Annotated in this window: 104 protein-coding genes and 5 pseudogenes (2 of these 109 cut by a window edge); 68 read left to right on the forward strand and 41 right to left on the reverse strand. The window is 41.2% G+C overall.

Going from position 1 to position 115,343, the window contains the following annotated elements; genetic code table 11:
• Both AC0L6H_RS14635 and AC0L6H_RS14640 read left to right on the forward strand, forming a co-directional pair.
• On the forward strand, positions 1-798 hold the 3' portion of the coding sequence (locus tag AC0L6H_RS14635) for a 6-carboxytetrahydropterin synthase (RefSeq protein WP_473389837.1). It extends 84 nt beyond the left edge of the window; only the last 798 of its 882 coding nucleotides appear in the window; the start codon falls outside the window, past its left edge; the stop codon is at positions 796-798.
• Positions 791-1,633 (forward strand): M23 family metallopeptidase, encoded by an 843-nt coding sequence (locus AC0L6H_RS14640; protein WP_473389838.1) that lies wholly within the window; start codon positions 791-793, stop codon positions 1,631-1,633. Before AC0L6H_RS14635 ends, AC0L6H_RS14640 begins: the two co-directional genes overlap by 8 nt.
• Before the next feature lie 20 nt (positions 1,634-1,653).
• On the opposite strand, the gene AC0L6H_RS14645 is transcribed toward AC0L6H_RS14640, so the two are convergent.
• Positions 1,654-3,468, reverse strand: a complete 1,815-nt coding sequence (locus AC0L6H_RS14645; protein WP_473389839.1) for a M61 family metallopeptidase — start codon at positions 3,466-3,468, stop codon at positions 1,654-1,656.
• 150 nt (positions 3,469-3,618) lie between these two features.
• Between AC0L6H_RS14645 and AC0L6H_RS14650 the strand changes: the two genes are divergently transcribed.
• Positions 3,619-4,080, forward strand: coding sequence for an Mpo1 family 2-hydroxy fatty acid dioxygenase (locus AC0L6H_RS14650; RefSeq protein WP_473389841.1), 462 nt, complete (start codon positions 3,619-3,621; stop codon positions 4,078-4,080).
• Positions 4,081-4,173: 93 nt separating this feature from the next.
• Here AC0L6H_RS14650 and AC0L6H_RS14655 read toward each other — a convergent pair whose 3' ends face one another.
• A complete protein-coding gene (locus AC0L6H_RS14655) occupies positions 4,174-5,169 on the reverse strand; it encodes an ATP-dependent 6-phosphofructokinase (protein WP_473389842.1) in 996 nt (331 codons plus the stop codon).
• 67 nt (positions 5,170-5,236) lie between these two features.
• Here AC0L6H_RS14655 and AC0L6H_RS14660 point away from each other — a divergent pair, with 67 nt between their 5' ends.
• The gene (locus AC0L6H_RS14660) at positions 5,237-6,079 is read left to right on the forward strand and encodes a DUF6279 family lipoprotein (RefSeq protein WP_473389844.1); all 843 of its coding nucleotides are present in this window, start codon (positions 5,237-5,239) and stop codon (positions 6,077-6,079) included.
• Between the two features lie 94 nt (positions 6,080-6,173).
• Here the strand turns inward: AC0L6H_RS14660 and AC0L6H_RS14665 are convergent, their stop codons facing one another.
• Positions 6,174-7,820: a response regulator gene (locus AC0L6H_RS14665; protein ID WP_473389845.1), complete on the reverse strand. Its 1,647-nt coding sequence runs from the start codon at positions 7,818-7,820 to the stop codon at positions 6,174-6,176.
• A gap of 41 nt (positions 7,821-7,861) precedes the next feature.
• Here AC0L6H_RS14665 and AC0L6H_RS14670 point away from each other — a divergent pair, with 41 nt between their 5' ends.
• From AC0L6H_RS14670 to AC0L6H_RS14680, 3 genes are all read left to right on the forward strand, one after another.
• The gene (locus AC0L6H_RS14670) at positions 7,862-8,515 is read left to right on the forward strand and encodes a hypothetical protein (RefSeq protein WP_473389846.1); all 654 of its coding nucleotides are present in this window, start codon (positions 7,862-7,864) and stop codon (positions 8,513-8,515) included.
• 140 nt (positions 8,516-8,655) lie between these two features.
• The gene (gene trhO, locus AC0L6H_RS14675) at positions 8,656-9,669 is read left to right on the forward strand and encodes an oxygen-dependent tRNA uridine(34) hydroxylase TrhO (protein WP_473389848.1); all 1,014 of its coding nucleotides are present in this window, start codon (positions 8,656-8,658) and stop codon (positions 9,667-9,669) included.
• 180 nt (positions 9,670-9,849) lie between these two features.
• Complete coding sequence (locus tag AC0L6H_RS14680) at positions 9,850-10,110, forward strand: EF-hand domain-containing protein (RefSeq protein ID WP_473389849.1); 261 nt, start codon at positions 9,850-9,852, stop codon at positions 10,108-10,110.
• Positions 10,111-10,215: 105 nt separating this feature from the next.
• On the opposite strand, the gene AC0L6H_RS14685 is transcribed toward AC0L6H_RS14680, so the two are convergent.
• From AC0L6H_RS14685 to AC0L6H_RS14695, 3 genes are all read right to left on the reverse strand, one after another.
• Positions 10,216-11,544: a DEAD/DEAH box helicase gene (locus tag AC0L6H_RS14685; RefSeq protein WP_473389850.1), complete on the reverse strand. Its 1,329-nt coding sequence runs from the start codon at positions 11,542-11,544 to the stop codon at positions 10,216-10,218.
• 95 nt (positions 11,545-11,639) lie between these two features.
• A complete protein-coding gene (locus AC0L6H_RS14690) occupies positions 11,640-12,404 on the reverse strand; it encodes a hypothetical protein (RefSeq protein ID WP_473389851.1) in 765 nt (254 codons plus the stop codon).
• A gap of 42 nt (positions 12,405-12,446) precedes the next feature.
• A complete protein-coding gene (locus AC0L6H_RS14695) occupies positions 12,447-13,175 on the reverse strand; it encodes a sensor histidine kinase (protein WP_473389852.1) in 729 nt (242 codons plus the stop codon).
• A gap of 234 nt (positions 13,176-13,409) precedes the next feature.
• Between AC0L6H_RS14695 and cysB the strand changes: the two genes are divergently transcribed.
• Together cysB and AC0L6H_RS14705 are read left to right on the forward strand one after the other, a co-directional pair.
• Positions 13,410-14,384, forward strand: a complete 975-nt coding sequence (cysB, locus tag AC0L6H_RS14700; RefSeq protein WP_473389853.1) for an HTH-type transcriptional regulator CysB — start codon at positions 13,410-13,412, stop codon at positions 14,382-14,384.
• A gap of 232 nt (positions 14,385-14,616) precedes the next feature.
• The gene (locus AC0L6H_RS14705) at positions 14,617-15,291 is read left to right on the forward strand and encodes a choice-of-anchor E domain-containing protein (protein WP_473389855.1); all 675 of its coding nucleotides are present in this window, start codon (positions 14,617-14,619) and stop codon (positions 15,289-15,291) included.
• A gap of 143 nt (positions 15,292-15,434) precedes the next feature.
• On the opposite strand, the gene AC0L6H_RS14710 is transcribed toward AC0L6H_RS14705, so the two are convergent.
• The 3 genes from AC0L6H_RS14710 to pabB form a co-directional block, all read right to left on the reverse strand.
• The gene (locus tag AC0L6H_RS14710; RefSeq protein ID WP_473389856.1) at positions 15,435-16,808 is read right to left on the reverse strand and encodes an L-serine ammonia-lyase; all 1,374 of its coding nucleotides are present in this window, start codon (positions 16,806-16,808) and stop codon (positions 15,435-15,437) included.
• Between the two features lie 128 nt (positions 16,809-16,936).
• A complete protein-coding gene (locus AC0L6H_RS14715; protein ID WP_473389857.1) occupies positions 16,937-17,533 on the reverse strand; it encodes a CoA pyrophosphatase in 597 nt (198 codons plus the stop codon).
• Positions 17,534-19,051: an aminodeoxychorismate synthase component I gene (gene pabB / locus AC0L6H_RS14720; protein WP_473389858.1), complete on the reverse strand. Its 1,518-nt coding sequence runs from the start codon at positions 19,049-19,051 to the stop codon at positions 17,534-17,536. It abuts the gene before it with no gap.
• Between the two features lie 265 nt (positions 19,052-19,316).
• On the opposite strand from pabB, the gene AC0L6H_RS14725 reads away from it, so the two are divergent.
• Positions 19,317-20,837, forward strand: coding sequence for a fumarate hydratase (locus tag AC0L6H_RS14725; protein ID WP_473389860.1), 1,521 nt, complete (start codon positions 19,317-19,319; stop codon positions 20,835-20,837).
• Positions 20,838-20,873: 36 nt separating this feature from the next.
• A complete protein-coding gene (locus AC0L6H_RS14730) occupies positions 20,874-22,412 on the forward strand; it encodes a DNA recombination protein RmuC (protein WP_473389862.1) in 1,539 nt (512 codons plus the stop codon).
• A gap of 4 nt (positions 22,413-22,416) precedes the next feature.
• Here the strand turns inward: AC0L6H_RS14730 and AC0L6H_RS14735 are convergent, their stop codons facing one another.
• The 4 genes from AC0L6H_RS14735 to AC0L6H_RS14750 are packed head-to-tail and all read right to left on the reverse strand — an operon-like array spanning position 22,417 to position 24,775.
• Positions 22,417-23,520: a hypothetical protein gene (locus tag AC0L6H_RS14735; protein WP_473389863.1), complete on the reverse strand. Its 1,104-nt coding sequence runs from the start codon at positions 23,518-23,520 to the stop codon at positions 22,417-22,419.
• Positions 23,517-23,918 carry an OsmC family protein gene (locus tag AC0L6H_RS14740; RefSeq protein ID WP_473389865.1) on the reverse strand — a complete coding sequence of 134 codons (402 nt, stop codon included), beginning with the start codon at positions 23,916-23,918 and terminating at the stop codon, positions 23,517-23,519. Before AC0L6H_RS14740 ends, AC0L6H_RS14735 begins: the two co-directional genes overlap by 4 nt.
• 15 nt (positions 23,919-23,933) lie before the next feature.
• Positions 23,934-24,329 carry a S1 RNA-binding domain-containing protein gene (locus AC0L6H_RS14745; protein WP_473394549.1) on the reverse strand — a complete coding sequence of 132 codons (396 nt, stop codon included), beginning with the start codon at positions 24,327-24,329 and terminating at the stop codon, positions 23,934-23,936.
• The gene (locus AC0L6H_RS14750; protein WP_473389866.1) at positions 24,281-24,775 is read right to left on the reverse strand and encodes a S1-like domain-containing RNA-binding protein; all 495 of its coding nucleotides are present in this window, start codon (positions 24,773-24,775) and stop codon (positions 24,281-24,283) included. The genes AC0L6H_RS14745 and AC0L6H_RS14750 overlap by 49 nt, the downstream gene beginning before the upstream one ends.
• Positions 24,776-24,841: 66 nt before the next feature.
• On the opposite strand from AC0L6H_RS14750, the gene AC0L6H_RS14755 reads away from it, so the two are divergent.
• The 4 genes from AC0L6H_RS14755 (at position 24,842) to AC0L6H_RS14770 (ending at position 28,294) form a co-directional block, all read left to right on the forward strand.
• Positions 24,842-25,585: a 5-oxoprolinase subunit PxpA gene (locus AC0L6H_RS14755; RefSeq protein WP_473389868.1), complete on the forward strand. Its 744-nt coding sequence runs from the start codon at positions 24,842-24,844 to the stop codon at positions 25,583-25,585.
• 78 nt (positions 25,586-25,663) lie between these two features.
• Positions 25,664-26,377 carry a 5-oxoprolinase subunit B family protein gene (locus tag AC0L6H_RS14760; protein ID WP_473389869.1) on the forward strand — a complete coding sequence of 238 codons (714 nt, stop codon included), beginning with the start codon at positions 25,664-25,666 and terminating at the stop codon, positions 26,375-26,377.
• Positions 26,365-27,375, forward strand: coding sequence for a 5-oxoprolinase subunit C family protein (locus AC0L6H_RS14765; protein ID WP_473389871.1), 1,011 nt, complete (start codon positions 26,365-26,367; stop codon positions 27,373-27,375). Before AC0L6H_RS14760 ends, AC0L6H_RS14765 begins: the two co-directional genes overlap by 13 nt.
• Before the next feature lie 64 nt (positions 27,376-27,439).
• A complete protein-coding gene (locus AC0L6H_RS14770) occupies positions 27,440-28,294 on the forward strand; it encodes an aminotransferase class IV (RefSeq protein ID WP_473389872.1) in 855 nt (284 codons plus the stop codon).
• 35 nt (positions 28,295-28,329) lie between these two features.
• Here AC0L6H_RS14770 and fur read toward each other — a convergent pair whose 3' ends face one another.
• Positions 28,330-28,755, reverse strand: coding sequence for a ferric iron uptake transcriptional regulator (gene fur, locus AC0L6H_RS14775; RefSeq protein WP_473389873.1), 426 nt, complete (start codon positions 28,753-28,755; stop codon positions 28,330-28,332).
• Positions 28,756-28,906: 151 nt separating this feature from the next.
• Between fur and AC0L6H_RS14780 the strand changes: the two genes are divergently transcribed.
• Positions 28,907-30,934, forward strand: coding sequence for a methyl-accepting chemotaxis protein (locus AC0L6H_RS14780; protein WP_473389875.1), 2,028 nt, complete (start codon positions 28,907-28,909; stop codon positions 30,932-30,934).
• A gap of 14 nt (positions 30,935-30,948) precedes the next feature.
• On the opposite strand, the gene AC0L6H_RS14785 is transcribed toward AC0L6H_RS14780, so the two are convergent.
• The 5 genes from AC0L6H_RS14785 to AC0L6H_RS14805 form a co-directional block, all read right to left on the reverse strand.
• A complete protein-coding gene (locus AC0L6H_RS14785) occupies positions 30,949-32,202 on the reverse strand; it encodes an SEL1-like repeat protein (RefSeq protein WP_473389876.1) in 1,254 nt (417 codons plus the stop codon).
• Between the two features lie 29 nt (positions 32,203-32,231).
• The gene (gene fldA, locus AC0L6H_RS14790) at positions 32,232-32,756 is read right to left on the reverse strand and encodes a flavodoxin FldA (protein WP_473389878.1); all 525 of its coding nucleotides are present in this window, start codon (positions 32,754-32,756) and stop codon (positions 32,232-32,234) included.
• Positions 32,757-32,797: 41 nt separating this feature from the next.
• Positions 32,798-33,016, reverse strand: a complete 219-nt coding sequence (locus AC0L6H_RS14795) for a DUF2788 domain-containing protein (RefSeq protein ID WP_473389879.1) — start codon at positions 33,014-33,016, stop codon at positions 32,798-32,800.
• Between the two features lie 91 nt (positions 33,017-33,107).
• Entirely contained in the window at positions 33,108-33,896 is a 789-nt protein-coding gene (locus tag AC0L6H_RS14800; RefSeq protein WP_473389880.1) for an alpha/beta fold hydrolase, read from the reverse strand.
• A gap of 7 nt (positions 33,897-33,903) precedes the next feature.
• The gene (locus AC0L6H_RS14805) at positions 33,904-35,550 is read right to left on the reverse strand and encodes an electron transfer flavoprotein-ubiquinone oxidoreductase (protein ID WP_473389882.1); all 1,647 of its coding nucleotides are present in this window, start codon (positions 35,548-35,550) and stop codon (positions 33,904-33,906) included.
• A 298-nt stretch (positions 35,551-35,848) separates the two neighbouring features.
• Here AC0L6H_RS14805 and AC0L6H_RS14810 point away from each other — a divergent pair, with 298 nt between their 5' ends.
• Together AC0L6H_RS14810 and AC0L6H_RS14815 are read left to right on the forward strand one after the other, a co-directional pair.
• Complete coding sequence (locus tag AC0L6H_RS14810) at positions 35,849-36,601, forward strand: electron transfer flavoprotein subunit beta/FixA family protein (protein ID WP_473389883.1); 753 nt, start codon at positions 35,849-35,851, stop codon at positions 36,599-36,601.
• A complete protein-coding gene (locus AC0L6H_RS14815; protein WP_473389885.1) occupies positions 36,598-37,524 on the forward strand; it encodes an electron transfer flavoprotein subunit alpha/FixB family protein in 927 nt (308 codons plus the stop codon). Before AC0L6H_RS14810 ends, AC0L6H_RS14815 begins: the two co-directional genes overlap by 4 nt.
• 196 nt (positions 37,525-37,720) lie before the next feature.
• Here the strand turns inward: AC0L6H_RS14815 and AC0L6H_RS14820 are convergent, their stop codons facing one another.
• Both AC0L6H_RS14820 and AC0L6H_RS14825 read right to left on the reverse strand, forming a co-directional pair.
• Complete coding sequence (locus AC0L6H_RS14820; RefSeq protein WP_473389886.1) at positions 37,721-38,839, reverse strand: aminotransferase class V-fold PLP-dependent enzyme; 1,119 nt, start codon at positions 38,837-38,839, stop codon at positions 37,721-37,723.
• A gap of 12 nt (positions 38,840-38,851) precedes the next feature.
• Complete coding sequence (locus AC0L6H_RS14825; RefSeq protein WP_473389887.1) at positions 38,852-39,622, reverse strand: tryptophan 2,3-dioxygenase family protein; 771 nt, start codon at positions 39,620-39,622, stop codon at positions 38,852-38,854.
• 975 nt (positions 39,623-40,597) lie between these two features.
• Between AC0L6H_RS14825 and AC0L6H_RS14830 the strand changes: the two genes are divergently transcribed.
• The 11 genes from AC0L6H_RS14830 (at position 40,598) to AC0L6H_RS14880 (ending at position 52,779) form a co-directional block, all read left to right on the forward strand.
• Complete coding sequence (locus tag AC0L6H_RS14830; protein WP_473389889.1) at positions 40,598-41,476, forward strand: NAD(P)-dependent oxidoreductase; 879 nt, start codon at positions 40,598-40,600, stop codon at positions 41,474-41,476.
• A gap of 63 nt (positions 41,477-41,539) precedes the next feature.
• On the forward strand, positions 41,540-41,878 hold the full coding sequence (locus tag AC0L6H_RS14835; RefSeq protein WP_473389890.1) for a cupin domain-containing protein: 339 nt from the start codon (positions 41,540-41,542) through the stop codon (positions 41,876-41,878).
• Positions 41,879-42,203: 325 nt separating this feature from the next.
• On the forward strand, positions 42,204-43,331 hold the full coding sequence (locus AC0L6H_RS14840) for an efflux RND transporter periplasmic adaptor subunit (RefSeq protein WP_473389891.1): 1,128 nt from the start codon (positions 42,204-42,206) through the stop codon (positions 43,329-43,331).
• Positions 43,324-46,479 (forward strand): efflux RND transporter permease subunit, encoded by a 3,156-nt coding sequence (locus AC0L6H_RS14845; RefSeq protein WP_473389893.1) that lies wholly within the window; start codon positions 43,324-43,326, stop codon positions 46,477-46,479. The genes AC0L6H_RS14840 and AC0L6H_RS14845 overlap by 8 nt, the downstream gene beginning before the upstream one ends.
• A gap of 114 nt (positions 46,480-46,593) precedes the next feature.
• A protein-coding gene (locus tag AC0L6H_RS14850) for an IS3 family transposase (protein ID WP_473389894.1) occupies positions 46,594-47,696 on the forward strand; the annotation gives its coding sequence in 2 pieces (ribosomal slippage) (positions 46,594-46,858 and positions 46,858-47,696; 1,104 coding nt in all).
• A gap of 146 nt (positions 47,697-47,842) precedes the next feature.
• Positions 47,843-48,130, forward strand: a complete 288-nt coding sequence (locus tag AC0L6H_RS14855) for an RHS repeat-associated core domain-containing protein (protein ID WP_473394551.1) — start codon at positions 47,843-47,845, stop codon at positions 48,128-48,130.
• Positions 48,061-49,038 (forward strand): hypothetical protein, encoded by a 978-nt coding sequence (locus tag AC0L6H_RS14860; protein WP_473389895.1) that lies wholly within the window; start codon positions 48,061-48,063, stop codon positions 49,036-49,038. Before AC0L6H_RS14855 ends, AC0L6H_RS14860 begins: the two co-directional genes overlap by 70 nt.
• 702 nt (positions 49,039-49,740) lie before the next feature.
• Positions 49,741-50,355 (forward strand): hypothetical protein, encoded by a 615-nt coding sequence (locus AC0L6H_RS14865; RefSeq protein WP_473389897.1) that lies wholly within the window; start codon positions 49,741-49,743, stop codon positions 50,353-50,355.
• Positions 50,349-51,161: a hypothetical protein gene (locus AC0L6H_RS14870; RefSeq protein ID WP_473389898.1), complete on the forward strand. Its 813-nt coding sequence runs from the start codon at positions 50,349-50,351 to the stop codon at positions 51,159-51,161. Before AC0L6H_RS14865 ends, AC0L6H_RS14870 begins: the two co-directional genes overlap by 7 nt.
• 583 nt (positions 51,162-51,744) lie before the next feature.
• Entirely contained in the window at positions 51,745-52,203 is a 459-nt protein-coding gene (locus tag AC0L6H_RS14875) for a helix-turn-helix domain-containing protein (RefSeq protein WP_473389899.1), read from the forward strand.
• Between the two features lie 6 nt (positions 52,204-52,209).
• Complete coding sequence (locus AC0L6H_RS14880; RefSeq protein ID WP_473389900.1) at positions 52,210-52,779, forward strand: PIN domain-containing protein; 570 nt, start codon at positions 52,210-52,212, stop codon at positions 52,777-52,779.
• A gap of 30 nt (positions 52,780-52,809) precedes the next feature.
• Here the strand turns inward: AC0L6H_RS14880 and AC0L6H_RS14885 are convergent, their stop codons facing one another.
• The 4 genes from AC0L6H_RS14885 to vapB form a co-directional block, all read right to left on the reverse strand.
• Entirely contained in the window at positions 52,810-53,751 is a 942-nt protein-coding gene (locus tag AC0L6H_RS14885; protein ID WP_473389902.1) for a tyrosine-type recombinase/integrase, read from the reverse strand.
• Entirely contained in the window at positions 53,741-54,274 is a 534-nt protein-coding gene (locus tag AC0L6H_RS14890) for a hypothetical protein (protein ID WP_473389903.1), read from the reverse strand. The genes AC0L6H_RS14885 and AC0L6H_RS14890 overlap by 11 nt, the downstream gene beginning before the upstream one ends.
• Before the next feature lie 314 nt (positions 54,275-54,588).
• Positions 54,589-54,990, reverse strand: a complete 402-nt coding sequence (locus AC0L6H_RS14895; protein ID WP_473389904.1) for a type II toxin-antitoxin system VapC family toxin — start codon at positions 54,988-54,990, stop codon at positions 54,589-54,591.
• A gap of 11 nt (positions 54,991-55,001) precedes the next feature.
• Positions 55,002-55,229: a type II toxin-antitoxin system VapB family antitoxin gene (vapB, locus tag AC0L6H_RS14900; protein WP_473389905.1), complete on the reverse strand. Its 228-nt coding sequence runs from the start codon at positions 55,227-55,229 to the stop codon at positions 55,002-55,004.
• Positions 55,230-55,546: 317 nt separating this feature from the next.
• Here vapB and AC0L6H_RS14905 point away from each other — a divergent pair, with 317 nt between their 5' ends.
• Complete coding sequence (locus AC0L6H_RS14905; RefSeq protein ID WP_473389906.1) at positions 55,547-56,590, forward strand: IS110 family RNA-guided transposase; 1,044 nt, start codon at positions 55,547-55,549, stop codon at positions 56,588-56,590.
• Between the two features lie 626 nt (positions 56,591-57,216).
• On the opposite strand, the gene AC0L6H_RS14910 is transcribed toward AC0L6H_RS14905, so the two are convergent.
• The gene (locus tag AC0L6H_RS14910; protein ID WP_473389907.1) at positions 57,217-58,209 is read right to left on the reverse strand and encodes a GlxA family transcriptional regulator; all 993 of its coding nucleotides are present in this window, start codon (positions 58,207-58,209) and stop codon (positions 57,217-57,219) included.
• Between the two features lie 250 nt (positions 58,210-58,459).
• Between AC0L6H_RS14910 and AC0L6H_RS14915 the strand changes: the two genes are divergently transcribed.
• The 3 genes from AC0L6H_RS14915 to AC0L6H_RS14925 are packed head-to-tail and all read left to right on the forward strand — an operon-like array spanning position 58,460 to position 62,045.
• Complete coding sequence (locus AC0L6H_RS14915; protein ID WP_473389908.1) at positions 58,460-60,265, forward strand: acyl-CoA dehydrogenase; 1,806 nt, start codon at positions 58,460-58,462, stop codon at positions 60,263-60,265.
• A gap of 10 nt (positions 60,266-60,275) precedes the next feature.
• Positions 60,276-61,277, forward strand: a complete 1,002-nt coding sequence (locus AC0L6H_RS14920; RefSeq protein WP_473389909.1) for an NADP-dependent oxidoreductase — start codon at positions 60,276-60,278, stop codon at positions 61,275-61,277.
• Positions 61,278-61,283: 6 nt separating this feature from the next.
• Positions 61,284-62,045, forward strand: coding sequence for an SDR family oxidoreductase (locus AC0L6H_RS14925; protein ID WP_473389910.1), 762 nt, complete (start codon positions 61,284-61,286; stop codon positions 62,043-62,045).
• A gap of 110 nt (positions 62,046-62,155) precedes the next feature.
• Here the strand turns inward: AC0L6H_RS14925 and AC0L6H_RS14930 are convergent, their stop codons facing one another.
• Together AC0L6H_RS14930 and AC0L6H_RS14935 are read right to left on the reverse strand one after the other, a co-directional pair.
• Positions 62,156-63,349, reverse strand: coding sequence for an amino acid aminotransferase (locus AC0L6H_RS14930; protein ID WP_473389912.1), 1,194 nt, complete (start codon positions 63,347-63,349; stop codon positions 62,156-62,158).
• A 112-nt stretch (positions 63,350-63,461) separates the two neighbouring features.
• A complete protein-coding gene (locus tag AC0L6H_RS14935; RefSeq protein ID WP_473389913.1) occupies positions 63,462-64,232 on the reverse strand; it encodes an NRDE family protein in 771 nt (256 codons plus the stop codon).
• Positions 64,233-64,420: 188 nt separating this feature from the next.
• Here AC0L6H_RS14935 and AC0L6H_RS14940 point away from each other — a divergent pair, with 188 nt between their 5' ends.
• On the forward strand, positions 64,421-65,674 hold the full coding sequence (locus tag AC0L6H_RS14940; RefSeq protein ID WP_473389914.1) for a cystathionine gamma-synthase family protein: 1,254 nt from the start codon (positions 64,421-64,423) through the stop codon (positions 65,672-65,674).
• A 47-nt stretch (positions 65,675-65,721) separates the two neighbouring features.
• Here the strand turns inward: AC0L6H_RS14940 and AC0L6H_RS14945 are convergent, their stop codons facing one another.
• Positions 65,722-66,270 (reverse strand): glutathione peroxidase, encoded by a 549-nt coding sequence (locus AC0L6H_RS14945; RefSeq protein WP_473389915.1) that lies wholly within the window; start codon positions 66,268-66,270, stop codon positions 65,722-65,724.
• Positions 66,271-66,543: 273 nt separating this feature from the next.
• Between AC0L6H_RS14945 and AC0L6H_RS14950 the strand changes: the two genes are divergently transcribed.
• Positions 66,544-69,042, forward strand: a complete 2,499-nt coding sequence (locus tag AC0L6H_RS14950) for a S9 family peptidase (protein ID WP_473389916.1) — start codon at positions 66,544-66,546, stop codon at positions 69,040-69,042.
• A 73-nt stretch (positions 69,043-69,115) separates the two neighbouring features.
• Here the strand turns inward: AC0L6H_RS14950 and rrtA are convergent, their stop codons facing one another.
• A complete protein-coding gene (rrtA, locus tag AC0L6H_RS14955; RefSeq protein WP_473389917.1) occupies positions 69,116-69,739 on the reverse strand; it encodes a rhombosortase in 624 nt (207 codons plus the stop codon).
• Positions 69,740-69,865: 126 nt separating this feature from the next.
• Between rrtA and AC0L6H_RS14960 the strand changes: the two genes are divergently transcribed.
• Positions 69,866-70,624, forward strand: coding sequence for an enoyl-CoA hydratase-related protein (locus tag AC0L6H_RS14960; RefSeq protein WP_473389918.1), 759 nt, complete (start codon positions 69,866-69,868; stop codon positions 70,622-70,624).
• 45 nt (positions 70,625-70,669) lie between these two features.
• Here the strand turns inward: AC0L6H_RS14960 and AC0L6H_RS14965 are convergent, their stop codons facing one another.
• Both AC0L6H_RS14965 and cysK read right to left on the reverse strand, forming a co-directional pair.
• Positions 70,670-71,119: a hypothetical protein gene (locus tag AC0L6H_RS14965; RefSeq protein ID WP_473389919.1), complete on the reverse strand. Its 450-nt coding sequence runs from the start codon at positions 71,117-71,119 to the stop codon at positions 70,670-70,672.
• A gap of 119 nt (positions 71,120-71,238) precedes the next feature.
• Entirely contained in the window at positions 71,239-72,201 is a 963-nt protein-coding gene (gene cysK / locus AC0L6H_RS14970; RefSeq protein ID WP_473389921.1) for a cysteine synthase A, read from the reverse strand.
• A 250-nt stretch (positions 72,202-72,451) separates the two neighbouring features.
• On the opposite strand from cysK, the gene AC0L6H_RS14975 reads away from it, so the two are divergent.
• The 5 genes and pseudogenes from AC0L6H_RS14975 to AC0L6H_RS14995 all read left to right on the forward strand — a co-directional run bounded on the left by AC0L6H_RS14975 (position 72,452) and on the right by AC0L6H_RS14995 (position 77,187).
• Entirely contained in the window at positions 72,452-73,288 is an 837-nt protein-coding gene (locus AC0L6H_RS14975; protein ID WP_473389922.1) for an AAA family ATPase, read from the forward strand.
• Positions 73,288-74,465 (forward strand): annotated as a pseudogene (locus AC0L6H_RS14980) (vWA domain-containing protein). The gene AC0L6H_RS14975 and the pseudogene AC0L6H_RS14980 overlap by 1 nt, the downstream one beginning before the upstream one ends.
• A gap of 45 nt (positions 74,466-74,510) precedes the next feature.
• On the forward strand, positions 74,511-75,338 hold the full coding sequence (locus AC0L6H_RS14985; protein WP_473389924.1) for a pseudouridine synthase: 828 nt from the start codon (positions 74,511-74,513) through the stop codon (positions 75,336-75,338).
• Positions 75,335-76,701 (forward strand): annotated as a pseudogene (locus tag AC0L6H_RS14990) (MATE family efflux transporter). Before AC0L6H_RS14985 ends, AC0L6H_RS14990 begins: the two are co-directional and overlap by 4 nt.
• A 135-nt stretch (positions 76,702-76,836) precedes the next feature.
• A complete protein-coding gene (locus AC0L6H_RS14995) occupies positions 76,837-77,187 on the forward strand; it encodes a hypothetical protein (protein WP_473389925.1) in 351 nt (116 codons plus the stop codon).
• A 51-nt stretch (positions 77,188-77,238) separates the two neighbouring features.
• Here AC0L6H_RS14995 and AC0L6H_RS15000 read toward each other — a convergent pair.
• From AC0L6H_RS15000 to AC0L6H_RS15010, 3 genes and pseudogenes are all read right to left on the reverse strand, one after another.
• Positions 77,239-77,316: pseudogene (locus tag AC0L6H_RS15000) on the reverse strand (GlyGly-CTERM sorting domain-containing protein); the annotation flags it as partial.
• Between the two features lie 7 nt (positions 77,317-77,323).
• Complete coding sequence (locus AC0L6H_RS15005; protein ID WP_473394552.1) at positions 77,324-80,530, reverse strand: S8 family serine peptidase; 3,207 nt, start codon at positions 80,528-80,530, stop codon at positions 77,324-77,326.
• Between the two features lie 374 nt (positions 80,531-80,904).
• Positions 80,905-81,468, reverse strand: a pseudogene (locus AC0L6H_RS15010) (protease inhibitor I9 family protein); the annotation flags it as partial.
• A 425-nt stretch (positions 81,469-81,893) separates the two neighbouring features.
• On the opposite strand from AC0L6H_RS15010, the gene AC0L6H_RS15015 reads away from it, so the two are divergent.
• The 6 genes from AC0L6H_RS15015 (at position 81,894) to AC0L6H_RS15040 (ending at position 89,517) form a co-directional block, all read left to right on the forward strand.
• Positions 81,894-83,075 (forward strand): thiamine pyrophosphate-dependent dehydrogenase E1 component subunit alpha, encoded by a 1,182-nt coding sequence (locus tag AC0L6H_RS15015; protein WP_473389926.1) that lies wholly within the window; start codon positions 81,894-81,896, stop codon positions 83,073-83,075.
• A gap of 4 nt (positions 83,076-83,079) precedes the next feature.
• Entirely contained in the window at positions 83,080-84,057 is a 978-nt protein-coding gene (locus AC0L6H_RS15020) for an alpha-ketoacid dehydrogenase subunit beta (protein WP_473389927.1), read from the forward strand.
• Between the two features lie 11 nt (positions 84,058-84,068).
• The gene (locus AC0L6H_RS15025; RefSeq protein ID WP_473389928.1) at positions 84,069-85,706 is read left to right on the forward strand and encodes a dihydrolipoyllysine-residue acetyltransferase; all 1,638 of its coding nucleotides are present in this window, start codon (positions 84,069-84,071) and stop codon (positions 85,704-85,706) included.
• Positions 85,707-85,808: 102 nt separating this feature from the next.
• Positions 85,809-86,726 carry a 23S rRNA (adenine(2030)-N(6))-methyltransferase RlmJ gene (locus AC0L6H_RS15030; RefSeq protein ID WP_473389929.1) on the forward strand — a complete coding sequence of 306 codons (918 nt, stop codon included), beginning with the start codon at positions 85,809-85,811 and terminating at the stop codon, positions 86,724-86,726.
• Between the two features lie 16 nt (positions 86,727-86,742).
• Positions 86,743-88,566 (forward strand): protein kinase domain-containing protein, encoded by a 1,824-nt coding sequence (locus tag AC0L6H_RS15035; RefSeq protein ID WP_473389930.1) that lies wholly within the window; start codon positions 86,743-86,745, stop codon positions 88,564-88,566.
• 90 nt (positions 88,567-88,656) lie between these two features.
• Positions 88,657-89,517, forward strand: a complete 861-nt coding sequence (locus tag AC0L6H_RS15040; protein ID WP_473389931.1) for an acyl-CoA thioesterase domain-containing protein — start codon at positions 88,657-88,659, stop codon at positions 89,515-89,517.
• 473 nt (positions 89,518-89,990) lie between these two features.
• Here AC0L6H_RS15040 and AC0L6H_RS15045 read toward each other — a convergent pair whose 3' ends face one another.
• Positions 89,991-91,343 carry a M24 family metallopeptidase gene (locus AC0L6H_RS15045; protein ID WP_473389932.1) on the reverse strand — a complete coding sequence of 451 codons (1,353 nt, stop codon included), beginning with the start codon at positions 91,341-91,343 and terminating at the stop codon, positions 89,991-89,993.
• Between the two features lie 208 nt (positions 91,344-91,551).
• Here AC0L6H_RS15045 and AC0L6H_RS15050 point away from each other — a divergent pair, with 208 nt between their 5' ends.
• Complete coding sequence (locus AC0L6H_RS15050) at positions 91,552-92,781, forward strand: nucleoside recognition domain-containing protein (protein ID WP_473389933.1); 1,230 nt, start codon at positions 91,552-91,554, stop codon at positions 92,779-92,781.
• Between the two features lie 79 nt (positions 92,782-92,860).
• Complete coding sequence (locus AC0L6H_RS15055; protein ID WP_473394553.1) at positions 92,861-93,331, forward strand: DUF2177 family protein; 471 nt, start codon at positions 92,861-92,863, stop codon at positions 93,329-93,331.
• On the opposite strand, the gene AC0L6H_RS15060 is transcribed toward AC0L6H_RS15055, so the two are convergent.
• Positions 93,231-93,845 (reverse strand): Maf family protein, encoded by a 615-nt coding sequence (locus tag AC0L6H_RS15060; protein ID WP_473389935.1) that lies wholly within the window; start codon positions 93,843-93,845, stop codon positions 93,231-93,233. The two genes, AC0L6H_RS15055 and AC0L6H_RS15060, sit on opposite strands and share 101 nt — an antisense overlap.
• Positions 93,846-94,094: 249 nt before the next feature.
• On the opposite strand from AC0L6H_RS15060, the gene yceD reads away from it, so the two are divergent.
• The 14 genes and pseudogenes from yceD (at position 94,095) to AC0L6H_RS15130 (ending at position 105,406) form a co-directional block, all read left to right on the forward strand.
• Positions 94,095-94,616: a 23S rRNA accumulation protein YceD gene (gene yceD, locus AC0L6H_RS15065; RefSeq protein WP_473389936.1), complete on the forward strand. Its 522-nt coding sequence runs from the start codon at positions 94,095-94,097 to the stop codon at positions 94,614-94,616.
• Positions 94,617-94,625: 9 nt separating this feature from the next.
• Positions 94,626-94,799 carry a 50S ribosomal protein L32 gene (gene rpmF, locus AC0L6H_RS15070; RefSeq protein WP_473389937.1) on the forward strand — a complete coding sequence of 58 codons (174 nt, stop codon included), beginning with the start codon at positions 94,626-94,628 and terminating at the stop codon, positions 94,797-94,799.
• 16 nt (positions 94,800-94,815) lie between these two features.
• Complete coding sequence (gene plsX / locus AC0L6H_RS15075) at positions 94,816-95,832, forward strand: phosphate acyltransferase PlsX (RefSeq protein WP_473389938.1); 1,017 nt, start codon at positions 94,816-94,818, stop codon at positions 95,830-95,832.
• A 5-nt stretch (positions 95,833-95,837) separates the two neighbouring features.
• The gene (locus AC0L6H_RS15080; RefSeq protein WP_473389940.1) at positions 95,838-96,797 is read left to right on the forward strand and encodes a beta-ketoacyl-ACP synthase III; all 960 of its coding nucleotides are present in this window, start codon (positions 95,838-95,840) and stop codon (positions 96,795-96,797) included.
• 31 nt (positions 96,798-96,828) lie between these two features.
• Positions 96,829-97,746, forward strand: a complete 918-nt coding sequence (gene fabD, locus AC0L6H_RS15085; RefSeq protein WP_473389941.1) for an ACP S-malonyltransferase — start codon at positions 96,829-96,831, stop codon at positions 97,744-97,746.
• Between the two features lie 38 nt (positions 97,747-97,784).
• Positions 97,785-98,522, forward strand: a complete 738-nt coding sequence (fabG, locus tag AC0L6H_RS15090) for a 3-oxoacyl-ACP reductase FabG (RefSeq protein ID WP_473389942.1) — start codon at positions 97,785-97,787, stop codon at positions 98,520-98,522.
• Between the two features lie 188 nt (positions 98,523-98,710).
• Positions 98,711-98,950, forward strand: coding sequence for an acyl carrier protein (acpP, locus tag AC0L6H_RS15095; protein ID WP_473389944.1), 240 nt, complete (start codon positions 98,711-98,713; stop codon positions 98,948-98,950).
• Between the two features lie 77 nt (positions 98,951-99,027).
• Positions 99,028-100,269 (forward strand): beta-ketoacyl-ACP synthase II, encoded by a 1,242-nt coding sequence (gene fabF, locus AC0L6H_RS15100; protein ID WP_473389945.1) that lies wholly within the window; start codon positions 99,028-99,030, stop codon positions 100,267-100,269.
• Positions 100,270-100,386: 117 nt separating this feature from the next.
• Positions 100,387-101,355 carry an aminodeoxychorismate lyase gene (gene pabC / locus AC0L6H_RS15105; RefSeq protein WP_473389947.1) on the forward strand — a complete coding sequence of 323 codons (969 nt, stop codon included), beginning with the start codon at positions 100,387-100,389 and terminating at the stop codon, positions 101,353-101,355.
• Positions 101,352-102,401: an endolytic transglycosylase MltG gene (gene mltG, locus AC0L6H_RS15110; RefSeq protein WP_473389948.1), complete on the forward strand. Its 1,050-nt coding sequence runs from the start codon at positions 101,352-101,354 to the stop codon at positions 102,399-102,401. The genes pabC and mltG overlap by 4 nt, the downstream gene beginning before the upstream one ends.
• 8 nt (positions 102,402-102,409) lie before the next feature.
• A pseudogene (tmk, locus tag AC0L6H_RS15115) lies at positions 102,410-103,047 on the forward strand (dTMP kinase).
• A complete protein-coding gene (locus AC0L6H_RS15120) occupies positions 103,048-103,959 on the forward strand; it encodes a hypothetical protein (protein ID WP_473389949.1) in 912 nt (303 codons plus the stop codon). It begins immediately after the preceding pseudogene.
• A gap of 24 nt (positions 103,960-103,983) precedes the next feature.
• On the forward strand, positions 103,984-104,760 hold the full coding sequence (locus AC0L6H_RS15125; RefSeq protein WP_473389951.1) for a TatD family hydrolase: 777 nt from the start codon (positions 103,984-103,986) through the stop codon (positions 104,758-104,760).
• A 7-nt stretch (positions 104,761-104,767) separates the two neighbouring features.
• Positions 104,768-105,406 carry a pyridoxamine 5'-phosphate oxidase gene (locus AC0L6H_RS15130; protein WP_473389952.1) on the forward strand — a complete coding sequence of 213 codons (639 nt, stop codon included), beginning with the start codon at positions 104,768-104,770 and terminating at the stop codon, positions 105,404-105,406.
• A gap of 165 nt (positions 105,407-105,571) precedes the next feature.
• Here the strand turns inward: AC0L6H_RS15130 and AC0L6H_RS15135 are convergent, their stop codons facing one another.
• Entirely contained in the window at positions 105,572-107,611 is a 2,040-nt protein-coding gene (locus tag AC0L6H_RS15135) for a Tn3 family transposase (RefSeq protein WP_473389954.1), read from the reverse strand.
• Positions 107,612-107,634: 23 nt separating this feature from the next.
• Positions 107,635-108,630, reverse strand: a complete 996-nt coding sequence (locus AC0L6H_RS15140) for a DUF4158 domain-containing protein (protein ID WP_473389955.1) — start codon at positions 108,628-108,630, stop codon at positions 107,635-107,637.
• A gap of 166 nt (positions 108,631-108,796) precedes the next feature.
• Here AC0L6H_RS15140 and AC0L6H_RS15145 point away from each other — a divergent pair, with 166 nt between their 5' ends.
• Complete coding sequence (locus AC0L6H_RS15145) at positions 108,797-109,627, forward strand: SprT-like domain-containing protein (protein ID WP_473389957.1); 831 nt, start codon at positions 108,797-108,799, stop codon at positions 109,625-109,627.
• 935 nt (positions 109,628-110,562) lie between these two features.
• Here AC0L6H_RS15145 and AC0L6H_RS15150 read toward each other — a convergent pair.
• Both AC0L6H_RS15150 and AC0L6H_RS15155 read right to left on the reverse strand, forming a co-directional pair.
• Positions 110,563-111,966, reverse strand: coding sequence for a heavy metal sensor histidine kinase (locus tag AC0L6H_RS15150; protein ID WP_473389958.1), 1,404 nt, complete (start codon positions 111,964-111,966; stop codon positions 110,563-110,565).
• On the reverse strand, positions 111,959-112,639 hold the full coding sequence (locus AC0L6H_RS15155) for a heavy metal response regulator transcription factor (protein WP_411693871.1): 681 nt from the start codon (positions 112,637-112,639) through the stop codon (positions 111,959-111,961). Before AC0L6H_RS15155 ends, AC0L6H_RS15150 begins: the two co-directional genes overlap by 8 nt.
• 264 nt (positions 112,640-112,903) lie before the next feature.
• Here AC0L6H_RS15155 and AC0L6H_RS15160 point away from each other — a divergent pair, with 264 nt between their 5' ends.
• The 4 genes from AC0L6H_RS15160 to AC0L6H_RS15175 form a co-directional block, all read left to right on the forward strand.
• Positions 112,904-113,263, forward strand: a complete 360-nt coding sequence (locus tag AC0L6H_RS15160; RefSeq protein WP_411693872.1) for a hypothetical protein — start codon at positions 112,904-112,906, stop codon at positions 113,261-113,263.
• A 106-nt stretch (positions 113,264-113,369) separates the two neighbouring features.
• On the forward strand, positions 113,370-113,894 hold the full coding sequence (locus AC0L6H_RS15165) for a DUF411 domain-containing protein (RefSeq protein WP_311360271.1): 525 nt from the start codon (positions 113,370-113,372) through the stop codon (positions 113,892-113,894).
• Positions 113,894-115,252, forward strand: coding sequence for a TolC family protein (locus AC0L6H_RS15170; RefSeq protein WP_473389960.1), 1,359 nt, complete (start codon positions 113,894-113,896; stop codon positions 115,250-115,252). Before AC0L6H_RS15165 ends, AC0L6H_RS15170 begins: the two co-directional genes overlap by 1 nt.
• Positions 115,249-115,343 carry the 5' end (the start) of an efflux RND transporter periplasmic adaptor subunit gene (locus tag AC0L6H_RS15175; RefSeq protein WP_473389961.1) on the forward strand. Its footprint extends 1,522 nt past the window's final position, so the window shows 95 of its 1,617 coding nt (coding positions 1-95); it begins with the start codon at positions 115,249-115,251; the stop codon falls past the right edge of the window. The genes AC0L6H_RS15170 and AC0L6H_RS15175 overlap by 4 nt, the downstream gene beginning before the upstream one ends.

The raw sequence follows: 115,343 nt of genomic DNA on the forward strand, positions 1-115,343 counted from the left end.
GTAGACGTGGTACTAGATGGTGGCCTTAACGACGAAAGCATGGTGCAAGATTTTGGCATTGTGAAAAAGCAACTCAAAAAAGTCATTGATGACTATGTAGATCACAAGCTTGTTGTGCCTGCTGATCATAAAAACACTAAGATTCATGCGCCGGCAAACGATGGGCGCATTTTAGTTGACTTCATGTTTGCTGCTGAGCTACCAATACAACTGTTTTGTCCGCCTGAAGCCTACGCTTTTGTGTATAGCCTTGAAGGACAAGCACCATTAATTACCAAAGAATCGCTCACGGCCTATTTAAAAGATGTTATTGCCACCCATCTGCCTGAAAACGTTCAAGACATTGAAATCGTCCTTCGAGAAGAGCATATTTCAACGCCATTTTATCATTATACGCATGGCCTCAAAAAGCATGATGGTAACTGTCAGCGCATTGCCCATGGGCATCGTTCAAAAATTCTCATTGATGAAGACGGAAAACCGTCTGAGAAATGGCAGCAATACTGGGCGAATAGGTGGTCTGATATTTACATTGGTAGTAACGAAGATATTGTAAACGCGAGTGATTTGAGCTTTTCCTTGCTCAATGATTCACCTGTGTACTGTTTCAAATATGAGGCGTCACAAGGTGAGTTTGAAATGGCGATTGCACAACAAGTATGTGAACTAATAGATCAGGATTCGACGGTCGAATGTTTGGCGCAATATATATTCGATCAAACACGAAAAGAAACAACAGCTGCGCTTAGCGTAAGAGCGTTTGAAGGCGTAGGCAAAGGAGCAATTGTTGGTGATTAAATTTGCAAACAGGTTCGTGAGTCTACTAATTTGTTTATGTATTTTCTCTAGTCATGCAGCGGGTTTAAACAGTCCAATCATACGTGGTGAGTTAACGCAAGGTAGTCTCTTGCGAGGGAAAGTGGCGGCCAATACCTTGGTAAAAGTAAACGATAGACAACTACAAGTCTCGCCACAGGGCGAGTTTGTTTTTGGTTTTGGTCGTGACGCTGGTTTAGAACAACGCTTATCTTGGAAATTAGCAAATGCTACACAATGGCAGACACGGGTTTTGTCATTGTCGAAACGAGAATATAAACTAGATAAAATTGAAGGTGTTGCACAAAAATATGTTAGCCCGCCAGCAGAGGTGCTTACACGCATACGTGAAGACAATAAGAAAATTGCGGCGGCAAGAGCGACAACGTCTTCTCATTTATACTTTAACGAAGCATTTATTCTTCCCGCACAAGGCCGCATTTCTGGTGTTTACGGGTCACAACGTATATTTAATGGTGAGCCTAAACGCCCTCATTACGGACTAGATATTGCAAATAAAACAGGCACACCAGTCGTTGCGCCGGCATCGGGTGTTGTTAGCTTGGCGCACAACGATATGTATTATTCTGGCGGCACCCTGATCATGGATCATGGCTTTGGGGTTTCATCTACCTTTATCCACCTGAGCAAATTACACGTCACTGAAGGGCAACTAGTTGAGCAAGGCGATATAATCGCCGAAATAGGGGCCACGGGTCGTGTCACCGGTCCTCATTTAGACTGGCGTATTAACTGGTTTAAAGAGCGACTTGACCCAGCCTTATTGCTAGAGCAATCAGCATTGCCAACTAATTAAAAGGCGCCATTAGCGGTGCTTCACAGGCCTAGCCATTGCATAAATAGCGCTTCGTTTTCAACCGCTATATCGCAGGTATCTGCTATCGCGTCTTGCACCTCAATGGTCAGGGTTAATAATCTGCCATCGCGCAAAACGTCAACAGGCAAGCAATCACCGAGCTTGGCCTGATTGAGGATGTGTAAAAAGCGTTTATCGTCACATTGCCACTTGTTTAAGGCAACTATAGTATCACCCACACACAATCCAGCGATACTAAGGGCTCGGCCTTCTTGAATTGAAAGCACCTTTAATTGTTTATCATTCATTGCAAGCAAGCCACCTAGGTCAACATTGGACTTTATCAAGGATGAGCGTGGACCGCCTTTGTCTTGAAAATGAGCCTGAGGGCGCATATTCATCTGTAGACCAATAGAATGCAGCAATGTAGGCAAGGGCAGGTCAATGGGACTTTGAGTGGCAAGATGTAAAAAGCTGCTTAGATCAATAGCAAATTCGCGCTGACAAATTTCTAAAATCACGTCGTCCGCGGTGCCTATTTGCGTTTTCCCATATTGTTGCCATAGGACTTGCATTAAATTATCAAGTGAAACCGTATTGTTAGACTGTTGGCGAAGCGTAATATCTAAGCACAGTGCGATGATGGCGCCTTTATTGTAATAGCTTACTATGTGATTGACTGAGCCAGCATCTTGTTTATAAAACTTCGTCCATGCATCGAAACTAGATTCACTCGCACTTTGTTTCAGTCGTCCTGGGTTTCGCAGCAAACGAGTAATCGCTTCATTAAGAATTTGCACATAATCTCGCGGCGCAATAACCTTGCTTCTAGCTAAACTAAGGTCGTCGTAAAATGAGGTAAATCCTTCATAAATCCAAAGTTGTGGCGTATAGACTTCCTCAAACAAATTAGGCTGGTGCATGACTTCTGGTTTTATTCGTTTTACATGCCAGGTATGAAATAATTCGTGGCTGCAAAGGCTTAAAAACTGTTGGTATTCTTTACTTATTTTGTCGGGCTCACCAATTACGGGAAGTTCAAAGCGACTATATTGAAGTACCGTGCTGGCCAAATGCTCTAAACCTCCAAAGCCGTTGTCACATACTAAGGTAATAAACCAGTATTCAGGGCACGGGAAATCACCAAATAAGCTAATGTGGTGTTCAATAATGGGACGAAGGTCTCGTTCAATTCGCGCTAAATCAAAATTATGGCTACCAGTAAAAACGAGATGAAAACGATATCCGAGAACTTCAAAGCAATGATCGTCAAATTGGCCAATAAGAAATGGATGGTCGATTAGATCAAAGTAATCATTTGCTACATACTCATTCTCTTGCGAATTATCTACTTTTAAAGATGTTGCTATCTCTGGCGCCAACAAAAGTGGTTGATGCTTAATGCAAACCTTATGTGAACAATACTCATAGCCTTTGGCGCATAAAAATACCGAAGTACCGTTGAAAAAGGCATATTGGTCATCGATAAAAGCACTGCGTACTGACAGGTCGAAAGCATAAATTTGATAGCTCAAACTTAACTGTTTTATATCACTACCATCTAGCTTGCTTATCTTCCATTCTTGTTTAGAGACTTGTTTGATGTCAATAGATGCTTGGGGGCTCTTCACACTATGCAGATTTCTAGCAAAATCTCTAATCATATAACTGCCTGGTATCCAGGCCGGTAGCGCGAGTACTAATTCCTTTGACGTATTTTCAAGCTCTATATGCATGCTAACTTCAAAAAGATGCTCTGCTGTGCTTAAAATCGAAAGTTCATATTCTATGTTGGCTAATTTTGATGAGGAGAGACTATTTGATGATGCAGGCATAAAGGCTCATTTGTAGATAATTTAGGACTAAAATATAGCATGCGATTGCATTTAATACATGGTTTGCAGCAAACTTCCTTGTGCTAAACTAACGCCAGTTGTAAACTCAAGGTAAATAAAGACCGCTAAATTTGTAAAGAGGCTAATAACGTGCGCGAAATCGAAAGACTTATTAATCATTATGGCGAAAGTCATCAAAACAAAACCAATATCGCGATTCATGCAATTGCGGTTCCCAGCATATTTTTTGTCACTATAGGTTTACTTTGGTCTATACCCGTGCCTGAGTTTATTGCTCAGTTTAATATTACCTTTGCCCACATATTTGCTATTCCAGCCTTATATTATTATTTTAAATTGTCAGGTCCAATTGGCGCTGCAATGACCTTACTTGTGTTATTGACCTTCGGCGGCATTAAATTATTGGTTGCAGCCGATATTAGTGTGTTATATTTTTCTATCGCGCTATTTGTAATAATGTGGATTTTGCAGTTTGTAGGTCATATCATCGAAGGAAAAAAACCTTCCTTTTTTGAAGACTTACGTTACTTATTAGTAGGTCCTGCTTGGTGGTGGGTACATTGGCTAAAAAGAATGAATATAAACTATTAGCCAGCGCTTGTTGGCACCGCTATTGTCCTCACACAAAGAGCGATGCCAACATTTTGTATCCTTAAGTTTGGTAATGGCTTGGGATTAATATGCTTAACCTAGCAAGGTTATCGTATCAAGCATCTCCATTGAAAGTGGATTTAACTTTTTGTCTTGTTGGTCTACGTTTGCGAAGGGGACTGACACCGGCAATGCGGATTTAACGCCTGCCATTACGCCCTTTTCACCTTTTAGCATTACTTGAACTGCATGAAAGCCTAACTTAGTTGCCAGTAATCTATCTTGCCAAACTGGTGAGCCACCGCGTTGCACGTGCCCAAGTGTTAATACCCTTACATCTATCCCAGTTTCTGAATGTAATGAATCTTGTAGAATATTTAAGCCGCCGGGCCATAAATTTTCTGTGATTACAATAATATGACTAGAATTAGCGCGATGTAAACGCCGTTTATTTATTTTGTCGAGGATATTAACTAGCTCTTCAGCAGACGATGTAAAAGTCTCAGGTAGGAGTACATGATCGGCACCGCTAGATATCGCAGAGTTTAATGCGATGAAGCCAGCTTCTCTTCCCATCACATCGACTAAAAATATACGTTCAAAAGATTCTGCAGTGTCACGCACTTTGTCAATGGATTCGACCGCTGTTTGTATCGCGGTATGATAGCCTATTGTGTAGTCGGTGCCGGCAATGTCGTTATCTATCGTGCCTGGACAGCCAATCACTGGCTTATCCCAAAATTGCTGAAGTCTTTCTGCGCCTTTAAAACTGCCATTTCCGCCAATAACGATAAGGCCATCTATGTCGTTATCATCAAGATTTTCCGCTGCTCTTTTTATATGCTTGTCTTGGTGAAACTTTTCACACCTTGCACTGTGTAGTACCGTCCCGCCTCGTTGTAGCAGGTTATATACGTCAATTGAGGTAAGCGTAGTGTAGTCTTGTTTGAGCAAGCCGATATAGCCCGACTTATATCCAACCACTTCTATATTGAGGCTTTGCGCAGTTAAACAGATTGATCTGATACATGCATTCATCCCTGGCGCATCTCCGCCCGACGTAAGCACAGCAATTTTCTTTATGGGCATTTGAAACCTTTAGTGTAGTTATTGTCGTAGTAAGGATAACAAATAAAATTGAAAGGAAAACAATTGCATGAAAAAATTTATCGTTTTGGCATTTGTGCTTTTGTTAGGCGGCTGTTCGACGAAGTTTGCTTACAATAATATTAATTGGCTAGTCTACTGGTACTTGGATGATTATATCGAGCTAAACAGCGAGCAAGAAGATATGTTCGACGCTATGTTAATCGATTGGATGCAGTGGCATCAACAGCATGAACTGCCTAAGTATGAGGCGCAGTTAGCCGACATCATTGCCGATATCAAAAACAAAAACATCTCAGCACAAAGCATTGCGTCGCACCGTGAGCGAGCCCGAGAACATTGGGTGCGGGCGCGGGCACATGTTGCCCCAGACTTGGTCAAACTTGGAAGCACTTTGTCGCAAGAGCAGATCATTTATTTGTTTGCCAACCTTGAAAAGGAAAATGTGGAAGACGAAGAAGAAATGGCGGAGATTAGCTCACTGAGCAAAGAAGAACGGGTTAAAAAATGGATAAAGCGGAATCAAAAAGGGATACGAAATTGGCTCGGTAATCTAAGTGATGAACAAAAAGAGTTTATTGCTACTTTTTATGACCGCTTTGAATCCACAGGCAGCCATTGGCTTGCGTACCGCCGAGCATATCAGCAACAATTAAGGCAAGTGTTTGCACGAGAAGGGCGCGGCGAATTGTTTGCAGAAACACTGCATGAGTTAATTGTCAATCCTGAACAATATAGACCCGAAGAATTTGTACAAATGCTTGAGTTAAATACGCAAGCTAGCACACAATATTTGATGGGCATCATGGAGATGGTATCTGATAAACAAACTGACCATTTACTTGAAGAAATTTCCGATCTTAAAGATGATGTTGTTAGCTTGCAAAAATAATATAATGAAAAACACTGACAAGATAGGGTAATCACCGGGGTAGCGCCTGTTAATACAGATACTATCGACAAAGAAAAGATGGATTACGCTAAGCTTAAGAAACTATGTCTTCAACTTCCTGACGCATACTTTTAAATTTGGCTTTGTGAACTGACTTTAAAGGCATATTGCTGATAAAACGATAGAGTTCCCTAGCTTCCATGATATGTTTTCCTTCGGGCTTATCTGTCTGTTGAATTAGCTTTACTAATGACTGTAATAAGTTAAGTGTTACGCCAATATTCAAAGGTGAAACTTTCTTTGCACTTGTAAATTCTTCGTATGCTTGGGCATATTCACCTTCGCTATACAGTGAAATACCTTTCTTATTAAACCTAATGTACTTTGACCTATTCACTTTAATTTTGTCTGATTCTGCTTGCGCCAGATACAAGATTGAACTATCTACTTTGTCAGGGTTAGACATAATGATTTTGGTTAATTTGGCAGCTTCTTCGTAATCTCCTAAATCGAGCATTATTTTTAAGCTATCTGCGGCCATTGCTACAGGGTATTCTGTAAAGTTTCGCTCTATCTCGATTTGACTTTCTTCTAGCGCTTTTTTTGATTCACTGGCTTTACCTTCGAGGTGAAGCATTCTGGCATGCACAATAGACTCAAAAATATCAAAATCAAAATCATCGGGCTGCGTTTTAATGCTATCGTCATTTTTCGCACGGTGCATCGCGACTAGGGAATCTTGCATAAATTTATTACGCAGGCTTTTACTCTCCGCGTTTTCAGCCATATCTAAAATGCTTCTAACATAACCGCATAAGTGATTCACGTTCTTGTGTACCGAACGCTGCGATAATTCAAAAATTGATTTTGCACTGTTCATAGCTAACTCAAAATCTTCATTCTCTCTTGCGATTTCGCACACTCTAAAATGTCTGTCAATTGACAATGGAGATAGAGAAAGCGCCTCTAATATAAATTTGAGTGCTTCAGGCTTTTTATTATTTTGTAAGTAAGCGTCGGCGATAATATCGTAAGCCTCTACATTGTGCATTGAACTGTCTATTGCATCTTTAGCTAGGTCTATGGCTTCGCTAAACTTTTTTTGCAACAACTTGGTTTTAGCTAGGGCGCACAAGGCCCATTGCACTTGTCGTTTCGAGAGTATTTGTTCGAGTAGTTTTTCGGCTTCAGCGTAGTCTTCAGTTTTCCAATAAAGTTCTACTAATAGTTGCATTAAATGATTCGCATACTGAGGTTCGGTTTGTAAAAAATGTTTACAGGTTTCTATGCTCAGCGTGTACTTTCCATGATCGATTTGGCTATATAGAGTCGCGAGAGTTAAGCGTCTCATAATGGCTCGCGTGATACGGGAATTCAATTGTGCTTGTGAAAACGGCTTTATAAGGTAGTCATCAGGTTGTTTTTCTATCGAACCTAAGACCATAGAGCGAGCGCTATCGCCGCTAATCATGATGAATATAGTTGATGGCCTAATATAGTGAAGTTTGCGTATTTCTTCTAGAAACTCAAAACCATTTTTACGATTGGTACCTAAATGCAAATCACATATGACAATATCATATTTGATTGCTTTACACGCTTTTACACCGGCCTCGGCCGACATTTCTGTGGTAATTTTGCTTGCACCCAAACTATTGAGTAATCCTCTCAATAACATCAAAAACGGGCGCCTGTCTTCAATAACTAAACAGCGTTTATCGGAATAATCTAGGGTTCTCATACTTTCCTTTGCCATATATTACTTTGGAATAATTACAGCTTTTGGCAATTAATGTAGGGGTAAATAAAATTGCGATTTCAACCTATATATTCATCGACGCTATCAAAAAAGACTTGAGTAAGTTTGTCAAACAGTCGATAGCTAAATATGCATTTATATTGCCCACTTCACTAAGGTTTGCCATGCAAATTTTATCGCACATTCAATCACTAGATAGGCTACTTAATAGTACCCTTAATAACAGTGGTCGCGAAACATCAACATTTGCTTGGTACCTGACTTTGCAAGCGGCAAATATAGAACAATATAATGCAAAAAATCAGGAGACTGTAGAGGATGATTTACCATACTTTGGTATAAATTTGCCTAGTGCTCCCAAAGCCACTTTGTACTTGCAGGAAGAGCAGCTAGATAAGCTTAATGCTCAAGGCGCGGCTTTGCACCATTGCCAAAAACCAGCTCTGTCTATTCAGTTCTATAACTGTTTACAACCGCAGAGTTTGCATTGGCAACAACAAGAGCAAGTTATTCCTTTTGATGTGGTAGAAAATGCATCAATATTTGCACAAAACGAACTTCGCCCAATAATCACTCCTGACTTTCCTGAGTCGCAAGTTGACGAAACGCTCGCTAAAGATAATTTTGTTGACGCTATTTTCAGTAGCGCTAAATACGCAAACCAATCCCAAGTTTAGAGCTTAGCAAACGCGCCAAAATAGAACGTTCAGGTGTTATTGTCATAGTCTTTCTAAACTGGTCATTTCACTTACTTTATGCTAGTCTTCGCCGCGCAATTTTGCCTTGGTTTTACGTTCCAACTAGCAAAGGAAAAAAGATGACAAAAACAAGCACAAATAATGATTTGTATTTAGTCTGTGCGCTATACAAATTCGTTAGTTTAGAAAATTACAAAGAAATGCGAGCGCCGCTGCGTGAGTTTATGGAAGCGCATGGTATCAGAGGGACCATATTGCTCGCCCATGAGGGATTAAATGGCACTGTGTCAGGCCCTAAAGACAGCATTGACAAACTCCTCTCTCACTTAAACGCCGATGAAAGAATTCGCCCTATATCGCATAAGTTTTCCTGGCATGAAAACCAGCCTTTTTATCGCACTAAGGTCAAACTCAAAAAAGAAATTGTTACGATGGGGGTAGATGGTATTGACCCGCTTAAGACCGTGGGTACTTATGTTGCACCAAAAGACTGGAATGCTTTGATATCTGATCCTGAGGTTACAGTAATTGATACTCGTAACGATTATGAAATCGAAATTGGCACATTCAAGCATGCCCGAAATCCAAATACTGATTCTTTTCGTGAATTTCCTGAGTATGTAGCAAAAGAGCTTCAGCCTGAAAAACATAAGAAAGTCGCTATGTTTTGTACGGGAGGAATACGTTGCGAAAAGTCCACAGCCTATTTAAAAGAGCAGGGCTTTGATGAGGTATATCACTTACAGGGAGGTATTTTACAATACTTAGAAGATGTCCCTGAATCAGAATCACTGTGGGAAGGCGATTGCTTTGTTTTTGATAATCGTGTTGCTGTTAATCATCAATTGGAAAAAAGCGTTTATGACCAATGCTATGGTTGTAGGCTACCTATCACTGAAGAAGATAAGCAAAGTGATAAATTTGAAGCTGGAGTTACATGTCCTGCCTGTTTTGGCAAGCACTCTGAGGAGCAATTAGCACGATTTAGAGAGCGTGAAAAACAGGTTAATCTTGCTAAAGCGCGCGCTCAAGAACATGTTGGTGCAGACGCTCGAGATATTATGAAAAGTAAACGGAATAAAAAGGCACAAGCTCAGCGAGCGCGCGCCCTCGCTAAAAACAGACAGGGCTAATATTGTGGTTTAAGGCTCTGATGTTGCTAACGATGTCGCATACAATGCTGTTCAATATATACATGTTAGTAACGAAGGGCCTTTGTAAAAGTAGTGAAATAAATTCAAATCAGTTTTCACTAGACTTTGCTTAAGGTAACAGAGTAAACTTTAGCAAAGCTTAAGGAAGTGGAACATAATATGACTGAATCTAAATCAGCAAGCGAAGACCTAAGTCCCGAGAAAATAGCAGAAATACGTAAAGAATTTGATTATTTTGATAGCGATAAAAATGGTCAGATTGATCTTCGTGAATTCATTGAAATGCTCACTATTTTATCACCTAAAACTAAAGCCAATCATGTGCAAGAAGGCTTTAATATGATTGACGATAACGGTGACGGGTATATCGATTTCGAAGAGTTTCTAGAGTGGTGGCAAGATTGCTGGTGGGAATATTAGTAGGCTTTGTTGGTTTTAAGGATAATCGCTACTCGTCTATTAGTAATCTAAAAAAGCCCAATCATAATTGGGCTTTTTGCATATCAAAATAGTGCTCAATCGAGCTTATTCGTCAGCGTCATCATTTGATATCTCTTGTCTCGCTTTTCGTTTTATAGGGACATTCCCTATATCAACAGAATCCATCGTATTTATGCGTTTTGTAGATGACGCTTTGTTAGCGGCTTTTTGTTTAGCTTTTGGCTTGGCTAGCACCTTAGCACTTTGCTTGCGCCTCGGTTTAAGGCCGTTAAACTTCGTTGTAATTCCGTCGAGGCTATCAAAACTTACGCTGTCTAAATAGTTTGCTTGAATGGCAAGAAAACTCTGCCAATCCTTTTTTCCTACCAGTGAAAAGGCTTTCCCTTGGCGTCCAGCACGTCCAGTGCGTCCAATACGGTGTATGTATTCTTCTGGAAATTTTGGTAAATCGTAATTAATCACTTGGGAAACATTGCTTATATCTAAGCCCCGAGCCCCAAGGTCGGTCGCGACTAAAATACTAAATTTACCTTTGCTAAAGTCTTGTAGAACTTGGCTACGCTGTTTTTGTAACAACTCGCCATTTAGCGCTGCTGTATTAAAGCCCAAATGGTTTAGCTCATCGCTAATTCGTTGAGTATCAGCGCGCGTTGCCGTAAAGATAATCGCTTGTTCTTGATTTACAATGTGCAAAATTTTCGATAGTTGCGCATCCTTTTGATCAACATTATCTGAAAAATAAAAGGTTTGACTGATATCTTGGTGTGGTTTATTTGCAGCGTCGACAACAATTTTCTGAGGATTTTTTAATAATTGTGTCGTCATCTCTTTTATTTGTGCTTGTTCAATAGTCGCTGAAAACATCATCGTTTGGCGCTTTCTATGGTCGGCTTGTTTATGAATGATATTTAATTGCTCACTAAAGCCTAATTCAAGCATGCGGTCAGCTTCATCAAGAATCAATAACTCTAAACCGTTCAAAAATAATTGCCGGTCTTTTAAATGATCGGCAATCCTGCCTGCTGTACCTACAATAATATGAGGGTTTCTTCTTAGTAATTTGGCTTGGTCGTTATAGTTTTCGCCACCAACGATTAAGTTCGCTTGTAAGGGGGTATTGGCAATTGTTTGGCGAACTACTCCGTAGACTTGTTTTGCCAGCTCTCTAGTGGGTGCGAGTATCAGTGCCCGCGGGTCTGCTTTAGTTAGAGCGCGCTGACTCAGCAATCGATGAGTCATGGGGATCACGAATGCCAAGGTTTTACCAGAGCCTGTTTTCGAGGCGGCAAGAATATCTTTATTTAGCAAGGCATGGGGAATGGCTTGTAATTGAATCGCTGTGGGCTCGCTCAGTTGAGCCGTTTCTAGGTTTTTGACAATTCTATGGTCAATAGGAAATTCAGAGAATAACAAAAATGCACGCCTTATAGAGTTATGAAGACTATATTATAGCGAGCATTGGGCCAAAAAGCCTAAGTATTCAGCTTTTTTGTTGTACACATTTAAGCTTACCACTTTTTCTTTGGCGCAAAAAGTGATTCAATTTCGGCACTTTCTTTTTCTTTCTCGGCCAACAATTGCTTGAGATTATTGTCTTTAACGTTCATCTCCAAATTGTTCAGCATGTTTTCTAGTTCTGGCCTACGAGTATTGGTGTAGTCACATTGTGGTTTGTGATTATTTAGCGCATTGATTGCTTTTTCAATGTATTGCCTAGCCGAACCCTGCATACTGTTGGCGACAGCGTCACTTGCTCGTTTGGCGAGAGTTTCTACGTTTACTCGCAGTTGCAAACTGGCTAAGGCTAACTCCTCTTGTGCAAATAACTTTGGCGTTATGTTCCCTTTTGCATATTCAGAACGAAGTATGATTCGAAGTTTTTTTACCGCTTGAATATACTTAATGATTACTTTATCGGTTTTAGGCAGGGTAAATGCATTCTGATCAGGTGCTGGTTTTTCAACATCTATTGCCTTAATCATTTTTTCTATATCTTCAATTTTGCTTTTTAATTCTGGCGTAGGGGAGTGCTCGGCTATTGCCGTCAATGCGGTCACTGAACGCTGACGCATAAGTGCAATCAATAGTTGAGAAACAGGCATTTGTAGGGCGGCGACGATAGACTCTTCCGTTTCGTCATATATCGTGCGTTGGCGACTAACTTCTTCTCGTTTCTCAGCGGCTTTGCGTTCATTAAATTGCTGAACTGCCGTAGCACCAATTCCGCAAACGATGAGAAAGGCAATAAGAATAATGATGATGGTATAAGTCATGGTCTTTATTAACTCTTGGTGTTAAGCAAGTACTGCATAATATTAAGGTAAATTGAGTTCAAAAACGCTGCCGCCTGTTAGCGCGTCATTTGATAATTTAATGGAGCCAGATTTGCCATCATTTTTATGTGTTTGGGCAATTAATCGCGCAAAAAACAAGCCTAGACCGGTACGGCCTTCTGAGATGCAAAAGTTGTTTAATTTAACCGTGGCCATTTCAAGCATACTTTGTGGATAACCTGGGCCATCGTCTTCAATTTTTATACGTAATTCACCATCAATATCTTTGGCACTTATTTTGATTTTCTTACACTCATAACGGATAGCGTTAATAAGTACATCATGAACCAACAAATAAACGAGTTCACGATCTAAATACCAGCTAAAATCTTCATCAACATCTATATCTACCTGCAATTCTTTTTGGCTGATATAGGCTCTGTTTGATTCCACAACTTCTTCAATAAGGTCAGTAATGAAACACTCGTCAATGTTGACAGGAAGCGCATCGAGTTCAGACCTGTATAGAGAAAGTACTTGCACAAGCACCGTGTTCATTCTATTGGCTTCGTAGTGTACGCCATTAATGCCCTCGCGCGCTTCAACGTTGTCGCTTGGGATCTGGGTTGACAATTGTTCTATAGATTGCATTAATAAACTTAAGGAATTCTTCATGTCATGAATAGCCACTGCTATCACCGATGAAAAATCAAGGCTTTCGCTTATATCATTGCTGGTAATTTGATCGTTTGCCAAGTTAATAGTGTCCATTTGAAGTTGCAGCCCTCATTTGAATCGCACTGCATAAGCATGCATTTTTAGTGAACAAATTAGATGCTTGAAAATATAATACAAATTTAATATGCAAAAAATGTATAGATTCGCTATTATTTATGCATAAAGTGATATTACTATATCGTCCAAAGTTGTATTCTACTTAGTAATATTTTCGCCTAATGTTATGAACAACTGTCACATCTTAGCTAGCCGCAATTAAGGGATTCAATGAAACTACAGCAATTGAGATACATCGTAGAAGTGCTAAACAATAATCTAAACGTATCTGCTACTGCCGAGAATTTATATACTTCTCAACCAGGTATAAGCAAGCAAGTACGTATGCTAGAAGATGAATTAGGTATTCAAATCTTTGGACGCAGTGGTAAACACCTTACCCATGTAACTGAAGCGGGAAAGGAAGTAATCAACATTTCGCGAGAGATCTTAGCTAAAGTAGAAAGTATAAAATCTGTTGCACGAGAACACACCTTGCCGGATCAAGGTAAACTAAATATTGCCACAACCCATACGCAAGCTCGTTATGCCTTGCCTGATGTAATTAAAGGCTTTATGGAAAAGTATCCAAAAGTTTCCTTACATATGCATCAAGGAACTCCATCACAAATCAGTGATTTAGCTGCTAAAGGAGAAGCGGATTTTGCCATAGCAACTGAATCTTTGCATTTATACAATGATCTAGTGATGTTGCCTTGTTACCACTGGAATAGGTCGGTCATTGTCAATAAAAGCCATCCCTTAGCGAAAAAATCGAATATCACTATTCAAGATATTGCTAAGTACTCTTTAGTCACCTATGTATTTGGTTTTACGGGCCGGTCTGAATTGGACAGGGCGTTTAGCGAAGCCGGTCTTGACCCTAAAATCGTCTTTACCGCGACCGATGCCGACGTAATTAAAACCTACGTTAGATTAGGCGTTGGCATTGGTGTAATTGCGTCAATGGCGGTTGATGTAAGCTTAGACAGTGATTTAGTGAAAATCGACGCAAGCCATTTATTTGATTACAGCACAACTAAAATCGGCTTTCGAAAGGGCTCATTTTTACGAAACTATATGTACGAGTTTATTGAACGTTTTGCCCCCCACCTAACAAAAGAAGTGGTTGAACGCGCAATGATGCAAAAGAATAACGATGATGTCGAAACAATGTTTAAAGATTTAACATTACCTGTAAAGTAAATCGATAAACGGCAGATTAATAGTTTAAGCGAAAAAGTCCCATTGCCAGAATGAAGATAGTGTCAGCTTTTTTTACAACTTTGCATTGTTCGTTTTTTTAGTTAATAATGTTCAAAGACATTGGCATTGAATACTTGCATAGGATTTGCTGTTTCAGTTGTAACTAGTTAGTTGCGATTGGTTCGCTAGCGCTAATGATTGTAATCACTATTAATTCATGAAGGACATCTCGATGTTAAATAAACTCCTATGTGGCGCGACGCTTTTGTGCGCGGCTAGTTTCTCTCAAGCGGCAACTATCGTCTTTTCGGATGTGGTCGATGAAACTACCACAAACTTTACTACCACGGTCGAACTAGCGAAATTCGATGACCTTGGCGGAACTCGCGTTCTCGATGCTGTTACTTTTTCTATTGACGGCGATATTTTTGGCATTGCCGAAGTCGAAAGCCGTGATGCAGAAGCAGCAACGATTTTAACTACGCTGTCGGCAGAACTTACACTTACCGATGCGTTGATGAATACCTTAGTTGTTACTGTGCCAACAGTGACCAATACCTTTGAAGCGAGTGCCTTTGATGGCTCTCTTGATTTTGATGGGACCTCTGGCTTCACCTTAGACAACCTGACTGCGAGCAAATATGAAGAGAAAACATTTGTTGATGCGCCTACCTTAGCCTTCTTTAGCGGCGGTGGTATGGCAAATTTTGTATTTGACGCCAATGCAACGAGTTCAGCGACTGGGGCCGGTAACTTAACCACAGGATTTAGTACTTCAGCAGGTGGTTTGGTGTCTGTGATGTATACTTATAGCGAATTTTCAATACCGGTTTCGGCGCCTACTGGAATTGCTATTATCGCTTTAGCATTGCTCGCTTTTGTTGGCGTAAGACGATTCAGTAAATAAGTATTTTATAAAATATCGATTTAAAAAAACGCCGTTTTAAACGGCGTTTTTTACATCTTTATTACTGGTTTAGGACAATACTTCGATTGGGCTACAGGCCTGTAGCTTGTAAACGGAAATTGAGCTCGATACGTGCGGTTTCGTTAGCACTCAATAATATTTACTGCTAGGCCGCCTCTGGCGGTTTCCTTATATTTCGTTTTCATATCATTACCTGTATCCCACATGGTTTTAATCACTTTATCTAAAGATACTTTTTGGTTTCCAGTCCCTCGTAGTGCGAGTCTAGACGCATTAATCGCTTTGACCGCACCCATTGCATTGCGCTCAATACAGGGCACCTGTACTAATCCTCCAACGGGATCACAGGTCAAACCCAAGTTATGTTCCATGCCAATTTCTGCAGCATTTTCGACTTCTTTTACCGAACCGCCAAGTATTTCGGTGAGCGCGCCAGCAGCCATAGAACAAGCAACGCCTACTTCACCTTGACAGCCAACCTCTGCACCAGAAATGGAGGCATTTTTTTTGTATAAAATGCCAATTGCCGCTGCGGTTAACAAAAAGCGACAAGCAGCATCGTCAGACAGTGGCCTAACAAATTTATCATAATAAGACATTACGGCTGGAATAATACCCGCTGCGCCATTAGTAGGTGCTGTGACTACTCGGCCACCTGCTGCGTTTTCTTCATTGACCGCAAGTGCAAACAAGTTTACCCAGTCCATGACAAGCATCGGATCGCTACTTTTTTCGTTTTCAAGAAGGGCTAATAAAGCGGGCGCACGTCTGTGTACTTTCAAGCCACCAGGCAAAATTCCTTCCGTTTGTTTGCCGTTTTCGATGCACTCTTGCATCACCTTCCAAATGTGAACTAATTGCTTTTTAACCTCGGCTTCAGGTAGTAGCATGGTTTCGTTCTTTAGCATTAGGCTACTTATACGGAAGCTATTTTCGTGGCATATTTGCATCAATTCATTGGCGGTTGAAAAAGGAAAGGGAGCATCCATCTGAGCTTGAGAGAACTTTTCATTTTTTTGTGCATCAAATTCTTCATCCTTAACTATGAATCCGCCACCGATTGAATAATAGGTAGCCGTTTTTACCAGCACCTTTTTGTTATACGCAAAAAAAGTCATACCGTTAGCATGCTTTGGCAGTGTCTTTCTGCGATGAAAAACAATCGCACCTTCTTTAGCAAAAGCAATTTTATGTTTTTGCATTACCGCCAAAGTTTGTGTTGATTCAACCTCGTTAAGCATGTTGTCGATTTGTTTAACGGGCACGGTTTCGGGTGAATAGCCAAGTAAACCCAGAATTACTGCCTTGCCAGTGCCGTGTCCTTTTCCTGTTTGGCCAAGTGAACCGTATAATTCGGTACTTATGTGGCTAATCGAATCAATTTGACCACTCTCACTTAGCGCTTGGCAGAAGTCAAGAGCGGCTCGCATAGGCCCGACCGTATGGGAGCTAGATGGGCCTATGCCCACTTTAAACATATCAAATACGCTGATCATAAATACCTCTATAGTTGTATATAAAGTGTTACACAAAAATCCAACAACACAAGTCAAAATTGCTAATCAAATAGATTAGAAATGTTAATGAACTGTTGTGATTGATATAAGCAATAAAGTCATGCTAACTAAAGGGGGAGGTGAGTTGTGATATGTTTTTGAAGTTGAGCGAGGATGCCCGCTGTTGCGCCCCAAATCATGCGATCTTCATAAGGAATAAAATAAACGGGGAAACTGGTTTTATGCTTATGCACGGTTTCAACATAATAGTGATTAGTATTCATTAGGTATTCTAAGGGAACACTAAATACATTAGCGACTTCATTTTCATCAATAATCAAGTCGCTATGAATATCGATTGGCCTTTCATAAATAGAGACAATCGGTAATACAGCAAAACCACTGATGGTTTTATACTCGCCTAAACGACCCAATAAACGCATATGTTTGCGGTCTAGCCCAATTTCTTCTTCTGCTTCGCGATAGGCTGTGTCTACTAAATCTATATCTGTTTTTTCAGCTTTACCGCCGGGGAAACTAATTTGTCCTGCGTGGTGACGTAAATGACTAGCGCGCTTAGTGAATAAAACATGTAACTTGTCATTTTGGGGGAATAAGCAAATAAGAACCGCAGCCGCGCGCTTTGCGACAAGCAGAGGATAATCCGCCCCTTGTTGCAAAGACCAAGGCCTATTGAAAGCTGAAAGAAAGTCAAATTCATTCATTTAACTAACATCCTCGTGATGATTAGTCGCCGCCATTGCTGTTTGTGGCTTAACGGGCAGTATGGGTAATATTTTAGCGACTTTATGCAAACTTTCAAAGTACTCATCTTCATCTTGAGAGTCTATAACAATGCCACCGCCAGCCCAGCAATATAATTGATTAGTTGTTTTGCCACTTTGCTGATGCTTTTTTGTTTGTCCAAGCAGGGTTCGGATGCATATGTTGGTATCAACATCTGAGCGAATACCAATATAACCAATCGTTCCGCAATATATGGCGCGCTTGTCGGGTTCAAGCTCTTGAATTATCTGCATAGCTCTTACCTTGGGAGCTCCTGTAATGGAACCACCGGGGAAAGCGCCTTTGATAAGATCATAAACACTTGCATCTGCTTTAAGTTTTCCTATCACGGTACTTACCATATGATGTACCGCTGGATAGCTTTCTAAGGCAAATAGCTTGGGTACTTCAACCGAATTGGCTTGGCAATGTTTACTTAAATCATTGCGCAATAAATCGACTATCATTAAGTTTTCAGCGCGATCTTTTTCGGCATTTAGCAGTTCTGCCGCCAGCGCTTTATCTTCATCGGGGCATTTACTGCGCTTTCGAGTCCCTTTAATAGGTTTGGTTTCAACAAATGAGTCTTTAACCTGTAAAAAACGCTCGGGAGATAAACTTAGCACTGCGCTTGAAGGCAGACGAACAAAGGCAGAAAAAGGCGCTTTGTTGAGTTCTCTTAATTGGCAGTACGCTGTCCATTCGCTACCTTGATAGGGCGCGCTAAATCGTTGTGCAAAATTAACTTGGTAGCAATCCCCAGCGCGCAGATAAGCATCAATTTTAGTAAATTTTTCGCAATATTCAGCTTTTGTCATATTTGATGCCCAAGGGGCTAAAAGAGCAAAGTCAGCTACTTTATTATTGTTGTTATTATTTTCGCTAATGATACTCAGTATGTTGTTGATATAGTGTGTGTCTATTGAAAATATTGAGAGTGTTTGCTCAAGATTATCGTAGATGACGCTTGAGTGATAAAAGCCTACGCTAATATCTGGGAGCGCATATTGTTGTGGATGGTCATCGCGTATTTTGTCAGAGGTTGTATTACCATCGTAACCAAAAACGCCAAGCGCACCTACTACGAATGGAAGTGTAATTTTATCGATCTCATCGTGTGCAAAAACGCTGCTAAATATCCCTTGTAACTTTGCTAAGTTTTGATAGGGGCAGTCACTATTAATAAGTTCCTCGCCGAATGTTAGGCCATCAATTGTATGCATCGCGGTTTCGTTTTCAGCGTGATAGCAATCACCCGCAAGCGTATGGTCTCCTCGCGTGAACTCATAGGTCAAACAAGGTGAATGGACGAAAATATCGTAGCGCCCATCCATGTGCGTTTGCTCGCAGCTATCGAGTAAAAAAGACCAAGGTTTATGTTCAAATACGGAGAAGAGCTCGAGTACTTGCGCTGGTTCAACATTCGACAATTTTTTGCTTAATAACTTAATAGTCAAAACTTCTCCGCGGCCAACTATTTACGCAACAAGGCGAATTTGTCCACACAAAATAGGCTTTAATAACGACGACCAAAGTCTAATTAGCAAAGCTTGGTGGATTATCTTATTGCGCGTAGTATACTTACATTTTTATACCTTAACCAACCCGCTTAACAAGCTTAGCAAGACTCAGCGTAGTTTGAAGATATGCAAATTATTATTTGGATAATTGCTTTGAATCTTACACCTGTTTGTAAAGCGTGCCTAATGCCAAGAGGAATTTATGACCGTTATTCGTCAACAAGACTTTATAGATAGTATTGAAGATGCCTTGCAGTTTATATCGTACTACCATCCATTAGACTATGTGAAAGCAGTAGAACAAGCATACAACAAAGAAGAAAGTAAGGCAGCGAAAGACGCAATGGCGCAAATACTGATAAATTCACGTATGTCAGCCCATGGTAAGCGCCCCCTTTGTCAAGACACAGGGATTGTCACTTGTTTTGTAAAAGTCGGTATGGAAGTAAGTTGGGATAAAACTGATCTTACGGTCCAGCAAATGGTTGATGAAGGCACAAGGCGCGTTTATATGAATGCCGACAACCCATTGCGAGCATCAATAGTAGCAGACCCTGCAGGCCAACGTAAAAACACCAAAGATAACACCCCAGCGGTGGTTCATTTAGATATGGTGATGGGCAATAAAGTGGAAGTGATGATAGCGGCTAAGGGCGGCGGTTCTGAAAATAAATCTAAAATGGTGATGTTAAATCCCAGTGATGATATTGCTGATTGGGTGGTAAAAACCTTGCCTACTATGGGCGCCGGTTGGTGTCCGCCAGGCATGCTAGGCATAGGCATTGGTGGCACAGCTGAAAAATCTGCCGTATTGGCCAAAGAAAGTTTAATGGACCCTGTTGATATGCAGGAGCTTATCGAACGAGGCCCGGTGACTACCGAAGAGAAGTTACGTGTTGATATCTATAACAAAGTGAATGCTTTAGGTATTGGCGCGCAAGGTCTAGGAGGCCTAACAACTGTTGTTGACGTTAAAATCATGTCAGTACCTACGCACGCGGCATCTAAACCTGTATCTATGATCCCAAATTGTGCTGCCACAAGGCATGCACATTTTACCCTTGATGGTAGCGGCCCCTACGAACAAAAACCACCCTCTTTAGAAGATTGGCCTGAAATCACTTGGGATGTGGGTGATGATGTACGTAGAGTAGACCTTAATACTGTTACAAAAGAAGATATTCAAGAGTGGAAGGTAGGCGAAACTGTTTTACTTAGCGGTAAGATGTTAACCGGTCGTGATGCCGCCCACAAACGCATTCAGTCTATGCTACAAAGCGGTGAAGGTATGCCTGAAGGCGTTGATTTAACCAATCGTTTTATCTATTACGTAGGGCCAGTAGATGCTGTTGGTGATGAAGCCGTTGGACCAGCAGGACCGACTACCGCAACCAGAATGGATAAGTTTACCGACATGATGCTTGAAGAAACTGGCCTAATCGGCATGATTGGGAAAGCGGAACGTGGGCCTGCAACTGTCGCCAGTATCGCTAAACACAAAGCCGTTTATTTAATGGCGGTTGGTGGTGCAGCTTATTTGGTGTCAAAAGCGATTAAAAAATCCAGAGTCGTTGCCTTTGAAGATTTAGGTATGGAAGCCATCTACGAATTTGACGTAGAAGATATGCCAGTCACTGTCGCTGTTGACAGCACCGGTGCTAACGCACACGAAACTGGCCCCGCAATTTGGAAGGTAAAAATTGCTGAAAATAGCAAAGCTTAAGATATGTGTTAGAGCGTGTATGCACAAGGAATGGCTTTGAATCTAGCACAGTGGGCGCAAAATCTTGATGAATCGATAGTCGCAATTAGCGCCTTGTCGTTAGCGATTTTGCTGCCCATTTTACTTTGGATTGTGTTGGCGCATATATATAACAAGCGTTTTGCTGAAGCATCATTAGCTTGGCACAATGAAAAAAATGACTTAGAAACCTCATTATCACTCATTACACAAGAACTTACGCTATCCAAAAGTCAGCAAGATTCACTTGTTCAACACTATGAGCGAGAAGTACATAAAACCACCCTCGATAGTCGTCGCTTGCAGCAAACTGTCACTGAGCAAGAACGTCAGTTGGGCAAGCTGTCACAACAGGCAAATGAACTTTTTGAGTTAAAAGAGCACTATGCCAAACTACAACATAACTTTGACAAGCTACAAGACAAGCACTCTGATTTACAAGCAAGTTATGAATCACAGCAAGCAGCAATAGCCCAAGAGCGCATTGGCTTTGATGAGAAATTTGCACTACTAAGCAGTGCTGAAAAACACCTTAATACCCAATTTGAAAACTTAGCGAATAAGATTTTTGAACAAAAATCTGAAAAGTTCACTAAGTCCAGCGAACAGGGTATAAATCATTTGTTGTCTCCTTTAAAGCAACAAATAGACGACTTTAAAAAGCAAATAAATGATCAGTATGTATCAGCAGGGCAGGAGCGAGCCTCGTTACGTACTGAGATTTTGGGCCTAAAAGAACTAAACTTGCAAATTACGCAAGAAGCGGCAGCCTTAACAAACGCATTGAAAGGAGACAATAAGCAGCAAGGAAACTGGGGCGAGGTTGTGCTTGCTAGGATCCTTGATGAATCGGGTCTGCGTGAAGGACATGAATACGAGATTCAAAAACACCTAGTTAGTGAACAAGGCAAACGCTACCGGCCTGATGTGGTTGTTCATTTACCCAATAAAAAAGATATTGTCATCGATTCGAAGGTGTCATTGATTGCTCACGAAAAAGTCGTCAACGCTGATACCGAAGAATTAAGAACAAAAGCACTCAAAGAACATATATTATCAATTAAAGGCCATATAAAAGGCTTGAGTAAAAAGGATTATCAAGACCTTGCGGGCGTTGAAACCCTAGATTACGTGCTGATGTTCGTGCCGGTTGAGTCGGCCTTTATGTCGGCAGTACAACACGAGCCTGAATTAGTAAAATTGGCCATGGACAATCAAATTATGCTGGTCAGCCCAACAAACCTATTGGTAGCGCTGCGCACGATCAATAACATTTGGCAATACGAGTATCAAAACCAACACGCTAAAAAGATTGCCGACAAAGCTAAAGGCATGTACGACAAGTTTGCCAATTTTGTGGATGATATGCAGCGCATTGGCAAAAATATGGACGCTTTAGAAAAAAGCTATGATGCCGCAATGAATAAATTAGCAACCGGCAGAGGCAATTTAGTGAGTCAAGCTGAGAGTTTCAAGTCATTGGGCGTGGCGCCTACAAAGCGCATCGATAAATCGTTGTTGCCGGTTGATCATAGTGACACAGAAAGCGTAGATTAAGCGTTTAGTCACTGCCTCGAAGACGTCTGTACTCATTGTTATCTATTTCAAAAGCAGATAGGAGTGTGTCGCGGGCGTGGCGGTTTAATGGGTCGTTGACGTTTTGTGCTATCTCAAACAATGCTTGCTTTAACGTCGAATTGGGTTTGACGGTGCCGGTGTGTAAGGTTGTTAAAATGGCGATGCGCGTTTCAAATGAATTGTCTTGACTTAAATAGCTAAAGGCTAAATTCTCGCGTTCTTCTGGTGCGCTAAATTTCAGAATGTTCTCAACTAAATTAGCAGTTTTACCTGATGTGTTTTCATTGATCAACATGCGTAAATCACTAACCACTCTTATTCTTTCGTCTTGGTTTAGTTGGTAGGGTTGCAAAAGGTCTAATGCATATGTTCGCGTCGCTTGCTGGCTATCATTGAACACAGCTATGTTTTTGACCGCATCAAGAACCTGCTTGTTTTTGAGACCTTGCCCCGAACCATAAACAAGGTCTAATAATCTATTATTAGCTGTAGGCGTACCTAGTGTTGACAGTTGATTAATAGCGTTGAAAATCAAATCGTCTTTTCCAGGCACATTGGCACCGCGAATAACGCTAAAAATATAATTCGGAAAATCATCTCCTTCAGCTAACAGTAAATAATCTAATATTTGTTGAAAGTTGTCAGGTGAGTTCTCAACGGCTTTTCGTAAAACGAGTAAAGCAGGTGCAAATTTGGCGATATCGCTGGTTTTATTGGTCGAGCTAGTTGGCGTTAAATCTAGCGCATTAATAAAGGCGATTATCTCCTCGATACTAGAATCTTCTGTAATGGGAAGATTAGTTTCTGTATTATCTTTTTGTTCACTCAAGTTATCTGCTGGCGAATTATTTGTTGATTTTTCGTCAATCACGCTAGCGTCGCTTACTTTTTGATTATGTAGTGCTTGAGCAGCGTCATCATTTCTAACGGGGTTTGGAGTGGGCGGGGCTGTTTGAACTGGAGGATTTTGTAAACTTAACCTATGTAAACGTTTTAAAGTTTTCTCGGTTCCTAACCAATAGCCGCTAGCAAACGCTGCCAGGGCGACTATTATGACAATAAAGAGAAGGGTATTTTTATTGCTCATTTCACTGAATAAGTAGTACTTATTTTTACATCCTTACTTAGCATCAGCATAACCGAACAGTATTTTTCTGTTGACAGCTGCACCGCTCGCGCTAAATGCTTTTCATGTACGTTTGTCCCCGATACCTCGTAATGGGCATGAATTTCAGTAAACACCCGAGGTGCTTCATCTGCCCTTTGGGCCTCTAATCTACACACGCAACTTTCAATACCTTGGCGTGCTTTACGCATAATTTCAACCACGTCGACCGATGAACAAGCGCCTACGCTTAGTAACACGGCTTGCATTGGAGATAAACCATCGCCGTTACCGTCAAGCTTGAGTGATTTGCCATCATCCATTAGGCCTTCAAAGGCCAGTCCATCTTCGCTTTGTTGCCAGCTTACCTCTGCTTTCATCAAGTACTCCTTAGCTTATTTATTTTCTTGGTTAAGATATAAACAGTTTTTCTCAATTCGAATCTTTTTCTGCTTATATAAGTTACCAATAGCTTTTTTGTAAGCAGCTTTACTCACTTTAAAACGTGAAAATATTTCATCAGGGCTACTTTTATCGGTTAGTGTCGACATGCCATCGTGCGCTAACAAGTCCTCTAAAATGGCTTCAGCTAGACTTAAACGAGCACTTTGGGTTTGTGCTTGTAAAGATAAATCCAGCTTGCCGTCTTCGCGTACCGACTTTATGTAGCCATCGATATAGTCGCCAATGTTAACGCTGGTGATTAAATCACTATTGAATAATAGGCCTTGAAACTTATCATTTACAATCGCTTTAAACCCGAGGGGGTCTTCGCATAAATAAGCAAAGATACAGGTTCATTCGCGCTAAGCTGCTGCTGATGCGCCTGCAAAAAGCGTTCAATCTTTGTGGTTGCAACAAGCTTGCCTAATCTGTCTTGTACTGCGCTCACAACATAACGGCTGCCTATATCAAGGTTAGTATGAAGTTGTCCTTCTGGCGCATATAAGTCTGGTTTGATGCCCCAATCAAAAAAACAGCCATGGGTACTAGCGCCAACCACAACCAGTGGTGCAAATTGATTTAACATTACCTTCGGGGTTTTTATAGAAGCTAAAAAGGAGCCGTCGGCTGCGGTATACACAAATACATCGAGGGCTTGGTCAATCTCATATTCAACCGAAGTATCTTTGAGCATGACAACTTGTTCACTTGAGGAACCGGGCATGAGTAGTTCGTATCCGAACGGAAAAACATCAACTACGTGGAGGCGATTAAATTGGCCAATTTTCAACATCTTGCTATGATACTCATCAAATAAAAGCGAGTATAACAAAGTCTATAGAGTTTAGAGAGTGAATCAATGAAACTAAATGCGGATATTGGCGAAAGTTATGGGAAATGGAGCCTAGGGGAAGACGCAGAAGTCATGCCCTTGATTGATCAGGCTAATATAGCCTGTGGCTATCATGCGGGCGATGCGCTAACGATGCAAGAAACTATAAGACTTGCCAAGGCCCATAATGTTGAAATTGGTGCCCATGTATCTTATCCCGATTTACAGGGCTTTGGGCGCCGGTCTATGCAACTAAGCGCGACAGAACTTATGGCCATGATCCAAGCTCAAATAGCAACGCTTGAAGGTTTAGCAAAGTGTCAAAATACAAAAGTTACTTATGTGAAACCTCATGGTGCGCTTTATAACGATATGATGAAAGATATCGACATATTCACGATCATTGTGAGGGCCCTAAGTACTTACCATATTTCACTGGATTTACTTATTCAGGCCTTACCCGATAACAGTAAATATAATGACATAGCCGCTGCCCACGGACTAAAGCTTAGGTTTGAAGCTTTTTCTGATAGAGCATATACCAAAGAAGGTTTACTGGTCAGTCGCACGAAAGAAAACGCTATGCTTAGCCAAGAAGATAGCCTAAAGCAAGTCGTTTCAATGATTGAAAACAGGCCGTTTTTAAGTGAAAGTAACACCGTACTTGAGCTCAATATTGATACAATTTGTGTGCATTCGGATAGTCCTTCAGCGCTTAATTTATGCCGCGAAATTAGGGCAATATTAAGTAAGAATAGTGATAATGAGTGAAGCGAATGATACATCCTAAACATGGTGTGGATAATAGCAATCATTATAAACTAAGTCCTTCTTTGTTGGCTTGAGCAAGTGGCTGAAGACTGCCTAATCATCAGGGTAGATAAAGACACAGTGGAAGACTTAGTGCTGCGCAACGAGATGATAAAAGATTATCTACTCGCGATTGAAAACAGTTTCCCTAAAAAAGTAGCGGGGCTAATTTTAGACAAGATTGTTTCGTACGACTCGTTGTTACTGCGCTTTGATGCACGGTTTATTAATTTGACTACATTAGTTAAGGAGTTGCGCAAGGTCGGCCTCAACTTAAACAATCAAAATGACACTACGAAGGACTTGCTTGAGCAGACAAACGGACGTGTGCACACTATTGATGTTTGTTATACATATGCAAGCGATAGCAAGCCTAACGATATTGAGCTTGTTGCCAGCACGACTGGCTTATCGATAGAATCCCTTATTGCCTTGCATCAAGAACCAGAGTATAAAGTTTTTGCCGTTGGGTTTATGCCACATTTTGCTTATCTTGGTGAAGTTCATGAAAAATTGCAGGTAGCCAGATTGGCACAACCTCGATTAAAAGTCCCGGCAGGGGCTATAGCAATAGCTGACAATCAAACGGCAATATATCCAAATGTTACGCCCGGGGGCTGGCACATTATTGGCTACACAGCGACCCAATTTAACCCAGAGCTCAGCATTGGGCCCAATGATACTGTTAAGTTCAACGCGGTAAACCTAGAGACATTTCAACAACAAGAGCAAAGCCCGCCATGTTCACCTTAGTCAAAAGTGGTCTGTTTACACAGTGGACTGATGCTGGTCGTAAAGGCGCGCAAATTAACGGTTATAGCCAGTCGGGCGCAATCGACTGGTTTAACTTTGAACTTGCCAATGCACTGTGCGGTAATCCCTTAGATTCGCCTGTACTTGAGGTCATGGGCGGGAATGTCGAACTGAAGCTCGATAGGCCCTGCGTGCTCAGTGTGACGGGTGCTCCTGTTAATCTTAGTATAAATGGCCGAGCGAAGAAAATGGATGGCGCTGTTAGATGCGTATTACAAGATCAAGATGTGTTGCAGATAGGTCAAGTGGAGACAGGTTTATTTAATTATATTGCCTTTTCTGCATCCTTCGACTTGCCGCTGTTTGCCAATTCCGTTTGTAAAGTGAAACGTGAAAGCCTTACTGCGTCGGCTAGTCGACATTGCTTTTTGGCGAACGGTACTTATTTTAAAGGCGAAACCAATAAAGCGCTGTCTAATGCGGGGGCGCGTTTATTTGAACAAAACGCACTTGATCAAGTAGATATTTCGCCAGCAATGAAGGCGCTACATCAAAAGCAAAAGGAGCCTTACAAGTCTATTCCTTTTACTTTTTGTTACCAAGCTGCGTCATTTTCTCCTATCGAACGCCAACGCTTTTTAGCGCATGATTACCAGCTTAGTCATGATTTAGACAAAATGGGTGTTCGTCTAAATGGACCAACTATCACATCTGCTACAAAACGCTTAACGTCTCAGGGCATGGTAAATGGCAGTATTCAAATATCTGGTGAAGGCAAGCCAATCGTCATGCGTAATGATAGGCAAACAATTGGAGGTTATCCTATTATTGGGACCGTCAATAGCGAAGGTTTAGCTATTTTGAGTCAAGCAACGCCCGGCCAAAGCTTGCGTTTTGTAGCAACTGACTTTGAGACTTCAGCAATTTGGTGTCAATTAATTGATATTCAGCTAAAACAAGTATTAAATAACACGCATAGCTTATTTGATAGTCAATAAGTACCCTAAGTTATAAAAGGTCACAAAAAGTTACAAGGCACACACAAATAAGGAAACAAGGGCAATGCAAGTATTTCTAAATGGACAATTCATTGACAAAGACAAAGCCGTCATTTCACCCATGGATAGAGGATTTTTATTTGGGGATGGCATTTATGAGGTGATCCCTTGTTATGATGCAAAGCCTGTTGGTCTTGCTTTACATACCGCCCGAATGAACAAAGGTCTGGCTGAAATTGGTATTGAATATCATGTTGATGAAGACGAGTGGCGAGACATCATAAGTACCTTAATTGCTCAATTTGATAGTCCATCTGTGAGTATTTATGTGCATGTAAGCAGGGGAGCTGACAGTAAACGTTTCCATGCTTTCCCAAAAAACCTCAGTCCAACGGTATTTGCTTACGGCTTTGAAATTGCTCCTTCACAAAAGGTCGACCGCAATACTGCCAAAAGTTATGAAGTTATTACCGCAGAAGATTTACGTTGGCAGCGCTGCCACATTAAATCGACCTCCTTACTAGGCAATGTTTTGCATTTTCAACAAGGACAAGATGCACAAAAAGATGAAGTGATTTTATTCAACAAGCAAAGAATGATAACCGAAGCTGCCGCTTGTAATGTGTTTGTGATTAAAGACGGCGTTATTATGACGCCAAAACTAGACCATCAACTATTGCCCGGCGTCACTCGAAATATCATATTGCAATCCTTAGCACTAGAAGGCGGTTTTGAGGTAAGCGAACAAGATATTAGTGTCGATGCTCTTAACGCTGCTGATGAAGTCTGGATAACATCATCAAGCAAAGAAATAGGCGCGGTAGTGAAAGTTGACGACAGGGTAGTAGGGGATGGAAAACCTGGACCTGTTTGGGAAAGGGCACAACTTGCTTACAATAAGCATAAGTTTAGCTTATAAGGCCCATCTCTAGTGAAATCGAAGAAGCGTTGGCTTTACGCTTCTTCGTCGCAGTTTTCGTCGTTACACTCGCCATAAAGATAGAGACTATGATTGATAAGACGCATGTTGTTATTTTTCGCGACTAGCTTTTGCCTTTCTTCGATAGTTTCATCTTCAAATTCTACTACCTTACCGCACTTTAAACAGACCAAATGGTCATGATGTTTTTTATGGCTTATCTCAAAGACAGACTTACCACCTTCAAAGTGATGACGATGCAAAATACCGGCATCATCAAACTGATTTAGTACGCGATATACAGTGGCTAGACCGATTTCTTCTTCCATATCAATCAAAATCTTGTATACATCTTCAGCGCTAATATGCTGATTTTTTGGATCTTGTAGAATTTCAAGAATCTTGATGCGAGGAAGGGTGACTTTTAGGCCAGCTTTTTTTAGTTCTTTGTTTTGGTCCATTTACTTTACAACCCCTTTTAATTTGCTGGGTATTATAGGGTAGTTTTAAAGTTTTTACAGCCTTTGCCGAAATAATATTAATAAAGTGTGACTATAAAGCGCAGGCTCAAAAATTCATTTAACAATAACTTTTCTGTAGGTAATTTACACAGTGCTAGCAAATCAAAAAATTCACTTAACCGTCGTAAATAAAATAGTGATTGGTTTCATTTCACTTTCTTTACTTTTGCTAGTAACAAGCGGCTTATCGTATCTTGGACTTAGTGATATTAAAGCATCTGCACAAAAAGTGGCATTTGAGCAAATGCCTATCCAACAGGCTGTATCTGAGGTAAACAACACAGTTTTAAATCTTGCTAGGCTGACCACAAATAGTTATTACGCTAATGACCGTGATGAACTTCTTAGTTTAAAAGCCGAGTTTGAAGATTTACAACAGCGTTACATCAACAAGACCACCGTTTTATCAGATCTTGTCGCTAACAAGCAAAGCCTAGCGTTGGCAATTGAGAATGGGCAAAGTTACTTAAACGCCAGCCAAGCGATGTTTGAGCTAAAGATAGCTAAACTAGAAACAGACAATTTGATTAATGAAGCTGGCTTGCAAGCGCTTAATCATACGGATGAAGCTAGTGCATTGATGCTTGATTTAAGTTACTTAGAATCAGATTCGCGGGATTTAGAAGCACTCGTTGGCATGACGACTAATATTGATAATAAATTAGGTGCAATGCTAGGGGTAATTAAAACACTCTTACGTGAGCTTGAAGGTGAAAAAGTAGACATACTAGCTGATGATCTAGATTTTAGTATAAGCAATATTATTGTCGATTTAGATTATGCTAAACGCCTAGCCGCGAATATTAACGATGACGGCATCATTGCTTCATTTGAAAACGAATTTGGGCTGGCTCAAAATGCATTGCAAGGAGATGATGGAGTTTATAGCCTTAAACGTAGCCAAATCGCGTTACAAGAACAAGCAAACGCGCAGCGTATATTGGCAAACGAGGCGATTAACAACGCTATTTTTGAACTTAAAAAACTCTCTACGAGCGCCAATAAAAACGCCTTAGATGGGCAAGAAAACATTTTATCTGCAGTGCAAAGCAACGTTGTAAAAAGTCTTTTGGCTTCGGTGTTTGGTATCATTGCTACAGTTAGCTTAGCCTTTATAGCGACAAGAAGTATTGCTAAACCCTTACGCACAATTAATAGCCGCTTATCGGTACTAAGTAGTGGTGATTTGCGCAAGACACTTAATGAGGACGGCAATGACGAATTTTCCCAATTAGCAAGAAACGTCAACACACTTATCGAATCCTTGCGTTCAATAATTGGTAGCATTAATGAAAAAGCAGATAATCTGCGACAAGTAACGATGAGTAGCATTAGCTTAGGTGATGAGTCTTTAGAAAAGGTTGGCCAACAACAATCGCAAATTGACCTTACGTCAGATAATACTTTAAAAGTTAAGCAAACTAGTATTTCAACATTAAAAGTAATAAAACAAGCTGATAACCAAATTGAAGAAGCCATTTTACAGAGTGATCGGGTGGTCGCGTTAGCTAGCCAAAGTGTAGCTCAAGTAAACGAACAAGCCATTCAGGCTAAAAAAAGCGAAGAGATAATAAATCGCCTTGGCGTCAATAGTCAGAAAATCGGTAGCATTCTAGACGTCATAAAAACAATTGCTGAGCAGACTAATTTACTCGCCCTTAATGCGGCGATTGAAGCGGCTCGTGCTGGTGAACAGGGAAGGGGCTTTGCTGTGGTTGCTGACGAAGTAAGAACACTCGCTACTCGAACTCATGATTCTACTGAAGAAATTGAAAAAATGATTGCCAATCTACAGGCCGATTCGTCTAAAGCCGTCTTGGCAATGAATGAAGGCATAGAACAAGTTCATAAGGGGGTTGAGATATCACAAGAAGTGACCTTGCAAGTTAATCAAATAAAATCAGTCATTGAAAGTTTAGCCCTGGTTAATACGAGCATCGTAAAAGATACACAAATGCAAGACAATCTGCTCGATGACGTTGTAACACGACTCAACACCATTGTTGAATTAAGCCATCAGAGCGCAAGCAGCACGCAACAATCAAATGATGCGACTCATAAAATTGAGGCCGAATTGGACGCCTTACGTGAGGCGGTAGGTCAGTTTAAACTTCAATAAGTGTTGTAAAACTCTTATTGTTCGTTACTTGCTGATTCGCCTGCATCGCTACTAGTTGGTAGGGTAGGTATATCTATTGGCTGAAAAAAATCACCTAACACATATTCAAGCGTACGATTTCTCATGTTTTTGAAGAAAGGTTCTTTCGCTGTCATTAAGCTTGTTTCTACAAGAGCACGATTTTCTTGATAGAGGCTCAACCGTTGTTCATATTCAGCAAGCGTGCGGTCCGCGAAATTCTCATTAAATTCCCCTTGCTTTAATAGTTCGATTGCCTGATTTTGCGTTTCTATTGCCTCTGAAAATTGATTATTCGCAGCATATGTAGCAGCCAAAGTATCAACATATATTGGGTTTTGACCGTGTACGGGGTCGTCAATTACCTCTTGGGCCAATGTAACTGCGTAATCACTTGGGGTAAAAGGATTTGTATCAAGCGTTGCTAAAAACCAAGCGGTGTTGTTTGTACTAACAGGGAAATTACGTTCACTTTCTTTTTCTAAGACTGTTTTACCGACACTGATCTTTTGTGGGCCTAAAAATCCGTTCGCGTAGATCATCGCTAGGGTTGTCGCTTCGAGTACTATCGGGTTTTTATTGTGCGCTTTTTCAAGAAGCCATAGCGTATTGCTGCTTGGTGCTAGGATATTTTCGCCCAGTGCGTAGAGTGACGCAAGTACGATATTTGCAGGCGCATAATTCTTGGCGACCAATCTGCTGATACCCTCTTCACTATCTTTTCTTAGTTGTTCGGCATCTGTGTTTAAATGCACCAAACTAAACATTAACAATTCAGTTGCGTTGCCTCTGTTTGGTACACGCCGCAGCCATTCAAATACCTTGGTTAAATTTTGTTCCTCTCCCTGTCGGGAGTAAGCCCAAATAATACGTTTTATGGCGACAACATTGCCTTCTTCAGCGGCACTTAAACAGCTTTCAAAGGCTTCATTTGGAGTTGCACTGCGTACTTTACTACATGCAACTAGGCGTTGATCAAACGCTTCAATGCTTGCTAATTGAGCTTCGGTGGCTTGGTTTGGGTCATTAAAATCGATACTAGTGTAGACTACTGCGACTATTGCAATAATGGCTACAGCGGCAATCTTCCACCCGCGCAAGGCCCGTTTTCTTACTTCAAGCTCGATAGTATCATTACTAATTGTCGTATCACTTTGAGTACTTTGATTCGGTATAGTACTGAGACGCTGTTCTTGCCCCTGCGTCTCATCGTCTGCTGCCGAGCTTGGAGAGTGGTCATTATTTGACATGTTTTGATATGGTCCTTGTAAAGCTTGTACTATCCGAGTTCTGCTAAGCACATCTCTTCGTGAATTTGCTTACACCATGCTTTGACACGCTGCTCTGTTAATTCAGGTTGTCTATCTTCATCAATGCCCAAACCAACAAAGTGGTCGTCATCAGCCATGCCTTTTGATGCTTCAAAATCATAGCCTTCTGAAGGCCACTGACCGATTAATATGGCACCCTTAGGTTCTACGATATCTCTTATCATGCCCATCGCATCAAGAAAATACTCTGCGTAGTCCTCTTGATCACCACAGCCAAAAATAGCGACTAATTTATCTTCGAAATCGATTTCTTCTAAATCCGGAAAAAAATCATCCCAATCGCATTGCGCTTCGCCATAATACCAGGTGGGAATTCCGAACAAGAGCAAGTCGTATTCTGCTATTTGTTCTTTAGTACTTTTCGCTATGTCTTTAACGTCAATGAGGTTTTTGCCAAGTTCTTTTTGGATCATCTTCGCGATATGTTCTGTATTGCCTGTATCGCTACCAAAAAATAAACCAACCGTTGCCATATAAATACTCCACTAATTTGCAAACAAACCGCTGCGTTTTTTTAAACGCCCGATCCTATATAAAATAATTGAATAATGCCTTTGGCGACAAATCCTAAGCATCCTAATCCCAATACGCCGTAAGCGACGAAACGGCCTACTTTGGGGACATCATTTTTTTGCATGACATCATGAATGGCATAAGCCATTAGCAAAAATAAGCCGGCAAGGGTAATGTTCAGTAATATTGATTCAATATGTTGATATGATTCAGCTGACATTCTTTATTTATTCACCAAAACTAAAGGAGGGCGGATATTAGCATAAAAGTGTTGAAAAAGAGAAAATTCAACGCTAAAAACACTTTACTCATCATTTGAGTAAATGCTTTGTTATTAAGCTGTTAACCACTTGTGGCTTTTCTGCATGTAACCAATGTCCAGCGCTTACTAATTTAGCTGTGGCTTTTGGAAACTGCGCTTTAATAGCGCTTTGATGCTCAGCTAATAAATAATCAGAATGCTCGCCTTTAATAAATAATACTTCTTCATCAAATACGACTTTATCGCCTAGGGTCCAGTCACTTAATAAGGCATAATCTCTAACTAATACGTGTAGATTGAATCGCCATTGCCAACGTTCGTCTTGTTCAAATAGACTTTTTAGTAAAAACGCTTGTGTGCTTGGTTCTTTGATAAACTTGGCGATATGTTGCTGTGCTTGTTTTCGAGATTCTATAGTATCAAGTGGAACCGATTGTAAACCCTTAATGACTTCTTGATGGCGTGGCTCATAAGCACAAGGAGCAATATCCAAAATAATCAATTTATCGATTAACGAAGGGAGTAGGTAGGCAATCCACATCGCCACCTTACCCCCTAGTGAATGTCCCACAATACTTGCCTTTTTGATGTTTAATTGATTCAAAGTAAGCAGGACTTGTTGTGCATAGCGTTCAAAATTAAAGGTTTGCGAATGAGGTGATAAGCCATGATCAGGAAGATCAATATTTATCACTTCAAATTGACCTTCTAAATGGCGTCTGATGCCGCTTAGGTTATCGCTACTACCAAACAAACCATGCAAAAGCACAACGACAGGTTTAGTCCTCTCGTTTATATCTGTAGCGCCGGACTGTGTGTAGTGTAATGATTTAAGCATGTTGCTCCTACATGTTGGGATAATTTGGCCCACCAGCTCCCTCAGGCACAACCCACTTGATGTTTTGCTGAGGCTCTTTTATGTCACAGGTTTTGCAATGCACACAGTTTTGCGCATTAATTTGAAAACGCTTGTCTCCGTTGGCTTCATCAACAACTTCATATACCCCAGCAGGACAGTATCGTTGTGCTGGCTCGTCGTATTTTTCCAAATTAACAGCAATAGGAATGGATGCATCAACAAGGTGTAAATGACAGGGCTGATCTTCTTCATGATTAGTATTTGACAAAAAAACTGATGACAACTTGTCAAAACTTAGCGCACCATCGGGTTTTGGATACTCGATTTTTGGCTTTTCAGATGCTAGCGCTAAAGATTCGTGGTCGGCTACGGGATCTTTAAACGTAAACGGTAATTTTCCAGCGAAGAAGTTTTGATCAATCGTGTTGTATGCGCCGCCAAAGAAAGTACCAAACTTGTGAATAGCAGAACCAAAATTGCGTGAGCTATACAATTCGTCATATAACCATGATGAATTGAGATTTTCTGTATATTCGATAGGGTCTTTCACAGCAAGCTTGTCATCGATTAATGGGAAGAGGGTCTGGGCTGCTAACAAGCCTGACTTCATTGCCGTATGGTTGCCTTTTATTTTTGCAAAATTTAACGTACCCGCATTACAACCAACCATTATTCCACCTGGGAAAGTCATTTTAGGTAAAGATTGCAGGCCGCCTTTGGCGATTGCACGTGCGCCATAACTGACCCGTGTGCCACCTTTTAGGGTGTTCGCTATTACGGGGTGGTGCTTCAAACGTTGAAACTCATCAAAAGGACTTAAGTGTGGATTTTGATAATTTAAATCGACAATAAGCCCAACAAAAACTTGGTTGTTTTGTGCGTGGTATAAATAGCTACCGCCAGTTGCATCATTTAGAGGCCATCCTGCGGTATGTACAACCAAACCTTCTTGGTGCTGGTCAGCAGGAATGTCCCATATTTCCTTGAACCCCAGTGCGTAGTGCTGAGGGCTTTGACCTTTGGCTAGGTCAAATTTTTCAATCAAGGATTTACCTAAATGACCTCGGCAACCCTCTGCGAATACGGTATATTTGGCAGTTAATAACATGCCCGGCATATAGGTATCTTTTTGTTCGCCGCTTTGTGAAACGCCCATGTCGCCTGTGATAATACCAGCCACGTTACCTTTATCATCAAAATGGACTTGTGCAGCCGCAAAGCCAGGGTAGATTTCTACACCAAGTGACTCTGCTTGTTCGCCTAACCAACGGCACATATTGGCCATACTCGCAATATAGTTGCCTTTATTGTGCATGGTTTTAGGGGTCATAAAATTAGGCAATTTTATGCTGCTTTGTTCGTTTTTCAGCAAGTAAATTTCGTCGTGAGTCACTTGGGTTTCAAGTGGTGCACCTAGTTCTTTCCAATTTTCAAACAATTCATCAAGGGCCCTTGTCTCAAAAACGGCACCAGATAAAATATGGGCACCTACTTCGGAACCTTTTTCAAGAACACATACGTTTAATTCTTGGTTGTTTTCGTTAGCAAGCTGTTTTAATTTTATCGCTGTCGTTAGGCCAGAAGGGCCGGCTCCTACGACAATGACATCAAATTCCATGACTTCTCTTTCCATGGGGCACTCCAATGGTCAAGTATAAAGGTTATAGTTCTATATTCGTTTATTAAATAATACTCAATACAAAAACACGCTAATATTTGTTTTTGATCTTTTAATGACCAAATGCGTGATTCAAGGTTGACGTTTACGTAAACTGTATATAGATTGCGCTATGCATCATGACTAGTAAACTTTTATTCGTAAATGTTTACCACTTAATCATATTTATTCAGGTGAGCCATCTCACCTCAGTATTAGTAATAATGCTATCATTAACTGATATTTAATGCTCGAAAATAGCTTAGGGGAAAGTATGAAAATCTTAGTAGCAATCAAACGTGCTATCGATTACAACGTAAAAGTACGTGTAAAGCCAGACAATAGCGACGTTGATTTGACCAATGTAAAAATGGCCATTAACCCATTTTGTGAAATTGCCGTGGAAGAAGCCATTCGGCTCAAAGAAAAAGGAATCGCAAGCGAAGTTGTTGTAGTGTCTATAGGTCCAAAAGCGGTTCAAGAACAAATAAGAACAGGTTTAGCACTAGGTGCAGACCGCGCCGTGCATATTGAAACTGAGGCCAAACTTGATTCTTTACAAATTGCAAAATTGCTTAAAACCGTAGTTGAAAAAGAATCACCTGATCTTGTGATTTTAGGTAAACAAGCGATTGACTCAGACAATAACCAGACCGGTCAAATGTTGGCCGCCCTCACCGGCATGCCGCAAGGCACTTTTGCCAGTGAAGTCAATGTTGCTGATGGAAAAGTAAAGGTAACACGCGAAATTGATGGCGGTTTACAAACCGTCGCACTAAGTTTGCCTGCTGTGGTGACGACAGATTTAAGATTGAACGAACCACGTTATGCGTCTTTACCCAATATAATGAAAGCAAAGCGAAAGCCCATTGACGTTATTAATGCTGATGAGCTAGGCGTAGATTTAACGTCTAAGGTAACACTTGTGAAAGTCATGCCGCCACAACAGCGTCAAGGTGGTGTGAAAGTAGCAGATATTGATGAGTTAGTAGAGAAATTAAGAAACGAAGCGAAGGTGATTTCATGAGTATTTTAGTGTATGCAGAACATGACAACACGTCATTAAAACCCGAAACTAACAAACTAGTGCACGCTGCAAGCGCAGCGGGTAGTGATATCACGGTATTAGTCGTAGGTGCAAACTGCTCGGCTGTTGCTGATGCGGCAGCAAAAATTAGTGGTGTGAGCAAGGTACTGCTAGCTGATAATGCGGTATATGAGCACCAACTGCCTGAAAATGTCGCTGACCTCGTTGTTGAATTGGCCGCCGATTATACTCATGTGTTTGCTGCAGCCACCACCACAGGCAAGAATTTTATGCCTAGAGTTGCTGCGCTGTTAGATGTAGCACAAATCTCAGACATTATTAAAGTGGAGTCAGCCGACACTTTTGTACGACCTATTTATGCAGGTAATGCGATTGCGACTGTTCAATCCTCTGATAGTACAAAAGTTGTGACGGTACGGGCTGCCGCTTTTGATGCTGCAGGCAATGAGGGTAGCGCTGATGTTGCTAGCGTTGATGCAGTGCATAGTGCTGATAAATCTTCATTTGTGTCTGAAGAGCTTACCGAATCTGAACGTCCAGAGTTAACCGCTGCTGAGGTCATTATTTCAGGTGGCAGAGGGATGCAAAACGGTGAAAATTTTGCGCTACTTAATGGTATTGCAGACAAGCTTGGAGCTGCTATTGGTGCATCCCGTGCAGCAGTCGATGCTGGCTTTGTACCAAACGATATGCAAGTTGGACAAACCGGTAAAATTGTTGCTCCTAATTTATACATTGCGGTTGGGATATCTGGTGCGATCCAACATTTAGCAGGTATGAAAGATTCGAAAGTTATCGTAGCTATCAATAAAGATGAAGAAGCACCTATCTTTCAAGTGGCAGACTATGGCCTTGTAGGCGACTTGTTTGTTGAGTTACCTAAACTAGAAGCTGCTTTATAAGCTTACATGTGCTTATTACATTTTTAGACGCGCTGTAGGCTTTTAGAATAGCGAAAGAAGCCGATTAGTTTGAAGTCACCTAAGTAAACTGGGTACTTCAAACTTGTCGGCTTTTTATTTAGTGCAACTAAAATCATTTGCTATTTTATAAGCAAATAAAATAGGCTGCTTATAGTGCGTGTTGCACGTATTGCGCTTAAGTAAAGCAAGATCCAATAATTTCAGCTTCTTCTTCACTATTAATTATGTGCAAGGACACTCTGAATATCTTCCCACGACAATCATGTTTGACCTTTTTCTGTAACAACTTTTGAGCACTTAATGAAAAATCATTTGCTGGTATACAAAGACTTCCACCAAAGTCGCCGTGATCTGATTTAAGTTTTTCGTAACAAGCCTGATTTGGAAGGGACTGAGCAAGAACCTGCTTTAGCCTTCTATTGGTATTATGAATGACGGGCAAGCCTATTGTGAGTAAAGTTTCAATCGCAGCATTGGCCATAACATAAGGCGCGATGCTTGGTGTGCCCCCCCAAAATCGCTTAGCGTCATTCGCAGCTTGATAGTGCAAAATATCAAATTCGAAAGGGTCTATGTGTGAAAACCAACCCAGCGGATCTGGTTCTAACGAAGCTAGTAATGATTCGCGTATATACATAAAACCCGCACCTGGACCACCGCATAGCCATTTTACACAAGACCCAAACACTGCATCAGCCTTCCATGCCTGCACATCGACAGGGACTATACCAACAGACTGCGCGATATCGACACAAGCAAAAGCTTCAAACTGCTTTGCAATTTTACATATTGCGCCTACTTCTGACTTAATCGACGTGTTTGAATGAACATGAGTCACCAAACAAGCTAAGACCTGGTTTTCCTCAAATGCAGAATACCAAAGGTCTAAATCGTTGGGATCGCCCTCTATCAAGTGTAAGCGTAAATTAAAGGTTTTTGCTAAGCCTGTTACCACAAAACCCATAGAAGCAAACGCGTCTTTGTGCATGAGTATTGTGGATTGATGCTTATGTGCTGGCAATTTTGCAATTGCCGTCAAAAAGGCGTAAAAGCCAGCTGACAGACTGACTTGTGGACACAGTAAATGAGCATCAGCATTTATTACCTTGCCTATATTGCTACAAAAGACATCTATTTGGTTTAGCCAATGCGGCCAAGCATCGCCCCCAAGACTTGACCAGCTTGATAGATATTCTACATCAATGGCCGTTTTTGCTGATTTAATCATCGGGCCTACTGAGTGAGATAGCGCGTAAATTCCCTCGGGCTTTTCAAATAATTGCTTGATATTCATGCTTGCTTACCATTATTTTTTGGGGGTGATAGAAGGACGGACTTTGCCATATTCTCCGCCCCATTTGTCGGTCATGGTATTTCGAATATCCCATAGTTCAGGGAAAAAGCGTTTCGCAGCTCCTTTTTGTAAAAGTTCAACCGGTCTGCCTTTTAAAGACTTTGAGCCTAAACCTATGGAGCGATGAATAAGAAAAAGGTGACGCCAACGAAACAACTGTAATTGCTCATCAAACTCAGTGAGCGCTTCAGCAACAGCATAGCGATGATCATGGCAATACTCTTCGTCGTAAATTTGTGCAATAGTAATCTTACCGTTTTCTAAATAATGTGCTTTGAAACTTGCCCATATGTCATCGGGCATGGTCAGCAGTGTTTTAAAACCGGGTGATTCTTGACCACTACCATTGCCTAATTGCAATCTTATTTGTTGGTATTCTTTAGGTGACATTGTCTCCAATACATCTAACTGATCAACCATCATACGCTGGAGTTTATGCACTCTAGAAAATAGGGAGATCACGCGGTGGTGTTTTTGTTGTTGCATATAGTCAAGAATATCAACCAAGGTAAAACAGATTAGTTTCATCCAAAGTTCTTCGACTTGATGTACTAACTGGAATTGCATTTCATCAGCGGTCGACAACTCACTAATTGGTTTTTGACAACTTAATAGCTTGTCGCATTGCAAATAGACACCGTAATCCAGCATCTCTGGGTTTTCTATCATTTTGTAGTATTTTTGTTTATCTAATCGATTCTTATTTTTAGTCTGATCAGTCATTTTCGAATTTACCTATTTATTGCACAATGAAGCTCTAATGATTTTGACTCTCACTGACAAGCATTCATCAATGTACATGATTTATGCGTAAAAGAGGTTCTTTTACAGTTGTTATCTACGCTATCTGATAAACACAAAATTAGCAAAAACCTTATTCAAATGAAGTCCAATTTAAGCGCTTTATATTTAGACGAAAAGTAGGGAGCACATACGCTTAACGGCTAACACTCGTATGGTTATTGGCTTCGTTAATTGTGCCACCTTTTAATAACGACGGTTTAAGTTAAATGCATTTTTAATGACCAAAGGTAGGGGCCTTTACATACAAATTATTTATATACTTAAGTTGAATAAATTAAAGCACCGATTGCAGTAATATGGTTAACCACTTCGCAAGACAAAAATCACTCAGCCTTTTATAAGTTGAATGAGGCGATTTAGTTAATAACAATGACAGGTTTCTTTATCCTATATTATTGAAAAACAAAGTAAATGTATTGGATTGGATGAGCGGGTAGATATGACTATGTAAAATTTTACACTTTCAGTGATGAAAGTGTGTAGCTTGCAAGCCTAGGCATTCAATTTAGCTGTTCTTTAGATATTGGTTGACAAATTGGCAATAACATCATAATGTTTTGTTCCTCTGATTGGTTCGTTCTGCAACCAAATAGGTCGCGATGAATTGTTGTTGGCCCAGTCAGTGACACACACAGGTTATGTTTAGCCTAAATTGATGTGTAATGGATAAGTTATGTTTAAATGGCAGTGAGTTATTTTTGATTGCTTTTTAACCGTCTAGTTTTATAAAAGCCTATCAAAAATAGCTGATGATTTTTAAATGACTACTTATCCATGGTAAATTGATTTACGCAAGGCCTGACTATTTCAAAAAATCGGCGCGCCATCTTCTGTCTTGAATAGAGGTATGCAATTTTCTAGTTTCAATATGCGCCAACACATTAGGAGTTATTCATGTCTAAACCTACTATCGGTTTCATCGGCCTTGGTTTAATGGGCGGCAATATGGTTGAGAACCTTCAAAAAAGAGGTTACGACCTAATTGTTATGGATCTTAGCAAAGATGCTGTTGCAGCATGTGTTGAAAGAGGCGCCAAATCGGCAAGCAGTGCCAAAGAATTAGCTGAAGGTGCTGATATTGTCATGTTATGTCTAACAACCTCAGCCATCGTTGAGAAAGTTATTTATGGCGACGATGGCATTCTTGCGGGAATTAAATCAGGTTCAACATTAATTGATTTTGGTACTTCTATTCCAGCTTCTACTCGTAAAATAGGCGCTGATTTAGCAAGCAAAGGCGTAGGCATGATTGATGCTCCTTTAGGTCGTACTCCAGCTCACGCTAAAGATGGCTTATTGAATATTATGGCTGCAGGCGATACAGAAACCTTTAATAAAGTTAAGCCTGTTCTTGATGACCAAGGTGAAAACGTATTCTATTTAGGTGCACTTGGTGCCGGCCATACAACCAAACTTATTAATAACTTTATGGGCATGACCACTGTTTGTGCGATGTCACAAGCTTTTGCTGTTGCCGATAAAGCCGGTGTAGACCGTCAACAACTGTTTGATATTATGTCAACAGGTCCTTCAAATTCACCGTTCATGCATTTTTGTAAAAACTACGCGGTAGATAATGTAAGCGATCTAGGTTTCTCAATTGCAAATGCAAATAAAGATCTTGGATACTTCTTACAAATGGTAAGTGATTTAGGGACAGAATCTAAAATTGCTGAAGGTTCTTCTGCTAATTTACAAGCAGCATTTGATGCCGGCATGGGCAATGGCAATGTACCTGAAATTTTTGATTACTATAAAAAATTAGAAAAATAGTCATTTGAGAATATATGTCACAGCGTAGTGACGGCCAATAATTTACCTTTTAGGAGTTAGAAAATGGAAAAGCAAAGTGAACATTTTATGTACGGTAGCGAAACCGAAATAGAAGACATCGGCAATGGTATGAAACGCCAAATGTTGGGTTTCAACGATGAGTTGATGGCTGTAAAAATTTGGTTTGCTCCTGGTGCAGAAGGCTATGTACACAAGCACCGTCACTCTCAAGTAACCTATGTTGAAGAAGGCGAATTCCACTTTATGATTGGTGGCGTTACTAAAGTCTTGAAAAAAGGTGACAGTTGTTTTATGCCTCAACAAGTTGAACATGGTTGTGTATGCCCAACAGGCGGCATATTAATAGACACCTTTAGTCCAGCTAGAGAAGACTTCATTTAGGTTCCCAATACCTTTCTATTGGCCTGCGCATATTCTATGCGTCAGGCCACTTTTAAATCCATTCCTTCAGTCTATTCGTATCCTTAGTTAGACTTCTACAGTTACTGTCTTTCTTGCGGGGCAAGAATCTAGTCTATTAAGCGTCAGTCTTCAGCTGCGTCTTTCTTACGAAGGCACAAATGACAAGGTGTGCGCGGCACTTTGCTAGTGTATACTCCGCTAAATTTTTTGAGTAATTAATCAATCCCTATTTATGACCAGCAAAACAAAAAAATTCATAATACCTCTTCTTATCATATTAATAACGGCGTTGGTGTTTTTCATCATGATTAGCATGAAACAAGAGCCGGAGAAAAAAGAGCTAGTAAGCAAAGCATTTCTAGTAGAGGCCAAAGATATTTTCACTGAAGATGTCGAGTTTTTGGTATACGCACAAGGTGCGGTTGTACCAAAGCATCAAACGATGTTGAGTACTCAGGTAAGCGGCCAGGTGGTTAAGGTCGCAGCTAACTTTAATGAAGGAGGTTTCTTTAAAAAAGGTGATGTCCTAGTCACGTTAGAAAGTGATGATTATAAAACCGATTTGTCTCTAGCAGAAGCTGACTTAGCGCGAGCGCAAGCAGCACTCGATGAAGAAATTGCACGGGCTAAAGTGGCTGAAAAAGAATGGAGTTCTATTAATTCAACTTCACCTACAGATCTTGCATTGCGTTTGCCACAACTGGCTCGAGAACAAGCGAATGTAAAAGCCTCGATGGCAAATTTAGAGAGGGCAAAGCGGAATTTACGTCGTACACAAATTAGAGCACCCTACGATGGTTTGGTAAAGTCTAGAAAAATAGATATTGGGCAGTTTGCACCGATAGGTTCACAAATTGGTGAAGTATATTCAACCGATATAGCACAGGTGCGACTACCCCTAACTGATAATGACATGGCATTCATTGCTAACTTAAACGAAGAACAACCGGCTGTTACATTGAGCGCCGATGTGGCAGGAAAGCGGCATTTCTGGCAAGGTAAGTTAGTACGAGATGAAGCTGTACTTGACGAAGCTAGGCGCGTCATATTTGGCGTGGTTGAAGTCCAAGACCCTTATAATCTAAAACAACAAAAACATCCAAGTTCGCTAAAATTTGGCCGTTTTGTTAGTGCAGCGATCAGTGGTTTGACCGCCAGTAATGTGGTTAAGTTGCCGCGCTATGTATTACGTCTTGATGGCACTGTATTAAGCGTCACAAAAGAAAACAAAATAAAAATAAACACGGTTCAAGTCATGCGCGCAGATGAGGATTTTGTATATATAAGTGACGGCTTAGATACAGAACATAAGGTTATTATGAGCGCCGTTTCTACACCATATAATGGCATGCCGGTTAGATTCACTGATGATGAGCCGAGTAAAGCAATCAATAGTGAAAATGAGCAAAATGGTGAGCTTATATATGAGTAATACAATAGACACAAAAAGCGGTCTAATCGCATGGTTTGCGCGCAACAGCGTCGCCGCAAATCTGCTCATGGTGAGCATCATTATTGGTGGCATATTTGGGATCGTAAAGGTCCAAAAACAAATATTTCCACAATTTGTGATTAATGTAGTCAGTATTCAAGTGCCATATTTGGGCGCAGCGCCACAGGAAGTAGAAGAGGGCGTTATCCTTCGTATTGAAGAAGCGATTAAAGATTTAGAGGGTATTAAAAAAATTACATCTGTTGCTCGTGAAGGGCTTGGTTCAGTTAGTGTTGAAGCACAAGAGGGTTATGATGTTCAAAACCTATTAGACGAAATTAAGGTGCAAGTTGACGCTATATCCACTTTCCCGCTAAATACCGAAAAGCCTGTTGTATATCGCATAAAAGCACAAACAGACGTGTTGTGGGTATCAGTATATGGTGATGTAACAGAGAGAGAGCTAAAAGAAGTCGCTACCAACATGCGTGAAGAAATGGCTAATCTAGATGGTATTTCTGACGTGACTGTATTTGGGGCACGTGATTTTGAAGTCTCGGTTGAAATTTCTGAGGTGCAATTACAAGCCTATAATTTAAGTTTTGATGATGTCGTTAACGCAATACGCCGTAGCTCAGTTGATATTCCGGGCGGCTCTATACGCTCTGAAAATGGAAACATACTACTTAGAGCTAAAGGACAAGCCTATACCGCTTGGGATTTTGCGCAAATTCCTCTCATAAATAGAAGCGATGGTACTCGTTTGTTAATAGGTGATATAGCCTCAATCAATGATGGTTTTGTTGAGGACAATAGTTTTGCTAAATTCGATGGCAAAACCGCAATGAGCATTCGCGTGCGTGCGGTGGGCGATCAAAATGCTTTGCAGATATCTAGGAATGTAAATGCGTATCTAGATAAAAAGCGCATTGAATTTCCCGACAATATAACGGCAGATTCGTGGGGAGATAGCTCATTTTATCTTGCTGACCGCTTAAATATGATGATAAAGAATATGCTGATGGGGGCGTTTCTAGTTTTTTGTGTACTATCAATATTTTTACGCATTAAAATCGCATTTTGGGTAATGGTGGGGCTGCCGGTTTGTTTTTTAGGGACGCTTATGTTTATGCCTTTGGAAGGCATTGCTGTTTCTATCAATTTGTTGAGCTTATTCGGATTTATACTGGTTTTGGGGATTGTGGTAGACGACGCGATCATAATGGGTGAGTCAGCATACTCTGAAATCAATAAGCACGGCCACAGCATCGATAACGTTATAAGAGGTGTAAAGCTGGTGGCCATGCCCGCAACTTTTGGGGTATTGACGACAATAGCTGCTTTTTCGCCGATGTTAATGGTTAGTGGCACCTTTGGTGTGATTTGGAAGACCATTGGTATGGTCGTCATATTGTGCCTGATTTTTTCTTTAGTCGAATCGAAATTAATCTTACCTGCCCACTTGGCGCACATGAAGTTAACACCCTACGATCCCAATTCAGCCAATTTTTTCCAGCGCCTGCGCTCAAGCATTAACAGCAAGCTAAACAATTTTATCCAACATCGCTACGCACCGTTTTTGGCTAAATGTGTGCGCAATAGATATACAACCTTGGTGTCATTTGTTGCGATGTTCGTATTGATCATTGGCTTGTTTATGGGTGGTTTTGTCAGGTTTGTGTTTTTTCCTACTATACCTTCTGATTTTATGATTGCTAACGTAGAGATGGAGGCCGGTTCGTCACTCAAGCAGCGTGACTTAGCGATCCAAGAATTAATGTTTTCGGCTGAACAAATGAATCAAAAGCTCATAGATGACACCGGAGCACCTGTCATTAAACATTATCTAGCCTTTGATGATGGGCCTTTATCAGGACGATTATTTATTGAACTTACCAAAGGGGAGACAAGAGACTTAAGTGACGCACAAATAAAAAATGTGTGGCGAGAGTATGTTAAAGAAATTCCTGGTGTACGTTCTTTAGATATTGGAAGCCCTGGTGGACCTGGTGGTGGTTCAGATCTCGAAATTGAATTTAGTTCAAGTAATATTGAGCAACTTAAAGCGATTAGTGCAGAGTTAAGCCAATATCTCGAGGCCTACACGGGCGTAACTGAAGTTAATGACTCGTTTAGCGGTGGCAGTGATGAAATTCAATTAGAGGTAAAACCACAGGCTGAAGCCTTAGGGATTAGCTTGTCGCAATTAGCGCAGCAAGTCAGGTACGGTTTTTATGGTGCAGAAGCACAGCGTATTCAGCGTGATGATGAAGAAATTCGTGTCATGGTTCGCTATCCAAAGGAAGAAAGAAATTCAGTTGGAAATTTAGAGAATATGCGGGTGAGAGCGCCAAATGGTGACGACGTTCCCTTTAATCAGGTAGCTAATGTGAAACTAGCTCAAGGTTACGCCAGTATTGTTAGGGTTGATGGGTCTCGGTCTATTACCGTAACAGGAAAGGTAAACAAAGATATTATTGATCCTGGGGAAGTGGCAAAAGACGTCATGACCAACATTGTGCCTCAAATGCTAGAAAAATATCCTGAGGTGACGACAAAACTACAGGGCGCCTCTCGCGAACAACAAGAGGCCACGACTTCTTTAGCGATAGGCTTCTTGTTTGCCTTGTTTGCGATTTACGGGCTTATGGCCATTCCACTTAAGTCGTATTCACAACCAATAATTATCATGTCGGTAATCCCATTTGGCTTAGTAGGGGCTGTAATCGGCCATATTATTTTGTTTAAAGCAGTAAGCGTTTTATCGATATGCGGCATTATTGCGCTGTCAGGCGTAGTGGTAAATGACTCGCTGATTATGGTTGACTTTGTTAACCGTGCACGCAAACAAGGACGTTCACTTATGGATGCGGTGTCTGCAGCAGGCACCGAACGTTTCAGAGCGATAATCCTAACTTCGCTAACTACCTTTATGGGACTCATGCCGATTGTTTTCGAACGTAGTCTGCAGGCGCAAGTTGTGATTCCCATGGCTATTTCTTTAGCCTTTGGCATTTTGTTTGCGACTGTTATTACCTTGCTTTTGGTGCCGTCTTTATATCTTATTCTTGATGATATAAAGACTGTTGTAAGGGGCAAAAATACATCAATTAACAAAGCAACTTTGGTTGATGGCGATGAGTTTTAACTTCGGTCAGGATATTCTGAATATGGACAAATTGATCTGTCTGTAACCCTCCCCTAAAATCAGAATAGCCTTAATAGAGTTTTCCATTTACAGTAAATCTAATGGAGAACGAAGATGAAAAAAACACGTTTTAGTGAAAGCCAAATAATCAATATTTTGAAAGAAGGCGAATCGGGCGCGATGAGCGTGCCTGATTTATGCCGATTACACGGCGTGGGGCAAAGTACCTATTACAACTGGAAGTCAAAATATGGCGGCATGCAGGCTTCTGACTTGAGTAAAATGCGCGAGTTAGAAGCTGAGAACGCAAAGCTTAAAAAGATGTTTGCCGATGTCAGTCTGCAAAACATGGCACTTAAGGACATTGTCGAAAAAAAGCTGTAAAGCCAGCGCAGCGCAAAGTATTAGCTGAATATGCAGTAGTTGAGTTTGGGTTAGGCGTTGTGTTGGCCTGTGATGCAGTTGGCATTAGCCGGTGTACTTACTATTATCAGCCTAAATTGGTCGATGATAATGAGATTATCGAGGCTGTTAGTGAGCTTGCGCAAAAGCACACCACTTATGGGTTTAAAAAGATCCATAAACGGCTACGTTTGATGGGTCATTGTTGGAACCATAAACGAGTTTATAGGATTTACTGTGGGCTCAAACTTAATTTACGACGCAAGGGTAAAAAGCGCTTACCTTCGCGTGACCCAGAGCCGTTAGTAGTGCCAAGTAAGCCTAATGAGTGTTGGTCGATGGATTTTATGAGCGACAATCTTTACGAAGGAAAATCGTTTCGCACGTTCAACGTGATTGACGATTACAACCGCGAGTCATTGGCGATTGAGATTGATTCTAGTTTGCCGTCAAAACGTATCATCAGAGTGTTAGATAGAATTGCCGCATATCGTGGCTATCCAAAGGCTCTGAGGCAAGACAACGGGCCAGAATTTATCTCTCACACACTTGAAATATGGGCTGAATGTCATGGTGTAAAACTTGATTTTATCAAGCCTAGAAAACCAACTCAAAATGCCTATATTGAACGATTCAACCGAACGTACCGAAACGAGGTGTTAGATTGTTACTTGTTTAAAAGCTTGACCGAAGTACGCGAAATAACAGATAGTTGGATGGTCGATTATAATTATGAACGACCCCATGAATCATTAAACGATTTACCGCCTAAAGAATATGAGCGGCTAGATCAGGAAAGCTCTCTTGAAGTTTGATCGATAAAAGGGAGGGTTACAGTAACGCACAAAAACTGTATTTTGCTGCACGTCGACGATTTTGTATTAAAGTAGCGCTTTTCTGAATCACGCTGTATCGCTAGTTTATAGCAGTAGCGAAGCCAAATAGTCCATATGAAGGTCGGATTTATGATCCAACCCTTGGCAGGTTTTTGCAGGCTGATCCGCATATTCAGGCTCAGCAGAATTCTCAGTCTTATAACAGGTACAGCTATGTTCTTAACAATCCTCTGAGTTATACAGACCCAAGTGGATATTTCTTTGATAAGCTTTTCAAAGGAATCAATAAATTACTAGGCGACTTTGCACCAATTGTTTCTATTGCACTTACCATATGGGCGCCATGGGGTACTGGTTTCTGGGCAAGCGTTGGAACAGGAGCAATTGCAGGGGGATTGCTACAGGTAGTTTGAGAGGTGCACTGACGGGCGCATTTACGGCAGGGGTATTCCATGGCATTGGCACTCATTTTGATGGGTTAGCGGATTCTGCTGGTGTCCTGTCAAGAGGAGCTAAAATTGGAAAAACCTTAGCACATGGTTTCGCAGGTGGTTTTAGCAGCATACTCAATGGTGGTAAGTTTGGACATGGCTTTGCTAGTGCAGGTTTTACCCAAGCGTTTGCTGGGGCAATTGATGGAATTGGGGGCCGTATTGGCAATGTTACATCGGGCAGTTATTTTGATACGATTAATCGTGTTAAAAGAATAGTTGCTGCCGCCGTGGTCGGCGGGACGGCGTCTTCGATAACAGGTGGCAAGTTTGCTAATGGAGCGATAACTGGCGCGTTTTCTCGTGGATTTAATGATGAAGAACATTTTCAACAAAAAAAGTCGTCGTGGGAAAAAGCTTGGATAAAGACAAAAAGTTGGTTTAAAGAGCTCGATTTTTATGGTGGCTTTGTCGTCAGAGGAGTTGCTTCTCCGTTGTGGGATGGGGACGTAATTCCATATATGGCCGAAGCTCACGCTGGCCTGACGATTGACCTTGATGTAGTTTACTCCAATTACGGACTAGTATCGGGGTTAGATGCAGAAATTGCAGGAGTAATGGGCGGTTCTTATAATGCAGATGGCTATGGTCTATCATTTGGCAGAGGGGTAGAGTTTGGATTAACATGGGTTGATGCACAATCTTTGGCAAATTCTCAAATGTTTAATACTGACACACCATTTGGAGGGTTAAGTGTCATAACATCTAGTCAAATAGATTCATTCCATGGAATACTAATTGGTGGACCAAGCGCGGGCTTTAGTTTTTCTGCTACTACTCAAGAAAGTTCTGGTGCAATAGGACATACTCTAAAACAGAGGCGGGAATGAAATTAAGAAATAAACTCAATTTTTTTGCAATTAGTTCAGCCATTTTGGCTATAGTATTCATATTAGGTGCAATAGAAAGGTACAGTGCTGGAATTATAAATAATAGTGTAAATGAGGGTTCGAGAATGACGCTGGGTGCTTTATTCTTTTTTTACGGGGCCTTATTACTCCTTATTTTGTCATTATGCTTGAGGTTCCTAAGCAAATTCAGAAAACGCTGAGCATGTATAAAAACATGGTGCATTTGATTTAGATTGCAGTTACTGCCGGTTTGAATGGAGAGTTTAGTAAATCTAGTGGGAAATTTGGTTTTTTGGCACAGGTGAAAAAGCAATATTAACTAAGACGACTGATAACCATGGTAATGTTATTGAGTGGTTTGATGGTAAAGTCCAATTGGCTGAATGGGGTAGTAGTGATGCAACGGTATCAGATAGCGAAACTCAAATAGTTCAGGCAGTCTTCGATGTAATATTTGGTACAAGGTTCGGTAGTCGCTGTAACCGATAGTAATGGTAATGTAGACACTCAATCGTTGAATGGCCCCTATGGTGAACAAATTCAGATAATTATAGAAAATGATTTGGCGAACTTTACCAATATGTTACCAACTGACCGAGGGTATACCGGCCATAAAATGATGAATGAGTTTGGTATAATCCATATGAACGTTCGGATCTATGCTCCAACGTTAGGTAGGTTTTGCAGGCAGACCCAATCATTCAACCACCCAAAAATAGCCAATCCTACAATCGCAATTCGTATGTATTTAATAATCCAATGAGCTATACGGATCCTAGCGGTTTTAGCGTTTGGACTAATGGAGCAGTAACGGCTGCTTTTCAATTTGCGATGAATAAATTTCTTTCAGATGGAGTAGCTTCAAATCAAAAGGGGCAGGGGCGACTAATGCGTAATCCAGAAACTAACGAGATGGAGATGATACCAAAAGGTATGCAGCCTATGTATAACGAGGATGGTTCGTTGCGGGTAGAATATGGCAGGATACAAATCATAACTAATGAAGCTGCACTGGCGTTGAGCACAGAATTTGTTGGGGGGCAAGCGGCATTGGAAGCTTGTTCTGCGCATCAGGAATGTATGCGCAATTTCGTGTCAATGAACCCTTCCTCGCCCAATAGCGCATCCCCTAAACCTCTAATTCCAGGAAGCTCTTCGCCATTTAGAATAACATTTACCGGCAATTCTTGGGTTCTTGCAACTTCAAATGCTGTCAAAATATTTGAGATCGGTGTACTGTACATGGCTCATGCGGAATACTGCGCGACAGATCCCGAGGTGGTTAAAACATGTTGAAGTCAGCAATACTAATTTCAGTCTTGTCAATTTTCGCTTGTACTACTTTATCATCGGTAAGCATTGAACATCATACTATCGAAGGTCTTCCAGTCGTCTTGGTTACGAATGATGCAAATATTTGCAATGAGTACGATTTAAGTGTTTTTAGAAAGATCCAAATTGAATATGGCCTGGTTTTTGCGAATTCGGCGCTACTGTGTAGATTTTCAGAAGTACAAGGAATATCTAGGGAAACGATTTTTTTAGCTATTGATCCCAAGAGTAAATGCGCTCTTGTGTATGATAGTCTTCATGAAATCAATTCAGACCCTTGTTCCAAGAGAAAATACAATCTAATGGGTAAATGTATTACTGAAGGTTGCACCAACTCATTAGTCCAAGTTTATGGCACTAAGAAGAATGAAGAATTGAAGATACTTCGGGACGGGGTTACTTTGGTAGAGTTTGACGGTCTTGACAACTTAGCCGACATTCCAGTCGAGCACAAGCTCGCAATGGCCATGATTAACAACTCGAAACTCACGATGAATAAAATACTTTCAAGCGAAAATTTCAATGTTAATTATACATATCAGGGTAAATATTCATTGGTTGAAATTGCAATTAAGACAGAAGAAGTTAGTATTTTAAAATATTTACTACAGAATAATGCTGATTTCTGCAGTGAATGTAGCTCAATGGTGGGATATTTGAGAAAGTCTCTAAGAGCTGGTTCAATTGAAACAAGTAAGGTATTACTTGAGTATGGAGTCAAGCCCGGTGACATTTGTGAACAGCTTTTTTCCCTGCATCAAAGGAATTAGCTAATTGCAAATAAAGTGTAACTATCCCAAAGTAGTTGAAAACTCACACTATAAGCATTCGATAACAATTTGGACGAAAAAGACCGGACCGTGCGCTATTAATTTGTACTCTACAAGCCATTTCGGCAACAGGTTTTAATACTTTATTCCTAAACTTCGTCCATGCACTATAGTCACTGGGATCGATATACTTTAACGGAATGTTAAACATATAAGAGTAACCTTTATAACTTTGGCTATTTCTAAGAGGTTGAATAATCGGAACTATATGAATAAAAACAACCTAAATGAACTGACCCTCAAAGCTGGATCATAAATCCTACCACCCATGTGGACCAATAGCCTCCTCTATCTCCTTAGACTTGCAAAAACAAAGGTTGTAGCAAACACTCAATCTGATGTTTTTGTATATACGATTTAAAAGCGTTGACCTTTTAAGACTCTTCAATAGTAGCACTTATTGATATATTTGACGCCTTGCGAATATTTCGAAAACTTGACAAATTGCGAAAATTGCGAATAATACAAGGTCTCTAGTATTATCCAATGATAGTGACTACAAATATAACTGAGTACGAACAGAATGAATGTATTACATACAAGCACATTACCAAGCACCGAAGAAGTTGCGTTAGCTCGCTTGAGTAGCCAAGAACTCTCTGCGGTTTTAGAAGCTAACGGCAATGCACAAGAATTCAGTGTGGTAGGCAAAGACGGCGAAAACCACCATGTCAAAATCCCTGGCAGCGCGGTTAAATTGATGATTGAGGTATTAACACAACTTGGTCAGGGGAATAGTGTCAATATAACCCCTATTCATGCTGAGTTGACTACACAAGAAGCCGCAGACTTATTGAATATGTCGCGGCCAACGCTAATAAAGCTACTCGATGGCCATGAAATACCACATCATCGCAAAGGAAATCGCCGTAAAATAGCCTTTGTTGATGTGATGAATTACAAGCATGATATTGACACTAAACGTCTTGAGGCCTTAGATGAGCTTTCCTCATTAGATCAAGAATTAGGCTTAGGGTACTGACATCGTATGTCGACGTATACAGTAATATTAGACGCCTGTGTGTTGTACCCCGCGCCATTAAGAAGTTATTTGCTGTACTTGGCACAAACGGGTTTATATCGAGCTCGATGGTCCAATCTTATCCACGATGAGTGGATACGCAATGCTATCAAAAACAATCCACACCTCCACCCACAGGCACTTGCGCGCACCCGCGCACTTATGGATAAACATGCGGCTTCCCCACTTGTATTAGGATTTGAGCAACTCATCAATAGTATTGACTTACCTGACAAAAATGATAGACATGTGGTTGCTGCGGCTATCGTTGGGCAAGCCGAGGGTATTATCACCTTTAACCTTAAAGACTTCCCTGATGAACCATTGGCAGAGTTTGGATTAAGCGCTATTCACCCTGATATCTTTTTATCTGATATGTTTGAGTTGAACCAAAGCGTTGTGGTAGGAGCTGCCCAAAAACATAGGCGAGGTTTACGAAATCCACCGATGACTGCGCAAGCCTATTTAGATTGCTTACAACGTCAAAAACTGCCACGTTTTGTGTCAAAGCTAAGTGAATTTTCCGCATTGTTGTGAGATAGCCATTCCTTTGGCTTACTATTAGGCCTAATCTGCGCGAGGATGAGTCTTGCTATACACACTATGAAGCTTTGCTTTACTCACATGTAAGTATAGTTGTGTCGTTGAAATACTTGCATGGCCCAGAAACTCTTGGACGTGGCGTATATCAGCGTCATTGTCGACCATATGCGTAGCCGCTGCATGACGATATTGGTGACAAGCCCCACTTTTATTAATATTCGCTTTTCGGATGTACTTTGACATCAACTCAGATAACAAACATGGCTTAAAACGAGTGCCTAATGAATTTATGAAAAACGCGTTGCCCGAACGCAGATTAGACAGCATTGGCCTGGCGTCTCGTAAATATTTGACTAACCACTTACCCGCTGTTTTGCCAAACGGCACGTAGCGGTCTTTTTTACCTTTACCCATTGTAATGCGCAATTGCCGCTGCGAAAAATCAACATCAAGTAAGTCCAAATTTACCAGTTCGCCACGACGTATACCTGAAGCATAAAAACATTCCACAATAGCCCTGTCACGTATACCTTTTATGGTGGTGTGAGGAATTTGCTTTAACACGCACAATACATCGTCATAACTTAAAATAGGTTTCGGTAGCGGTAAGCCTATGCTCGGCAATTCATATTTATCCACCTCACGATGGGAGATGATTGCGCGTTGTGTTAGGAATTTGAGAAACACCCTCACCGATGTTAGGCGGCAGCGGATGGTAGTTACTGCCAGTTTACTTTTCTTTTTAGAGTGCAGAGTATGTCTAATATATGCCATATACTGCTCAAACACGTCCACATTTACTTGTGTAATATTATCGATACCGGAGGTTTCAAGCCACGCTTGGAATATGCTTAAGTGCCGCCGTTTTAGAGCAATTGTATGAACGCTGTAGTCTTTGACCAATAAGCTGTTAAGGTAAAACGCAATACAATGGGCAATATCATTGGGGGATGGCTCAATATTCATGACGAAGTACCTCAACCATGTTAGGAAAGACCAAGGTGTTAATCGCATTTTGGGTAGCTAACCAAATGGTATAGCGCCGGCCGTTTCGACGAATATATTGCGCTAACCGTTTACCGAAGATCCCTGCAATTAAGCCTTTTTCGTCATATAAGGGGACAATTAGACATCCTCTTAGCTCTTCATGTCCGGAGGGGCGCAAAAGCCCATGGACTTCCAACGCACCTCTAACCGAGGCGCCCTCAAAAGTGCGTGATGAGGCAATATGCTGATGCAGTGTTCGGTCACAAAATCCTATCTTGTGATGGTTGATATCGCGTTTCGAAATACCCATGTTTTCTAAGCTCCTAACCACGGCTAGATTCTGGCAGAGTCTACTATGATAAAAATTGACTAACTGCTCTACAACATGCTCTTGAAAATCAGAAACAGAGAGTATTTCATGATTGTAATCAACGCATGAAATAACGACACGCGTGTTTGACATAGCGCCTATATTGACGGCTAAAGTATTTAATTGATCCATTTTAGTGTTCCTATAAGGTGATTGAGAATCCCTTTTGTAGAAGCACTATTTGAACCGTAATGGCATTACGGTATATTTTCGTCTTGGCTAGATACTACTAAACTGGTAGTTTAGAGGATTAGGAACGCTATTGGTCCATATGGGTGGTCGGATTTATGACCCGACGATTGATCGGGAATCCGTCCATTTATATGGATTAATAGTAGTCGTTTCGCTCCAAACCAGCAAGAATATAAGCGCTGGGACTAGCAAGATGTTAACTAATGCCAGTACGGTTAAAACCATAAATATTATTTGACCAATCTATTTGATGATTATTTGGTCCAATCTTCAATATTAAGCCCACTTACGCGTTCAAATTCTTTAGTATTGTTAGTGACTAAAACGCATCCTGCTGCAATAGCGTGGCCTGCAATTGCGTTATCATTAGCACCGATGGGTGTGCCGCTGTCACTTAGGTGCTTTTTTACTTTTGTTGTGGCGTCAACTGCTTCTTTATCCCATGGCAACACACTTTCAACCCGTGACATGAATTCATCCACAATCACACTGTGTTTAGGTGATGATTTTTTACCAATAGCGCCAAATCGCATCTCTGCATATGTAATAGCAGAAACAACAATTCGGTCTTTGGCTTCGACATGCTTTTGTAATATTGTCAATAGATGCAGAGGACGCTCACGCATAATGAAAGAACAAATGTTTGTATCTAACATGTATGTCTTTTTCAAAATGAAACCCTACCGTCGGTAACCACATCGGTGCGCTCATTCATAAAATCATCGTCAGCTTTATCAACTGAGGAAAAGGATGACCATGATTTTCGTCGAGGTGTTAATACGACTGAATCGCCATTACGAGTAATTTCGACTTCATTTATCCCCTCGAACTCTAATTCCTTTGGTATTCTAACCGCTTGGCTTTTACCGTTTGTAAATAATGATGCTGTTGCCATATCGTGTCACCTATGCATATGTCTTGTATATGTTAATGTATATGTTATTGTATATTCAATCATTAATATGTCAAGCATATACAAATAAGTGTCACTCAATTTTAAGGATGGGAGAATGGTATTTGACGACCGTATATGCATTTGCCTGTATTTTCGTCTTGGCTAGATACCGCTAAACTGGTAGTTTAGAACGATAGGAACGCTATTGGTCCATATGAATGATGAGATGAACACCTCTTGAAACGGCATCGTTCTTCGTTAAAAGATGTGCTAAAAATTAAGATTCGAAATTTAATTTAAAACAAGAGGTGTTCAACGTGAATATTACATTAATTGGTATCGATTTAGCAAAAAACGTTTTTCAAATCTGCGGTGTTAATCAAGCGGGTAAAGCGATGTTTAACAAACAAGTTAGGCGTCAAAAGGTACTAGAAACTATTCTGCGTTATCCTGATGCGGTCATCGCGATGGAAGCGTGCAGTGGCTCTAATTACTGGGGGCGTTTGTTTCAGGCGCATGGCTTCGAAGCCAAACTTATTCCGCCCCAACATGTGAAGCCTTTCGTTAAAGGCAATAAAAACGATAGAAATGATGCATTCGCTATTACAGAAGCCGCGATGCGACCCAACATGATATTCGTCTCCCCTCGCAGTATTGCGCAAACTGACCTCATTCAAGTGCATCGGGTGCGCGAACGGCATGTTAAAGCCCGCACCGCGTTAATCAATCAAATTAGAGGTTTTTTGAATGAGTTCGGTATAGTGTTTGCGGCAGGGAAAGAGAAACTGCAACTCGCTTTACCTGAATTATTGGTAAAGGAAGAAAGTGAGCTGACGCCTTCCGCAAACGATTTACTCACGCAATTAATGCAAGAATGGCGACGCATAGACGACACCATAAAAACACTTGAAAAAACGATAATGGTGCAAGGTAAAACATCACTCGACGCTGCCCGCCTTCAAGAAGTCAAAGGCATTGGTAAAATGACCTCTACGGCTGTGGTTGCATTTGCCGGTAATGCAAAACAATACAAAAACGCAAGACACTTTGCTGCGTGCTTAGGGCTTGTCCCCAAAGAGCATTCAAGCGGCGGTAAGCAAAAACATATTGGTGTCACTAAGCGTGGTAACGTGTATGTGAGGAAGTTACTGATACAAGGGGCTTGGTCTATTGTCAGAAATGTTGAAGGCAGCAATGACCGACTATCCATATGGGCAAAGCAGCTCATCATTAGACGCGGCAAACAAATAGCCGCAGTGGCACTGGCCAACAAACTTGCCCGCATAATATGGGCTCTGTTAACACAAGAAGCTGTTTATAACGACGCGCATGTTACGCAAATAGAAACCACGCCAGCATGAGAGTGACATAGTCACCACTGGCACTCACAATTTACCCATAAAAGGATATTCTCACCCCAAGACGCGACCTGAAAAATGGCATAACCGGTTAGACCGACCTTTGCAAAGCTGTACGCGCCCGAGAAGGCATCACTTCGCATGAACGATTAAGCAGCAAAGGAGCGGATCTCATTTAGGCCAGGCAAACATAATGCCATCAAATAGGCCGTATATACGGAAGCAGTCTTACTCAGGTTATGAAAGACGGTTGTGGTAAAGGGTACTGAATATAAGGTGTTACTAACATGAATTAACTAGAAAGTAACGCAAGGTTTAGCCGACTTCTGATAGTCTGTATTCGTCCGAGAGCAGAATAGCTCGCATGAACGATTAAGAAGCAGAAAGTCAGCATTTAGCTATAAAAACGACTTGCGGTGTGAGAGGTGTACATATATGGACGGATTTACGATCCGCATTAGCTGCTTGTAGATGCACTCAAAAGACTAGTAAGTGCTAGTAATGAAGTTGGATTTCGGTTGGCTATTGGCGATGCAAAGCACAGCGAAATGGCGTTTTACGAAAAAAACGACCGATCATTCCAAAATAGTGTGGTGATTAACGGCAACTCTGGTTGATGGCAATGTAAACTAAGGAAGATAATTCTTGGTTTGGTATTGTTTTGGAGTAAATGAGGTAATGCGCTTAAAAAGTCGTGCGAAAGAACTACTGTCTTCATAGCCTACGGTTGAAGCTAAGGATTTAATATTGACCTCGCCAAGCTCTAATAAACGCTTGGCCTGTTCAACCCTAATTGCTTGGATATATTCAACAGGGCGCATACCAACGCTCGCCTGAAAGCGCCTATTTAGGGTGCGCGGCACAAGATTAAAATGCCGACCTAAACTGGCTACGTTCATATTGGTCGCGAAGTTATCCTCTATATAATCTTGCACTTCACGTACTAGTGCATCGTGATGAGCTTTATATAAATTCACGTTTGCATATAAACTCTGCTTACGTCGTGATGCATCAATCACTTGTGTTTTTGCGACTTGCATTGCAATCTCACGACCGCAGTAGCGTTCAATTAATAGCAGGCCCAAATCATAAAATGCACTGCCGCCTGCAGCGCAAAATATATTCTCATCTTGGGTTACCAGTTTCGACTCGTTTAATTTTACCAATGGGTACGCGCTTTTAAACTTATTAGCGTAGCCCCAATGTGTCGTGGCTTCTTTATGATCTAGCAAGCCGCTGTTGGCAATTAAAAACGCGCCACTGCAATTGCTAGCAACATCGACTCCTTGCTTAGCAATGCGAATAATATGAGGGAGCAGCGCTTTTGTATTGTTTAATACTTTATCGATAGAATCGCCAATAGTGGGAATTAATAATAAATCACAATGGTTTATTTGGCTTAAGTCACAATGAGCCGCTATTTTGAGACGGTTGCTACACCATACATCTTGCTTATACAAGGTAGCGATTTGCACGTCAAAGCGCGGTTCTACTGGGGCGTTCACAAAGCGTTGCCAACTAACTCCAGTAAAAGAGAATAAATCTAAAGCGCCGGTTAAAGCGCTACCTAACACACCGTCAAAACCAACGATTACAACTTTTAAAGGCTTAAAGTATGGCATTTGTTTCCTTTTGTTCAATACGTTATTCGTGGCTGTTTTAGATAGCTATCATTGTCACTAATAGTTGTCACTTATCGCATTTATTATGTCATAAATGACAGTGTATGTGCTTGAAAAATTAAACTACCATGTAAACATCAAGTGTCGTGAACAAGCACGATAGCGTTGTATTTATATATTCGTTTGCAATTAATGTGTACAGCGAGCGTAAAATCACAAACGTTTAGATTACATTTACAAGGGACAAATTATGGCCGCAGACACCCTCATACACGATTTTGAATTACCGTTTCAGTTATACGATGTGCTAAATACCGAAAAACTATGCGAACACGAAAGATTTAGCGAGCATAACCGCGAGACCTTTGATGCAGTCATCGATACTGCAAATAAAATGGCGACTAACTTGTTTTTACCTCACAACCATATTGCTGATCAAAATGAACCTAAATTTGATGGCAAAAAAGTCACTATGATTGACGATGTAAAAATTGCCTTTGATGCGTTTCGAGAGTCCGGTTTTATAGCTGGAAGATATGCCTTTGAAGATGGTGGTATGCAGCTTCCTGAAACCGTAATGACGGCGGTTTCTGGCTATTTTATGGCCGCAAACCCATCCACTACCGCCTATCCATTTTTGACCGCGGCTGCCATCAATGTAATATCACATTTTGCGAGTGATGAACTTAAAGCCGCATTTATGCCGCGCATGTTAAGCGGTGATTTTACCGGGACGATGGCACTTACCGAGCCTCATGCAGGCTCATCATTGGCAGATATTCATACCACAGCAACGCTACAAGATGACGGCACTTATCGCATCAAAGGAAGCAAAATTTATATATCGGGTGGTGAACATGAACTGTCAGACAATATCGTGCATTTGGTCTTGGCTAAAATTCCTGGCGGGCCATTAGGGGTTAAGGGCATTTCTTTGTTTGTTGTGCCCAAGTTTCGACTCAATGATGATCAGTCAGTGGGTACGCGTAACGATGTTCAGCTAGCGGGTTTACTGCATAAACTGGGATACAGAGGAACTACCTCTACTGCACTTAGCTTTGGCGAAAATGATGACTGTCATGGCTATTTAATTGGCCAACCGCACTTTGGTTTACGCTATATGTTTATGATGATGAACGAAGCAAGAATTGGCGTTGGTTTTGGTGCAGCAATGATAGGGTACAGAGGCTACCAATATTCGCTTGATTATGCCAAAGACCGAACCCAAGGCAGAGTTGCGCCAAACAATAAACCAGAAGACCCAGCAGCGCCTATTATTATGCATGGTGACGTAAAGCGCATGCTGTTGGCACAAAAAGCCTACACGGAAGGTGGTATGAGTTTATGCTTGTATGGTTCTAATCTTATCGACCGAATAAACACTTGTAGTGATGAGCTTGAAAAACAATCTTTAACAGAGTTACTTGATTTGCTTACCCCCGTGTTAAAAGCCTGGCCTTCAGAGTTTGGTCCTAAGGCCAACGATTTAGGCATTCAGGTGCTTGGTGGTTCGGGCTATACGCGCGAATACTTCTCTGAACAATTTTGGCGTGACAACCGCTTAAACCCTATTCATGAAGGCACAAATGGTATTCAGGCGCTAGATTTGACTTGTCGCAAGCTGTGGCAAAATAAGGGACATGGACTAACGATCCTTAAGCGCGAATTAGAAAAAGACTTACAGGCTATTAGCACTGAGCAAAGCGCAGCTATGGCCAAAAAGCTAGGTCCATATTTGGGAGAGCTCCATGATGTAGTTTTGCATTTGAGAAAAGTAATGCAAAGCGAAAAAGCCATTACCCTAAGCGCAAATGCGCAGGCCCTAATGAATATATTTTCAACGATTGTGGTGAGTTGGATATGGATTAGGCAGGCCAGTGCAGCTGAAAAGTTGTTAGCACAAACAAATGATAGCCAAAAGCAAGACTTTTACAAAGGTAAAATTCAGGCGGCTAAATATTTTATATCATGGGAATTGCCCATCATTTCGCGCGACATACAAATATTGAAAGACAACGACGATGTATGTGCAAACGTAGAGTCAACTTGGTTTTAAGGAGATAAAAATGAAGAACAAACAATGGCGATTAAAAGCCCGTCCATTTGGAGAACCCAATAACGATACTTGGGAGTTTACAGAGACCGAAATCCCAACTATAGAAGATGGGCAACTTTTAGTGAAAGTAGAATATATTTCGCTAGACCCAGCCATGCGCGGCTGGCTAAATGACGCTAAGTCTTATATAGAACCGGTTCAAATTGGTGACGTTATGCGTGCAGGCACAATAGGGCGTGTGTTGCAGAGTAAGCACAGCGACTACAGTGAAGGTGATTACGTTTGTGGATACAGTGGCGTGCAAACTTATGGCGTTAGTGATGGTACAGGCTTGTACAAAGTGGACCCAAATTTAGCACCCCTGTCTTATTATTTGGGCGTGTTGGGTATGCCTGGCATGACCGGTTATTTTGGACTACTCAAAAGTGGCCAACCAAAAGCGGGTGAAACCGTTGTGGTTTCAGGTGCTGCTGGTGCAGTTGGCAGTTTGGTTGGACAAATTGCGCGAATAAAAGGGTGCCGTGTCGTGGGGATTGCAGGCGGGCAAGATAAATGCAAATTTTTGGTTGATGAGCTTGGTTTTGATGCTGCCATTGATTACAAAAACGAAAACGTGAAAAAAGCCCTTAGGCAAACTTGTCCAAATGGAGTTGATGTATTTTTTGACAATGTTGGCGGTGATATTTTAGATGATGTCCTCACTCAAATTAATCTTCGTGCACGCATCGTAATATGCGGAGCAATTAGCCAGTATAACAACACAACACCAGTAAAGGGCCCTTCAAATTATTTATCCCTGCTCGTCAATCGTGCCCGCATGGAAGGCATTGTTGTATTTGATAACGTGAAAGAATATCCCATCGCCATGAAAGACATTGGTGGCTGGATAAAGAGCGGCGAAATGAAGGTGAAAGATCATGTGGTTGAGGGTATAGAGAGCTTTCCAGACACTTTAATGATGTTATTTAAAGGTGAAAACTTCGGCAAACTTGTCATTAAGGTAGGGGAGTAAATACTGATGAAAGATTTATTTGATTTAAGCGGCAAAATTGCCTTGGTTACTGGCGCGAGTCGCGGCATTGGCGAATCGATAGCACGTTTATTGGCGAGTAAAGGAGCTCATGTTATTGTATCGAGTCGCAAGATTGAAGCCTGTCAAGCTGTTGCCGATAGCATCGTCGCAGATGGCGGAAAAGCAAGTGCAGTTGCCTGTCATGTTGGTGAAATGGCACAAATAGACGCCGCGTTTGCTCATATCAAAGAAACCTTTGGTCGCTTAGATATTTTGGTTAATAACGCGGCGGCAAATCCTTACTTTGGGCATATACTTGACACTGATTTGGCTGCCTACAGTAAAACTGTTGATGTCAATATTCGCGGGTATTTCTTTATGTCTGTTGCCGCAGGAAACATGATGAAAGAGCAGGGTGGCGGTGTTATTTTAAATACAGCGTCTGTCAATGGTATACGACCCGGTGATATGCAAGGTATTTATTCTATTTCTAAAGCCGCCGTTATCAGTATGACTCAATCATTTGCAAAAGAATGCGGTAGTCTGAATATTCGCGTTAACGCCTTACTGCCGGGGCTTACTGACACAAAGTTTGCGTCCGCCTTGACCACTAATGACAGTATATTAAAAACGGCTCTTAAAGTGATTCCGCTTGGCCGTGTTGCGCATCCTGACGAAATGGCTGGAACGGTGTTGTACTTAGTCTCTGATGCATCAAGTTATACGACTGGTGCTAGCGTCATTGTTGACGGCGGTATGTTGGCTTAGGCAAGCTCCTAAAAAAATAATTGACAATAAAAAAGCCAGCATTGAAATATCTTCAACTCGCTGGCTTTTATTATTCTTCTATTGAAATAGTGGCGTATTGAACGCTTATGTTACTTCAAGGTTAGTGCAATGGCCTTAGCAAGAGGCTCAACGTTATTGTGGTTTATGCCTGCTATATTTACCCTACTTGAGTCAACAAAATAAATACTGTGTTCGCTGCGCAAGGTTTGTACTTGCTCAGGGGGAATACACAAGTAAGAAAACATTCCTTTTTGCGTGTTGATAAAGCTAAAATCTTTATCAATATTTTGCTGCTTAAGATTACTCACTAGCATTTCGCGCAAGGTTGCCATTCTTACTCTCATGGCTTCTACTTCGTTTACCCATGTTTTATAGAGTACTTGGTTATTTAATATGATATCAACCAAAGCGCCGCCATATGAGGGAGGCATAGAGTATATACCCCGCGCAACAGACTGGATTTGCGACTGTGCTACGTTTTTCACCTTCTCATCTTTACACACGATGGCAGCTAGGCCAACTCGCTCTCTGTAAAGGCCAAAGTTTTTCGAGCATGAGGCTGCTACAATCACTTCGTCAACGCTCTCACAAAGTAATCTCAGACCGTATGTGTCTTCTTCTATGCCATCACCAAAGCCCTGATAAGCAATATCTACAAAGGGTAAGAAACCAACTTTAGCCGCAAGTGCTGCTACTGCTTGCCATTGTGCTTTGCTTAAATCAGCACCGGTAGGGTTATGGCAACAGCCATGTAGTAAAACCACATCGTTAGCACCAATGCCTGATAAACAATCCAGCATTTCATCAAATTTAATACTCGCGCTTTGTTTGTCAAAATAAGGATAGGTTTTAATATTTAAGCCAGCGTCACCAATTAACGGGATATGATTCGCCCAAGTAGGATCGCTTACCCAAACAGTGGTGTTTTTATCAACTCTCACCAGTAGTTCAGCTAAAATTCTTAATGCTCCACAGCCACCGGGGGCTTGAACCGCAGCAACTCTGTTGTTCGCCAAGACACTTGAATTTTCTCCTAGAAGCAGGTTCAACATGCCATTTATGTAACCCTGATTGCCTTGGGGAGTAATATACACTTTAGAGGTTTCACTGGCTAAAAGTAACTGCTGCGCTTGGGCAACAGAATCCAATATAGGCGTATTGCCTAGTTCGTCTTTGTACACACCAACACCCAAATCAATTTTATGTGGATTAGGGTCTTGTTTAAAAGCAGCTGACAAGCCAAGAATAGGGTCAGGAGAAAGCGCGGGTAGAGTTTCAAACACGAAGGGCAGTCCTTAAAATGACATTAACAAATAAGTATGCGCATTATGCCAATATTTAATCGGATTTACAGGAAAAAATAGCGTATACGTGAATAAAGATTATCTTTTTGGGTTAGGCCTTAATTGTGAACTGGTGGACCTTCGCACCGATGCGTTTACCTTGAGGAGAAAACGTTCTTTCTTCCCAATATACTTCTTGTCGCTGGTCGATTAGTAAAACTGTGCTAGAACGCGTTCCGTATTCTGGACTCGTAATGAAAATAGATGACAGTTTTTTTTCTAATTCGAGAGGAATACCAGTGTTAGGTAAATCTTCATCTTTAGCGGGAAGATTATTTCCCAAAAGCTCAAATAGGTGCTCATAGCTTAAATCGTCTGCTTGTTCGCAATACCTTGCTAACTCGCTTTTACCCATATCCAATTTGGGCCAAGGGCTGTCTAAGCTTGCATTTGAAAGACCATAGACACCTTCTTCTAACTCAAACGCGGTATTGTCAAAACTATTATAAACCTGAAGCTGACTAAGGTTGCCAAATAGCAAATTGTAACCGTTGTAATCAAAATGACTTTTTTGAAGTGTGGACAAATAATTGCTTTGACTCGTTGAGTTAGCCAAGTAATTTGTGACTAATTCGCCGCGACTAAGCGCATTTTCGCGCTCTTTCCCTGGCGCTCTTATATTGGTTAAGGCTGCGATATCACCTTGTTTATTAATGCCCATCCAAGTGCCGCCAGCACGCAGGTCTCTTCCTGCTAATATATTCTTATGATCAGACCAAAAATCAGCCGGCGATGTAGGGCGTTCATGAAATTCATCGCGATTTGCCGCGATGATAAGAGGGTAACGTGGGTGCAGCTTAACCGCTATAAATAGGATACACATCGTGGGGTAATCAGCTTAATATTTTCTGCTACGAACATTTCGGCCTATACCATAGTGAATTGTTATCATAACATCAAATAAAAAAAGCAGATTTGTATGCTAATATCCCTGCATTATGTAAAGAAGCGAATTTTAAAAAGTAAAATGGCTTTTTCGACTCGCAGACTAGGTGCCCAGGACTTACACACGTGAAAAAAATACGACAAGCTAGTAGATTGGTTCATGCCGACCGTAAATTAAATGAGCCACAATTTGGTGCTGTGCACGAGGCCAGTAATAACTCAGTGCTTTTTGATTTTGAAGATGTGGCCGATTTAGAAGCCGTATTCCAAGGTAAGCAAGCGGGGCACGTTTATTCACGCAGTTCATCGAGTTCTGCTGTTGCGTTACAAAACGTACTTGCGGAACTCGACGGTGGTATAGCCGCTACGGTCTTTGCAACAGGCATGGCGGCGATAAGTGCAACGATGCTTTCGTTATTAAGAGCAGGTGACCATATTGTTGTTAGCCAATATTTATTTGGAAACACGCGAAGCTTTTTTGATCACCTTCAACACTTTGCCATCCAAGTAACTTATGTTGATGTAAGTGACGCTACAAACGTTGAGAAAGCTATAAACACCAAGACAAAAATTGTGTTTACAGAGACCATTGCTAATCCAGGCACACAAATAGCTGATTTGTATAAAATCGGTGATTTATGCCAAGCACACCATTTGTTGTTTATTGTTGACAACACGATGTCTCCTTGTGTGATGCTTGATGCCAATTCAATTAAAGCTAATTTACTCACAACCTCGTTAACAAAGTATGTTGCTGGGCACGGTAATGTTTTGGGCGGTGCTCTTGTTGACTTAGGAAACTTTGATTGGACAAAATACAGTAATATTGATGACTTTTATAAAAGTGCTGACCCAGCTATGTGGGGCACGATACAGATTAGGAAAAAGGGCCTTCGAGATTTGGGAGGGACACTCGCGCCGCAATCTGCCCATTTAGTTTCTGTTGGACTTGAAACACTAGCAATGCGGATGCAAAAGACTAGCGATAATGCTTTGAAAATAGCTGCGTTTTTAGATAAAAACGATAGTATACAAGAGGTTAATTATCCAGGTTTAAAAAATCATGCCCAGCATAATTTAGCGACGCAGTTATTTACTGAGGACTGCGGATTTGGCGGCATTTTAAGTTTTGAAATTTCACCTTCAATTAATTTAAGAGGCTTTTTAAATCAGCTCAAATTGATTCTTAGGGCTACACATTTGGGAGACACCCGCACTTTAGCCTTGCCCGTCGCGAGCACTATATTTTACGAAAATGGTCCGCAAAAACGGGCTGAAATGGGCATTTCTGATACGTTAATCAGGTTGTCTGTAGGTATAGAAGATAGTCGTGATTTGATTGAGGATATAGCCCAAGCATTGATTCTTGCTAAAGCCTAAATGATTGGGTTAAGCAACACCTTAGATCTTGCTTAACCCAAATATCGCTATTGTGGTTTATTAAGTGCAGTGGCGACATCGGCCAAGAAGTCACTGTCTAAAGGTGCTACTTTGCTGCCGTAATGCGTAATCACCGAGCCATCTTTATTCATCAGGTATTTGTTAAAATTCCATTTAGGAGACTTTCCACCCGCTTCTTCCGCCAATTTGGCAAATAATGGGTCAGCGTCTTTCCCGCGTACCGACGTTAGTTCAAACATGGGGAAATTAATTCCATATTCTAGTTTACACACTTCAGCGACTTTACTCTCGTCGGCGTGTTCTTGTTTAAAATCATTTGATGGAAAACCAACCACCATAAGACCATCATCCTTGAAAGTAGAATACAACTCTTCAAGTGCCTCAAATTGCGGGGTGTAACCGCAATTACTCGCGGTATTAACAAATAAAACGGCTTTGCCGGCATAAGCTTCACACATATTGACAGTTTCTTGTGAATTCAGTTTACGCTTTACGTATTTAAGTACGTCGGGGCATTCACTAGCTTGAGTGACTGCTGAGGCAAGTAATAAACTTGCAAGGACTAATAATTTCATGATGTTTCCTATTGTTGTTCTGCAATGCCTGATGCTGTTTAAAACAGTTAATTCGGTTTTTTAGATCACTGTTTAGTCGCTATACATTCATATCAGAAAAAATTGCGTTGCCATAATACTTCTAAAATAGATTCTACTTTAATAAATTCCCTATTTACTGAATAATAGACTTAAGTAGTTTCCTTAGCATCACTTTACATCTTTAAAAGTATACTAGGTGGAATTAATACTGATTTGTTCTTTCATTCACATAACATAATAAAGACAGAGAATATGATAAAGAAATTTCAATACACAAGTATCTTTTTGTGTGCCAGTGCTGTTTTAGCGTGCAGCGCGACAGGCACTACAGCACCAGATAGCTCTCAAACTCAGCAAGTTGCACCATACGTTACGCAGACGGTATATCAAGATAAAAAACAAGTAAGTTCGTCAACACAAGCTGTTGAACTAAGTATGGAACAAATAATGTCTGATCCAGATTGGATAGGGCGACAACCACAATCCGCTTATTTTTCGCCAACTGGTGATAGCCTGCTTTACTATCGTAAGCGCGAAGGGTCGGTCGTTCGCGACTTATATAAGACAAATCCAGGCGAGGAAAATGGCAGCTTAGTAGCCGTCAAATCCTTACATGAGCTTCAATATGATGAAATCATAAATGACCACGATCATGATTTTACTGCTTGGATATTTGAAGGAAATATATTTGCGCAACAACGCGGCAGCACTGAAGTAAAACAGTTAACAAAAGATAGTGACAGCGCGCGCAATCTTCGTTATTTGAATAACGCTAGTGTATCGTTTCAAAAAGGCAACGGCTTTTACAGTGTAGATGTCAATACAGGCTTAAGTGCGCAAATATTTGAATGGAAATTTGCTGACGAAGAAAGCGCTGTTGAAGCACCGCTAGACTATATTGCAAAAGAACAACAAAAACTCATCAGATATGTGCAGGTAGAACGACAAAATCGCATCGACAGACACAATGATAAAAAACGCTTAAAGCAAGAAAATACTAGCCTAATGTCGAAGGTATTTTATTTTGACAAAGGCCACACTAATGTATTAGCAAGCATGTCACCAAATGGCAAATATGCGATCGTGGTCACCCGTGAAAATACACCGTCACGCGATGAAGGCGATATTATGCCAGACTATATAGAAGAAAATGGCCGTATTAAGGCGCAGTCGGTTCGTCAACGTGTTGCTGATGCCAAATCACAGTCACATTCGATTTTCTTTTTAGACCTTGAAAAAAACACCCAAAAAGAGTTGTCGTATAAAGCACTACCGGGTTACAACGAAGATGTACTTGCCGAGGTTAAGCGAGAAAATGCACAGGCACGCGGCGAAAGCTACATAAACAATCGCCTTCCACGAGATATTGGCTTGTTATTCGATTGGTATGCAACTGAGATGCCGGTTAAGTGGCATGACAGCAGTAGTCATGTTGCGCTAATGCTTGAGGCATGGGATAACAAGGACCGCTGGATTGTGAGTGTAGATGTACAAAAACCAATGTTTACAACTCAGCACAGAATGCATGACAACGCATGGATAAATTATCGTTTTAATCAGTTTGGTTGGTTTGATAAAAGTCTTACACTTTATTTACTAAGCGAACAAAGCGGTTACTCTCATCTGTATACCAAAGCACTTGATGGTGATTTAAAAGCGCTGACGCAGGGCCGATACCTTGTTGATGATGTCATATTAAGTCAAGACGATAAGTACTTTTATTATAAAGCAAACCAAAAACATCCTGGGATTTATGAAATCTACCGAATTAGTGCTACTGGCGGTGAACCTGAAGCATTAACAAAGCTAAATGGGATGACTGACTTTGTATTGAGTCCGAAAGAAGACAGACTATTGCTAACGCATTCAAGTTTGGCAATGCCACCAGAACTTTATGTAAAAGCTACGGATCCCGATAGCGAGCCTACACGCGTAACGAACACAGTAAGTGAAGCGTTTTTATCAATTGATTGGGTAGTACCGGCAATCGTTCCCATTGAGTCTAGCCATACTGATCAACCTATTTACTCACGCGTTTACACGCCAAAAGGTGACGAGCAAGGAGTGAAACGCAAAGCGGTCGTTTTTAACCATGGCGCTGGTTATTTACAAAACGCTCATTTGGGGTGGTCAGGCTATTTCAGAGAGTTTATGTTTCATAGCTTATTGGTATCCCAAGGCTATGTGGTACTCGACATGGACTACAGAGCGTCAGCGGGTTATGGACGCGATTGGCGTACTGCTATTTATCGAAACATGGGAACGCCTGAAGTCCAAGACTTAAAAGACGGCGTTAATTGGTTGGTTGAAAACCTTAATGTTGATGAAAATAGAATTGGTACTTATGGTGGCTCCTACGGTGGCTTTTTGACCTTTATGGCCTTATTCACAGAGCCTGATTTGTTTCAAGCGGGCGCTGCTTTACGCCCTGTTTCTGATTGGGCGCACTATAATTTGCCCTATACTTCAAATATTCTAAATACGCCTGACGTGGATCCCATCGCCTATGAAAGAAGCTCGCCAATCTATTTTGCAGAAGGGTTGAATAAGCCCTTGTTGATGAATGCCCCAATGGTTGACGACAACGTCTTTTTTGTCGATGTTGTGCGTTTGGTTCAGCGTTTGATTGAGCTAGAGAAAGAGGATTTTGAAACCGCAATTTATCCAGTTGAGCCGCACGGCTTTGTGCAACCGAGTTCTTGGTTGGATGAATACCGGCGCATTCACAAGTTATTCGAAACGCATTTGTGAGAACAAGGTTTAGCTTTAACAAGAAAAACAGCAACCATATTGGTTGCTGTTTTTGTTTTAAGCGCAATGAAAGTTAGATTTTATTAGTTTTGAATAGATGTAATCGAAATGCGCTAATAATGCCGATACTAAGCCCCAGTATCGCGCCATATAAGTGGGCATCAACCGCAACGCCAACTTCAATTAAGTCAGCCATAAAGTTTGAAGTGGCAAAAAATTGTTCATCAATTAGTTTAATTAGTAAGCCAAGTGCCAGTAAATAGCCAGTTTTACGTTGGTAATAGACATCAATCACAACACCCCAAGCGAAAATGCCATGCAAAACTCCAGACATACCCACATACCACTGTAAACTAGGAGAAAACAAAATTAGAAAGGCCGATGTTCCAAGCGCAATGCTTGCAAACACAAGTAAAAATGAACGAGCGCTAAAGTATTCGCTATGCAATAAGTAAAGTAGACCTAAGCCAAGCATATTAAACAGGTAGTGAACAAAATTATTATGCATAAAGTGCGCGCTTAGCCATTGCCACCAACTACCGCTGAGTGCTTGAGCACGATGGAATGACAGTGGTGAATCAACAACGCTAGTATCACTTAGAAACCCATACCAAATATACAGTCCAGTGCTTAGTAAGCACATTGCTGCATAGCTCAACGTCGTGTTTAGTGCTGGTTTATTGTTTGCGTTGGGCAATCGCTTATTACCTATTAGATAGAATTGTAAGTATTAGTTAGTCTTTTAAATCGGACAATGCTTGAGTACACTGAACAAAAGTGCAAACAGCGTCAAACGACTTTCACCACTTTATGAGACACGCCAATGATACATGAAATACTTGAAAACAATATACTCACAATTGTGATAGACCGAGTAGAAAAGAAAAATGCCTTAGTACCCAAAATGTATAATGATATGGCCGTTGCCATCGAAAATGCACCGTTAGCAAACGTAAAAGTCATTGTTATTAAAGGTGCTAAAGGGTGTTTTACTGCTGGTAATGACCTTAGCGAATTTTTAACGGCGGTTAAACATGATGGTTCAAGAGTTAATGAAAGCTACCGTTTTATGCTTGCGTTAATGAAGTGTCCATTGCCAGTGGTTGCACAAGTAGAAGGGCTAGCAATAGGTATAGGCTCTACTTTATTACTGCATTGTGATTTTGTTTTATGTCACGAAAATACTCGCTTTGCTATGCCTTTTATTAATTTAGGCTTGGTACCCGAATATGCCTCTAGTTATATTTTGCCGCGGGTTGCGGGACATTTAAAAGCCGCCGAACTATTAATGCTTGGCAACGCCTTCAGTGCGCAAGATGCAAAAGAATGTGGATTTGTAACATCAATCCATAGTGTAGATTTAGAAGCGGCAGTTAATGACCTTGCTCATGCTTTAGCATTAAAGCCATCAACGGCATTGCAACAGACCAAAGCATTACTCAAACACAACCAAAACGCAGTATCTGCGCATATAGATAAAGAATTAAAAATATTTATCGAAGCGATGCAAAGCGAAGCTGCAAATGAGGCCTTCACAGCCTTCTTAGAAAAACGAGCAATAAACTATAGTAAATTCAACTAATGCTTCACTGCTTCGAGCGAAAAAGGGCATATTGAAGTTAGGCAGTTAAGGAACTGTATTTGATACGCCTTTTACTTTCCATTCACCGCTTTCTTTTACCATCGACAAGGTTTTGAGCTCAAATATCTTATCGCCATTGTATTCGCCGGTGATTTTCATTTCAATTTCCGCTTTTTCTAAGCGTTCACTAAACAGCAGTGAGCCGCCTGATACTGGCTCGGTGACCATACTATCTAGGCGCAGACTAAATACCTGGCGCTGCACACTTTTATTTGTATGATAGCCTTTTAGAATACGTCCGTAGCGCTTAGTACTTAAATTTATCGCTTTGTCTAAGGTAGATTCATTGTAAATTGCGCGCATAAAAAGCACCGCCGTATATTGCGGAGTATCACTTCCCATCATGCCATATTTACCAGCTTTCACGACTTCTTTGTCTGAGCCACACGCTGCTAAAAAAAATACCACTAATAACAAGCCAGCTAAACGTTTCATAAAGTTCCTAAAATTTTTGTTACAACACTTTACTATCGGTAGCACATCAAAAAACTTAAACAAAAAAAAGAGCGCCAAAAGGGCGCTCTTATACTTTTAAAAATAGCGGATTTACAATGCTATTGTACTTCTTCTAAATCTGAGAAATCACCAGCAAAAAGTGGGCTGCTTAAATAACGCTCTGTGCCCGACGCTAATAAAACAACAATCATTTTATCTTTGTTCTCAGGACGGCTCGCAAAACGTTCAGCAGCAACTACGGCAGCACCAGATGAAATGCCGGCAAGTATGCCTTCTTCTTTCATCAAGCGTTGCGCCATAGCCATACAGTCTTCATTACTAACGCGCTCGACTTCGTCGACCATACTCAAATCTAAGTTTCCTGGAATAAATCCAGCGCCAATGCCTTGGATTTTGTGGGGTGCAGGAGTAAGCGCTTCGCCTGCTATTGCTTGAGTAATAACAGGTGAGTCTTCAGGCTCTACCGCGACCGAGGTAATGGTTTTGCCTTGTTTTTTCAAGAATCTAGAGGTACCTGTAATGGTGCCCCCGGTGCCAACACCAGCGATAAATACGTCAACCTTTCCATCAGTAGCTTCCCAAATTTCAGGACCCGTAGTTTGCTCATGGATTGCGGGGTTTGCCGGGTTATCAAATTGATTCATGGCGACATATTTATCAGGATTTTGTGCCATTAGTTCTTCAACTTTGGCGATTGCGCCTTTCATACCTTTTGGCGGCTCAGTTAATACCAAGTTTGCGCCAAGTGCTTTTAATAGTTTTCTACGCTCTAAACTCATGCTACTTGGCATAGTTAGGGTGATTTTATAACCTCGAGATGCTGCAACAAAAGCCAGCGCAATGCCCGTGTTGCCACTGGTTGCTTCAATGATTTCCTTGTCTTTTGTTAGCACACCAGATTTTTCTGCGTCCCAAATCATGTTCGCGCCAATACGACACTTCACACTAAAACTAGGATTGCGCGACTCAATTTTTGCATATACATTGCCAGAAACAACACGGTTAAGTTTTACCAAAGGCGTTTTACCGATGGCTAATGAATTGTCTTCAAATACATTCATTGTTGTGGATCCCCTATTTAAAATATGTATCACTAGTTTTTACTAGTGCCTATTAATAATTCTTACTATCGCTATGTAGTTAAACTACGTAAACTTTAAACCTTAATAAGATGACGCCTAAATGAAAATTATCAAAGTGCTTTTTGCTATATCATATTAGCAACTGACGCTTTTACCGTTTTTCTTTTTCGTACTAAGCAAAAGATAGCGGTATATTGGCGGTAATTCAAACTAACTAAACGGGAACGCTATGGGTTTTACAGGTACGAACGATTACATTGCGAGCAAACAACTTCAACTTGCCGTTAATGCAGCTATTACATTAGAAAAACCGCTGTTAATAAAAGGTGAGCCGGGCACAGGCAAAACGATGCTTGCAGAGCAGCTTGCCTTAGCGCTAGATACTGAGTTATTACAATGGCATATAAAATCTACAACCAAAGCACAGCAAGGCCTATATGAATATGACGCGGTGTCTCGTTTACGTGATTCGCAACTCGGTGATGAAAAAGTTAAAGACATTCGCAACTACATCGTAAAGGGTAAATTGTGGCAAGCGTTTACAGCAAATAAACGTCCTATCTTGCTCATTGATGAAATTGACAAAGCCGACATCGAATTTCCAAATGATTTATTGTTAGAACTCGATAAGATGGAATTTTTTGTGTATGAAACGCAAGAACGTATCGTTGCCAAGCAGCGTCCCATCGTTATAATTACCTCAAACAACGAAAAAGAACTTCCTGATGCATTTCTACGTCGTTGCTTTTTTCATTATATTGAGTTTCCTGATGCCGAGCAAATGCGTCAAATTGTAAATGTGCATTATCCCAATATTAAAAAAGAATTACTTGATCAAGCTCTCAACTCATTTTTCCAGATACGAGAAGTGGGTGGTTTGAAAAAACGTCCTTCAACGTCAGAGCTAATCGATTGGTTAAAACTATTGCTAGCTGATGACATTCCCGCGAATGTCTTGCATGATAACGATGCAAAAAACGCATTGCCGCCTCTGTATGGTGCGCTTCTTAAAAATGAGCAAGATATTCATTTGTTTGAAAAACTTATGTTTATGGCACGTCGCTAATGTTGATTGATTTCTTTTTTACACTGCGCAAGCATAAAGTAAAAACCAGTATCACTGAGTTTTTAGATTTAATGGCAGTATTAAAAAGCGAGCTGGTATATGCCGATATCAACGACTTTTATTTATTAAGCCGAACCGTGCTTATAAAAGACGAAAGCCAGTTTGATAAATACGACCAAGCCTTTGGTGAATATTTTAAGGGCGTACAAGCGATAAATTTGTTTGATCAAGAAATCCCTGATGAATGGCTAAGAAATGCAATTGAAAAATTTTTAAGTGACGAAGAAAAGAAAAAGATAGAGTCTTTGGGGGGCCTCGATAAACTAATGGAAACCCTTCAGGAACGTTTAAATGAGCAAGAAAAACGTCATGAAGGAGGCAACAAGTGGATAGGCACTGGAGGCACTTCGCCTTTCGGTGCAAACGGCTACAATCCAGAAGGCGTGAGAATAGGGCAAAAGGGAAACCGAAATAATTCTGCGGTCAAAGTATGGGACAAACGCAACTTTAAAAATTTGTCGAATGACGTTGATTTGGGAACGCGTAATATAAAAATTGCATTGCGGCGTTTACGTAAGTTCGCAAGAACGGGCGCCAGTGATGAACTTGATGTACATAATACCATTAGCTCTACGGCTAAAAACGCCGGCTATTTGGATATAAAAATGTCGCCACAGCGGCATAACACAATCAAATTGTTGTTGTTTTTTGACGTAGGTGGTTCGATGGACCCACACATAAAACAATGTGAAGAACTTTTCTCGGCGGCGCATACTGAGTTTAAACACATTGAATTTTTTACTTTCATAATTGTATTTACGACAGCGTATGGAAAGACAATAGTCGAAGAAACGACGAAGTAACTGATATCTATAGTATTATTCACAAGTACTCAAGTGATTATAAGGTGATTATCATTGGGGATGCCACCATGGGACCCTACGAAATAACCTATCCTGGTGGAAGTGTTGAGTTTTGGAACGAAGAACCCGGAAGTGTATGGATGCAGCGTTTGACCAATCATTTTGAATACACGATTTGGCTCAACCCACAGCCTAAGCAATATTGGCTATATCATGCGTCAATACAAATAATGAAAGACCTTGTGAAAGATAAGATGTATCCTTTGACCTTGGAAGGTTTAACTGACGGTATCAAGGCTTTACTAAAGAAATAAGTCGCGATATCGCCACATATTGTTAGGGTTTAACAGCACATTACCGTGAAAAGACTGAATAAATATATTAGCGACACTGGCTTTTGTTCTCGGCGCGAAGCTGATGCGCTAATTGAGAAAAAACAAGTAAAAGTAAACGGCGCATATCCAGAACTTGGTACTAAAATTGGTGAACATGACAAGGTCACGATAAACGGGCAATTAATTGCCCCTGTTGCAAGTAATAAGAGCGACCGTGTCTATCTTGCTTATAACAAACCGGTTGGGATAACGTGTACGACCGAGCGAAAAGTAAGTGGAAACATTATCGATGCAATTGGCTATAAACAGCGAATTTTCCCTATCGGGCGCCTCGATAAACCTTCTGAAGGTTTAATTCTACTAACGAATGATGGCGATATTGTTAATAAGATCTTACGCGCTGAAAACGCCCACGATAAACTCTATCGCGTTACAGTGAATAAACCTATTAGCCCTAAATTTATCGAAAATATGAGCAGTGGCGTCCCTATACTTAACACGGTTACTCTAGCGTGTCAGGTAAAACAAATAGGTAAACAAAGCTTTGAAATAGTCTTACAGCAAGGCCTCAACCGACAAATCCGTAGAATGTGCGAATATCTAAACTATGAAGTGACCAGTTTAATCCGTAAACGCATTATGCATATTGATTTAAAAGGCTTATCGCCCGGTCAATATCGGGAATTGACGGAACAAGAAATGCTCATCATGAATAAGGCTTTAAGTGATTCATCAAAAGTGGCAGTACAAGCCCCTGCGAATAATAATAGGGATGCAAACAGCACAAGGCGAAGCAAAGCTAAACTAACTTTATCTAAAACATCTAAGCTTAATAGCGCTAAAAAAATATGACTACGGTTGTACATAATGATAGCTTTTTGAAAGAATTTAAGGTGCTCGCAAGTCTGGCGTGGCCCTTACTTGTTGCGCAAGTTACGCAAACATTGATGGGTGTGTCTGACACCATTATGGCCGGACGTTACGACTCTGTTGATATGGCCGCGGTGGCCATAGGTTTTGGCCTAAGCCTACCGGTACTCATTTTTATGCAGGGGCTAATTTTGGGTTTGTCGCCCATCATTTCGCGCTATGATGGCGCTAAAAATAGTCATGATGTTGCTAACATTGTCTATCAAATGTTGTATTTATCACTCGCTATTTCGGGCCTCGTATTGTTGCTCCTGTTTTTTATACCCAACGTGATTTCCGCAATTGACATGCCCCCAGAATTGACTCAAAAAACCGGTGATTATCTTTTTTACGTATTGTTGTCTGCCCCTGCCTTTGGTGTTTATCAAACGCTACGAAATTATTGCGAGGGCTTATCTATTACCCTACCCACCATGGTAATAATGGGAACCGGACTGTTAGTGAATATTCCTGCAAACTATATTTTCATCAATGGCTTATTTGGCATGCCTGAGATGGGCGGGGCCGGTTGTGGCCTTGCTACAATGTTAGTCTTCTACACAATGGCTATCGTTACATTTGCTTATACTTTTTTTGCTAAAAAATTACAAAAGTATCGACTCTACGAAAAGTTTATTCCTGTTTCGTGGCCAGATATAAAGGAGTTGATACGCCTTGGTTTACCTATTGCCTTCACATTGTTATTTGAAGTCACTTTGTTCGCAATGGTGGCGGTACTGCTCGCGCCCTTAGGCGCATTAACAGTGGCAGCGCACCAGGTTGCGCTTAACGTATCGTCGTTAATTTTTATGTTGCCATTAAGTATTGGACTTGCATTGGCAATACGCATTGGGTACTTGATCGGAGAAGGGCGTAACGAGCATACTAAAAAAGCATATTGGGCAGGGATGTTATTGGCCGTGAGTACCGTTATGGTAACGGCAAGCACCATACTCACTTTCAATAGCGAAATTGCGAGTATTTATAGTAATGAAAAAAGGTGATCGTGGCGGCTTCGAGTTTGCTTATACTTGCGGCTTTGTTTCAATTCTCAGATGCGATTCAAGTGGTAAGCGCAAACGCCTTGCGCGGCTATAAAGATACCAAGGCAATGTTCATTATCAGTTTTGTGTCATATTGGTTAGTTGGGTTTCCCGTTGGTATTGTACTGGGTTTGAGTGACTTATTTGTAGCGCAAATGGGCGCTGCTGGGTTTTGGATTGGCTTTATCACCGGCTTAAGTGTGGCTGCTGTATTAATGTTCATGCGAGTAAAATTGATTCAAAAAAGAATGCTACTTAGCTAGGCACTCGGCTTTAGTTGCTTATATTGCTAAGAACAGGCAACTAACACTCATTAAAAGCAATAATCTTAAAACAAAGTTCGCTTTATCGGTATAATAAGGCCATCGTCCAATTTCAAAACAACAAGGGAAATAACAATGTTACTAAAAAATAAAATAATCATCGCTTTACTGGCTTCAACAATTGGCCTAGCTGCTTGTACTGAGTCTCAAAAGGAGTCTGCTGAAGAAAGCAAAGAAGAGGTGATGGAAATGGCTGAAGACGCAAAGAAAAATGCTGCTGACACGCTAGAAAGTGCTAAAAATAAAGCAAACGAACTGAAAGACGACGCAAGCGATAAAGCTGAAGAACTAGCTGACGACGCAGAAGAGTTAGCAGAAGAAGCTGAAGCGAAAGCTAAACAAATGAAAGAAGACGCTGCAGCAAAGATTAAAGCCGCATGTATTGCCACTAAAGAAAAACTAGGTCAAAGCACCGACGGTTGCTAAGCTAGTATTTCTTAATCAAAAAAGAGGACGTTAGTCCTCTTTTTTGTTGCATTATTTTAAACCCTCGATTTTTCGTCTTATCGCTATCATCAACATAGCACATAAAAATATGCCCGACATACTACCGCCACCCGAACTACTTTGAGGCGGTAGTGACTTGCGTCAAGCTAACCGTAACAGACTGTTGGGCTTGGGTAAAACCATCGCTCACCACAATTGTATAGCTCACGCTAGCACCGATGGTGGGCGTGGTAAAGGTCGCACTAGTACCGCTTATCGTTTGGCCATTAATACTAATGGTTAAGGCCTCATTTTCTGGGTCACTTGCGTTTACACTAATCGTAATAGATGCGCCACCGTTGGCATTGCTTGGCGCGTCTACGGCATTGATTATAGGTGATGGGTTGTTAAGTACATTTACTGTTACTGAGCCTGATGTTGAGTTGCCATTACTATCAGTTACGCTTAGGTCGTAGCTTAATTGCGTATCCGCTTCCACTTGCGGTGCTACTAATACGTATTCCCCATTCACTTCTACAACATTTGTGTTTGGACCTGCTGTTTGAGAAAACACAACCGTGACCGCGTCATCGTTAGGCTCATCAATGCTTAAAGGGATCGTCAGCGTTTGTGTTTCTGTTAGGTTGAAATTCGCTGAAGTCGTATTGCTGCCGCCTAGGCTGATCACTGGACTACCCTCAATTTGTACTTTGGTGAAGGAGTCACTACTTTCAAGCGACGTGAAGGGCTGTGATATTAATTGGCTGTTTACTTTAATATCTATTGGTCCTGCGGGCACACCTTCTAACGCTTGGATGCTAAACTCAAGGACTGTGTCACTTGTTTCCCCTGCAGCTTTGTCAACAAACCAAACAATTTCATTATTAATGATTTCGCCATTATTTGTGCTTGAAAAACCTGTAAATTGTGTGCCCACAGGCAAGGGTTGAATAATCTTGTAAGCGCGTTCCTCGTTAGTGGGGTTGCGCTTGACCCTAATATTTACAGTCGCAGTATCGCCTGCTTCTAAGCGTCTAGCCGTGCCGGTGACGACGACATCGTCATCGATTCTATTGATCTCAAAATTCAATAGTCCTAAATCGTCACTTCCTGAAGTACTGCCCATGCCAAAAGCAGCGAAGTAATCATCCCCACTACTAGCTAGCGCAAGGTCATAAATCAAGCGCATATCAAACGAACTTCCAGCTTCTAAACTTGTAGGAGCAATGGCTTGAAGACTATCGCCCGCTAACTGATCCTCGACAACCGCATAACGCATGTCAAAAGTGTCGGTGCCACTACGTGAACCTTCAAAATTTTGTACTGCAATAAAGTAGGTGCCTGCCGTGGGATAGTTTATTTGAATTTCTTCAATAGAAGTTCCAGACCGGCTTCTAGCTACTTCTTCTGTTAAACTAGGCAGATTATCGTCATCGGCGTCATAAAGCACAAATAAGTCTAAATCAGGGGCGCTTGAGGCTTTAATCTCTGCAATAAATCGTTTAGCGCCCTCGGGCACAACAACAGTGGTGATATTTACACCATCAGTTAGATTATCAAGATAGTCGTTAGGGGCGGTATCTTCTGTAATGGTTGTTGCCACTACCGTTGATTTAACTGGTTGATAAGCGGTCAATACAAAATTTTCAATACTGATTGCGTCAATATCTGTTATTAAAACCGAGTCGGTTTTTCGTCTCCCGTCAAGCTGTATGTCTAGTGGGAAATTACCTATAGAAGATAACACCGCTATGGGTACGCTAAGCTCTGGTAATCCTGGAGAAGTTATTTGGGCCAAGGCAAATGAATATTCTAGTTTCGACGCTTGAAAACTATTAATAGTAAAAGTGACTTGTTGGCTTTGTCCTTCTAATAGGGTAAATCTTTGCGGGCTTGCTTCTATCGTTAAGCCCTCAGAAATAGAGACAATGTCGATGTCAAATGTTGCATCAGTCGTTGCTGTGAAAGTTCTTGACCAAGTACACAAGCCTTGGCAGGCGTTATCAGTAATTGAAGGCAAATTAAGGCTTCTAGGATCGCCCGATCTTGAGGGGTTTGCGTTGCTGTAGTTGCTCGCAGTCTCAGACATAATCAAGGGGCTCGCTATCGCTTTATCAACCTGAATTCGGCCCGAACCCATATCAAAAAAGTCAGCGTTTGTAGTCGCATCTTCTTTTTTCATCGCCGTTGTCGCACTAAGTGCTAGGGCAGAGCGAATTTGGTCCGGTCCCCAAGATGGATTGACAGCTTTGACCAATGCAGCGGCCCCAGCAACATGAGGGCTAGACATTGATGTTCCATCTAATATGGCATAATCACTAGCCGCAGGTTCATGCCCATCATGGCCTAATTGTTCATCCGCGTATGCGGCGAAGATATTACTACCGGGCGCTGTCAGGGTCGGAGCAAGGATACTAATTTGTGTATTTGGGCCTCGTGATGAATAGTCCGCTATTGTATCTACTCTACTGGCATCAACGATTTGACTCGGTATTCCGGTTGTTATAGTCGCTCTGTGGTCTGTACCGCTTGCTAACCATGCTTTGAGTCGGTTGCCATCACTTGCATTTATATGAATACCGGGGATGACATATTGGTCATTTGCTAAAAAGGTTTCGCCGCCGTCAATATTCGCAAGCACATAACCACCAGCACCGCCATCTCTGACGTTCACAGCTTTTTGGATGCGGGCTATTTCACCACGATCACAAACCACTATTTGGCCTGCAAAAGTACCTTGAGGGAAGGGCTCTAAACATTGCGCAGAATCGCCACCAGGATCGTTCGGGTTAGAATAATCCCCTGCATAAACAATGGGTGCGGTTAAACTGCCTGAATTACTTTGGCCGATTATTAACGACAGGGCACTAGTCCCTCCTGAGAAATCTTTTAGTTCTTTGGAAAACACATTTTCGCGGCCATGTTCACTTGCCGCTACACTGCTGTACCAAGGAGCTGCTTTTTCAGACGTACTCACATCAGGCCCTGAGTTACCTGCCGATGCCGCCACAAAAATGCCGGCGTTGCGAGCAGATAAAAACGCCAGTTCAGCTGGGTCTTGCCATGGATCACCACCGCCGCTTATTGAATAATTAATAACGTCAACGTTGTCAGCAATTGCATCATCAATTGCTTTTAAGATTGCGCTGTCTAAACAATCAGCATAGGTATCTTCCATAACCGCCGTGCCACCATAGCAAACCTGATATGAAATTATATTAGCTCGTGGGGCGACGCCCGATATTTGCTCGAACGTAAAACCCGTTGGTGTGCCCGAACTACGCTCTTGCCCCTCGGCTGGGAAAACTTCATCAACGTTGCGCAGAATATTGCCTGCCGCAATACTAGCAACATGGCTACCATGGCCTCCGTAGTCTTCGCCATTGCGGGGTAAATTAGGGGGAAGATACTTGTATCGGCGTAGTCACCGGTAATATCGGTATAACTATACACACCAATAAGTTTGTTATTACACAAACTGCTAAAGTTAGTGGCGCAATCGCCTAAATAATTACCATCTCCGTTTGGATTGCTATGAACGTATCCATCACCAGACACTTCTGCAAATGAGGGGTGGTCTGTATTTACACCGGAGTCAAGAATCCCAATGACAACTCCTTCGCCGGCCGTTTGGGGTATCGCCCCAAATGCGTTGCCGTCCCACACTTTTGGTGCACCTACTAATACAGGTCCACGGTCAGTATATAGCTTGCGCTTTTGCTCTTTTTGAATTCGTTTAACGAGTGTGGATTGGGCTAGACTTTGTGCTTGTGATTGTGTCGCCCTAATTGCGATACCATTAATCGCAAACTTATAATTGGCGAGCACTTTAATATTCAACAAAGGTGCAAGGCCTTGTTTTAAAAATGCCTTCTGTTGGCGCTCGATTGCCTCAATTTGTTTATTAACAGCATAAAGTGGATCTCGACTCATTTTTGTCGATAGCAAGGGTTGTTGTCTGCTTAACTGATGTCGTTGTTGTTTATGGCTTAGCAGCTCGGCAATAGCATTTTCTTCTTGAGCAACGGGGAGTTCGTTGAATTCAACAATGTAAGTATATTTTGATGTTTTATCTAATGTGGGGTCGTAAATAAATTTAGGCTGGCCAGCATTGTTAATACTTACACCCAATTTTTGCTGGTTATTATTAAACTTGATAACTTGTGTTTTTTTATGAAAGGGCGGTTGCAGCTGACCATCGCCCACAGCAAATGCGGCTAAGCTAAATGAGACGCTGCATGAGGCAAAAATTGCTGCGAGGGTTAATTTGTTAAAGGTCATTAAGTATACCGCCTAAGTGTGTTAGCAATTTATAAATTTATGTTCGCGTGATTTGTTAGTTACCTTTAACTGATAACGCAATCTGCAGTCTGAACTACTTCCAGTAAATTTTGAGTCTAGTTATGCTCAAGCCCCAAATAGTATATATCGGTAAGCTATTTTGAAAGTGTAATTTGGATTAATTGTTTTTACTTAAATGTAGTGGAAATAGCACAAATATTTTACAAATAGGATGGTTATCCTAAGCTGTATGTCAAATAATGAGAAATCTCATGCTAAAACTTCCTCATTCATCCGATTTAGCAATACAGAAAGGCCAAACCTTGACTAATATAAAAGCATAGACTCATTGTGAGTAAAAGAGAAACCTTTGCGCCAATTAAGCGTATATTGAATGTAAAGGTGCACATATTTGGAAACTAGTTATGCAAAATCGAAATCATTTACACGGCATAAAGTCCACACATGAAGTAACAATTATTACTAATGGATTACTCGACATCCCAATGTTGCAGTTGCTTGATGAACAAGGCCAAGAAAAAAATAGTAAACAAACGCCTGCTATAGATAAAGCCGAAGCGCTGAAGATATTCAAAAGCATGTCATTTACTCGTTTGTTAGATGACCGCATGATTGGCGCTCAGCGCCAAGGACGGATTAGCTTTTATTTGGCTTGTCGCGGAGAAGAGGCGTCAATAGTTGCATCTACTGCGGCGCTAAGCAAAGACGACATGATTATGTCACAGTATCGTGAACAGGGTGCATTAGTCTATCGTGGCTACACGACAGACCAATTTATGAACCAAATGTTCAGCAATAAACTCGACCCAAATAAAGGTCGTCAAATGCCTATTCATTATGGTGATAAAACGCTTAATTTCATGACGGTATCATCACCTCTTGGTACCCAAATACCTCAAGCGGCAGGCTATGCCTATGGTCAAAAAATGGCAGGTACACCTGCCGTTACTATTTGTTACTTTGGTGAAGGGGCTGCATCTGAGGGCGATTTCCATGCTGGATTAAATATGGCGGCGGTACTAAAGTGTCCAACCATCTTTTTCTGCCGAAACAACGGTTATGCGATTTCCACCCCCTCAAATGAACAGTTTGCCGGTGATGGGATTGCCTCTCGTGGTATTGGCTATGGCGTGCCAACAATAAGAGTCGATGGAAACGACGTGTTAGCCGTATATGCCGCGACCCAAACTGCGCGTGAACTTGCCCTTGCAGAAAACACACCGGTGCTAATCGAGGCCATGACTTATCGACTCGCTGCACATAGTACATCTGATGATCCAAGCAGTTACCGAAGCAAAGACGAAGAAGAAAAGTGGCAGTTAAAAGACCCAATTACTCGCTTCAAACTTTGGCTTGAAGCTAAAAAATGGTATGACGAAAAAGAAATAAATGCTTATCTCGATAAAAGTCGCGAAGACATCCTTGAATCACTTAAACGAGCAGAAAAGGTAGAGGTAAATCCGCTCAAAGACATTGTTGAAGATGTTTACGATACGCCGCCATGGCATTTGCAAAAACAACTAAAAGAATTGGAAGCACATATTGCGAAGTATCCAAAAGATTATCCTAAAACGGCAGGGAGATAAGTAAATGGCGAAAATGAATCTACTACAAGCTATCAATAGCGCCCTTATCACAACAATGGAAGCCGATGAAAAAGTCATGGTCTTTGGAGAAGATGTGGGTCATTTTGGTGGCGTATTTAGAGCAACCTCTAATCTTCAGGAAAAGTTTGGTAAAGGTAGGTGTTTTAACACTCCCCTTACTGAGCAAGGAATTATCGGTTTTGCTAATGGGCTTGCTGCGCAAGGCTCAGTGCCGGTTGCCGAAATTCAGTTTGGCGATTATATTTTTCCCGCCTTTGACCAAATAGTCAATGAAACCGCAAAATGGCGATATCGCTCTGGTGGACAATTTAGTTGTGGCACGCTCACTATAAGAACTCCTTACGGCGGTGGCATTGCCGGAGGGCACTATCATTCACAGTCTCCAGAAGCCTTTTTCGCCCATGTACCGGGAATGAAAATAGTCATTCCGCGCAATCCAAAACAAGCAAAGGGGCTGCTCATCGCTAGTATCCGCGACGACAACCCTGTGCTGTTTATGGAACCGAAAAAATTGTATCGTGCTGCCGTAGGAGAGGTTCCTGAGGATGATTATGAATTACCGCTAGGTAAAGCCGAACTTGTCGCTTCAGGGAGCGATATTACGCTATTAGCATGGGGTGCGCAGGTTGAGGTAGTAGAAAAAGCGGCAGAAATGGCTAAAAAGGACGGTATCTCCTGCGAAATTATCGATTTGCAGAGCATATTACCTTGGGATGTAGAGACGGTTTGTGAATCAGTATACAAAACAGGGCGTTTATTGATAAACCATGAAGCGCCATTAACGGGTGGATTTGCAAGTGAAATAGCGGCTACGGTTCAGCAAGAGTGTTTCTTATATTTAGAAGCGCCAATTGCACGAGTGTGTGGTTTGGATACGCCTTATCCTTTAGCTCATGAAAAGGAATATATGCCAGACCACTTAAAGACGTATGAAGCCATTAAACGCACTCTAGACTACTAAGGTTGATAGCTATGAAAGATTTTATTTTACCCGATATTGGTGAAGGGATTGTTGAATGTGAACTACTAAAATGGCTTGTTAGTGAGGGCGATGCTGTTGTAGAAGATCAACCAATAGCTGAAGTGATGACTGATAAAGCGACGGTAGAAATACCCGCTATGCATAATGGTACGGTCGCTAAACTCTATTATAAAGAAGGTGATATTGCGAAAGTGCATGCGCCTTTGTTCGCGATGAAAGATAGCCAAACAGAAAACACAGATATGACGAATGTAGCTGATGAATCTGGGGGGCAAGCGCAGTTAAGCGAAGTGGATAACTCATCAGGACAAATCGAAGCATTTGTTTTACCTGATATTGGTGAAGGCATAGTAGAGTGCGAGATCATGCAATGGCATATTAGCGAAGGTGATGTGGTTAGCGAAGATCAAGTTGTGGTTGAAGTTATGACCGATAAGGCTGTAGTTGAAATCCCTGCAAAATATGATGGTCGCATTGTAAAACTGCATTACGCTAAAGGCGATATTGCCGGCGTTCACACTCCTTTGTTTGACCAATTAATAGGTGGCACGGCTTCTTCGATGCCGGCAGACACAACGAGGCAAAACAATCACAACGAAGCGCCTATGACCACTACAACAGCTAAGCCTAGCGCTGGCAGCAATCAAGGCACTGATAAGCTAGCCTCTATTAGCCATTACCAACAAGGTGAAAAACACACTCCTGTGCGTGAGGTAAATCGTGCGATCGCAAGTCCTGCGGTAAGGCGTTTAGCAAGAGAACACGATATTTCATTGAACGACGTGAATGCTTCAGGCGCCAAAGGCCGCGTTTTAAAAGGCGACGTTTTACAGGCGCTTGCAGGACATAAGAAAACTGAACCAACGCCAATAAATAGCCAAAACACGGTAGCGGCACCTAAAGCCCAAGATCGTGCAGAAAATAGCGATAGGGTAGAACCGATTAAGGGTATTCGCGCCGCCATGGCAAAACAAATGATGGCAAGTATGAGCACGATTCCTCATTTCACAGTTTCTGATGAATTGTGCATGGATAATCTAATCGCGCTGCGCGCTAGCCTTAAGCCCGTTTTTGAAGCTGAATCTGTAAAACTTAGCTTTTTACCTTTCTTTATTAAGGCTCTTTCGTTGGCGTTGAAAGCCTATCCAATCGTCAATAGTCGTTTAAATGAGGCTGGTACAGAGCTTACCTACTTAAGCTCCCACAATATCGGCGTAGCCGTTGACTCTAAAATTGGCTTGTTAGTACCAAACATCAAAAATGTTGAGTCGCTTTCTCTATTTGAAGTGGCGCAGCAATTAAATGGTATTATCGAAAGAGCACGTGTAGGTAAATTAAGCAATGCCGAGTTAAGCAATGGTTCAATTAGTATTTCTAATATAGGCACTATTGGTGGAATTACGGCAAGCCCTGTCATAAACAAGCCAAATGTTGCTATTGTCGCTTTAGGAAAAACCCAAAAGCTGCCACGCTTTAACGACAATGGCGAGGTCTATGCGAGCAATGTCATGATGGTAAATTGGGCGGGCGATCATCGCATAATAGATGGTGCAACGATGGTTAAGTTTAATAATTTGTGGATGGATTATTTGTGTCATCCAGAGAAAATGCTAGTACACTTAAAATAAGAAAGGTAATGGTCGCTCTTTGAGGGCGAGTTGTTAACGAGTACCCTAAGGTGCATAATCTTGCGCCTTAGCACTAGGTACTTATTTTTTTAGGAGTCTACTTTGCTAAGCTACCAACATGCATTTCATGCTGGCAATCATGCTGATGTTGTTAAGCATGTTACCATTTGCGCTTTATTACGAGCGCTTACGCAAAAACCCAAGCCCTTCTTTTATTTAGATACGCATGCTGGTAACGGCTGCTATGAAATACAAGGTCAAGTGCAGCAAGATGAGGTTGCAGCCTTTGCTTTTAGTCCAAAAGACGGGATGCCTGTGGCAATTGCTGACTATTTGGCGGTCATTGGTCCTTATCTTGAAAAGGGAAGTTATCCCGGTTCTCCGCTTGTTGCATCAGATTTATTTGCCTTAATGGCCGAAGAAAGAAAACAAGGCGACGACAGTGTAGAAAAGGCGAATTTACAGCTTTGCGAGTTACACCCAAGTGCTTTTGCTTCCTTAAGGCAGTGGATGTCATCTACGAATTTTCACTGTCATCAACGAGATGCTTTTGAATTACTCAATGCGCTAATGCCCCCTAAACCGAATAGAGGACTCGTTGTTATAGATCCGCCCTACGAACAAGCGGGTGAATATGAGCAAGTAGTTAATGCCATCACTAAAGCCCTAGGTAAATGGAGAAACGGTATATTTTGTATTTGGTATCCGTTGTTGTCTCCTCAGCGAATTGATAGGGTCACGCAGAACATTGTAGACACTCCCAAGCACGGTTTAAGTGAAAAAATGCGTAATTCATTCACACAGCTTGCGAGCGAATCTAATGTGGGTCTTGTTGATGTTCAATTTGCGCATCAAACACCTTGTGTTGAGATGGGAATGTACGGATCAGGCATACTCATCATTAATCCACCTTGGCAATTTGAAAGCCAATTACAGTCTATAGTCGCTTATTTACAAGAGCAATTGGTAAGCGACGAAAACAAGCTTTCTAATGTGACTACCTTAGTACCGTCACCCTAATAGTGCGCAGGTAAATGTGAAAGAATTAGGTCTCAAGCACTTTTATATACCCGACGATCAGTCGGTGTATCTGCTGTCGCACAAAGATGCAAAAAAACTAAAAGACTGGTTTGCGCTCTGTGAACGGCAACTAGAAAAACTCGGCTATTTTGGCGTTGAATTAATCGGTAAAGGAGCCTTTGGTTTTGCCTTCGCTGGCAAGTCCGCATTACGCGAAGAAAGGGTGTTTAAATTCTCAAAGGTAACCTTGCCGCAACACGTACAAGACCGCCTAGAAGAAGAAGCCTATATGCAAGGCCTACTAACACATCCGAACATTCCTAAAGTCATCGCCTTTCAAAAGATAAAACGTCAGTCAATATTAGCGATGAAACGAGCACCCGGAGAAGATTTAGAACAGTTTTCACTTAAGCATGGCCCCCTTCGTATTTCAACGATTATTAGTATATTAACGAGTCTCTGCGATGTTTTACTAAAGTTGCGAGAATTTTCGGAAAATGGCGCATTGAAACCCATCGTGCATGGTGACATTAAGCCTTCTAATATTGTGTGGGACGATTCAAGCCAAACACTCATGTTGATAGATTGGGGCTCGTCGGTGTTTGCGCAACTCGATAATGACGGCCAGCATGTTGGTAACAATGTGATGGACCTGATGTCCAGCGACATGCAACAAACTAATGCAAGATTAGGCGATGTGTATTTTATTGGTGATGATCAATTAAACGGTAAACTTTCTTCCCCGCGTTTTGATGAGCAAGGACTAGCATCAACTATTTATGCGCTCGCCTCAGGTCAGTCTTCTCGTTTTGGCCGCCACGTAATAAAAGCGACATCGCTAGGCTTACCGCAAGCGTTGGCCGAATGCCTTGACGCGATGCTAAGTGATGATCACGCCACACGCTTAAAAGGAGGCGATTATTTATTCAAAAATTATCACCACTTTACGCGCTTAGTAATAAAAGACGTCGAGGATAAGCGGGTATGTTTGCTACCTACTTGGATTAGTCAGTCGACCAAAGATATTGAAACGGTTGTGTACAGCTCGCGCAAGTCTTTTTTACGTGAACAAGCGGGATTTGACAACGCAAACTTAAATTACGTCGATGACGCGCAGTTTGACCGCTATTACAAAAATTATTTGCACGGCATGGGCGAAACAGAAAAAGCATTTATCTCAGCGGTAAGTCGACTTGGCAAGTACCCTGTTGTAGGTGGTTTAGCGATACGTTGGGAAGCGGCAGGGATATATGTGGATTCGTCGCTCAAATTGTATAATCCTTTAATGCAATATTCCTTCGACCGCAGTGTCGATAACATGATTACTTTAGCGCGCGCCATTGATGGCAAGGGCGTGTTTAAGTCTTGTATGTTTAATGCAAAAAACACCTTGCACGTAGAACGCAGGCATGAAAATGCGAAATTTATACCCAGTCAAAATATGCTCATTCCCTACGAGTTAAGCAAAGTGTCTATAGGTGAAGACCAATCACGTATGCATTCTTATTTTGAAGATGGTGAAGACCCTGATGAACTCTTAAAATTACCTGCCGATATGCTAGAACGACTGCATGAATTAAATCATATACACCATACGGGTTGTATTATTTTTGAAGCTTTGCCTAAGCATTTAAAAATCCATAGCTACTATACTTTGCTGGATCATTCACAAGAAGCCAAATTTAAAGCCTTGCTTGGACAAATTATTCAGCATATCCCAACGATAAAAGGCTTAGGTATATCGGGCTTTATGAAACTTCCTTACAAAGATACGCGGTTTTTTGATTTTCAACCGACCTTGGCAACGCGTTTCCACCCAAGAAATCCTTACGAGTCTTAAGACTTCATCATTGTTGTTGCCCGAAACGGTTCCTATCGCGCTGTTTACTCACTATACTTACGCCCTCAAATAATCGATTTAGGAGCTTATATGAGCACTGCACGTTTACAGGTGTTGTTTGAATTAGAAGAACTAGAACAAGGCCTATACCGTGGTAAAAGCTGGGATCTAGGATTTAGAGCACTTTACGGAGGGCAAGTCTTAGGACAGTCTGTTATTGCTGCTTATCGAAGCCTGCACGATGACCGACGTATTCACTCCTTTCATAGTTATTTTTTATTGCCTGGGGATGCGAGTAAAGCGGTTGTTTACGAAGTTGAAAATGTACGTGATGGTCGTAGTTTTTCGGCGCGTCGTGTTAAAGCTATTCAAAATGGGCGCACCATCTTTTATATGACGGCTTCTTTTCAAAAACCAGAAGAGGGCCTTGCTCATCAATTTAGTGATATGCCAAAAACACCTTCGCCTGAGAGTGTCGAGAAAGACATTCGTTTTTACGACGATAACTTTGATAAATTATCTTCTCGCATGAAAGAAGCCCTACCTTTTCACCGCCCTGTTGATATACGCACCATCGACGGCGCACATTCGTTTAAAGCGGTAAAAAGAGAGCCTAAAAGGCAATTATGGTTAAGAGGAAGCGATGAAACCTCATCTGATATTGCCTTGAATCAGGCATCCCTAGCGTACGCATCTGACTACCATTTTTTGAGTACAGCATTACAAGCTCATGGCCTTGCGGTTCAAGACAAAAGTTTGCGCCTAGCGACAATCGATCATGCGATGTGGTTTCATCACTCTTTTCGATTTGACGATTGGTTAATGTATGAAATGGAAAGTCCGTTCAGCGGCAACGGAAGAGCCCTCGTGCAAGGTAAAATATACAACAAAGAAGGGGTGTTGGTCGCTTCGTCAGTTCAAGAAGGGCTTTTGCGGCAAGTTAAAAAATAAACTTTCACTTGCCCTAATTAAAAAGGCCTGGAACAAAAAGTTCCAGGCTTAGGGGTGTGGCTCATTTAAGAGCCTTGCGCTAACTTTTACGTCCGATATTTAGCAGAGCTTAATTTAAATAACGATAATTAAAACTCTAAGAACGTCTTATCTTCCGCGGAATGTCCATATAGGGGGAGAAGTATTCATAAAAACCAAACTAGATATTTACTATACCGTATTTACTATTTAAAAATAAAGGGCTTTCTTACAAAAACATTTCATTACGTCTTCGTCAAGTAAGGTGCGGGTATTTATTGAGTATGCAGACATTACTAAATATCTATACATTTCAATAAGGTAGTTGTAAAACTCCTAGAATGCTTAGGCTACTTAGTAGCATTCTATCTACAGATATTGCACAACTTACCCACAGGTTTATCCACTACCATCGCTGAATTGTTGACAAAAAAACACTAAAAAAGCCCTAATTATTAGTGTTGCTGCTTTGATTTTATTAAAATCAGCGCGTCTTGAGGTGGTATTAAATATTCAGCACCTTCGTCAGTAATTACGACCATTTCTTCTACTGAAATAGTTTTTGGTTCTCCATTGTCCATTATCCAACTATGAAAACCATCAAAGGCGAAAGTCATGCCGGGTTTTAAAATCTTGTTTCCCTGCACCTTAGACGAGCTTAAACTTGGGCCTGAGTCATGTGCAACGTAACCAACCGGATGACCTGTACTCCACATAACAGGAATCGAGCCAGTATTGGTCATGACTTTTCGCTGAGCGAGGTCTACATCTTTGCCTGTGGCGCCGGGTTTCATTGCATTGAAGGCAGCTGCACGTCCTTGTTTAGCACTTTGCCAATAATGAGCTATATCTTTAGGAGGGCTTGTTTCATCGGCTCTGAGTACGTAGGCAAATCGTTGTATATCAGTCACCCATGTATCAAAAACGCGAATACCAAAATCAGTTTGTATCACATCACCTGCTTGAATAATCCGGTCGGTTGCGTGGCTGTGACCGCGGTCGGTGCCCGATACCACATTTGGATTTTGCGAAGGGGCCCAGCCATCAGTGACTCCATATTCCTGCATTTTTTGTTTTAAAAATCGTGCAAGCTCGGCATCGGTGGTTTTGCCAGGAATAACTTGTTTATAGGCTTCTATTTGCCATTGAGCCGTCAATTTAGCCGCTTCACGCATTATATCGACTTCTACTGGTAACTTAATTGCCAAATATTCTTGAATGAGTTGATTGGCGCTAATAAGCTTTTTTGTGCTTGTGTCTCCAAGGGCTTTTGCTAAGGCAATATATTGAGTGTAACTAATCCCATCTGCTTGGGGATCGTCTACCGACATATTAATTGCAATGTTTCCAAAGTTTTGTCGCTTAATAAAATCGCTTGCCACAACCAAGGCACTAGCTTCGCGTCCGACTTCTACCACCTTATCTAATAGCCCAATATCGGCCAAGGCGGTCGCCTCACCGATGGGTGAGAAGGCGATAGAAACAACGTTTTGAGCCTTTACGCTTTCGTTGTTATCTTTGTCGACATAAAACAAAAATACTGCTGTTTTGCCGGCATTCTCGCAGCCAACATGTTTAGCCATAGGATCATTGTTATTTTCTCTGCAAATGACCAGCCATGCATCAACCTCGGCCGTTTTCATCGCTTGCGGCAGAACCTGTTGCAGACGTTGTTTACGAATTTCAGGCCAAGGGCTGGGGCCCTTAAAATCCATCATACTATGGCTATAAGCACTCACGCCCAATGTTAATAAGAGTGTGATAAAGGTGCGCTTTATAACGCGATAATGGATACTATTGTTTTTCATCAAAATCACCTATTTAAAATTAACTCATTGATAACGGTATAAATAGTAAATCAAATCGCGCCAAACACAATGTTATCTTTTAATCCCAAATTTTGATGTTATTATTTAACAAAGCCATTGCTAAGGCATAGCTTTTCGACCATAACACCGCTTGGCTATTTCATTATCCTTAGCAAGTGAGTGTAATAATGATAATAAGAGGGCACTTATGCTTCATAAAACCTGGTTGGCATTTATTGTTAGTGCATTTATTGCGACCTGCATCAAAGTATTTATTACAGGTGATATGGGCGGCTTTGAAGAAGTAATGAATGCAGTTACCAGTATGGCACGCACCAGTGTTGATATAGCGCTGGGTCTAATTGGCTTACTTGCGTTTTGGTTGGGTATTTTTAAAGTCGCAGAGAATTCTGGACTGATTGCAAAATTCTCGCGCTTACTCGCTCCTTTACTCTGCCGAATCATGCCAGATATTCCAAGAGACCACCCGGCCCTTGGCAGTATAACAATGAATATGTCAGCCAACATTTTAGGTCTCGACAACGCCGCAACGCCTTTTGGTATAAAAGCCATGCAAGATATGCAAAGTCTCGCGCCTGTTAAAGATACCTTGACCAATTCACAGATATTGTTTTTAGTGCTCAATACCTCATCGGTCACTTTATTTCCCATCGCGGTTTTCCTTTATCGAGGAGAACAAGGCGCTGCCCAACCAACAGATGTATTTATTCCGATACTTCTTGCCACTAGTGCATCAACACTTGTGGGTTTATTTGTTACCTGCGCAGTTCAACGGATTAATTTATTCAATAAAGTAGTTATGGTGTATTTGGTTGGTGCGTTTAGCTTACTCGCCGCAGTAATGCTCTATTTTTCTAAGCTCGCTGCCGATCAACTGGCAAGTCAATCAAGTTTAGTCGCTAACTTTGCTCTTATGACCTTCATTGTTGCCGTCCTTATAATTGGTTGGCGCAAAGGGCAAAATACCTATGAGCAGTTTGTTGATGGCGCAAAACAAGGCTTTGAAGTCGCTATTTCGATTATTCCTTTTTTACTCGCAATGTTGTTTGCGATCGGCATGTTGCGAGCAAGTGGTGTAATGGAATTTGTAAGTGACCAGATAGCTTATTTGGTTGCTTTACTTGGTTTTGATACGCGCTTTGTTGATGCACTTCCAACGGCCATTATGAAACCCCTAAGTGGTTCTGGTGCCCGCGCGTTAATGATAGAAACTATGCAGTTTCATGGTGCTGACTCTTTTGCAGGGCGACTTGCATCAGTTATGCAAGGGTCGACTGAAACCACTTTTTATGTTTTGGCAGTATATTTAGGAGCGGTAGGTATTAAACATAGTCGATACGCGGTCGGTTGTTGTCTCGCCGCAGATCTTGCGGGTATTCTGGCATCCATTTTTGTTTCTTATTGGTTTTTTGGATAAAACTTAGGGTATAGGCATTTATGTTAAAAAAATTAAGCTGTTTTTAAGAAATATTGTGGTGTCGCTGTTTGCTATTTTTGTGACCTTTGCCATTCTCGATGCCTTGTGGTTAGGCTGGTTTGCGACATCGTGGTATCAAACAGAGATGCAATCATTGCTACGAAGTGAATATATCAGTTGGCCATGGGCGGTGTTTTACCTAATGTATGGCGGTGTTACTTTTGTTTTAACCATTGTCCCTAATAGAGAGAAGCCTTGGACTTATTCGGCAATAGACGGCGCTTTATTAGGATTGGCAAGTTACGGTGCATATAATTTAACCTGCTATAGCATTATAGAAGGCTTTAGCTTAAAAATAATGCTCATTGATTGGACTTGGGGGTATTTCTTAGTTCAGTATCCGCAACTGCCGGATGGTTTGGTTTTCAAAGCTTACGCAAAACGTAAGCTTAGCCAAGAACAGAGACGTCAATATTTTCCAGTAGTGTACAAAGCTGTATTAGGGGCAAGCCAACTAAGGTATTTGGATCATCGCCTTCAAGTTTCGTGAACAGGCTAATGCCTAAGCCTTCAGATTTAAAGCTACCGGCACAGTCATAAGGTTGTTCTCGTAGTAAGTAGTTTTCAATCTGGGTCTGCGTTAGTTGTCTAAAATGAACACGAAAAGTGTCGACAAGGGTCTGCACTTGCAAGCCTTTTTCATTATTAGGCGACATAAGGCATAAGCCGGTTAAAAACAAAACGCTTTGCCCACTAACTCCACTCAATTGTTTAACAGCATTCTTATGGTTACCAGGCTTGCCCAATATTTGCTGGCCTTGCGTAATCGCCACTTGGTCTGAGGCAATAATAATATGTTCAGGAAAGTGCGGGCGCAAAGCCGTTGCTTTTTGCTCGCTTAATCGACTGACCATGGCATGGGGAGTTTCGTTTGCTAAGCGTGCTTCATTTATATTGGGTGAGGCTTGAATGAATTCTAAGCCTAGCTGCCTTAGTAAAGTAGCCCTATATTTTGAAGACGAAGCAAGCAAAATAGGGGGATAAGATGTATTTGGAGAAGCCATATACGAGTTGAACCTATACTGAGAATGTATTACGTAGTCTATTGTACACTTGCGCATTTGTTTTAAGAACATAAGTCTTGCGTTAAAAACGCTTTGTTCAAATCGCAAGCTAAATACAATATCCACTCTATCCAATACAAAACGAGTATAGACTATCGGACGATTTGCTTTTAAAGCTTCACATAGTTAATTGAATTTCTAATGAAAAGCTTTGACTAAAGCGGTTTAAATCTATATCATGCGCGCGCTATGGCAAATGTGAAACTACCCAAAAAATTAGATCCCCACAAAAGTGCGCAAAAGCGGTCGAGTTATGACGGCGTATATTTTGCGAACGAAATGTTGAGATTTAGTTCTGCGGTGGTCGCAGTGCAAGCTGAAGTGCCAGTTAAAGTTGAGTTTTTAAAAGACGCGCAGAGTCTTACTTACTTTAGCGGCGAAATGCGTTCACAAGTTCAGCTGATTTGCCAGCGCTGTAACAATGTGTTTGACTACTCAGTACATACTGAGTTTTGTTTCACGCCCGTGCAGGGGACGGAACAAGCAGACGAGTTACCAGACGCATACGAACCGGTACAGGTCGATGACCACGGAGAGATCGATTTGTTCGAACTGCTAGAAGACGAGTTAATCTTGTCTTTACCGATTGTACCATTGCATTCTCAAGAGGAATGTCCGGTGAAAGCGGAAAATATGCAGTTTGGAGAAATAGAACCGGAACCATTGCGTGAAAACCCATTTGCGGTTTTAAAAGAACTTAAGCGAGATTAGGAGTAACCCATGGCGGTACAAAAAAGCAGAAGAACACGCTCTACGCGTGGAATGCGTCGTTCACATGACTCATTACCAGGCGCGACTTTGTCGGTAGATGCGACATCTGGTGAAACCCATCGTCGTCACCACGTGACAAAAGATGGTTTTTACAAAGGTGAAAAAGTGACGGCAGCTAAGTAAGCATAGGCTTATTTAAGTGAATGTCACTGTAGCAATTGATATCATGGGGGGCGATCGCGGCCCCCATGTTTTTTTGGATGCTATAAAAAGAATCCTCACTGATTTTGACGCTGTGTCTATTATTTTATGCGGCGACGAAAGCACCCTCAGTTCATTTACCTCGGCTTTAGCGCCATATTCATCGCGTGTAAGTTACGAAGTTTGCGAACAAATTGTCGAAATGACCGACAAACCTGCGTTAGCGATTAGGCAAAAAAAGCAATCGAGCATGCGCAAAGCATTAGACCTAACACAACAAGATATTGCCCAATCATGTGTAAGTGGCGGTAATACCGGCGCGTTAATGGCGATGGCTTATTATGTCTTAAAAACCATTCCGGGTATTTCTAGACCTGCGTTATGTACCTTACTACCTACACAAAATAGCAAGAAAGTATTGCTTTTAGATTTAGGCGCGTCGATTAACTACGACGCAGAAAACCTCTTTCAATACGCAGTGATGGGCTCTGTTTTAATGCAGCAGACCCAAGGTATACAATCACCTGCTGTAGCGCTGCTAAACGTGGGTGAAGAAGATATTAAGGGAAATAGCTTAGTAAAACACGCCGATAGTTTAATTCGAAACTGTGAATCTCTAAACTATGTCGGCTATGTAGAAGGGGATGATATTTTTGCCGGCGAAACGGATGTTGTTGTTACCGATGGATTTACCGGTAATGTCGCGCTCAAAGCCAGCGAAGGAATTGCGAAATACCTCCTAGAAGAAATCAAAACACTCTCAAAAGAAACTTTTTTTGCTCGTATTTTAAGCAAACTAGCACTGCCTCTCTTAAAAAGCCTATATCAGAGAATGAACCCCGACCAGTATAATGGCGCTAGTCTGTTAGGATTGCGATCTACGGTTATAAAGAGTCATGGAAATGCGTCATCTGATGCTTGCTACTACGCAATAGCACAAGCAATTAATGAAGCACAACAGGCTGTTCCGGAAAAAATAAAAACTAAAATAGAACAAGAGTTAATGGAGCACTAGTGACTATGTATTCCCGAATAATTGGCACGGGCAGTTATTTCCCAAATGATGTACGTAGTAATGCCGACCTTGAAATCATGGTCGACACCTCTGACAAATGGATTACTGATCGCACCGGTATTAAAGAACGCCGCCTGATAGGTGCTGATGAGACAGCAGCGACAATGGGCGCTGAGGCATCGATAAAAGCACTTGAAGCTGCGCAATTGTTGCCTAGCGATCTTGATATGATTGTGTGTGCAACCACAAGTGGGCGTTACGCGTTACCTAGTACAGCCTGCGAAATACAGAAAATTCTCAAAGTTGACAATATACCGGCCTTTGATATTGCAGCTGCCTGTGCAGGCTATTGTTATGCCCTGAGCGTAGCGGACCAATACATTAAAAGTGGCATGGCAAAGCGTATTTTGGTTATCGGTACAGATTGTTTAAGTCGCTTGATTGATCCAAAAGACCGCACCATGGTGATACTATTTGGCGATGGAGCAGGGGCAACTATTATTGAGGCCAGCGACGAGCCGGGTATTTTATCGACGCATATCAATGCGGCAGGGTCTTATTCTGACTTGTTAAAAGTGGGTAACCCAACGCGCGGCGATGAAGCGTCTGTGCATGAAAACTGGGGCTCAATGAAAGGTAATGAAGTATTCAAAGTCGCGGTTACCAAACTGAGTGAAATCGTAGAGCAAAGTCTGCAAGCGAACAACATGCAAAAATCGGATCTAGATTGGCTAGTGCCGCATCAAGCCAATTTCAGGATAATAAAAGCGACTGCGAAAAAGCTTGATATGTCACTTGATCAAGTCGTGTTAATATTAGAAAAATATGGCAATACTTCAGCTGCCACTGTTCCCACTGCGCTTGATATCGCTATTCGAGATGGTCGTATTAAACGTGGTCAAAATCTCTTGCTTGAGGCCTTTGGTGGCGGATTCGCCTGGGCTTCTGCACTGGTAAAATATTAAATAAAACAATAATTAAAGACGAGACCGAATAATGAGTAAATTAGCCTGTGTATTTCCTGGTCAAGGGAGTCAATCTGTTGGTATGTTGTCTGCACTTGCAGATAATTTTAAAGTGGTAGGAAACGTATTCGAAGAGGCCTCAGAAGCGCTTGGATATGACTTGTACAAAGTGAGTCAAACAGATGATGGACAGCTAAATCAAACGGAAATTACCCAGCCGGTACTATTGACCGCAAGTATTGCTTGTTTACAAGTGCTGCGCACAGAAAGTGAATTCACTCCCCAGTTTTATGCCGGACATAGTTTAGGGGAATATACTGCATTGGTAGCAAGTGATGTAATTGGTTTGGCAGCGGGTGTTAAACTAGTGCAAGCCCGTGGTCAATTTATGCAACAAGCAGTTGCGCCGGGAGAGGGCGCAATGTATGCCATTATTGGTCTTGATGATGAAAGCATCGCCGATATTTGTGCAAAAATTGCAGCTGAAACCAAACAAGTGGTGTCGCCTGTTAATTTCAATTCACCTGGACAAGTCGTTATTGCGGGTAATAAAAAAGCGGCAGACTTAGCTGCTGTGGCCCTAAAGGAAGCGGGGGCTAAAAGAGCATTACCACTTTCTGTCAGCGTGCCCTCGCACTGTGCCTTGATGAAAACCGCCAGCGAAAAATTAGAAGCCTTATTAAGCGCAATTCAATTTAAAGAACCGCAAGTGGCAATCGTAAATAATGTGGACGTAGCGGTGAGTAATAATGTTGCAGAGATAAAAAGTGCTTTAGTACGTCAATTGTATTTACCAGTACGCTGGACCGAGAGTATTCAATATCTCGTGAAACAAGGAGTTGACGAAGTGGTAGAAGTAGGGCCAGGAAAAGTATTAAGTGGTCTTATGAAACGCATAGACAAGAGTATTGCGACACGTAGCGTGAATAGTCCAAGCGATATTCTATAAAAATAAAACACTGTATATAAAGTAATCCGAGGGAAACTATGTTTGAACTAACTGGAAAGGTCGCATTAGTCACTGGCGCTAGCCGAGGCATTGGTAAAGCAATCGCCGAGCAACTCGCTAGTCTAGGTGCTACGGTTATTGGCACAGCAACAAGCGATAATGGCGCGAGCGCGATATCTGATTATTTAGGCGATTCGGGCCGCGGTATGCGCTTGAACGTTACAAATAACGAAGAACTGCTTGCAACCGTTGCCAACATTACTGAGACTTTTGGTAGTATTGATATCCTCATTAATAACGCCGGTATCACCCGCGACAATTTATTAATGCGGATGAAAGAGGATGAGTGGGATGATATTTTACAAACTAACTTAACCTCTGTGTTCAAATTATCTAAGGCCGTCATGCGCGGTATGATGAAAAAGAAAAACGGTAGAATTGTATCAATTGGTTCGGTAGTGGGTTCTACAGGCAACGGCGGCCAAGCGAATTATGCGGCAGCAAAAGCGGCTGTAATTGGTTTTAGTAAGTCAATGGCACGAGAAATTGCGTCGCGTGGAATTACGGTTAACGTAGTCGCCCCTGGTTTTATTGATACTGATATGACCAAAGGTCTGACCGATGACCAAAAAGCCGCCATTTTTAAAGATATTCCAGCAAACCGATTGGGACAACCAAGCGAGATTGCAGCAACAGTGGCGTTTTTATGTTCAGATGCCGCTGCTTATATCACCGGCGAGACCATCCATGTTAATGGTGGTATGCACATGGGATAGATCAATGTATGATTGGTTATCAGCAATAAAGACCGAAAATACAGTTGATAGAATTGAATTTTTAACCAATAATAAACAAACATGTGGTTTGACCACGGATTTTTTATTTGGTTAAGCTTGCATGGCGAGGATAAGGTCAATAGACTACCCACGCTAAATTTTTTAGGTATTTAAAGGAAACCTGTAATATGAGTAACATAGAAGAACGCGTAAGAAAAATCATTATCGAACAATTAGGCGTCAAAGAAGATGAAGTTAAATCTGAAGCTTCATTTGTAGATGATCTCGGTGCTGACTCACTAGACACAGTGGAATTGGTAATGGCTCTTGAAGAAGAGTTTGATACTGAAATCCCTGATGAAGAAGCGGAAAAGATCACAACAGTTCAATCTGCTATCGATTACATCAACGCTAATAACGACGCGTAAGACAGTTTTCGAAAAAACGGCTCTTTCGTGGGCCGTTTTTTTATTGCCTTAGCTTATGTGTAAACTAGGAGGCTATAGTGACTAAACGTCGCGTAGTTGTTACCGGTGTTGGCATGCTGACTCCGCTAGGGAATGACGTAGATTCTACGTGGTCAAATATTCTTGCAGGTAAAAGCGGTATCGATAAAGTAACGCTTTTCGACACCCAAGAATACAATACAAAAATCGCGGGTGAAGTCAAAGACTTCGCGGTTGAAGACTACATTCCAAAAAAAGAAGCAAAAAAAATGGATCGCTTCATACAATTGGGTATCGCAGCAGGCATTCAAGCCTTACGTGACTCTAATTTAATTGTAAGTGATGAAAATGCTGGCCGTGTAGGTGTTGCTATCGGTTCGGGCATTGGCGGTCTTCCCTTAATTGAAGAAAACCATAAAAAACTACTAAACAGTGGTCCGAAAAGGGTCTCACCGTTTTTTGTTCCCTCAACAATTACCAATATGATTTCTGGCTTTCTTTCTATAATGGAAGGCTTGAAAGGTCCAAATTTAAATGTGGTAACTGCTTGTACAACTGGTGTGCATAACATTGGTATTGCTGCGCGGACGATCGCTTATAACGATGCTGACGCCATGCTAGCAGGCGGTGCTGAAGCAACTATTACACCCTTAGCCTTTGCTGGATTTGGATCGGCTAGAGCCCTCTCTACGAACAATGACTCTCCTCAAAGCGCAAGTCGCCCTTGGGACAAAGACAGAGATGGTTTTGTTATGGGAGAAGGCGCGGGTGTGGTAATGCTCGAAGAGTATGAAGCGGCAAAAGCCCGAGGCGCGAAAATATATGCTGAAGTTGTTGGCTTTGGGATGAGTGGTGATGCATATCACATGACTTCGCCCCCTGCGGATGGCGCTGGTGCTGCACTAGCAATGGCAAACGCAATAAACGATGCACAAGTTCAAACGCCTTTGATTGGTTACATTAATGCTCACGGTACTTCTACACCTGCAGGCGACGTAGCTGAGGTTGCCGCTATAAAAAGCATTTTTGGTGAACACGCGTCCAAATTAAAAGTAAGCTCTACCAAATCAATGATTGGTCATTTATTAGGCGCTGCAGGTTCGGTTGAAGCAATCTTTACGATTTTGGCTTTACGTGACCAAATTGCGCCGCCAACGATTAATTTAGATAACCCAGGCGAAGGTTGTGATTTAGACTTTGTTGCTAATGGGGCATCTGCTTTTACGGCCGATTATGCCTTGTGTAATTCTTTTGGCTTTGGTGGCACTAACGGGTCGTTATTGTTTGCTCGCGAAAAATAGTACTCAAAGGCTCGTGATATGAGCTAATATTTGCTAAATTAAGTGAAGAAATTTAACCAATTGTCTTCACTTTTTTTTGTCTTCAAATCGCCAGGGAAACATGAAAAACACGCAACTATGAATATATTCATTGCAAGCTATTTATCTGAATCCGAGCACGTTATCGCGTCTTCAAATGCGAAAGCGGATTTGCTGCTTGCAAAATCAGATATACACCCTTTTCAGGCCAAAGACCTTAGTGGTATTTCTGTCAAAGACAGGTCGATGAACTACGGTGATGGATGTTTTACCACCATATACGCCCAAGAAAATAGTATTTTTTTATTGCCAGCCCACCTGCAAAGGTTACTTCGGGACTGTCACAAACTCGGCATTGAAATATGTACAGAGACTATACACCAGTGGTTGATTCTTGGCCTAAATACGATGGTACCAGAGTCTATTAATGCCTTTGCAATAAAAATTTTAGTTTCAAGGGGCATGGGTGGCCGAGGTTATGAGTTACCTCAATCGCCTAACACACAGATTGTAGTTAGTTTATTTCCGGTCTCCTCACTATCATTAGAAGACTTAAATAATGAAGAATATCGCTTTGTTGTTCGCCAGGCCAATATGCGCCTGTCTTCGCAAGTACTGTTGGCAGGAATTAAACACCTAAATCGCTTAGAACAAATTCTTGCCAAACGCGAGTTGCAAAATAGCAAGGTGGAGGATTTATTATTATGTGATCAAACAGGCAAATTGATTGAGGCAACCGCATCCAATATTTTTTATCGTAAAGAAGGTATTTGGTATACCCCCGACATGGGAAACTCAGGTGTTAACGGTGTTATGCGTGATGCCATCTTGTCTTTTATGCAAAAAGAAGGTCTGCAGTACCATATAAAGATAGCGCTTTTTAATGACTTATTCGACGCAGACGCGATCTTCTTATGCAATGCTATTAGATTTATCATTCCGGTATCGGCTATTGCTGCGGGTCATAAACAGTATCAATATGATGTTTCTACTCCAAGAGAACTATTAGTCAACTTATATGATTATTTGAGTGTTCATCATGTCGAAAAACTTAAAGACCTAAAATGAAAAAAGTAATCTTGCTTGTTCTCACCTTGATTATGCTGCTGAGTTTAACCTTGTTAGGCTTTATATGGCATAAAGTAAAGGATATAGAGTCAGTATCACTCCCTATAACAGAAACAACTGAGTATACCGTCGTAAAAGGGATGAGCTTGTACCAAGCGGTTGAGGGTTTACGTAAATACACCCCTATAGACCGGCTAGGCTTTAAACTATGGCTGCAATTTCATCCAGAGCAACAAAATATTCAATCGGGAACTTATGAGTTGCTCCCAAATATGAATTTTGTTGATGTTTTGAACATGTTTAATAGTGGCAAAGTGAAACAGTTAAACATCACTTTATTAGAGGGCCATACAATTTCACAATGGCTAACCAGTTTGTCATTAGCCAAAGGAGTAGACAATGATGTAAGTGATGCAGAGAGTCTATATGATCGTTTAGATATAAAATCATATCCCTTCTGCGCAAATGAGTATAAAAGTGTAGAAGGGTGCATGCTTCCAGATACCTACTTTTACACTCACGGAACCGCGAGCAGTGAAATCTTAAAACGTGCCTTACTGGCGATGCAAAAGTATCTTGCCAGTATATGGGAATCACGTTTTATAGACCTGCCTATTGACTCTCAATATGAGGCCTTAATTTTAGCGTCTATTATCGAAAAAGAAACCGCGATTGAATCAGAGCGCAGCGAAATAGCGGGTGTGTTTGTTAATCGACTTAATAATAATATGCGCTTACAAACTGACCCTACCGTAATTTATGGTATTGGTAAAAGTTATGATGGCAACATTACGCGCAAACACTTAACAACCCCGACACCATACAATACTTATGTTATTAAAGGTTTGCCAATAACGCCTATTGCAATGCCAAATAAAGCCTCTATTCGAGCTAGTTTATTTCCAGCATTAACCGATTCGCTTTACTTTGTGGCGACGGGAAATGGCGGGCATCAATTTTCTACAAACTTAGCAGATCATAACAAAGCAGTTCGCGAATATTTAGAACAACGAAAACTCAACTTGAGTAGCGAAAATAACCAGTAAGGACAATAATGAAGGCAGCGTTTATAGTTGTGGAAGGCCTAGAAGGTGCTGGTAAAAGCACCATCATTGAAACGCTTAAAGGATTCTTTACTGAGCGTGGCCATAGCGTAATATGTACGAGAGAGCCGGGGGAACTCCGATGGCTGAAGCCATAAGGGAATGCGTAAAGCATTCTTGGGACACTGAAGAGGTTACCCAAGAAACAGAATTATTATTGATGTATGCGGCTCGCAGCCAATTGGTGCACAACGTAATACAGCCTGCGTTAGCACAAAACACCTTTGTCATTGGTGATAGACATGATTTGTCATCGCTTGCATACCAAGGTGGAGGACGCCAAGTTCCGTTATCAAATTTACAACAGTTGAAAAAACTCACCTTAGGTGAGTTTAGTCCAGATTTCACATTGTATTTGGATATTGACCCAAGTATTGGTCTCCAAAGAGCAAGGGGGCGCGGGGAGTTAGACCGTATTGAGCAGGCGGGCTTAGCATTTTTTGAACGCGCAAGAGAAACCTACAAAGAGCAGGTCGCTCTGCTTGATAATGCTGTAACAATCAACGCTCACAATCAGCCAGAAAAAGTAAAAGCGGATGCATTAGGTGCATTACAGCACTGGTATTCCACAACAACAGGTGAAGCATAAATGTATCCTTGGCTAGTCCCCCTTTTTGAAAAACTGCAAGAACGTGTAAAAAATCAACAATTGCATCATGGTTTACTTTTTGTTGCTGACCAAGGTGCAGGCGAAAATAACGTTATCAATGGGCTCGCTAAGACCATATTATGCGTAAACAAAAATGCTTGTGGCGAATGTAAGTCATGCAAACTGTATATTGCCCATTCGCATCCCGACATGAAGCGAGTTGTTTCAGACAAGCCCAGCATTGGTGTAGATTTGATTCGACAAGTATCAGAATTCGTTACCTCTACTTCTCAGCTATTAGGCAATAAAGTAGTACTGATTGAAAACATAGAAAGTATGACCGAATCTGCGAGCAACTCCTTGCTTAAGACACTAGAAGAGCCCAATCAAAATACCTATATTCTATTAAGTACCACCAAGCCAAATGCGCTTTTAGCTACCATAACAAGTCGTTGTGAAAAAATTAGAATCGCTATTCCTAGTGCACTTGAAAGTTTAGATTGGTTAGCAAAGCAAACATCTAAAACGGTGACGTATGAAGGCTTAAAGGCATATGGCGGCTCGCCAATTGATTATTTAGCGTCATTGAATGAAGATACTAATACCTATGCCGCGTTTTGTGCGGATCTAGAACAATTAGCAGTAGGGGGTACCAGTGAACTTTTACTTGCTGAAAAGTGTAAAAATGAAGCTGAAACGATTCTTGCTTGGCTTTATCAAAAAGCAGTATTGCTTTATCAAAACAATCTTGAAAGTGCTGAATCGACCTCATCAACTAGCATCAGCCAAACTAAATTACAAATTGAAAAGTTGATTTTTGATTGTCAAAAGGCAAATAAAAAAATTGGTCAAGCAGGTATAAATAAAAGCCTCATACTTCAACAACTTTTTCAAAAATATAAAAGTTTATAATCATAAAGATATAAAGGGGACAGGGTGTTTGTTGATTCTCATTGCCATTTAGATAGACTAGATAAAAGTAAAGAAGCGCTTGATGAGGTAGTTGCACAAGCCTTACAAGCGAAGGTTCAACATATGCTTTGTGTTGCCGTATCCGTGAAAGAATTTGCAACAATGAAGCAAAGCGTTAGTCACTTTCCTCAGGTGTCCATGTCCTGTGGCGTTCATCCACTACATAGTGAAGATGTTTGTGACTATGACGATTTATTAACGCATGCGCGCTTGTCGGATGTTGTTGCCGTAGGTGAGACCGGGCTTGACTACTTTTATAGTCAAGATACGGCCAAGGTGCAACTAGACTCCTTTATAGATCATATTAAGGTAGCGAACGAAGTTAAAAAGCCCCTTATTATTCATACACGAAGTGCTCAAGAAGATACCCTTGAAGCCCTAAGAACACATTATGATAAAAATACGGGTGCTGTATTACACTGTTTTACAGAAAGCCTTGAAATGGCAATGGCAGCGATTGATATGGGTATATATATATCCATTTCGGGCATAGTTACCTTTAATTCAGCAAAAGATTTACAAGAAACAGTAAAACGCATTCCACTTGACAAATTGCTGATTGAAACCGACTCACCATGGTTGGCACCTGTGCCTTTTAGAGGTAAGAAAAATGAGCCTAAACATGTTGTTGAAGTTGCAAAATTTATTGCAAATTTAAGAGGTATCTCAGTAGAAGAATTAGCAAAGCAAACAACTGATAACTTTTACCGCTTGTTCACGCACGTAAAACGACAGGAGTAGTTTACACATGGAATTTCCAAGATGGCGCCAATCTCTCGCACGCTCACTTCACGTTCAGCGCAGCAAAGTTGAATCTAGGTTTTTTCAAGCCGCAAGCGTGTTAGGTTCTAGTACAAATGCATCTGACAATAAGCTATTCATAGAAAATCGTACATTAGTATTTAGAGGCTTCGCTGATAATAACAATGACATATTAGCGGTAACTGATTCGAGAAGTGAGAAAGTAGCGCAATGGAAAGAGCACCCACAAACTCAAATTTGCTGGTACTTTAGTAAGAGTCGCGAGCAATATCGTATTAGTGCGACAGTGATTTTGCTAGACGGGCAACACCTATTAAGTGCACAAGAGGCTGTAGACGATGTAACTGTTTACGCAAAATTACGCCACAAAGTATGGAATGATTTATCAGATAAGGCCAAGCACCAGTTTCTTTCGCCACGACCCAAACACCCAGTACAAGAAGCTAATAAAAACCTAGAGCACAAAGGCAATATTGACGATCTTAGCGGAATTCCAAGGAACTTTACCCTCATCTGTTTTGTAGCGAATTATGTTGATTACTTGAACTTAAGAACAGAGCCTCAGTTACGTGAAATTCACGAAAATCATCAAGGAATTTGGGATTATCAGACCGTTAACGCATAAAGTAGTTTCACTAACCCGTTGATTCTAATTAGCCTTATATTTTTTATCTATCTATTGCATAGCGTGGTTTTTAGCTACTAAAACCTGGCTGAACTACCGTTTAGGTCACTGATTTACGATATTATAATATAAGCCATTGATTAAAATGGCTTAATATTGCAAAAACTAAATCGACACATCTCTCATCTGCTTTAATGTAGATCCAAATTGGCTTCGCACAATTGGGTTAAATTCATATATACCCATAAAGTTAATGTGCGCCCAAGCGATAACCGAGCCAGTCGATATTGATTCAATGACATTCGCACGTTCATCATGTGAATCAAGAGACAAACAATAGTCAGACAAAAATAAGTAGTTCCATAGAATAATCATATTGCGTAACAAGGTATTACTGGCCATGACCAATTGAATCTCGTACTGCAGACCGACTTGTAACTTACCATTTCTTCCAAACAGTACTCTGTCAGCAAGTTTTTGACCTAACTCGACTCTGTTAAGCTGCTTCTGAATATTTTGCCTGAGCGCTTCATCGTCTACATAGTTTAAAATGAAGTGGGTCTTTAGCAAGCGCCCGAATTCTTTAAAGGCTTTATATAGAGTGTTGTCTCGCTCACTACTAGATAACATTTTTAACATTTGTGAAGCACTGCAGCGCTTCAACTTCATAGATGCCATAAGCCTCAATATATCATCCCAATTTTCCAATATAAGTTTCTTATTGATTTGCGTCTTCGGCGCTAATGGCGAATCAGAGTATTTGCTGGTTGTTTTAGACTCATAAGCATAAAGAGTCTGATGATGAACATTTTTAATGCGTGGTGCAAAAGACATGTCCATGAAATGCAAGCCTGCAAAAACAGCTTCAGTATAACGATGCGTGTCGGTGCTATGAAAGTGCTCCTCTATATCGTCTTGCATCAATGCATGTTTTGATGAAACTAACCCTTCAAGGACATAAGGCGCCTCGCGATCTGATGACGTTAAGACATTGACATGAAAAAATGACTGTTTTTCGTCAAGAAAACTATTAACGCTTATCCCTTGTTCTTTGCCGTAATATTTGTATGAATAATTTGCAAGCAGAGAGTTCACGTTAACCACGACTTTCTTACCATCGCTACTTGAATGTAATCTGCCATCATTTTCATTATAAATGGTGGGTAAGGAGAGAGATTGGATCGTTTTAACTAAAAGGTCATTTGCTCGTTGGAAGTTTTGAGTAGATATCCACGAATTTTCAGTATCTTTTAACGCTTTTTCTGAAAATAACTTACTTGCCCTAGCGAGCTCTGTATGACCCAGGTTTGTCCCTAAACTTAATATTGTGGCAAACAGTAAGCGCACGTCTACTTCAGATTTACCAGCACGTGGAAGACGATTACGAAAACAGCCTGAAAAATCAGTATGCCGGTTTATTTCGAACATGACATCTTGAAGCGTAATTGAGCGGGAAGCTCCCAATAGCGTGGGTATGTATTTTGCGATTGAAAATTCGGGGTCTGGATATTTGATCCGCCAAGTACCATCTTCTTTTGTCGAAAAATGTGAGTTTTCATTGTTGTTAATCCGCTTAATGACGTCCTCAAATTTTCTCGTTACGCTCTGACCAATGTCGGCGAGTACCGCTTTTCCGTCTGCAAACTTTTCAAGTGATGCTGCTGCCAACAGCCTTTTTCGATGATGACGCCACTCTTCGATACCAATCATATAACTTGGCGTTTGTCTGTAACGATATGAATAAGTTAACGTTAATGACTTGTCCTTTAGTCCTCTCGCCACACTCATGAATAGGAACGCCCGATATTTGTTTAATGGATTGATATCGTCTTCTTCATTCAGGTGAGCCAGTTCGATTTTACTTAAGAACGCAGTAGGTGAGTCTTCATCAATACTTTTTGGTTGGGATAAGTAGAAGGTTATGGCTTCCAACAGCCCTTGATCCTTGCTTTGCGTATCAAAGCTCATAGACTTAATAACCGGACCTAGTGTGCGCTGGAGTTTGATGCTGTTTTCAAACAGCGAGCGATAATAATCAGCATGTGTAGCTAGTTTAGTAATACTGTTCCCAACACGTTCAATATGCTTTTCAAAATCAGGGTTTTCGGCATTAAAAAAAGCACTTATTAATTGGTGTGCACGCTCGTTTCGTTCTTCAAAAGACAAATCCGCATCTTGGGTGATGGAATATACTAGCTCTAACACTCTCTTGGCATCTTTTGCACTATTTAGTACGTTTTGTTAGCCTCAAGTGTACTGACTCGTTGCTCGTCGCGTTTGGTCCGCTCATTACCTTTTGCTTTGTTTGTAAATTGTTTAACTACTTTCAAAATAGCATCTGCAGCAAAGTCATGGCGCTTATAAAACTGATCATAAATAAAAGACAAATAGTAAAGCGACTGTTTGTTGTCATTTTTCAATCGCCGGATTTCATCGTTGTTCCCTAAGTAGATCGCATCTGAAAAATGTTTAATCGCTTCGTCTGTGAGCCCCATTTTTTTGTAAACAGGTGATAGTTCAAAAAAGTGCACGCCAAACACCTGTAGTATTGCCGCATTTTGATTGAGGACCCTCTGGCCAAGGCCTTGATCGATTCTTTTTAGCTCTCTGATGCTATATAGATGCGATTGCGCAGAAAAAAACTGCAACAGCGACTTTTTCTTTTTGAGTGATAATGACTTTTCAATCAAATCAAGCATCCGTGCTTCATAAGAATGAAAAGCAGTCGAGATAATGTCAACAAACTGATTATATGATGGGATCTCGACGCGGCGCATCCAACAATACGAGACAAGTGCAAACAACATATCTTCTTTGTTCATGCGGATGGATACTAAGCTGTCTGCATGTGCTGCTAATAGTGCATTCGTGTTAGATGTCATCGCTTGCCAGTTGTATTGCGCAAGTATTTGTTTCTTTTGCCGAGAGGCAACTTCTGGCGAATACGTCGATAAATCAATAGTGCTTTTAAGTGATAATATTTTTGTTGCCCTTTTTATATCGGCGTCAATATAGCGACTTGTTTCAAAAAACCGTCCCTTTGCTTGAAAGTAGGCCTTTGACACTAAGTAACCCACCTTGGCAACGTCAGATTGCATTTTGTTCAATATCTTTTTAGTGTCGACATCTAAAGTGAAATAGCCAATAGTTGCTTCTTTCGTTAGTTTTGGTACGCTATCGAACGCTCGCTTTCTCGCTGAAGACAGTACTTTCATTTTCGCCATTTTATCATTCCTTTTAGTTATTAAAATCAACCTGTTAATTACGTTATCCCTAAAAAAGTGCAGTGTACACTGTTGTAATTTAATGAAATGGTAATTAAAACCGCAACATATATAACTGTATCGTCTTAATAAGCTAGTCATTTTCGTGTAGTGTACAACGATTAATATGTCATTAATTCTCGGATGTGCATCAGCAAAAATGTCGCCCACTAACGAACTCTACGCGCCTCTGATAAAGGCATTTGACCACTTTAATCGCGCATTATTTAATAACGAATTGCCGCCTGTCATTTTTACAGTCCAGCGTAAGAAGAACGTGATGGGGTTCTTCGCGGCAAAACGGTGGGGGAATGCGCAAGGTGAGCTCTGCAGTGAGTTAAGTATTAATCCTTCCTATTTTGCTTCGTCGAGAATAATAGAGGTTTTTCAGACCTTGGTTCATGAGATGGTGCATGCATGGCAATTTCATTTTGGTCTACCGAGCGAAGGTCATTACCATAATAAAGAGTGGGCGCAGAAGATGATGGATATAGGCTTGATGCCCTCAGATACCGGGGAGCCGGGTGGGGCGATTGTAGGACGCAATATGAGCGACTTTATTATGAAGCAGGGCGCGTTTATGCAAGCGGCTAACGAACTTCTAGATGACAAAACATTCAATTTACGCTGGGTTGACCGCTTAGCCTTACCTAAACTTCACGAGCCGATAATTGTTGAAAATCCAGTATTTAAACCAAATTCGCTAGTAGAACACTGCGCGCATGCAAGTGATATCATAAACGCAAACGTCATTTCACTGCAGGATGAAGCGCAGTTTGCATCATATGCATCTCAGCGCGAGGGCTTTTCGTCAATGCCGGATTTTTTAATCCCAGAAGTAGCAAAACGCCAAACACGATCAAAGTATGTGTGCCCTAGGTGTAGCACTAAAATTTATGGCAAAGCGTCACTAAATGTTATTTGCGGTGATTGCGAAATACCGTTCATAAAGGAATAACCGCTAATCAGGTTTAGCATGTTATCTCTAGCCACGAGTCTATTTGTTTTATTTTCATTTTGCATGCCACCAATAGTTTGGATTGTATGATCCAAACGTAGACATAATGATTTCATTTTCTTATACAATTCAAGTGTATACAATACACATAAATTAGAATTATAGCCTTACCACTCTTCAAGTGTGCTAAAACTATCAAGCTGCATCTGACCATACCATCTGCTGTATACATATTTTTCTTACATTTCGGTTTCAAACACTAAATGACAAATAAGTATTTTCTATAGGTTGATACAAGCGTCAATTTCATGCACAACATTCAGGGTTGAAGCTTTTTCCCAGAAGGTAGCAATGCGTTTTTACTTTTCTAAACACGCCTTAGGCTATGCAATTCCACTAATAGATGTAATAGATAAATTAGGCAGTATTCTGCGTACCCGCTTTGTCGATGATCAGTGATGACGACAGCATCTATTTAATATCGTTAAGGCTTTAATTGTGACCACAAAGCCTTCAAATCAAACTTTAATTTATTAAGATAAGCAATAACAGTGATATGTTATTGCGACTGAAAAGAAGATGACTTTGTTATGAAAGGATGCGTTACTTTAGTGAGGGAGAAATATGTAACCAGATTTAGACGAACTTTGAGCACGGCTACTATTTTTATAATGTATCTCTGAAAAGAGCAAGGCAGGGCGCCGAAAATATAAGCGCTCACGAAATTGGTGAATATGCCGCTGATTAATATAGTATAAGGTTTGAACAGCAATAGAAACTAGTGGACGTTAGTTTTCTCTGTACAATAGAAAAGAGACATTCACGTGGTACAACCGCTTTCCGATATTCATGGCGTTTGAAATTAACGGCCAACCTAGCGTCGAGTAACATTATGATGGACGGGTTTGTTAATTATCTTTTGTTTAAAAATTTCCCTATGTCTTTTCAAATACTATCTCAAAAATCGTATGATTGTTTGAAGACTCGGCCTTTATCTTTCCGCTATTAATTTCAATCACTGCTTTTGCAATTGTTAGCCCGAGCCCCGCGCCTTGACCATCTCTTTTGCGAGAAGGGTCTGTTCTATAAAATCGGTCAAAAAGTCTACTTATATGCGCTTTTGAAATCGTTTCACCATGGTTAATAACCGATATCGATACCTGTTCTGAGGTTTCTTTGGTTTCAATTACAATGTCGTTGTCAACTGGCGAATATCTGACCGCATTGGATATTAGGTTACTTAACGCTTGTCGAAACATCGTTTTATCACAATTAGCTGTAACGGTTGGGCCAATTAACTGTAGGCTTATATTTCTTTCATCAGCAAGGAGTTCGAAGTATTCTAGCAAGTCTTTAATTTCACTATTAACATCAATATTTTCTTTGTTTGGTTTTATTAAGCCATGCTCAGTTTGCGCAAGTAGTAACATGTCGCTGACCATTTTGGTCATACGTTCGAATTCTTCAAGATTAGAGTAGAGCATTTCTGTATATTGCTCGTTATTTCTAGGTCTGCTTAACATCACCTGAGTTTGAGTGGTTAAATTAGTAATGGGCGTGCGTAGTTCATGCGCTATATCGGCTGAGAAGAAAGACAAGCGAACAAAACCATCTTCGAGTTTTTGCAGCATAACATTGAACGAATCAACTAAAGTGAGTAGCTCCATTGGCACCTCTTCTGAACTGATCCTTGCGTCTAGATGGTCAGCTGATATTGTTTCTATTTTTCGGCTTAGTTTTCGCAGTGGAGAATGGCCTCTATATATGGCGAACCTAGCGGCTAAAATAGTGATCACGGCAGCACACAAGGTAATTAACCACAGCGTTTTCTTAAATTCATCCATATACGTCATATGGAATTCCATGTTAGACGCAACTATTACACTGAAATTGGTTTCGACATTATCTATTAAAATGGTTGCATTTAGTTTTGTCGCTCGGAACATATGCTGAGAATCTTTAAATAGCAGCAGATGCTCTGGTTTAACAGATGTATATGTCCGCGCATATTCTGGGTAGAAGCTAAAATCGACTTCTTTGCTGGTATAAAGTACGTCTCCCATTGCGCTCTCCACATGATAATAAACTCCATGATGCCCTGATACTGCATCTTCAAGTGTGTCTGCTGGAGATGTTTTTTGTAAGCCTGACTCCGCGAGTTGCTTATTAACAGCAACAAATACTTCGTTAAGTTCTCCAGCATCTTGTTCAGTAAAATGTTGCTCTATTGAACGCACCACAATCTCATGCATAATTGTTAAGCATACCACCACCGCAAAACCGACTAGTATCGTAGAGCGAAATGCAAGTGAGTTTGGGACGCGAAACACCTTATTCATTATCAGCCGCTGAAATTTTGTAGCCCATACCACGGATGGTTTGGATAAGTTTCACTGGAAAGTCATCATCGATTTTGGCGCGCAACCGGCGAATAGCAACATCAATAACATTGGTATCACTATCGAAATTGATATCCCATACTTGTGAAGCAATGAGAGAACGGGGTAATACTTCACCTTGTCGTCTAACCATAAGCTCTAACAATGTAAACTCTTTAGTGGTTAGGTTGATGGTTTTGCCCGCCCTTGTGGCAATACGAGAGGGAATATCTAGCTGTAAGTCGGCAATTGCGAGTATATTTGTGGGGGCTGCTATCGTGCGCCTTACTAAAGAGCGCACTCTTGCAAGGAGTTCAGCAAACGCAAAGGGTTTGACCAAATAGTCGTCCGCGCCTAATTCTAATCCCTTTACTTTATCCTTAACACTGTCTCTTGCGGTTAAAAACAGTACTGGCGTATGGTTACCGGCCTCCCTCAATGAACTCATTATCTTCCAACCATCTATATCAGGTAACATCACGTCCAGTATCACGAGTTCAAAGTTTCCCGTCATTGCTTTGTGATGACCATCAAGTCCATTTCTGACTAACTCAACAACAAACCCCGCCTCTGACAAGCCTTGTTTAATATAGTCGCCGGTTTTCACTTCGTCTTCTACCACTAGTATTTTCATGCTTGCTCCATTTGTATCCGCTATTTCTGTGCAACTCTTTGGAAAATATCGAGCGAATGCACAACTGACCGTAAACATCGGCTCATGCCGATAGTATAAAGGACTAATTTGTTGAATAAACATCAGATGACAGAAATGTAATCTATGTGTAATCGTCTTGTCAGGTTGAGTTGATATTATCTTGCAGTCGTTTGAATAACACGCTTTTTATTTGAAAAGTCGTCGTTTGTATTATGTGTCCTTACGCTATATTGAAGGTGTAGATTGCTTACTCGTTTCGTTCACATCAGTGTTGTTATCATATTGCTACTATCGCAAGGGGTAGAGGCGTTCGCTGTGTCTTCTGAAATGCCATGTATGCAGGAACATAATATGATGTCTGAAATGTCTATGAGTGGTTCTCATTTTGACAACATGGCAGTGGATGAAAATAGTGAAGACTGCTGTCCAAAGGACTGTTGTTGCCCGATGGGCTTACTCATCGTCGCCGTGCTAGTAGACAGCAGATTAAACGGTTTGCCTGACTATACCGCGATACCGTTTAAATCAATTGAGCCCTCAATTAAAAAAGCGTTTCTCCATCCGATACAGCGCCCTCCAAAAACTCCTCTCTACATATCATAACTTGCAGTCGCGACAAATATCGCGAGCTGCATTCGCTTATCGTTAAGATAAATAACCAAATCCAAATTATTAAACACACTTTTTCTTTTTTTGAGAGGAAAGATATATGAAATTTTCAATACTATTGCCCGTAAAGGCATCATTAATCGCTGCTGTTCTTCTAACAACGGCCTGTTCAGATGCCGCTAACAACAAGGCGACTGAACAAGGTGAATACATTTCCAAACCTGCCGCCATCGAGCTAACGGTTTACAAAAGCAGAACCTGTAACTGCTGCCAAAAATGGATTAATCATGCCGAAGACCATGGCTTTGATGTGAGTGCAAGAAACATTACGTTTATGTCGGACATAAAAGAGGACAGAGGGATAGCCCCAAATTATCGGTCTTGTCATACGGCAGAGTCAAATGATGGTTATGTGTTTGAAGGGCATGTACCGGCAAAGTACATCAAACAGTTCTTAGCCGACGTGCCAAAAGATAGCATAGGACTATCTGTCCCCGCCATGCCAGTCGGAACGCCAGGGATGGAGGTTGACGACCGCTTTATGCCATACCAAATATTGCTATTAAAAGAAGACGGAAGCTCATCGGTATATGCAGAAATTGCCAGTTATGAGGAGCAATTTTAATGAAATATCGTATCGCTTTTTTATCAACATTAATCATGCTGATGCTAAGTCATAACGTCTTTGCAAATAAAGCTGACACTCTAACACTAGAGGAAGCAATTACAGCAGCAATTAAGCAAGATCCATGGTTGAAGGGAAGTCAATATCGAGAAGACGCGTTACTCTCGAATAGTGTGTCTGCCTCTTCGCTTCCTGATCCTGTGGTATCGATTGGACTGGCGAACCTGCCAACAGATGGTTTTGCTTTTGATCAAGAACCAATGACACAACTGAAAGCAGGCGTATCGCAGATGTTTCCCCGCGGTGATAGTTTGGATATTAAGCGCAAACAACTTGAAGAACTCGCGAAGCAACACCCAATCATGCGCAAAGATCGAATCGCGAAAACAACATTGGCGGTTTCTCTTAAGTGGCTTGAGATTTATCGGGCTCAACAGACAATATCACTCATTGAACAAGACCGTGCTTTATTTGAACAGCTCGGCGACGTCGCCCAAGCGAGTTACTCGTCAGCGGTCGGCAAAGTAAGGCAACAAGATATCGTTCGCGCTCAGCTCGAGCTAACAAGGCTTGATGACCGACTGACTAAATTGCATTCCCAAAAAGAGCAAGCACTTGCTGAATTGCTTGAATGGTTATCAGATGATACGGCTTGGACATCTAATCAAATGCGATATAGGCAAATGGTTTCTCTACCTGCTGCAACGCCATCAATTAAACCTTTGTATGTAGATGCTGAACAAGCGCTAAACAGTCACGATGCGCAAAGCTTAGCCAATTTATTGGTGGCGCACCCTTATGTTTTGGCGATTGAGCAAAAAATAAGAGCCAGTAAAACAGGTATTGATTTAGCAAAGCAGCAATACAAGCCACAATGGGGTGTAAACGCAAGTTATGCATATAGAGCCGACGATCAGTTAGAACGTAGCCGAGCTGATTTTATCTCGGTGGGTATCTCATTTGACGTGCCCTTATTTACCAGCAACAAACAAGATCAGGACGTCTCCGCAGCGATTAGTCAAACTGAGGCGATAAAGACAGAAAAGAGATTAGCCATTAGATCGCTGCTATCTCAACTGCAATCTGCATATGCTGCTCACTTAAGGCTTTTGCAGCGCGAAACACTTTATCAAACGGATATTTTGGTTCAAATGAGCGAGCAAGCTGAGGCTTCTTTAACGGCATATACTAATGATGATGGTGATTTTGCTGAAGTAGTAAGAGCAAGAATAGCCGATCTGAATGCCAGAATTGACGCATTGAACATTGATATTGACTTACTCAAGTCGCGATCACAACTCAACTATTTTTTTAGCGATGGTCAAGACGTTACTCATCGCATTGGAGACAACTCATGAAAAATACAAGTACACTGGCCATTGGACTCATCGCTGGAGCGGTGCTAACTGCATTGACTTATACGTTTATCTTGCCCCATTCAGGCGATAG

The organism is Glaciecola sp. G7-5, assembly GCF_055808975.1.

Bases quoted from the DNA above. Each gene is read 5' to 3' on its own strand.
- trhO (WP_473389848.1), top strand. From the start codon at position 8,656: ATGACAAAAACAAGCACAAATAATGATTTGTATTTAGTCTGTGCGCTA.
- AC0L6H_RS14910 (WP_473389907.1), bottom strand. From the start codon at position 58,209: ATGCCATACTTTAAGCCTTTAAAAGTTGTAATCGTTGGTTTTGACGGT.
- mltG (WP_473389948.1), top strand. From the start codon at position 101,352: ATGAAAAAAGTAATCTTGCTTGTTCTCACCTTGATTATGCTGCTGAGT.
- fur (WP_473389873.1), bottom strand. From the start codon at position 28,755: ATGGACCAAAACAAAGAACTAAAAAAAGCTGGCCTAAAAGTCACCCTT.
- AC0L6H_RS14995 (WP_473389925.1), top strand. From the start codon at position 76,837: ATGTTACTAAAAAATAAAATAATCATCGCTTTACTGGCTTCAACAATT.
- AC0L6H_RS15155 (WP_411693871.1), bottom strand. From the start codon at position 112,639: ATGAAAATACTAGTGGTAGAAGACGAAGTGAAAACCGGCGACTATATT.
- AC0L6H_RS15120 (WP_473389949.1), top strand. From the start codon at position 103,048: ATGTATCCTTGGCTAGTCCCCCTTTTTGAAAAACTGCAAGAACGTGTA.
- AC0L6H_RS14695 (WP_473389852.1), bottom strand. From the start codon at position 13,175: ATGGACACTATTAACTTGGCAAACGATCAAATTACCAGCAATGATATA.
- AC0L6H_RS14810 (WP_473389883.1), top strand. From the start codon at position 35,849: ATGAAAATCTTAGTAGCAATCAAACGTGCTATCGATTACAACGTAAAA.
- AC0L6H_RS14920 (WP_473389909.1), top strand. From the start codon at position 60,276: ATGAAGAACAAACAATGGCGATTAAAAGCCCGTCCATTTGGAGAACCC.
- fabG (WP_473389942.1), top strand. From the start codon at position 97,785: ATGTTTGAACTAACTGGAAAGGTCGCATTAGTCACTGGCGCTAGCCGA.
- AC0L6H_RS14890 (WP_473389903.1), bottom strand. From the start codon at position 54,274: ATGGATCAATTAAATACTTTAGCCGTCAATATAGGCGCTATGTCAAAC.
- AC0L6H_RS14715 (WP_473389857.1), bottom strand. From the start codon at position 17,533: ATGAATGAATTTGACTTTCTTTCAGCTTTCAATAGGCCTTGGTCTTTG.
- AC0L6H_RS15050 (WP_473389933.1), top strand. From the start codon at position 91,552: ATGCTTCATAAAACCTGGTTGGCATTTATTGTTAGTGCATTTATTGCG.
- AC0L6H_RS14735 (WP_473389863.1), bottom strand. From the start codon at position 23,520: ATGAGCAATAAAAATACCCTTCTCTTTATTGTCATAATAGTCGCCCTG.
- AC0L6H_RS14645 (WP_473389839.1), bottom strand. From the start codon at position 3,468: ATGCCTGCATCATCAAATAGTCTCTCCTCATCAAAATTAGCCAACATA.
- AC0L6H_RS15040 (WP_473389931.1), top strand. From the start codon at position 88,657: ATGAGCACTGCACGTTTACAGGTGTTGTTTGAATTAGAAGAACTAGAA.
- AC0L6H_RS14840 (WP_473389891.1), top strand. From the start codon at position 42,204: ATGATTAGCATGAAACAAGAGCCGGAGAAAAAAGAGCTAGTAAGCAAA.
- AC0L6H_RS15130 (WP_473389952.1), top strand. From the start codon at position 104,768: ATGGAATTTCCAAGATGGCGCCAATCTCTCGCACGCTCACTTCACGTT.
- fldA (WP_473389878.1), bottom strand. From the start codon at position 32,756: ATGGCAACGGTTGGTTTATTTTTTGGTAGCGATACAGGCAATACAGAA.
- AC0L6H_RS14795 (WP_473389879.1), bottom strand. From the start codon at position 33,016: ATGTCAGCTGAATCATATCAACATATTGAATCAATATTACTGAACATT.
- AC0L6H_RS14845 (WP_473389893.1), top strand. From the start codon at position 43,324: ATGAGTAATACAATAGACACAAAAAGCGGTCTAATCGCATGGTTTGCG.
- AC0L6H_RS14660 (WP_473389844.1), top strand. From the start codon at position 5,237: ATGAAAAAATTTATCGTTTTGGCATTTGTGCTTTTGTTAGGCGGCTGT.
- AC0L6H_RS14710 (WP_473389856.1), bottom strand. From the start codon at position 16,808: ATGATCAGCGTATTTGATATGTTTAAAGTGGGCATAGGCCCATCTAGC.
- AC0L6H_RS14885 (WP_473389902.1), bottom strand. From the start codon at position 53,751: ATGAATATTGAGCCATCCCCCAATGATATTGCCCATTGTATTGCGTTT.
- pabC (WP_473389947.1), top strand. From the start codon at position 100,387: ATGAATATATTCATTGCAAGCTATTTATCTGAATCCGAGCACGTTATC.
- AC0L6H_RS14755 (WP_473389868.1), top strand. From the start codon at position 24,842: ATGAAACTAAATGCGGATATTGGCGAAAGTTATGGGAAATGGAGCCTA.
- fabD (WP_473389941.1), top strand. From the start codon at position 96,829: ATGAGTAAATTAGCCTGTGTATTTCCTGGTCAAGGGAGTCAATCTGTT.
- AC0L6H_RS15150 (WP_473389958.1), bottom strand. From the start codon at position 111,966: ATGAATAAGGTGTTTCGCGTCCCAAACTCACTTGCATTTCGCTCTACG.
- AC0L6H_RS14860 (WP_473389895.1), top strand. From the start codon at position 48,061: ATGGGGTACTGGTTTCTGGGCAAGCGTTGGAACAGGAGCAATTGCAGG.
- AC0L6H_RS14705 (WP_473389855.1), top strand. From the start codon at position 14,617: ATGTTAAATAAACTCCTATGTGGCGCGACGCTTTTGTGCGCGGCTAGT.
- acpP (WP_473389944.1), top strand. From the start codon at position 98,711: ATGAGTAACATAGAAGAACGCGTAAGAAAAATCATTATCGAACAATTA.
- AC0L6H_RS14805 (WP_473389882.1), bottom strand. From the start codon at position 35,550: ATGGAAAGAGAAGTCATGGAATTTGATGTCATTGTCGTAGGAGCCGGC.
- AC0L6H_RS15025 (WP_473389928.1), top strand. From the start codon at position 84,069: ATGAAAGATTTTATTTTACCCGATATTGGTGAAGGGATTGTTGAATGT.
- AC0L6H_RS14800 (WP_473389880.1), bottom strand. From the start codon at position 33,896: ATGCTTAAATCATTACACTACACACAGTCCGGCGCTACAGATATAAAC.
- AC0L6H_RS14975 (WP_473389922.1), top strand. From the start codon at position 72,452: ATGGGTTTTACAGGTACGAACGATTACATTGCGAGCAAACAACTTCAA.
- AC0L6H_RS15015 (WP_473389926.1), top strand. From the start codon at position 81,894: ATGCAAAATCGAAATCATTTACACGGCATAAAGTCCACACATGAAGTA.
- AC0L6H_RS15020 (WP_473389927.1), top strand. From the start codon at position 83,080: ATGGCGAAAATGAATCTACTACAAGCTATCAATAGCGCCCTTATCACA.
- AC0L6H_RS14870 (WP_473389898.1), top strand. From the start codon at position 50,349: ATGTTGAAGTCAGCAATACTAATTTCAGTCTTGTCAATTTTCGCTTGT.
- AC0L6H_RS15140 (WP_473389955.1), bottom strand. From the start codon at position 108,630: ATGGCGAAAATGAAAGTACTGTCTTCAGCGAGAAAGCGAGCGTTCGAT.
- AC0L6H_RS14915 (WP_473389908.1), top strand. From the start codon at position 58,460: ATGGCCGCAGACACCCTCATACACGATTTTGAATTACCGTTTCAGTTA.
- AC0L6H_RS14830 (WP_473389889.1), top strand. From the start codon at position 40,598: ATGTCTAAACCTACTATCGGTTTCATCGGCCTTGGTTTAATGGGCGGC.
- AC0L6H_RS14680 (WP_473389849.1), top strand. From the start codon at position 9,850: ATGACTGAATCTAAATCAGCAAGCGAAGACCTAAGTCCCGAGAAAATA.
- AC0L6H_RS14820 (WP_473389886.1), bottom strand. From the start codon at position 38,839: ATGAATATCAAGCAATTATTTGAAAAGCCCGAGGGAATTTACGCGCTA.
- vapB (WP_473389905.1), bottom strand. From the start codon at position 55,229: ATGGCAACAGCATCATTATTTACAAACGGTAAAAGCCAAGCGGTTAGA.
- rpmF (WP_473389937.1), top strand. From the start codon at position 94,626: ATGGCGGTACAAAAAAGCAGAAGAACACGCTCTACGCGTGGAATGCGT.
- AC0L6H_RS14935 (WP_473389913.1), bottom strand. From the start codon at position 64,232: ATGTGTATCCTATTTATAGCGGTTAAGCTGCACCCACGTTACCCTCTT.
- AC0L6H_RS14740 (WP_473389865.1), bottom strand. From the start codon at position 23,918: ATGAAAGCAGAGGTAAGCTGGCAACAAAGCGAAGATGGACTGGCCTTT.
- cysB (WP_473389853.1), top strand. From the start codon at position 13,410: ATGAAACTACAGCAATTGAGATACATCGTAGAAGTGCTAAACAATAAT.
- AC0L6H_RS14655 (WP_473389842.1), bottom strand. From the start codon at position 5,169: ATGCCCATAAAGAAAATTGCTGTGCTTACGTCGGGCGGAGATGCGCCA.
- AC0L6H_RS14950 (WP_473389916.1), top strand. From the start codon at position 66,544: ATGATAAAGAAATTTCAATACACAAGTATCTTTTTGTGTGCCAGTGCT.
- cysK (WP_473389921.1), bottom strand. From the start codon at position 72,201: ATGAATGTATTTGAAGACAATTCATTAGCCATCGGTAAAACGCCTTTG.
- AC0L6H_RS14765 (WP_473389871.1), top strand. From the start codon at position 26,365: ATGTTCACCTTAGTCAAAAGTGGTCTGTTTACACAGTGGACTGATGCT.
- AC0L6H_RS14880 (WP_473389900.1), top strand. From the start codon at position 52,210: ATGTCGACGTATACAGTAATATTAGACGCCTGTGTGTTGTACCCCGCG.
- AC0L6H_RS14825 (WP_473389887.1), bottom strand. From the start codon at position 39,622: ATGACTGATCAGACTAAAAATAAGAATCGATTAGATAAACAAAAATAC.
- AC0L6H_RS14945 (WP_473389915.1), bottom strand. From the start codon at position 66,270: ATGAAATTATTAGTCCTTGCAAGTTTATTACTTGCCTCAGCAGTCACT.
- AC0L6H_RS14925 (WP_473389910.1), top strand. From the start codon at position 61,284: ATGAAAGATTTATTTGATTTAAGCGGCAAAATTGCCTTGGTTACTGGC.
- AC0L6H_RS15080 (WP_473389940.1), top strand. From the start codon at position 95,838: ATGTATTCCCGAATAATTGGCACGGGCAGTTATTTCCCAAATGATGTA.
- AC0L6H_RS14785 (WP_473389876.1), bottom strand. From the start codon at position 32,202: ATGTCAAATAATGACCACTCTCCAAGCTCGGCAGCAGACGATGAGACG.
- AC0L6H_RS14835 (WP_473389890.1), top strand. From the start codon at position 41,540: ATGGAAAAGCAAAGTGAACATTTTATGTACGGTAGCGAAACCGAAATA.
- AC0L6H_RS14770 (WP_473389872.1), top strand. From the start codon at position 27,440: ATGCAAGTATTTCTAAATGGACAATTCATTGACAAAGACAAAGCCGTC.
- AC0L6H_RS15165 (WP_311360271.1), top strand. From the start codon at position 113,370: ATGAAATTTTCAATACTATTGCCCGTAAAGGCATCATTAATCGCTGCT.
- AC0L6H_RS14725 (WP_473389860.1), top strand. From the start codon at position 19,317: ATGACCGTTATTCGTCAACAAGACTTTATAGATAGTATTGAAGATGCC.
- AC0L6H_RS14665 (WP_473389845.1), bottom strand. From the start codon at position 7,820: ATGAGAACCCTAGATTATTCCGATAAACGCTGTTTAGTTATTGAAGAC.
- AC0L6H_RS14690 (WP_473389851.1), bottom strand. From the start codon at position 12,404: ATGACTTATACCATCATCATTATTCTTATTGCCTTTCTCATCGTTTGC.
- yceD (WP_473389936.1), top strand. From the start codon at position 94,095: ATGGCAAATGTGAAACTACCCAAAAAATTAGATCCCCACAAAAGTGCG.
- AC0L6H_RS14815 (WP_473389885.1), top strand. From the start codon at position 36,598: ATGAGTATTTTAGTGTATGCAGAACATGACAACACGTCATTAAAACCC.
- AC0L6H_RS14875 (WP_473389899.1), top strand. From the start codon at position 51,745: ATGAATGTATTACATACAAGCACATTACCAAGCACCGAAGAAGTTGCG.
- AC0L6H_RS14965 (WP_473389919.1), bottom strand. From the start codon at position 71,119: ATGAAACGTTTAGCTGGCTTGTTATTAGTGGTATTTTTTTTAGCAGCG.
- AC0L6H_RS14895 (WP_473389904.1), bottom strand. From the start codon at position 54,990: ATGTTAGATACAAACATTTGTTCTTTCATTATGCGTGAGCGTCCTCTG.
- AC0L6H_RS14750 (WP_473389866.1), bottom strand. From the start codon at position 24,775: ATGTTGAAAATTGGCCAATTTAATCGCCTCCACGTAGTTGATGTTTTT.
- AC0L6H_RS14960 (WP_473389918.1), top strand. From the start codon at position 69,866: ATGATACATGAAATACTTGAAAACAATATACTCACAATTGTGATAGAC.
- AC0L6H_RS15145 (WP_473389957.1), top strand. From the start codon at position 108,797: ATGTCATTAATTCTCGGATGTGCATCAGCAAAAATGTCGCCCACTAAC.
- AC0L6H_RS15060 (WP_473389935.1), bottom strand. From the start codon at position 93,845: ATGGCTTCTCCAAATACATCTTATCCCCCTATTTTGCTTGCTTCGTCT.
- AC0L6H_RS15045 (WP_473389932.1), bottom strand. From the start codon at position 91,343: ATGAAAAACAATAGTATCCATTATCGCGTTATAAAGCGCACCTTTATC.
- AC0L6H_RS15170 (WP_473389960.1), top strand. From the start codon at position 113,894: ATGAAATATCGTATCGCTTTTTTATCAACATTAATCATGCTGATGCTA.